This window comes from Pantoea allii (genome assembly GCF_002307475.1).
GTDB lineage: Bacteria > Pseudomonadota > Gammaproteobacteria > Enterobacterales > Enterobacteriaceae > Pantoea > Pantoea allii.
In genome coordinates, this window is record NZ_NTMH01000034.1 from 1 (window position 1) to 115,343 (window position 115,343).

General features: G+C 54.1%; 103 protein-coding genes, 6 tRNA genes and 1 other annotated feature (1 of these 110 running past the window's edge). Of the genes, 32 read left to right on the forward strand and 77 right to left on the reverse strand.

Going from position 1 to position 115,343, the window contains the following annotated elements; all coding sequences use genetic code 11:
- Positions 1–54: 54 nt before the first annotated feature.
- From CMR03_RS13120 to pheA, 4 genes are all read left to right on the forward strand, one after another.
- A protein-coding gene (locus CMR03_RS13120) for an IS3 family transposase (protein ID WP_425270632.1) occupies positions 55–1,277 on the forward strand; the annotation gives its coding sequence in 2 pieces (ribosomal slippage) (positions 55–399 and positions 402–1,277; 1,221 coding nt in all).
- Positions 1,278–1,536: 259 nt separating this feature from the next.
- A complete protein-coding gene (gene raiA, locus CMR03_RS13125; protein WP_063880704.1) occupies positions 1,537–1,869 on the forward strand; it encodes a ribosome-associated translation inhibitor RaiA in 333 nt (110 codons plus the stop codon).
- A 101-nt stretch (positions 1,870–1,970) separates the two neighbouring features.
- Positions 1,971–2,094, forward strand: a sequence feature (Phe leader region).
- The gene (locus CMR03_RS25390) at positions 1,972–2,019 is read left to right on the forward strand and encodes a hypothetical protein (protein ID WP_193372328.1); all 48 of its coding nucleotides are present in this window, start codon (positions 1,972–1,974) and stop codon (positions 2,017–2,019) included. It overlaps the preceding feature by 48 nt.
- 22 nt (positions 2,095–2,116) lie before the next feature.
- Positions 2,117–3,280, forward strand: a complete 1,164-nt coding sequence (gene pheA, locus CMR03_RS13130) for a bifunctional chorismate mutase/prephenate dehydratase (protein ID WP_063880705.1) — start codon at positions 2,117–2,119, stop codon at positions 3,278–3,280.
- Positions 3,281–3,316: 36 nt separating this feature from the next.
- On the opposite strand, the gene tyrA is transcribed toward pheA, so the two are convergent.
- Both tyrA and CMR03_RS13140 read right to left on the reverse strand, forming a co-directional pair.
- Complete coding sequence (gene tyrA / locus CMR03_RS13135) at positions 3,317–4,438, reverse strand: bifunctional chorismate mutase/prephenate dehydrogenase (RefSeq protein WP_063880706.1); 1,122 nt, start codon at positions 4,436–4,438, stop codon at positions 3,317–3,319.
- 6 nt (positions 4,439–4,444) lie between these two features.
- Complete coding sequence (locus tag CMR03_RS13140) at positions 4,445–5,524, reverse strand: 3-deoxy-7-phosphoheptulonate synthase (protein WP_096011719.1); 1,080 nt, start codon at positions 5,522–5,524, stop codon at positions 4,445–4,447.
- A 283-nt stretch (positions 5,525–5,807) separates the two neighbouring features.
- Here CMR03_RS13140 and CMR03_RS13145 point away from each other — a divergent pair, with 283 nt between their 5' ends.
- Positions 5,808–6,335, forward strand: coding sequence for a GNAT family N-acetyltransferase (locus tag CMR03_RS13145; protein ID WP_096011720.1), 528 nt, complete (start codon positions 5,808–5,810; stop codon positions 6,333–6,335).
- A 43-nt stretch (positions 6,336–6,378) separates the two neighbouring features.
- On the opposite strand, the gene CMR03_RS13150 is transcribed toward CMR03_RS13145, so the two are convergent.
- The 6 genes from CMR03_RS13150 to ffh all read right to left on the reverse strand — a co-directional run bounded on the left by CMR03_RS13150 (position 6,379) and on the right by ffh (position 10,794).
- Complete coding sequence (locus tag CMR03_RS13150; RefSeq protein WP_096011721.1) at positions 6,379–6,933, reverse strand: hypothetical protein; 555 nt, start codon at positions 6,931–6,933, stop codon at positions 6,379–6,381.
- Positions 6,934–7,287: 354 nt separating this feature from the next.
- Positions 7,288–7,635, reverse strand: a complete 348-nt coding sequence (gene rplS, locus CMR03_RS13155; protein ID WP_013026892.1) for a 50S ribosomal protein L19 — start codon at positions 7,633–7,635, stop codon at positions 7,288–7,290.
- 42 nt (positions 7,636–7,677) lie between these two features.
- Positions 7,678–8,439, reverse strand: coding sequence for a tRNA (guanosine(37)-N1)-methyltransferase TrmD (gene trmD / locus CMR03_RS13160; protein ID WP_096011722.1), 762 nt, complete (start codon positions 8,437–8,439; stop codon positions 7,678–7,680).
- Positions 8,440–8,474: 35 nt separating this feature from the next.
- Positions 8,475–9,023, reverse strand: a complete 549-nt coding sequence (rimM, locus tag CMR03_RS13165; RefSeq protein ID WP_063880711.1) for a ribosome maturation factor RimM — start codon at positions 9,021–9,023, stop codon at positions 8,475–8,477.
- An 18-nt stretch (positions 9,024–9,041) separates the two neighbouring features.
- Positions 9,042–9,290: a 30S ribosomal protein S16 gene (rpsP, locus tag CMR03_RS13170; RefSeq protein WP_007893313.1), complete on the reverse strand. Its 249-nt coding sequence runs from the start codon at positions 9,288–9,290 to the stop codon at positions 9,042–9,044.
- Positions 9,291–9,432: 142 nt separating this feature from the next.
- Positions 9,433–10,794, reverse strand: a complete 1,362-nt coding sequence (gene ffh, locus CMR03_RS13175) for a signal recognition particle protein (protein ID WP_063880712.1) — start codon at positions 10,792–10,794, stop codon at positions 9,433–9,435.
- A 167-nt stretch (positions 10,795–10,961) separates the two neighbouring features.
- Between ffh and CMR03_RS13180 the strand changes: the two genes are divergently transcribed.
- Positions 10,962–11,759, forward strand: coding sequence for a cytochrome C assembly family protein (locus CMR03_RS13180; protein WP_063880713.1), 798 nt, complete (start codon positions 10,962–10,964; stop codon positions 11,757–11,759).
- Positions 11,760–11,777: 18 nt separating this feature from the next.
- Complete coding sequence (locus CMR03_RS13185; protein WP_063880714.1) at positions 11,778–13,064, forward strand: HlyC/CorC family transporter; 1,287 nt, start codon at positions 11,778–11,780, stop codon at positions 13,062–13,064.
- Positions 13,065–13,226: 162 nt separating this feature from the next.
- On the opposite strand, the gene luxS is transcribed toward CMR03_RS13185, so the two are convergent.
- The 16 genes from luxS to mltB all read right to left on the reverse strand — a co-directional run bounded on the left by luxS (position 13,227) and on the right by mltB (position 26,743).
- Positions 13,227–13,742, reverse strand: coding sequence for an S-ribosylhomocysteine lyase (luxS, locus tag CMR03_RS13190; RefSeq protein WP_063880715.1), 516 nt, complete (start codon positions 13,740–13,742; stop codon positions 13,227–13,229).
- Between the two features lie 152 nt (positions 13,743–13,894).
- Positions 13,895–15,499 (reverse strand): glutamate--cysteine ligase, encoded by a 1,605-nt coding sequence (gene gshA, locus CMR03_RS13195; protein WP_096011723.1) that lies wholly within the window; start codon positions 15,497–15,499, stop codon positions 13,895–13,897.
- Positions 15,500–15,530: 31 nt separating this feature from the next.
- Positions 15,531–15,959, reverse strand: a complete 429-nt coding sequence (locus CMR03_RS13200) for a YqaA family protein (RefSeq protein WP_096011724.1) — start codon at positions 15,957–15,959, stop codon at positions 15,531–15,533.
- Positions 15,956–16,522, reverse strand: coding sequence for a fructose-1-phosphate/6-phosphogluconate phosphatase (gene yqaB, locus CMR03_RS13205; RefSeq protein ID WP_096011829.1), 567 nt, complete (start codon positions 16,520–16,522; stop codon positions 15,956–15,958). The genes CMR03_RS13200 and yqaB overlap by 4 nt, the downstream gene beginning before the upstream one ends.
- A gap of 1,106 nt (positions 16,523–17,628) precedes the next feature.
- Positions 17,629–17,705, reverse strand: a tRNA-Arg gene (locus CMR03_RS13210).
- Positions 17,706–17,894: 189 nt separating this feature from the next.
- A tRNA-Arg gene (locus tag CMR03_RS13215) sits at positions 17,895–17,971 on the reverse strand.
- 265 nt (positions 17,972–18,236) lie between these two features.
- Positions 18,237–18,313 (reverse strand) — tRNA-Arg (locus CMR03_RS13220).
- Between the two features lie 8 nt (positions 18,314–18,321).
- Positions 18,322–18,414 (reverse strand) — tRNA-Ser (locus tag CMR03_RS13225).
- Between the two features lie 283 nt (positions 18,415–18,697).
- Entirely contained in the window at positions 18,698–18,883 is a 186-nt protein-coding gene (gene csrA, locus CMR03_RS13230) for a carbon storage regulator CsrA (protein ID WP_006120718.1), read from the reverse strand.
- 249 nt (positions 18,884–19,132) lie between these two features.
- The gene (gene alaS / locus CMR03_RS13235; RefSeq protein WP_096011725.1) at positions 19,133–21,760 is read right to left on the reverse strand and encodes an alanine--tRNA ligase; all 2,628 of its coding nucleotides are present in this window, start codon (positions 21,758–21,760) and stop codon (positions 19,133–19,135) included.
- Positions 21,761–21,888: 128 nt separating this feature from the next.
- Positions 21,889–22,404 carry a regulatory protein RecX gene (locus tag CMR03_RS13240; RefSeq protein WP_082875219.1) on the reverse strand — a complete coding sequence of 172 codons (516 nt, stop codon included), beginning with the start codon at positions 22,402–22,404 and terminating at the stop codon, positions 21,889–21,891.
- Positions 22,405–22,518: 114 nt separating this feature from the next.
- On the reverse strand, positions 22,519–23,589 hold the full coding sequence (gene recA / locus CMR03_RS13245; RefSeq protein ID WP_063880719.1) for a recombinase RecA: 1,071 nt from the start codon (positions 23,587–23,589) through the stop codon (positions 22,519–22,521).
- 95 nt (positions 23,590–23,684) lie between these two features.
- Positions 23,685–24,179 (reverse strand): nicotinamide-nucleotide amidase, encoded by a 495-nt coding sequence (pncC, locus tag CMR03_RS13250; protein ID WP_096011726.1) that lies wholly within the window; start codon positions 24,177–24,179, stop codon positions 23,685–23,687.
- A gap of 102 nt (positions 24,180–24,281) precedes the next feature.
- A complete protein-coding gene (tam, locus tag CMR03_RS13255; protein ID WP_063880721.1) occupies positions 24,282–25,058 on the reverse strand; it encodes a trans-aconitate 2-methyltransferase in 777 nt (258 codons plus the stop codon).
- 191 nt (positions 25,059–25,249) lie between these two features.
- Positions 25,250–25,585, reverse strand: a complete 336-nt coding sequence (locus CMR03_RS13260) for a zinc ribbon domain-containing protein YjdM (RefSeq protein WP_063881238.1) — start codon at positions 25,583–25,585, stop codon at positions 25,250–25,252.
- A gap of 75 nt (positions 25,586–25,660) precedes the next feature.
- Entirely contained in the window at positions 25,661–26,743 is a 1,083-nt protein-coding gene (gene mltB, locus CMR03_RS13265) for a lytic murein transglycosylase B (protein ID WP_096011727.1), read from the reverse strand.
- A 342-nt stretch (positions 26,744–27,085) separates the two neighbouring features.
- On the opposite strand from mltB, the gene mutS reads away from it, so the two are divergent.
- The 3 genes from mutS to CMR03_RS13280 all read left to right on the forward strand — a co-directional run bounded on the left by mutS (position 27,086) and on the right by CMR03_RS13280 (position 31,125).
- A complete protein-coding gene (gene mutS, locus CMR03_RS13270; protein WP_208625026.1) occupies positions 27,086–29,647 on the forward strand; it encodes a DNA mismatch repair protein MutS in 2,562 nt (853 codons plus the stop codon).
- A gap of 218 nt (positions 29,648–29,865) precedes the next feature.
- A complete protein-coding gene (locus tag CMR03_RS13275; RefSeq protein ID WP_096011728.1) occupies positions 29,866–30,342 on the forward strand; it encodes a helix-turn-helix domain-containing protein in 477 nt (158 codons plus the stop codon).
- Between the two features lie 42 nt (positions 30,343–30,384).
- Positions 30,385–31,125 carry a 2-phosphosulfolactate phosphatase gene (locus CMR03_RS13280; RefSeq protein WP_096011729.1) on the forward strand — a complete coding sequence of 247 codons (741 nt, stop codon included), beginning with the start codon at positions 30,385–30,387 and terminating at the stop codon, positions 31,123–31,125.
- 72 nt (positions 31,126–31,197) lie between these two features.
- Here the strand turns inward: CMR03_RS13280 and rpoS are convergent, their stop codons facing one another.
- The 13 genes from rpoS to cysG form a co-directional block, all read right to left on the reverse strand.
- Positions 31,198–32,190: an RNA polymerase sigma factor RpoS gene (rpoS, locus tag CMR03_RS13285; protein WP_063880726.1), complete on the reverse strand. Its 993-nt coding sequence runs from the start codon at positions 32,188–32,190 to the stop codon at positions 31,198–31,200.
- A 52-nt stretch (positions 32,191–32,242) separates the two neighbouring features.
- On the reverse strand, positions 32,243–33,379 hold the full coding sequence (nlpD, locus tag CMR03_RS13290) for a murein hydrolase activator NlpD (protein WP_063880727.1): 1,137 nt from the start codon (positions 33,377–33,379) through the stop codon (positions 32,243–32,245).
- Positions 33,380–33,544: 165 nt separating this feature from the next.
- Entirely contained in the window at positions 33,545–34,171 is a 627-nt protein-coding gene (locus CMR03_RS13295) for a protein-L-isoaspartate(D-aspartate) O-methyltransferase (RefSeq protein WP_096011730.1), read from the reverse strand.
- Positions 34,165–34,926, reverse strand: a complete 762-nt coding sequence (gene surE / locus CMR03_RS13300; RefSeq protein ID WP_063880729.1) for a 5'/3'-nucleotidase SurE — start codon at positions 34,924–34,926, stop codon at positions 34,165–34,167. The genes CMR03_RS13295 and surE overlap by 7 nt, the downstream gene beginning before the upstream one ends.
- A gap of 284 nt (positions 34,927–35,210) precedes the next feature.
- Positions 35,211–36,251 (reverse strand): tRNA pseudouridine(13) synthase TruD, encoded by a 1,041-nt coding sequence (gene truD / locus CMR03_RS13305; RefSeq protein ID WP_063880730.1) that lies wholly within the window; start codon positions 36,249–36,251, stop codon positions 35,211–35,213.
- A complete protein-coding gene (ispF, locus tag CMR03_RS13310; protein WP_063881240.1) occupies positions 36,248–36,730 on the reverse strand; it encodes a 2-C-methyl-D-erythritol 2,4-cyclodiphosphate synthase in 483 nt (160 codons plus the stop codon). The genes truD and ispF overlap by 4 nt, the downstream gene beginning before the upstream one ends.
- The gene (gene ispD, locus CMR03_RS13315) at positions 36,730–37,446 is read right to left on the reverse strand and encodes a 2-C-methyl-D-erythritol 4-phosphate cytidylyltransferase (protein WP_096011731.1); all 717 of its coding nucleotides are present in this window, start codon (positions 37,444–37,446) and stop codon (positions 36,730–36,732) included. The genes ispF and ispD overlap by 1 nt, the downstream gene beginning before the upstream one ends.
- Before the next feature lie 3 nt (positions 37,447–37,449).
- Positions 37,450–37,767 (reverse strand): cell division protein FtsB, encoded by a 318-nt coding sequence (ftsB, locus tag CMR03_RS13320; RefSeq protein ID WP_063881239.1) that lies wholly within the window; start codon positions 37,765–37,767, stop codon positions 37,450–37,452.
- A 168-nt stretch (positions 37,768–37,935) separates the two neighbouring features.
- On the reverse strand, positions 37,936–38,256 hold the full coding sequence (locus tag CMR03_RS13325; RefSeq protein ID WP_063880732.1) for a DUF3561 family protein: 321 nt from the start codon (positions 38,254–38,256) through the stop codon (positions 37,936–37,938).
- Between the two features lie 55 nt (positions 38,257–38,311).
- Positions 38,312–38,917, reverse strand: coding sequence for an adenylyl-sulfate kinase (gene cysC / locus CMR03_RS13330; protein WP_063880733.1), 606 nt, complete (start codon positions 38,915–38,917; stop codon positions 38,312–38,314).
- On the reverse strand, positions 38,917–40,344 hold the full coding sequence (gene cysN, locus CMR03_RS13335) for a sulfate adenylyltransferase subunit CysN (protein WP_096011732.1): 1,428 nt from the start codon (positions 40,342–40,344) through the stop codon (positions 38,917–38,919). The genes cysC and cysN overlap by 1 nt, the downstream gene beginning before the upstream one ends.
- Before the next feature lie 11 nt (positions 40,345–40,355).
- A complete protein-coding gene (gene cysD, locus CMR03_RS13340) occupies positions 40,356–41,264 on the reverse strand; it encodes a sulfate adenylyltransferase subunit CysD (protein WP_006120739.1) in 909 nt (302 codons plus the stop codon).
- Between the two features lie 11 nt (positions 41,265–41,275).
- Positions 41,276–42,691, reverse strand: a complete 1,416-nt coding sequence (gene cysG / locus CMR03_RS13345) for a siroheme synthase CysG (RefSeq protein ID WP_063880735.1) — start codon at positions 42,689–42,691, stop codon at positions 41,276–41,278.
- A gap of 253 nt (positions 42,692–42,944) precedes the next feature.
- On the opposite strand from cysG, the gene CMR03_RS13350 reads away from it, so the two are divergent.
- Positions 42,945–43,955 (forward strand): aminopeptidase, encoded by a 1,011-nt coding sequence (locus CMR03_RS13350; protein ID WP_096011733.1) that lies wholly within the window; start codon positions 42,945–42,947, stop codon positions 43,953–43,955.
- A 9-nt stretch (positions 43,956–43,964) separates the two neighbouring features.
- Positions 43,965–44,249: a YciI family protein gene (locus CMR03_RS13355; RefSeq protein WP_096011734.1), complete on the forward strand. Its 285-nt coding sequence runs from the start codon at positions 43,965–43,967 to the stop codon at positions 44,247–44,249.
- 50 nt (positions 44,250–44,299) lie between these two features.
- On the opposite strand, the gene CMR03_RS13360 is transcribed toward CMR03_RS13355, so the two are convergent.
- Complete coding sequence (locus CMR03_RS13360; protein ID WP_096011735.1) at positions 44,300–45,052, reverse strand: IclR family transcriptional regulator; 753 nt, start codon at positions 45,050–45,052, stop codon at positions 44,300–44,302.
- A gap of 361 nt (positions 45,053–45,413) precedes the next feature.
- Here CMR03_RS13360 and CMR03_RS13365 point away from each other — a divergent pair, with 361 nt between their 5' ends.
- The 6 genes from CMR03_RS13365 (at position 45,414) to CMR03_RS13390 (ending at position 50,213) form a co-directional block, all read left to right on the forward strand.
- Positions 45,414–45,806, forward strand: a complete 393-nt coding sequence (locus CMR03_RS13365) for a RidA family protein (RefSeq protein WP_096011736.1) — start codon at positions 45,414–45,416, stop codon at positions 45,804–45,806.
- Between the two features lie 126 nt (positions 45,807–45,932).
- A complete protein-coding gene (locus CMR03_RS13370; protein WP_063880740.1) occupies positions 45,933–46,772 on the forward strand; it encodes an ABC transporter substrate-binding protein in 840 nt (279 codons plus the stop codon).
- 47 nt (positions 46,773–46,819) lie between these two features.
- Positions 46,820–47,557 (forward strand): amino acid ABC transporter permease, encoded by a 738-nt coding sequence (locus CMR03_RS13375; RefSeq protein WP_096011737.1) that lies wholly within the window; start codon positions 46,820–46,822, stop codon positions 47,555–47,557.
- Positions 47,554–48,198 carry an amino acid ABC transporter permease gene (locus CMR03_RS13380; RefSeq protein ID WP_096011738.1) on the forward strand — a complete coding sequence of 215 codons (645 nt, stop codon included), beginning with the start codon at positions 47,554–47,556 and terminating at the stop codon, positions 48,196–48,198. Before CMR03_RS13375 ends, CMR03_RS13380 begins: the two co-directional genes overlap by 4 nt.
- On the forward strand, positions 48,195–48,932 hold the full coding sequence (locus tag CMR03_RS13385) for an amino acid ABC transporter ATP-binding protein (RefSeq protein ID WP_096011739.1): 738 nt from the start codon (positions 48,195–48,197) through the stop codon (positions 48,930–48,932). The genes CMR03_RS13380 and CMR03_RS13385 overlap by 4 nt, the downstream gene beginning before the upstream one ends.
- Positions 48,933–48,941: 9 nt before the next feature.
- Positions 48,942–50,213 carry an alanine racemase gene (locus tag CMR03_RS13390; RefSeq protein ID WP_096011740.1) on the forward strand — a complete coding sequence of 424 codons (1,272 nt, stop codon included), beginning with the start codon at positions 48,942–48,944 and terminating at the stop codon, positions 50,211–50,213.
- A 120-nt stretch (positions 50,214–50,333) separates the two neighbouring features.
- Here the strand turns inward: CMR03_RS13390 and CMR03_RS13395 are convergent, their stop codons facing one another.
- Genes CMR03_RS13395 through cysJ form a run of 3 tightly spaced genes read right to left on the reverse strand, consistent with a single transcriptional unit; the run spans position 50,334 to position 54,585 of the window.
- The gene (locus tag CMR03_RS13395) at positions 50,334–51,065 is read right to left on the reverse strand and encodes a phosphoadenosine phosphosulfate reductase (protein ID WP_096011741.1); all 732 of its coding nucleotides are present in this window, start codon (positions 51,063–51,065) and stop codon (positions 50,334–50,336) included.
- On the reverse strand, positions 51,062–52,783 hold the full coding sequence (cysI, locus tag CMR03_RS13400) for an assimilatory sulfite reductase (NADPH) hemoprotein subunit (RefSeq protein WP_063880746.1): 1,722 nt from the start codon (positions 52,781–52,783) through the stop codon (positions 51,062–51,064). Before cysI ends, CMR03_RS13395 begins: the two co-directional genes overlap by 4 nt.
- Positions 52,783–54,585: an NADPH-dependent assimilatory sulfite reductase flavoprotein subunit gene (gene cysJ / locus CMR03_RS13405; protein ID WP_096011742.1), complete on the reverse strand. Its 1,803-nt coding sequence runs from the start codon at positions 54,583–54,585 to the stop codon at positions 52,783–52,785. The genes cysI and cysJ overlap by 1 nt, the downstream gene beginning before the upstream one ends.
- A gap of 274 nt (positions 54,586–54,859) precedes the next feature.
- Between cysJ and CMR03_RS13410 the strand changes: the two genes are divergently transcribed.
- On the forward strand, positions 54,860–55,687 hold the full coding sequence (locus tag CMR03_RS13410; RefSeq protein WP_096011743.1) for an arylamine N-acetyltransferase family protein: 828 nt from the start codon (positions 54,860–54,862) through the stop codon (positions 55,685–55,687).
- A gap of 129 nt (positions 55,688–55,816) precedes the next feature.
- The gene (gene queD, locus CMR03_RS13415) at positions 55,817–56,176 is read left to right on the forward strand and encodes a 6-carboxytetrahydropterin synthase QueD (protein WP_063880749.1); all 360 of its coding nucleotides are present in this window, start codon (positions 55,817–55,819) and stop codon (positions 56,174–56,176) included.
- A gap of 123 nt (positions 56,177–56,299) precedes the next feature.
- On the opposite strand, the gene queE is transcribed toward queD, so the two are convergent.
- The 7 genes from queE to rlmD all read right to left on the reverse strand — a co-directional run bounded on the left by queE (position 56,300) and on the right by rlmD (position 66,178).
- Complete coding sequence (gene queE / locus CMR03_RS13420; protein ID WP_096011744.1) at positions 56,300–56,971, reverse strand: 7-carboxy-7-deazaguanine synthase QueE; 672 nt, start codon at positions 56,969–56,971, stop codon at positions 56,300–56,302.
- A gap of 138 nt (positions 56,972–57,109) precedes the next feature.
- Positions 57,110–58,225, reverse strand: a complete 1,116-nt coding sequence (locus tag CMR03_RS13425) for an endonuclease/exonuclease/phosphatase family protein (RefSeq protein ID WP_063880751.1) — start codon at positions 58,223–58,225, stop codon at positions 57,110–57,112.
- A 249-nt stretch (positions 58,226–58,474) separates the two neighbouring features.
- Complete coding sequence (gene eno, locus CMR03_RS13430) at positions 58,475–59,770, reverse strand: phosphopyruvate hydratase (RefSeq protein WP_063880752.1); 1,296 nt, start codon at positions 59,768–59,770, stop codon at positions 58,475–58,477.
- Positions 59,771–59,846: 76 nt separating this feature from the next.
- On the reverse strand, positions 59,847–61,484 hold the full coding sequence (gene pyrG / locus CMR03_RS13435; RefSeq protein WP_063880753.1) for a glutamine hydrolyzing CTP synthase: 1,638 nt from the start codon (positions 61,482–61,484) through the stop codon (positions 59,847–59,849).
- Between the two features lie 229 nt (positions 61,485–61,713).
- The gene (gene mazG / locus CMR03_RS13440; protein ID WP_063880754.1) at positions 61,714–62,502 is read right to left on the reverse strand and encodes a nucleoside triphosphate pyrophosphohydrolase; all 789 of its coding nucleotides are present in this window, start codon (positions 62,500–62,502) and stop codon (positions 61,714–61,716) included.
- Between the two features lie 92 nt (positions 62,503–62,594).
- Entirely contained in the window at positions 62,595–64,826 is a 2,232-nt protein-coding gene (gene relA, locus CMR03_RS13445) for a GTP diphosphokinase (RefSeq protein WP_063880755.1), read from the reverse strand.
- Positions 64,827–64,858: 32 nt separating this feature from the next.
- Positions 64,859–66,178: a 23S rRNA (uracil(1939)-C(5))-methyltransferase RlmD gene (gene rlmD, locus CMR03_RS13450; RefSeq protein WP_063880756.1), complete on the reverse strand. Its 1,320-nt coding sequence runs from the start codon at positions 66,176–66,178 to the stop codon at positions 64,859–64,861.
- Between the two features lie 86 nt (positions 66,179–66,264).
- Here rlmD and barA point away from each other — a divergent pair, with 86 nt between their 5' ends.
- The gene (barA, locus tag CMR03_RS13455; RefSeq protein WP_063880757.1) at positions 66,265–68,994 is read left to right on the forward strand and encodes a two-component sensor histidine kinase BarA; all 2,730 of its coding nucleotides are present in this window, start codon (positions 66,265–66,267) and stop codon (positions 68,992–68,994) included.
- A gap of 61 nt (positions 68,995–69,055) precedes the next feature.
- On the opposite strand, the gene CMR03_RS13460 is transcribed toward barA, so the two are convergent.
- From CMR03_RS13460 to CMR03_RS13485, 6 genes are all read right to left on the reverse strand, one after another.
- Entirely contained in the window at positions 69,056–70,195 is a 1,140-nt protein-coding gene (locus CMR03_RS13460) for a glycerate kinase (protein ID WP_096011745.1), read from the reverse strand.
- A 74-nt stretch (positions 70,196–70,269) separates the two neighbouring features.
- Positions 70,270–71,154 carry a 2-hydroxy-3-oxopropionate reductase gene (gene garR, locus CMR03_RS13465; protein ID WP_063880759.1) on the reverse strand — a complete coding sequence of 295 codons (885 nt, stop codon included), beginning with the start codon at positions 71,152–71,154 and terminating at the stop codon, positions 70,270–70,272.
- A gap of 17 nt (positions 71,155–71,171) precedes the next feature.
- Positions 71,172–71,942 (reverse strand): 2-dehydro-3-deoxyglucarate aldolase, encoded by a 771-nt coding sequence (gene garL, locus CMR03_RS13470; protein WP_096011746.1) that lies wholly within the window; start codon positions 71,940–71,942, stop codon positions 71,172–71,174.
- A 46-nt stretch (positions 71,943–71,988) separates the two neighbouring features.
- Positions 71,989–73,320 carry a glucarate dehydratase gene (gudD, locus tag CMR03_RS13475; protein WP_063880761.1) on the reverse strand — a complete coding sequence of 444 codons (1,332 nt, stop codon included), beginning with the start codon at positions 73,318–73,320 and terminating at the stop codon, positions 71,989–71,991.
- A 10-nt stretch (positions 73,321–73,330) separates the two neighbouring features.
- Entirely contained in the window at positions 73,331–74,677 is a 1,347-nt protein-coding gene (locus CMR03_RS13480) for an enolase C-terminal domain-like protein (RefSeq protein ID WP_096011747.1), read from the reverse strand.
- Between the two features lie 9 nt (positions 74,678–74,686).
- Positions 74,687–76,030, reverse strand: coding sequence for an MFS transporter (locus CMR03_RS13485; protein WP_096011748.1), 1,344 nt, complete (start codon positions 76,028–76,030; stop codon positions 74,687–74,689).
- A gap of 511 nt (positions 76,031–76,541) precedes the next feature.
- Here CMR03_RS13485 and garD point away from each other — a divergent pair.
- Positions 76,542–78,101 (forward strand): galactarate dehydratase, encoded by a 1,560-nt coding sequence (gene garD, locus CMR03_RS13490; protein WP_096011749.1) that lies wholly within the window; start codon positions 76,542–76,544, stop codon positions 78,099–78,101.
- A 122-nt stretch (positions 78,102–78,223) separates the two neighbouring features.
- Here the strand turns inward: garD and CMR03_RS13495 are convergent, their stop codons facing one another.
- The 4 genes from CMR03_RS13495 to syd all read right to left on the reverse strand — a co-directional run bounded on the left by CMR03_RS13495 (position 78,224) and on the right by syd (position 80,920).
- Positions 78,224–78,670 carry a flavodoxin gene (locus CMR03_RS13495; RefSeq protein ID WP_096011750.1) on the reverse strand — a complete coding sequence of 149 codons (447 nt, stop codon included), beginning with the start codon at positions 78,668–78,670 and terminating at the stop codon, positions 78,224–78,226.
- Positions 78,671–78,682: 12 nt separating this feature from the next.
- The gene (gene truC / locus CMR03_RS13500) at positions 78,683–79,462 is read right to left on the reverse strand and encodes a tRNA pseudouridine(65) synthase TruC (RefSeq protein ID WP_096011751.1); all 780 of its coding nucleotides are present in this window, start codon (positions 79,460–79,462) and stop codon (positions 78,683–78,685) included.
- Positions 79,456–79,791 carry a YqcC family protein gene (locus CMR03_RS13505; protein WP_063880767.1) on the reverse strand — a complete coding sequence of 112 codons (336 nt, stop codon included), beginning with the start codon at positions 79,789–79,791 and terminating at the stop codon, positions 79,456–79,458. The genes truC and CMR03_RS13505 overlap by 7 nt, the downstream gene beginning before the upstream one ends.
- A 580-nt stretch (positions 79,792–80,371) precedes the next feature.
- A complete protein-coding gene (gene syd / locus CMR03_RS13510; RefSeq protein WP_096011752.1) occupies positions 80,372–80,920 on the reverse strand; it encodes a SecY-interacting protein in 549 nt (182 codons plus the stop codon).
- A 61-nt stretch (positions 80,921–80,981) separates the two neighbouring features.
- Between syd and queF the strand changes: the two genes are divergently transcribed.
- The 3 genes from queF to xni all read left to right on the forward strand — a co-directional run bounded on the left by queF (position 80,982) and on the right by xni (position 84,153).
- Complete coding sequence (gene queF / locus CMR03_RS13515; RefSeq protein ID WP_063880769.1) at positions 80,982–81,827, forward strand: NADPH-dependent 7-cyano-7-deazaguanine reductase QueF; 846 nt, start codon at positions 80,982–80,984, stop codon at positions 81,825–81,827.
- Positions 81,828–81,996: 169 nt separating this feature from the next.
- The gene (ppnN, locus tag CMR03_RS13520; RefSeq protein ID WP_014605152.1) at positions 81,997–83,361 is read left to right on the forward strand and encodes a nucleotide 5'-monophosphate nucleosidase PpnN; all 1,365 of its coding nucleotides are present in this window, start codon (positions 81,997–81,999) and stop codon (positions 83,359–83,361) included.
- A 33-nt stretch (positions 83,362–83,394) separates the two neighbouring features.
- Complete coding sequence (xni, locus tag CMR03_RS13525) at positions 83,395–84,153, forward strand: flap endonuclease Xni (RefSeq protein ID WP_063880770.1); 759 nt, start codon at positions 83,395–83,397, stop codon at positions 84,151–84,153.
- A 39-nt stretch (positions 84,154–84,192) separates the two neighbouring features.
- On the opposite strand, the gene rlmM is transcribed toward xni, so the two are convergent.
- From rlmM to CMR03_RS13545, 4 genes are all read right to left on the reverse strand, one after another.
- The gene (gene rlmM, locus CMR03_RS13530; RefSeq protein ID WP_063880771.1) at positions 84,193–85,293 is read right to left on the reverse strand and encodes a 23S rRNA (cytidine(2498)-2'-O)-methyltransferase RlmM; all 1,101 of its coding nucleotides are present in this window, start codon (positions 85,291–85,293) and stop codon (positions 84,193–84,195) included.
- Complete coding sequence (locus CMR03_RS13535) at positions 85,286–85,681, reverse strand: DUF423 domain-containing protein (protein ID WP_096011753.1); 396 nt, start codon at positions 85,679–85,681, stop codon at positions 85,286–85,288. The genes rlmM and CMR03_RS13535 overlap by 8 nt, the downstream gene beginning before the upstream one ends.
- A 50-nt stretch (positions 85,682–85,731) precedes the next feature.
- Positions 85,732–86,649, reverse strand: a complete 918-nt coding sequence (locus CMR03_RS13540; protein WP_063880773.1) for a transcriptional regulator GcvA — start codon at positions 86,647–86,649, stop codon at positions 85,732–85,734.
- A gap of 335 nt (positions 86,650–86,984) precedes the next feature.
- A complete protein-coding gene (locus CMR03_RS13545; protein ID WP_063880774.1) occupies positions 86,985–87,206 on the reverse strand; it encodes a YgdI/YgdR family lipoprotein in 222 nt (73 codons plus the stop codon).
- Positions 87,207–87,417: 211 nt separating this feature from the next.
- Here CMR03_RS13545 and csdA point away from each other — a divergent pair, with 211 nt between their 5' ends.
- Complete coding sequence (csdA, locus tag CMR03_RS13550; protein WP_063880775.1) at positions 87,418–88,626, forward strand: cysteine desulfurase CsdA; 1,209 nt, start codon at positions 87,418–87,420, stop codon at positions 88,624–88,626.
- Between the two features lie 2 nt (positions 88,627–88,628).
- Entirely contained in the window at positions 88,629–89,078 is a 450-nt protein-coding gene (gene csdE, locus CMR03_RS13555) for a cysteine desulfurase sulfur acceptor subunit CsdE (protein ID WP_063881241.1), read from the forward strand.
- On the opposite strand, the gene tcdA is transcribed toward csdE, so the two are convergent.
- Positions 89,075–89,875 carry a tRNA cyclic N6-threonylcarbamoyladenosine(37) synthase TcdA gene (tcdA, locus tag CMR03_RS13560; protein ID WP_063880776.1) on the reverse strand — a complete coding sequence of 267 codons (801 nt, stop codon included), beginning with the start codon at positions 89,873–89,875 and terminating at the stop codon, positions 89,075–89,077. The two genes, csdE and tcdA, sit on opposite strands and share 4 nt — an antisense overlap.
- A 49-nt stretch (positions 89,876–89,924) precedes the next feature.
- Complete coding sequence (mltA, locus tag CMR03_RS13565) at positions 89,925–91,073, reverse strand: murein transglycosylase A (RefSeq protein WP_063880777.1); 1,149 nt, start codon at positions 91,071–91,073, stop codon at positions 89,925–89,927.
- 204 nt (positions 91,074–91,277) lie between these two features.
- On the opposite strand from mltA, the gene CMR03_RS13570 reads away from it, so the two are divergent.
- The 3 genes from CMR03_RS13570 (at position 91,278) to dsdA (ending at position 93,007) form a co-directional block, all read left to right on the forward strand.
- A tRNA-Met gene (locus CMR03_RS13570) sits at positions 91,278–91,354 on the forward strand.
- 61 nt (positions 91,355–91,415) lie between these two features.
- Positions 91,416–91,492 (forward strand) — tRNA-Met (locus tag CMR03_RS13575).
- Positions 91,493–91,678: 186 nt separating this feature from the next.
- Positions 91,679–93,007, forward strand: a complete 1,329-nt coding sequence (gene dsdA / locus CMR03_RS13580) for a D-serine ammonia-lyase (protein ID WP_096011831.1) — start codon at positions 91,679–91,681, stop codon at positions 93,005–93,007.
- A gap of 141 nt (positions 93,008–93,148) precedes the next feature.
- Here dsdA and amiC read toward each other — a convergent pair whose 3' ends face one another.
- Positions 93,149–94,393, reverse strand: a complete 1,245-nt coding sequence (amiC, locus tag CMR03_RS13585) for an N-acetylmuramoyl-L-alanine amidase AmiC (protein WP_096011754.1) — start codon at positions 94,391–94,393, stop codon at positions 93,149–93,151.
- Positions 94,394–94,626: 233 nt separating this feature from the next.
- On the opposite strand from amiC, the gene argA reads away from it, so the two are divergent.
- Positions 94,627–95,955 carry an amino-acid N-acetyltransferase gene (gene argA, locus CMR03_RS13590; protein WP_096011755.1) on the forward strand — a complete coding sequence of 443 codons (1,329 nt, stop codon included), beginning with the start codon at positions 94,627–94,629 and terminating at the stop codon, positions 95,953–95,955.
- 35 nt (positions 95,956–95,990) lie between these two features.
- Here the strand turns inward: argA and recD are convergent, their stop codons facing one another.
- The 12 genes from recD to rppH form a co-directional block, all read right to left on the reverse strand.
- Positions 95,991–97,838 (reverse strand): exodeoxyribonuclease V subunit alpha, encoded by a 1,848-nt coding sequence (gene recD, locus CMR03_RS13595; protein ID WP_096011756.1) that lies wholly within the window; start codon positions 97,836–97,838, stop codon positions 95,991–95,993.
- On the reverse strand, positions 97,835–101,374 hold the full coding sequence (gene recB, locus CMR03_RS13600) for an exodeoxyribonuclease V subunit beta (RefSeq protein WP_096011757.1): 3,540 nt from the start codon (positions 101,372–101,374) through the stop codon (positions 97,835–97,837). Before recB ends, recD begins: the two co-directional genes overlap by 4 nt.
- Positions 101,371–104,262 (reverse strand): pitrilysin, encoded by a 2,892-nt coding sequence (gene ptrA, locus CMR03_RS13605; RefSeq protein ID WP_096011758.1) that lies wholly within the window; start codon positions 104,260–104,262, stop codon positions 101,371–101,373. The genes recB and ptrA overlap by 4 nt, the downstream gene beginning before the upstream one ends.
- Before the next feature lie 100 nt (positions 104,263–104,362).
- Positions 104,363–107,740, reverse strand: a complete 3,378-nt coding sequence (gene recC, locus CMR03_RS13610) for an exodeoxyribonuclease V subunit gamma (RefSeq protein ID WP_096011759.1) — start codon at positions 107,738–107,740, stop codon at positions 104,363–104,365.
- 113 nt (positions 107,741–107,853) lie between these two features.
- Entirely contained in the window at positions 107,854–108,180 is a 327-nt protein-coding gene (locus CMR03_RS13615) for a prepilin-type N-terminal cleavage/methylation domain-containing protein (RefSeq protein ID WP_244181378.1), read from the reverse strand.
- Positions 108,140–108,544 carry a DUF2509 family protein gene (locus CMR03_RS13620; RefSeq protein ID WP_096011761.1) on the reverse strand — a complete coding sequence of 135 codons (405 nt, stop codon included), beginning with the start codon at positions 108,542–108,544 and terminating at the stop codon, positions 108,140–108,142. The genes CMR03_RS13615 and CMR03_RS13620 overlap by 41 nt, the downstream gene beginning before the upstream one ends.
- Positions 108,541–109,068 carry a prepilin peptidase-dependent protein gene (locus tag CMR03_RS13625; RefSeq protein WP_096011762.1) on the reverse strand — a complete coding sequence of 176 codons (528 nt, stop codon included), beginning with the start codon at positions 109,066–109,068 and terminating at the stop codon, positions 108,541–108,543. The genes CMR03_RS13620 and CMR03_RS13625 overlap by 4 nt, the downstream gene beginning before the upstream one ends.
- Complete coding sequence (locus tag CMR03_RS13630) at positions 109,065–109,535, reverse strand: prepilin peptidase-dependent protein (protein WP_096011763.1); 471 nt, start codon at positions 109,533–109,535, stop codon at positions 109,065–109,067. The genes CMR03_RS13625 and CMR03_RS13630 overlap by 4 nt, the downstream gene beginning before the upstream one ends.
- 192 nt (positions 109,536–109,727) lie before the next feature.
- On the reverse strand, positions 109,728–110,522 hold the full coding sequence (gene thyA, locus CMR03_RS13635; RefSeq protein WP_063880788.1) for a thymidylate synthase: 795 nt from the start codon (positions 110,520–110,522) through the stop codon (positions 109,728–109,730).
- Entirely contained in the window at positions 110,519–111,400 is an 882-nt protein-coding gene (gene lgt / locus CMR03_RS13640) for a prolipoprotein diacylglyceryl transferase (protein WP_063881243.1), read from the reverse strand. The genes thyA and lgt overlap by 4 nt, the downstream gene beginning before the upstream one ends.
- A 109-nt stretch (positions 111,401–111,509) precedes the next feature.
- Positions 111,510–113,756 (reverse strand): phosphoenolpyruvate--protein phosphotransferase, encoded by a 2,247-nt coding sequence (gene ptsP, locus CMR03_RS13645; protein ID WP_096011764.1) that lies wholly within the window; start codon positions 113,754–113,756, stop codon positions 111,510–111,512.
- Positions 113,757–113,768: 12 nt separating this feature from the next.
- The gene (gene rppH / locus CMR03_RS13650) at positions 113,769–114,296 is read right to left on the reverse strand and encodes an RNA pyrophosphohydrolase (RefSeq protein ID WP_013026988.1); all 528 of its coding nucleotides are present in this window, start codon (positions 114,294–114,296) and stop codon (positions 113,769–113,771) included.
- A 686-nt stretch (positions 114,297–114,982) separates the two neighbouring features.
- On the opposite strand from rppH, the gene mutH reads away from it, so the two are divergent.
- On the forward strand, positions 114,983–115,343 hold the 5' portion of the coding sequence (mutH, locus tag CMR03_RS13655) for a DNA mismatch repair endonuclease MutH (protein WP_096011765.1). Its footprint extends 317 nt past the window's final position; the window shows 361 of its 678 coding nt (coding positions 1–361); its start codon is at positions 114,983–114,985; its stop codon lies beyond the right edge, outside the window.

Here is a 115,343-nt window from a genome sequence, read left to right on the forward strand (position 1 = left end):
TGTCCCGTCCTGAATAGCGTTGACACATTTTCCACTGGTTTTGAGGAGAATGTGATGAAACAGTATGTTAAACGCACTCAGCGGGATTACTCTCTGTCTTTTAAGCTGGCAGTCGTGGAGCAGGTTGAAAAAGGCGAGATGACTTACCGCCAGGCTCAGGAACGCTACGGCATCCAGGGATGTTCCACCGTGCTCATGTGGTTACGTAAATACGGTCATCTGGACTGGCAGTCATCCCGGCAGCGCACCACCCGTGGAGGAAACATGACAAAATCTCTCCCCCTCACACCTGAACAGCGAATCAAAGAGCTTGAGCAGCAACTGGCTGAATCCGAAGTTAAAGCGCAGTTTTTTGAAGCTGTCGTGAAGGTGATGAACACCGAATTCGGTGCCACACTCACAAAGAAGCAGTTAGCGTCCTTATCGCGAAAGCACAGACACAATCCCTGAAACTGACTGTCGTCAGGGTCTGCCGGTATTTAAAGATAAGCCGTCAGGCCTGGTATCAGGGATGCCGGCGTGAAATGCGCAGGGCTGAAAAGGCACACCGCATTACTGAAGAAGTCAGACTTATCAGGTTACAGCAGCCCCGCCTGGGTACCCGGAAACTGCAGCATATTCTTAACGAGCGGGAAGATGCCGCATTGCATATCGGGCGGGACAGTCTGTTCGCTGTGCTGCGGGAAGCCCGGTTACTGGTTCATCCGGCAAGGGCTTATCATAAAACAACGAACAGCCGTCATCATTTTTACAGACATCCGAATCTGCTGAAAGCGGGGCCGGAGCAGACGGTAATCTCCGGTCCGGAGCAGGTATGGGTTGCCGACATCACCTGGCTTCCGGTAAGAACAGGTATGGCCTACATCAGTCTGGTAACGGACGCTTTCTCACGAAAAATCGTGGGGTATCATGTTCATGAAAGTCTGCATACGGAACACGTTATTAAGGCGCTGCAAATGGCACTGAGGGAGCGGCAGGGAAAGGGCCGCCTGATCCACCACTCAGATCGCGGACTTCAGTACTGTTCGGCAATGTATCAGTCAGTGCATAAAAAACACGGTCTTGTCTGTTCAATGACGGACGGCTACGACTGCTATCAGAATGCGCTGGCAGAAAGGGTTAACGGCATACTGAAAAATGAATTACTGATTACGCGTCCGGCAGACGTGGTGCAGGCAGGCAGGATGGTCAGTGAGTCAGTCAGGATCTATAACAGCCAGCGTCCTCATCTGTCATTAAAATACAAAACGCCTGATGAGGTACATCAGGCGTTTTAAAAGATAAAAAAAGTGTCAACCTATGCCAGGACTAGTCATGCAGAACAAGTAAAATGTTCACTTTCCTGCCGAGCTAACTCATCAAGAATGCCTTGATAATGCTTTGGCTTCAAGGCTTTTCAGCCACATTCTCGTCCTTTCTCACAATTTGCTGTAGTTGACAAAAAGTGACATTTTTTTGTGATCAAAATCACACATCTATAGGCATATCGCGCTATGCTGGATCCATTCAGACGGCAATCACAGAGAGGTAAGCATAATGATCGTGAATATTACCAGTAAGCAAATGGAAATCACTCCAGCCATCCGTGAACACGTCGAAGACCGTCTCGCCAAGTTAGAAAAATGGCAAACAGACCTGATTAACCCACATATCGTTCTGTCGAAAGAGTCCAAAGAATTTGTGGCGGACGCCACCATTAACACACCCAACGGGACACTGGTCGCCAGTGCCAAGCACGACGATATGTATACCGCTATCAACGACCTGATTAGTAAACTTGAGCGCCAACTCAACAAAGTTCAGCACAAATCTGAAGCGCGCCGTGCGGCCACCAGCGTCAAAGACTTTACGCCCGCCGCAGAAGAATAAGTTCTGCTCCAGCCTTACCGACGCGCCTACGGGCGCGTTTTTTGTTGACAGCTTTTCATCTGTGCGGTTACTCTCAGTTCAGCTTATTTTTCGGAACCTGTCATGAAAACACTGTCGTTTTTCTTCGCTTTCTTTTTTACCTTCCCCTGATTGGGAGGCCATTCGTCGTGTAAAAAGAAAGCGAAGACGAACAACAAAGCCTCCCAATCGGGAGGCTTTTTTATTGGATAGCTTACAGGTGAGCCTTATGACCCCGGACAATCCGCTTCTGGCACTGCGTGAAAAAATCAGCGCCGTTGACGAAAAACTACTGACGTTACTCGCCGAACGGCGTTTGCTGGCTGTGGAGGTGGCACAGGCGAAACTGGCAACGCACCGCCCTGTCCGCGACGTTGAACGTGAACGCGCGCTGATTGAGCACCTTATCGTACTGGGCAAAAAACACCAGTTGGATGCCCACTACATCACTCGTCTTTTCCAGTTGGTCATTGAAGATTCGGTTCTGACACAGCAGGCGTTGCTGCAAAAAAACCTTAACCATCCTCATGCTCACGCGGCCCGCATCGCCTTCTTAGGCCCGAAAGGCTCTTATTCTCATCTGGCGGCGCGTCAGTATGCTGCACGCCATTTCAGTAATATGGTGGAGTGCGGTTGCCTGAAATTCCACGACATCATTAAACAGGTCGAAAACAACGCGGCAGATTACGCCGTCTTACCGATTGAGAACACCAGCTCCGGTTCTATCAACGACGTTTACGACCTGCTGCAACAGACCAATTTATCGATTGTGGGTGAGCTGACGCTGCCGATTGAACACTGCATGTTGGTCAGCAGTCAGAGCGATCTGGAACAGATTGAAACGGTCTACAGTCATCCGCAGCCTTTTCAGCAGACCAGCCACTTCATTAACCGCTTCCCACACTGGAAGATTGTCTATACCGAAAGCACCGCCGCGGCCATGGAAAAAGTCGCCGCACTGAACTCACCTAAGGTCGCGGCGATTGGTAGCGAAGCCGGTGGCGAGCTGTATCAGTTACAGGTGCTTGAGCGCAATCTGGCAAACCAACAGCAGAATCACACGCGCTTTATTGTCCTGGCCCGAAAATCCATCGAGGTATCCGATCAGATTTCGGCGAAAACCACGCTGATTATGGCAACCGGTCAGCAGGCGGGTGCGCTGGTTGACGCGCTGTTGGTATTACGTCAGCACAATCTGATTATGAGCAAGCTGGAATCCCGTCCGATTAACGGTAACCCATGGGAAGAGATGTTTTATCTGGATGTGCAGGGCAATCTGCAGTCTGAAAAAATGCAGCAGGCACTGGAAGAGCTGCGTGCGATGACGCGTTCATTGAAAGTGCTTGGTTGTTATCCCAGTGAAAATGTCATTCCTGTCGAACCCGAGAAGTAGCCAGAAAAAAGGCATCCATCTGGATGCCTTTTTACATTACGGACGGCTGTCGTTAGCCGAGCGAAGCAAGCTTCTGCTCTCAACCAAAAAGCGTTTGGCGTGATCGCCAAACCAGTCTTCGACCCGATTAAAGCTGGCGATAAAGGCGTGTTTATCACCTTGCTCCAGCAGCGCAATGGCTTCACCAAACCGCTGATAATAGCGTTTGATAAGGTTCAGGTTATTTTCAGACGACATGATGATATCCGCATAAAGCTGCGGATCCTGCGCGAACAAGCGCCCCACCATTGCCAGCTCAAGCCGGTAAATGGGCGAGGATAATGCCAGCAGCTGATCAAGATTGACGTTCTCTTCAGCCAGGTGAAGGCCATAAGCAAAAGTGGCAAAATGGCGCAGCGCCTGGATAAACGCCATGTTCTGATCGTGCTCTTCCGCCCCAATACGATGCAGGCGAGCTCCCCAGACCTGTATTTGCTCCAGCAGCCACTGATAGGCTTCGGGCTGCCGCCCATCGCACCAGACCACAACCTGTTTGGCAAGGCTGCCGCTGTCAGGTCCGAACATGGGATGCAAACCCACTACCGGTCCGCGATGCGCCGCCAGCATCGCCTGTAAAGGCCGATTCTTGACGGAAGCAAGATCCACAAGGATGCAGTCATCCGGCAGTGGAGGAAGCTGTTCAATGACCTGTTCAGTCAGATGAATGGGCACGCTGATAATCACCATACCAGCATCGCTTAACAGCGCATCGGCCCGATCCCAGTCGTCTTTATCCAGCGTTTTCACCTGGTAACCCGACAGCGTCAGCATTTTAGTAAACAGCCGCCCCATCTGGCCATTACCGCCGACGATAACCACCGGACGAAGATCGGGACGCAGCGTTTTAAAGCCTTTATCGTTTTCGCTGGTATAGGATTCTCGCATCACACGGCGCAATATGTCTTCGATCAAATCGGCAGGCACACCCAGTGCTTCCGCCTCTTTGCGACGGGACGCCAGCATGGAAGCCTCCCGTTCCGGGACATAGATAGGTAAACCATGACGACTTTTTACTTCGCCCACTTCCGCTACCAGTTCCAGACGTTTTGCCAGCAGATCCAGTAACGCTTTATCTACCGTATCAATTTGTTCGCGTAATGCGTTTAGTTCAGCCACCATTGCCCACTACACCTCGTGTGAAAGACGCGCCGACAGCACCTCGTGTAGCTCATCATGCATTTCACGCAGTAATGCCTCCGTGACGCTCCAGTTGACGCAGGCATCGGTAACAGAAACGCCGTACTTCATATCACTGCGCGGCTGCTCCGAAGACTGGTTGCCTTCGTTAATGTGGCTTTCCAGCATCAGGCCAATAATCGAACGGTTGCCTTTCTTGATCTGGTCAACGGCCGACTGAGCAACACCAGGCTGACGGCGGTAATCTTTGTCAGAATTACCGTGGCTGCAATCTATCATTAAGGCTGGACGGAGTCCCGCTTTAAGCATGGCAGTTTCACATTGTGCTACGTCTTCCGGGCTGTAATTTGGCGCTTTGCCGCCGCGTAAAATCACATGCCCATCGGGATTGCCCTGGGTTTGCAGCAGGCAAACCTGGCCGGACTGATTGATGCCCACAAAGCGGTGAGGCATGGCTGCAGCGCGCATAGCGTTGATCGCCGTCCCCAAACTTCCGTCCGTGCCGTTTTTAAAGCCCACCGGCATCGACAGACCCGACGCCATTTCACGGTGGGTTTGCGATTCCGTGGTACGTGCACCGATCGCCGACCAGCTAAACAGATCGCCTAAATATTGCGGGCTGTTTGGGTCCAGCGCTTCAGTAGCTAAAGGTAAGCCCATATCGACCAGGTTAACCAGTAATTCACGGGCAATATGTAAACCCGCTTCCATATCGAATGAGTTATCCATGTAAGGATCGTTGATTAACCCTTTCCAGCCAACGGTGGTGCGGGGTTTCTCAAAGTAGACGCGCATAACAAGATACAGGCGATCTTTTACCTGTTCAGAGAGTCTTTGCAGACGACGGGCATAATCCAGAGCAGCTTCCGTATCGTGAATTGAGCAGGGGCCACAGACCACTAACAGGCGCGGATCACGGCCTGCAATGATATCGGCAATCGTCTGGCGCGAAGCGGCGATTTGCGCCTGCTGCGCGTTGCTCAAGGGGAATTTGTTTTTTAGCTCTTCCGGAGTAATCAACACTTGCTCATTGGCGATATGAACATTGTTTAACGCGTCTTTTTGCATCGTCCTGTCCTTTACTCTCATTTATACGGTCAAGGGGTCCTCATGGAAGAGGTGCTTAACTGTATCATAAGTGGTACATCTGGCAATCCTTTGTGTACACTTTATTTACCACGTTAAAAATGCACCGCTAATAACCTCAATTAAATCATAAATAACAAAAACTTAATTTATATCACAAAAAGCCCTAGTTATTTTTTAGTGTAAATTAAAATGTACACTCAATTTATTCCCCGGTGCAAAATCGCCTGTTAACATACAGGGGGAAACGTACAAGGATGAGAGTATGACACCGATGATTTCGACACTTCGCCTGCGCCCTTTCGATTTAAATGATATTGAGGCTTTCACGGAAGCCGTTAACGACTCTCTGGACACATTGTTGCCCTGGATGAGTTGGGCACATCAGGATTATCAGCCGCATGAAGCCGAAAGCTGGATTCGCTTTACACACTTACAACGCGCACTTAAAGAAGCGGAAGAGTTTGCCATCGTGGATGCCGAGAACCGCCTGTTAGGTGGTGCAGGCTTTCGCTTTGCTAAAAAACCGGGAGAGTTTTGCGCTTTGGGGTACTGGGTTCGACGTGACGCGCAATGTCAGGGCGTTGCCACGCAGGCGGTAAAGTTGTTACTGGATTTTGGCTTCGCGCGTCCGGAGGTGCAAACCATTGAACTGCTGGCGGTTGAAAACAACTATGCCAGCAGACGCGTCGCGGAAAAAAGTGGAGGCCGCTTTATTGATTACCGCTATGGCGTGATTATCTTAGACAGCGGCCCGGTTAACGCGGCAATCTATCACTTTCAACGGCCATGATCCTGGATATCAACGTGCCATCCCTGCTGCCAACTGGCCGCATTTACAGGCTATAAGCCTCAGCGTAGGCAATAAACCAGCTATTAACGTCCATAGTTTTTCCTACGTTGCGCAGTGTGATGCTGCCGTATTCGATGCGTGCCAGTTCGAATGCGCGCATCTCTCTGTGGAAATGGCAATAGCCCTTAATAAAAATGCCATCACAGGATTCAACGTCCACACGTCGGTAAGCGACCCTGCCCTCAAAATCAAAATAACTGAAGCCGATCTCTTTCAGATCTAACCAGGGCATATCAACCTCGACAACCGGAACGTGCTCAGCAACAGCTGTAGCTTTTCTGTTCTTGCGCGCCAGCTCCTTTCTGTGCTCGCGTCCTGCCCAGACAATAATCACGTTAGCCGCCACAAAGATAAGGGCCGGACCATACAATCCCAGCGCAAGAAAAAGGGGAAACAACACCAATCCCATGCTTACCCAGACTGCCGTCAGGCAGCGGCAAAGCCACTTATGCTTGTTACCTTCCAGTGCATATCGGGCTGAATAAAATGAGGCTAGCGAAAGCATTAAACCGGAAACTAAAAAAACGGCGTCCTTCAAAACCTGTCCTTATGGCAATGAGAATGAATCAGGTAACGATCATATCAGTTCAGCCTCAGCCCTACGCTATACGACTGATATGCCAGTTAATGTCGTGTGTCGCAGCAAGACGATGGCGACCTCGCAGCACCGGTAGTTGGCTGGGATCTTGACACACATCCACGGTAACGGCGTGACGTTTCCACTCTGCCCCATGTTATTTTCAACAAGACAGAACGTATTATCCTGACCTGTCTCTTTTAGCCTGAAGACGACGGCAAAAAAATCGTTATAGTCACTGGCATAAAAAAAGGGGCTGGCACATTGCCAACCCCTTGTTTGCTATTAACTTTTAGATGTCGCGTTAGCGATACCTTAGTTAAGACGCTCTTTGATACGAGCAGACTTACCAGTACGCTCACGCAGGTAGTACAGTTTGGCTTTACGCACAGCGCCACGACGTTTAACAGCGATGCTGTCAATTACCGGAGAGTGAGTCTGGAAGACACGCTCAACGCCTTCGCCGTTAGAAATTTTGCGAACAGTGAATGCAGAGTGCAGACCGCGGTTACGGATAGCGATAACCACGCCCTCGAATGCCTGCAGACGTTTTTTAGAACCTTCAACGACCCATACTTTCACTTCCACGGTATCACCCGGACGGAAGGAAGGTACGTCCTGTTTCATCTGCTCTTGTTCAATTTGCTTAATAATGTTGCTCATAATTAAATCTCTTATCCTGGGTAAACTGATAGTCAGGGAAGATCACTCTTCCGCATCATCGTTTTGTCGCTGGTGTTCCTGTTGGAACGCCTTAAGCAACCTTGCTTGCTCTTCAGTCAGAGCCAGGTTTTCCAGAAGTTCAGGTCTTCTCAGCCAGGTACGGCCTAGCGACTGTTTCAGACGCCACTGGCGAATATCGGCATGGTTGCCCGACAGTAAAACTGGCGGAACCTCCATCCCGTCTAACACTTCAGGTCGGGTATAGTGCGGACAATCCAGCAATCCCTCCGAGAACGAATCCTCATCGGCTGACGCCTGCTTGCCGAGGACTCCCGGGATAAACCGGGCGACTGCGTCAATCATCGTCATCGCTGGCAGTTCCCCGCCGCTGAGAACGTAATCACCAATTGACCATTCTTCATCAATTTCGGTCTGGATTACGCGCTCATCAATCCCTTCATAGCGACCACAGACAAGGATGAGCTTGTCACGTGACGCCAGTTCGCAAACGCCCTGTTGGTCCAGTTTGCGCCCCTGAGGTGAAAGATATATCACCCTGGCACCCTCTCCCGCCGCTGCTTTCGCTGCGGAGATGGCATCCCGTAAAGGTTGTACCATCATCAGCATTCCCGGTCCGCCACCATAAGGACGTTCGTCCACAGTACGGTGCCGGTCGTGCGTGAAGTCACGAGGACTCCAGCTTTGAACGCTGAGCAGGCCATTTTTTACTGCCCGGCCAGTTACCCCGTAATCGGTAATAGCGCGAAACATCTCTGGAAACAGGCTAATTACACCAATCCACATCGTCTTCGCCGTTACGTTACCGTTTGATTCGGAGATCAAAAACCAGGATCCCAATCTACTTCAATAAGGCCAGTAGAGAGATCGACTTTCTTGATAACCTGTTCATCAAGAAACGGAATTAACCGCTCCTGTACACCAAACGCATCTTTCAGGTTTGCCTTGACGACGAGAACGTCGTTCGAACCGGTTTCCATCATATCGATGACTTTACCCAGCTCGTAGCCTTCAACGTTCACTACCTTGCAACCCATCAGGTCTTTCCAGTAATAATCACCGTTTTCCAGCGCAGGCAGTTGCGTCGAGTCGACCTGGATTTCGCAATTGGTCAACTGTGCCGCCGCATCCCGATCGTCAATGCCTTTGACTTTGATGATCAGGTCCTGATTGTGGTGCTTCCAACCATCCAGTTCTACCTGCTGCCATTTACCGGCGCGCTGGATAAACCAGGGTTGATAGTCAAAGATGCTTTCAGCGTCTTCAGTGGAGGAAAACACTTTGAGCCAGCCGCGAATGCCGTATGCCGCACCCATTTTACCCAGAACAATCGGGTTAACAGGTGCCTGTGCGGCAAGTTGTCTGCTCATGCTCACCACCGTGACAGATTAAGCTGCTTTCTTTGCTTCTTTGATCAGCGCGTTAACGCGATCAGAAAGCGTTGCGCCCTGGCCAACCCAGTGCTCGATACGATCCAGATCCAGACGCAGACCTTCTGCCTGACCAGATGCGATCGGGTTGAAGAAACCTACGCGCTCGATGAAGCGACCGTTGCGTGCATTGCGGCTGTCAGTGACGACGACCTGATAGAACGGACGCTTTTTAGCGCCGTGACGTGCCAAACGAATTGTTACCATAACATCCTCTTCAGTTAATAAAACACCCGGCCCCCATCGAGGAACGGGGTCCGGGTGCTGTATAAAAAGCCCGAAAATTTTACTCATTTTGGCGCAAAAAGCAACCTAAACCGAGTAATCCCAGGCTTTTTTGTGGAACCCATTAGCGTCCTGGGAAACCAGGCGGCATCATACCTTTCATGCCGCGCATCATTTTCGCCATTCCGCCCTTCTTCATTTTCTTCATCATGCGTTGCATGTCGTCGAACTGCTTCAATAAGCGGTTAACGTCCTGCACCTGCATTCCTGAACCTGTGGCAATGCGGCGTTTGCGCGAGCCTTTAATAATTTCAGGTTTCTCACGTTCTTTACGCGTCATCGAATTGATGATGGCTTCCATGCGCACCAGCACTTTGTCATCCATTTGCGATTTTACGTTGTCTGGCAGTTGTCCCATGCCTGGCAGCTTGCCCATCAGGCTCGCCATGCCGCCCATGTTACGCATCTGCTTTAACTGCTCAAGGAAGTCATTGAGATCAAAACCGTCGCCGGTTTTCAGTTTCTTCGCCAGTTTTTCTGCTTGTGCGCGGTCAACTTTGCTTTCGATATCTTCGATAAGCGACAGCACGTCGCCCATCCCGAGAATGCGCGAGGCAATGCGGTCTGGATAGAACGCTTCCAACGCATCGGTCTTCTCGCCCATCCCCATAAATTTGATCGGCTTGCCGGTGATATGACGAATCGACAGGGCAGCACCGCCGCGAGCGTCACCATCCACCTTTGTCAGAATAACCCCAGTCAGCGGCAACGCTTCATTAAAGGCTTTAGCGGTATTCGCCGCATCCTGACCGGTCATGGCATCCACGACAAACAGCGTTTCAACCGGATTAATCGCGGCATGAACCTGTTTGATTTCGTCCATCATCGCTTCGTCTACGTGCAGACGACCCGCGGTATCCACCAGCAATACATCATAAAACTTGAGTTTGGCTTCACGCAGCGCGTTATTAACGATATCAACGGGCTTCTGGCTCACATCCGATGGGCAGAAATCCACACCGACCTGCTGCGCCAGCGTTTCGAGCTGTTTAATCGCCGCCGGGCGATAAACGTCCGCAGACACGACCAGCACTTTTTTCTTGTGCTTTTCACGCAGGAATTTACCCAGCTTACCTACACTGGTGGTTTTACCCGCACCCTGCAGACCGGCCATCAGCACAACAGCCGGTGGCTGTGCGGCAAGATCCAGCGCGTTGTTTTCAGCACCCATTGCCGTAACCAGTTCGTTACGGACGATTTTGATAAATTCCTGGCCCGGCGTCAGGCTTTTGTTGACGTCGTGGCCTACCGCGCTCTCTTTGACGCGATTAATGAAGTCACGCACCACCGGCAGCGCAACGTCAGCTTCCAGCAGCGCCATGCGAACTTCGCGCAGCGTGTCTTTAATGTTGTCTTCAGTCAGCCTTCCGCGGCCGCTGATATTGCGCAGGGTTTGCGACAAACGATCGGTTAAATTGTCAAACATTGTCTCTCACTTAAAGAAAATCGCGAGGCGCCATATCGGCAGAATGCGGCGGATTATAACACGAAGCAGTGGCGATCTCTTCAATTCCACCTCAGATCGTTTGGAGCCTGCTGCTGCTGGCGCTATACTGCCCTTTTCCTTTATCTGACTGATGCCTGAAAGGAACTATGTCCGTTTTCGCGATTGTGGCGCTGTTCGCCTACTCCCTGAGTCTTGCACTCATTATCCCCAGCCTGTTGAAGCGTCAAAGCGGCTGGCGCAGATTAGCTGTGCTGTCGGCCTGTGTGGCGTTAGTGACACATGCTGTCGCCCTGCAGCAACGTATATTTGCTGTCGATGGCGGACAAAATCTCAGCCTGCTCAATATTGGCTCCCTTGTCAGCCTGCTGATCTGTTCGATCATGACCATTGTTGCCTCGCGAAATCGTGGCTGGCTGCTGCTGCCGATTGTCTATAGCTTTGCGTTAATCAACCTGGCCTTTGCCACGTTTGTGCCAAATGCGTTTATTACGCATCTTGAAACCACGCCTGGCATCATGATTCACATTGGCCTGTCGCTGTTTGCCTATGCGACACTGATTATTGCGGCGTTGTACGCGTTGCAGCTCGCGTGGATCGATTACCAGTTAAAAAACAAAAAGCTGGCTTTCACTCAGGATATGCCGCCGCTGCTTACCATTGAACGTAAGATGTTCCACATTACGCAGGTTGGCGTTGTATTGCTGACGTTGGTGTTGTGCACTGGCCTGTTCTACATGCACGACCTGTTCAGCGCCGAAAACGTGGATAAGGCCGTGTTGTCAATTATTGCCTGGTTTGTCTACATCGTTTTGCTGTGGGGCCACTATCATGAAGGCTGGCGCGGTCGCCGCGTAGTGTGGTTTAACTGCAGCGGCGCACTGCTGCTCACGATGGCTTACTTTGGCAGTCGCGTACTTCAGCACCTGCTTGTTCACAGTTCTTAATAAAAAGGAAGTTTTGCGGTGGAACATGTTTCGACCACGACCCTGATTGTCACACTCATCATTATGGTGCTGGTTTCAGCCTACTTCTCCGGCTCTGAAACCGGCATGATGACACTCAATCGTTATAAATTGCGCCATCAGGCTAAGCATGGCCATCGCGCAGCCCGCCGCGTCGAAAAATTGTTAAAGCGTCCGGATCGTCTTATCAGTCTGGTCCTGATCGGTAATAACCTGGTCAACATTCTGGCGTCCGCCATTGGGACCATTGTGGGAATGCGTCTGTATGGCGATGCAGGCGTTGCCATCGCGACCGGTATCCTGACATTTGTCGTGCTGGTCTTTGCCGAAGTCCTGCCAAAAACGGTCGCCGCGCTTTATCCAGAAAAAGTCGCTTATCCCAGTAGTTTTCTGCTCGGTCCGCTGCAATACGTCATGCTGCCGCTGGTCTGGTTGCTGAATACCATTACCCGCCTGCTGATGCGCCTGGTGGGCATCCGGGCGGATGGTGCGATTAGTTCTGCCCTCAGCAAAGAAGAACTGCGTACCATTGTCTATGAGTCGCGTACACACATGTCGCGCCGTAATCAGGATATGTTGCTGTCCGTACTCGACCTGGAGAAGGTCAGTGTGGACGACATCATGGTGCCGCGTAATGAAATTGTCGGTATTAATATCAACGATGACTGGAAGTCGGTGATTCGTCAGTTAAGCCATTCACCGCACGGCCGCATTGTCCTGTTCCGTGATTCGCTGGATGACTGTGTCGGAATGCTGCGCGTGCGCGAAGCCTGGCGCATGATGACCGAGAAAAAAGAGTTTACGAAAGAGATGCTGCTACGTGCCGCCGACGAGATCTACTACATTCCCGAAGGCACGCCGCTCAACATACAACTGGTGAAGTTTCAGCGTAACAAGAAAAAAACGGGCCTGGTGGTGGATGAATACGGCGACATTAAGGGCCTGATTTCGATAGAAGATATTCTGGAAGAGATCGTCGGCGATTTCACGACGTCGATGTCCCCTTCACTGGCTGAAGAAGTGATGCCGCAAAACGATGGCTCGGTGCTGATTGAAGGCAGCGCAAATATTCGTGAGATTAATAAAGTCTTTAACTGGCAACTGCCGGAGCAGGAAGCTCGCACCATTAACGGTATGTTGCTGGAAGCGCTGGAAGAGATCCCCACCGTTAACACGCGCGTCCGGGTGAATCACTATGATGTCGATATCCTGGATGTGCAGGATAATATGATTAAGCAGGTTCGCATTACCCCGCGGACACCGCTTAAGCAATCCGTCGGTTCCTGATGCAGACAAACCGCCTCTAAAGGCGGTTTTTCTTTTCGTCACAACCTGCGCCACTTCATGGCTGGCAACAGTCGCCGTCATGCATGAAACCGTTGTTTTAGCTGCGCAATAAAAAACGCCGCTAACAGGCGGCGTTTTACTGTCAGAACAGCCGAAGCCAGACTAGATGTGCAGTTCTTTCAGTTTTTCGGCAGGCAGTTTCAGATCGTCGTTATGGTTCACGCCGATATCCTGCGCCAGCACGTTGCGGGCAATTTGCTGCGCTTCATCCAGTGAGTGCAGCTTATAGCTACCACACTGATATTCATTCAGCTCAGGGATCTGGTTCTGATCTTTCACCTTCAGAACGTCCTCCATCGCGCCTTTCCAGGCTTGTGCCACACGCTGCTCGTCTGGTGTGCCAATCAGGCTCATATAGAAACCTGTACGGCAACCCATAGGCGAAATATCGACAATCTCCACGCCGTTACCGTTGAGATGGTTACGCATAAAGCCTGCAAACAGGTGCTCCAGCGTGTGAATACCGCGTTCAGTCAGGATGTCGATATTCGGGCGACAAAAGCGCAGGTCGAAAACAGTAATCGTATCGCCATGGGGAGTCTTCATGGTTTTTGCAACACGAACCGCAGGCGCGGCCATGATGGTGTGATCAACGGTAAAACTATCCAGTAATGGCATACGTCACCTCTTGGTCTGAAAAATTTTTTTAGGAACGATGAAACTTTTCCGATCGCCCAGCGTCTGAATATATGAAAGACGCGCATTTGTTATCATCCATCCCTGACAACAGAGATGTTAATTTGGCCACATTGATGTGGCCTTTTTCTTTTCTACCCTTCCCGGCCAGCCAGATAGGTTTCAAAATCTAACGTATCATTCGCTTCAAGCTGCTGCTGCGCGGCGACGGATTCCTGCGCCTGACGCGCGAAGTCTTCCGGCTTCAGCACTTCCAGCGGCTCGTTGATAAGCAACTGCCGATACTGTTCTGCCAGGGCAATCCCCGTACCGGTTACGCCGTTTTCTTTCATCGCATGAAGAATACGCGCCGAATAGGTTAGCTCAGGATCGTCAAAGGATGCTACTAGTTCGTCACAGACTTGCTGATATTCTGTTGTCCCCTGATTACTGTCCAATGCTTCTGCAACGCGGCGCAAATCAGCAAACAGGGTTTTCCCCATCTCGACCAGCGAGTACTCTGCTTCACCACAGCCAACGGCGATTTTAAGGTCTGGTTTACGCCCTTCAAGCACCACACGGTTCCAGTTCTGCCGACTGCACTGTAATTCATCAGCGCTCATTTCTGGCGCGTCTGCCAGCGTACACCAAATCAGGAACAGATCGAGGAACCGCACCTGGTTTTCATCCACACCGATGGGTGAAAAGGGATTGATGTCCATTGAACGCACTTCTATGTACTCAATGCCGCCACGAAGCAGGGCATCAGAAGGCGCTTCTCCGGACCGGGTAACGCGCTTTGGTCGAATCGGGGCGTAGAGTTCGTTTTCAATCTGCAGAACGTTGGTGTTCAGCTGTAACCAGTTCCCCGCTGCATCCTGGGTGCCCATCTTCACGAAGTCTTCCGAGGGCGTTTTAATCGCTTTTTTCAGGGCGCTGACATAGCCCTCAAGTGAGTTAAACGTAATACCCAATGAGCTTTGCGACTTATTGGTATAACCCAGGTCGCTCAGGCGCAACGAGGTTGCATAGGGCAGCCACAGCGTACCTTTCTTATCCGTATCAAACGGTAGCGCGCTTTTTTTGCCCTGCAGGAAGCTGGAGCAAATCGCAGGCGATGCACCAAACAGATAAGGAATGATCCAGCCAAAGCGATAATAGTTTCGGATCAGCCGCAGGTAGCCGGCAGAAATGGTGTCTTTCCCGCTCTCGTAATCTTTTACGTCCGCCCATGCCTGCCAGAATGACAGTGGCAGCGAGAAATTATAATGAATCCCGGAGATGGTTTGCATCAGCGCACCATAACGGTTTTTCAGCCCCTGGCGATAAAGGGTTTTCATACGACCAATGTTGGATTTGCCATACTGCGCCAGCGTAATGTTATCCGCATCCTCAATCAGGCAAGGCATGCTGAAAGGCCACATGCGCTCTTCACCGAGCTCGCTGGCAACATGACGATGGACATCACGCAAAAATGCGAGCATATGGTCGATGCTGTGATCAACCGGGGTGATAAACTCCAGCAGCGTTTCAGCAAAGTCGGTGGTAATCCAGTCATGCTTAAGGGCCGAACCCAGTGACTCAGGATGAGCCGTCGTCGCAAGATGACCATCTGGCTGCACACGCAGCGTTTCACGCTCAATGCCACGACCAATGCCTTTCAGTGCATCAGGATGCGCTTCCAGCCAGGACAACGCTTTTGATACGTCGGGGATCACATTAACCTCCCGCTGTGTGAATAATTTATTTTTGTTCAGCATAGTGTTAACCCTAGCCCCGAATCTGTACGAATCAATGCCACCATTCCATGCCCTGTAATGTGGCGGTCGCAATAACGATGTAACGCAGCGTTTTACCGATAGCCAGAAACAGCACCGAAGGTAACCAGGCAAAGCGTAACCAGCCTGCGAGGACGCAGAGCAGATCGCCTATAACCGGTAGCCAACTCAACAACAGCGCTGCCGGCCCCAGCCGTTGCAACCACGTCATTGCTGTCTCATGCCATCGCCCCTGACGTTTTAACGGCAATAAGCGACCCAAAATTATGTTGGTCAAGCCACCCAGGGTATTCCCTAACGATGCGACTAAAATCAACCCGTAAACTGATGCGCTTTTCGCGATCAGTAATGTAACCAACAGCGCCTCAGAGCTACCTGGAAGGAGCGTTGCACTGAGAAAGCTGCTGCTAAATAAAGATACATAAGCCAGCGTTTCGCTCACAGCTGGCGAACATCAACCACGGCCATACCTGCGGCCTTTGCTGCCTGCACGCCAAAATCAGCGTCTTCGAATACCACACAACGTGTCGGTTCAACGCCCAGTAACGCCGCACAGCGCAAGAACGTTTCAGGCTCAGGCTTATGATGTTCGACGTCATCCGCCCCTACCACCGCCGAGAAAAGCGCCCTGACGCCCAGGTGATTAAGAAGTGCATCTGCCATGGCGCGCTGGCTACCGGTTCCGACAGCCATGGGTCGACGGCCATGATAAGCCTTAACGACGTCCATTAGCGGAAGCGGCTGGACGTTATCCAGCAGCATCGCTTTGACCGCTGCCGTTTTTTCCGCGGCGAGCGCATAAGGATCGTGACCTGACTGATTGGTTTCGACAATTAACTGCGCCAGCCGCCATGACGGCGCACCATTGAAATCCATCATGCGCGCTTCATCGAACGCCAGTTCATAACGCGCCAGCACCTGACGCCACGCTTTTCGATGTGTCGGTTCAGTATCAAGAATAGTACCGTCCATATCGAAAATCAGGGCGTCGTATTGATCGTAGATTGTCACAGAGGACCTCCAACAAATGAGCCACTACTTTAGCTGAATGTGCGTAGGTTGTCGCCAGGCGGGATGAACAGCAAATGCTTTGAAAGCATTAGCAATTTTAGTTTTCGGATAAAGGTGAGCGGGTTGGAAAGCCTGTAAGGTCGCGAATTCCCAGTGATTTTGTGAGGTAAGTTGAAGATCAGCGTTGCGCTAAGAAACGCATAAGAGATTAACGGAAGAGCGTAGAAAACTTAACACAGCGCTAAATGTTAACCTGCCTGAAAACGGCTATCACACGGATGAATTTGAAACGGGACAGTTCAGACGGTGTAAAACGGGTCTGTGAAGAGAAAAAAGAAGACTGGCGAAGATATGTCAGTCATGCCGCTAACCGGCGCTGAGGAGCTAAAGAGACAACGATCTGTTTGTCCTGCATGATACGAACGGGGGGAAGGTTGTTTGTTATCCGGCTGGCTGTAGCACATCAGGTCAGGACAGAGAGAGAAGGAGAAGGAGAAGGGTTTCGCTTTAGAAGTGCAGAAGATGGTGCATCCGGGAGGATGACTCGGCTGATGCCTCGCCCTGCGGGCCGTTGCTGAAGCAACGTTATCCTCCCTGGTATTTGCTGTAAATACGCCAGGACAGGACAGAAGGGTTTCGCTTTAGAAGTGCAGAAGATGGTGCATCCGGGAGGATGACCGGCTGATGCCTCGCCCTGCGGGCCGTTGCTGAAGCAACGTTATCCTCCCTGGTATTTGCTGTAAATACGTCAGGACAGGACAGAAGGGTTTTGCTTTAGAAGTGCAGAATATGGTGCATCCGGGAGGATGACTCGGCTGTAGCCTCGCCCTGCGGGCCGTTGCTGAAGCAACGTTATCCTCCCTGGTATTTGCTGTAAATACGTCAGGACAGGACAGAAGGGTTTCGCTTTAGAAGTGCAGAAGATGGTGCATCCGGGAGGATGACTCGGCTGTTGCCTCGCCCTGCGGGCCGTTGCTGAAGCAACGTTATCCTCCCTGGTATTTGCTGTAAATACGTCAGGATATGGATAGAGGGATTTTGCTTTAGCTTTAGCTTTAGAAGTGCAAACAAGGGGAATTTCGCTTTAGGAGTGCAGAATATGGTGCATCCGGGAGGATTCGAACCTCCGACCGCTCGGTTCGTAGCCGAGTACTCTATCCAGCTGAGCTACGGATGCATTGAAAATCTTTTATGGACTGACAGAAATCAACCTGGGGGTAATACGAAGAATGGTGCATCCGGGAGGATTACCAGGCTTGCGCCTTGCCCTGTGGGCCGTTGCTGAAGCAACGTTATCCTCCCTGGTTCTGACTGACAAATCGATGATGTCTTACAGACCAGGAACACACCTCCATACTCTGAAGTATGGTGCATCCGGGAGGATTCGAACCTCCGACCGCTCGGTTCGTAGCCGAGTACTCTATCCAGCTGAGCTACGGATGCATTATGAAATTCTTGTACAACGCAGGGTGCTAACGGCTCACCATGAAGGAATTGCTAGTTCACTTTACAACTCTGTTCCGACGATGTTATCTGCTGGCACGTCGCCTGACATCAACATATCCAACAATATGGTGCATCCGGGAGGATTATTCGGCTGACGCCTCACCCTATGGGCCGTTGCTAAAGCAACGTTATCTTCCCTTGTTCTGACTGACATATCGACGATGCCTTACAGAACACTCATACACGTCCATATCGAAAAACATGGTGCATCCGGGAGGATTCGAACCTCCGACCGCTCGGTTCGTAGCCGAGTACTCTATCCAGCTGAGCTACGGATGCATCGGAAATGGCGGTGAGGGAGGGATTCGAACCCTCGATACAGCTTTTGACCGTATACTCCCTTAGCAGGGGAGCGCCTTCAGCCTCTCGGCCACCTCACCTTACGCGTTCTTCCGAACTGTGCTTCTGAACTTTGTTTCTGCTCATCGGCACTGCGTGGCGCACATATTACTTTCCCGCACTTATAAGTCAAACAATTTTTCGGAAGGTTTTTTCCGTTTGCACAAATGACAGGCAATTGGGACAAAATGACGGCAAAAAGAGTGAATAATCAACAATGAAAGATGATGAAGTTAACAAAAATGGGAGATGAGGAGTAAAAAGAAAACGAAGAGGCAGAGAAACAAGGGTAGCGTCTCGCACAGGTGCGAGACGCTGAATCTGTCAAACGTTGGTTTGTTGCGTTTTTTCGGCCTGGATGCGCTGATAGATCTCTTCGCGATGCACAGACACTTCTTTTGGTGCGTTAACACCAATGCGGACCTGGTTACCTTTGACACCCAGTACCGTTACAGTCACCTCATCGCCAATCATGAGGGTTTCACCAACTCGACGAGTTAGAATAAGCATTCTTTGCTCCTTGAAAGATTAAAAGAGTCGGGCTTATGAAGCTTCCCGGCGTTATCCATCACTTAACGCTGCACACAGGCTATGAGAAATACACCATTGCACATCAACGCGCCAATACATTCTGCTGATAAATAGTTTAGCCGAAATACGCTACATCAACCCGACTTTGTCACTAGCAAATTTAACATCGTATTAAAAAGCGCCGGAACATCAGTTCTGGCGCTTGCTACGATGAATTATTTTATTTCATTACAGACGGCTCGAAACCCATCCTTCAACGCCTGCCAGCGCACCTTTCAGTGCAGTAGCATCACTGCCACCTGCCTGCGCCATGTCCGGTCGACCACCGCCCTTACCTCCTACTTTAGGTGCAAGTTCGGCAATCAGCTCCCCGGCTTTTACGCGGTCGGTTAAATCTTTCGTTACGCCAGCAATCAGTGACACTTTGCCATCCGCTACCGTAGCCAACACGATAATCGCTGAGCCCAGTTGGTTTTTAAGATCATCCACCATGGTTCTCAACATTTTCGGATCGGTATTGCTCAACTCAGTCACCAGCAGCTTAACGCCTTTGACGTCAACCGCATGATTACCCAGTTGTGCACTTTCCTGCGCTGCCTGCTGATCGCGTAACTGCTGTAACTCTTTCTCCAGCGAACGCAGATGATCAACCAGACCGCGCACTTTTTCATTCAGGTTACTGCTGTTGGCTTTCACCAGGTGGGCAATGTCCTGCAGTTGGCTACTCTGTGCGTACACCTGCGCCAGCGCCGCCTCACCTGTTATCGCCTCTATACGGCGAATCCCTGCGGCTGTACCGGACTCGGCCTGAATGCGGAACAGACCGATATCCCCCGTACGCGCAGCGTGCGTACCGCCACACAGCTCAACCGAGAAATCTCCCATGGTCAGAACGCGTACGCGCTGATCGTATTTTTCACCGAACAGGGCCATCGCGCCCTTGGCTTTTGCCGCCTCAAGATCCATCACATTGGTTTCAACGGGCAAATTGCGACGGATCTGGGCGTTAACAATATCTTCGACCTGACGAATCTCTTGAGGTTTCATGGCCTCAAAGTGTGAGAAGTCAAAACGCAGGTATTTATCGTTTACCAGAGAGCCTTTCTGGGCGACATGTTCACCCAGAACCTGACGCAGTGCTGCATGCAGCAGGTGAGTGGCGGAGTGGTTCAGACGAATACGCGCACGACGCGCCTCATCAACCACAGCCTCAAGACGGTCACCAATGCGTAATTGTCCGCTGCTCAGTTTGCCAATATGACCAATAGCCTGACCATATTTTTGCGTGTCCTGTACGCTAAACAGCGCGTTGCTGCCTTTCAGCTCGCCCGTGTCGCCGACCTGGCCGCCAGATTCGCCGTAAAAAGGGGTTTCATCCAGTACAACCACTGCATCCTGACCGGCAGCCACGGCGTCAACGGCTTCACCCGCGACGAACAGTGCCTTAACGGTCGCCGACAAGTCGAGTTGGTCATAGCCTTTAAACGATGAGGCCGCGTCGATACGAATGACATTGCTGTAATCGGCGCCAAAGCCACTGGCTTCACGTGCGCGCTGACGCTGCTGTTCCATCGCCTGTTCAAAACCGGCTTCATCGATTTTGAGATTGCGCTCACGGCAGACATCGGCCGTCAAATCAGCAGGGAAACCAAAGGTATCGTACAAGCGGAAGACGGTTTCACCATCCAGCGTATCACCCTGCAGTTTCGCCAGTTCGTCGTCCAGAAGCGCCAGGCCACGCTCAAGCGTTTTAGCAAACTGCTCTTCTTCACTTTTCAGAACGTTCTCAACCTGAGCCTGTTGCCGCTGTAGCTCTTCCCCTGCTGCTCCCATCACCTCAACCAGTGGCGCAACCAGCTTGTAGAAGAACGCGTCTTTAGCCCCCAGCATATTGCCGTGACGCACCGCGCGACGAATGATACGACGCAGGACATAGCCACGGTTTTCATTCGAAGGGATCACACCATCAGCGATCAGAAATGCACAGGAGCGAATATGGTCGGCAATAACGCGCAGCGATTTGTTGTTCAGGTCGGTTGCACCGGTAACCTGTGCGACCGCTTCAATCAACTTCTGGAACAGGTCGATCTCATAGTTCGAATTAACATGTTGCAGCACCGCCGTGATGCGTTCCAGCCCCATCCCGGTATCAACCGATGGCTTAGGTAATGGCAGCATGGTGCCGTCAGCCTGACGGTTAAACTGCATGAAGACGATATTCCAGATCTCAATGTAGCGATCGCCATCCTCTTCAGGGCTGCCTGGCGGTCCGCCCCAGATATGATCGCCGTGATCGTAGAAAATTTCGCTGCAGGGACCGCAAGGGCCGGTATCGCCCATCTGCCAGAAGTTATCCGACGCGTAGGCGCTGCCCTTATTATCACCGATACGGATAATACGCTCACGAGGAACGCCAATCTCGTTGGCCCAGATATCGTAAGCTTCGTCATCGGTTTCATACACGGTGACCCACAAACGCTCTTTAGGCAGCTTAAACCACTGCTCGCCGGTCAGGAGTTCCCAGGCAAATGCGATAGCTTCCTTTTTGAAGTAGTCGCCAAAGCTGAAGTTGCCCAGCATTTCAAAGAAAGTGTGATGGCGCGCTGTGTAGCCGACGTTTTCAAGGTCATTGTGTTTCCCGCCAGCACGTACGCAACGTTGTGACGTCGTTGCTCGTGTGTAGTCGCGCTTGTCCTGACCGAGAAACACGTCTTTAAACTGGTTCATGCCGGCGTTAGTAAACAGCAACGTCGGATCGTTGTTAGGCACCAGGGAGCTGCTTGCTACAACCTGATGTCCCTTACTATTGAAAAAGTCGAGAAACGCTTGACGGATCTCAGCAGTGCTCTTGCTCATATATATCCTGGAATCACGCTAACGAAAGGTCCTTCTTTATCAGGCGTGCCGCATCGTTACGGCAGCAAGCTTGAGGAACCAAAAGGGGTAAGATAAATATTCTTCGGGGGGAAGTAAAATCACATCGGCTATTCGTCGTCAAAATTTCTGAAAACCTGCTGAATATCTTCACTCAGGAAGCCTTTAGCATGCAGGAAGCGCTGTACTTTCGCTTTTTCTTTCCATTCAGTCGGCAAAGGATGGCCAAACTTCTTTTCTGCAAGTTCAGCCGCACAGGCCGACCAGTCAATCTCGGTCTCTTCCATGGCAAGATCGATCGCCTCGCGGCCGATGCCCTTTTGCGCCAGCTCAAGCCTGATGCGTTGGGAGCCAAATCCCTTACGGCTTCGGCTCTGGATAAACCGCGCGGTAAAGCGCTCATCATTTAACCAGCCGTTTTCACTGCACCAGTTCAGCACCTTTTCCAACAGCTCGGGCGTAATGATTTCGGGATCTTTTTGTTTTATCCACGCACTACGCTGCGCAGACAGCTGGAGTTTCTGTTTAAGTTCTTCGCGGCTGTGGTCACGTTGGCCCAGCAGGCGCATCGCGCGATCCAACAGGCGTGAAAATGAGATGACTTGTGGCTGAGGTTGTTCAGACATACTGCGCACCTTTTACAAACGGAGTGAGAGTATGGCGGGAGATGGGGACAGAGGAAAGGCAAGTGAGGCTTTAATGTCAAACAGGAGCGGATTTTTCCGCTCCTGTCTCAGGCTTTAATAGTCTTCGTTGGCTTCGCTTGCCGCGTTCTCAACTTCATTGGCTGAAGCGCCTGCTGCGATATTTTGATCGCCACCGTTAAGCAGCATCTCGCGCAGTTTCACATCCAGCTCGTCGGCTATCGCCGCGTTTTCTTTCAGAAAATTGCCTGCGTTTGCCTTGCCCTGACCAATCTTGTCGCCTTTGTAGCTGTACCATGCACCGGCTTTTTCAATCAGCTTGTGCTTCACGCCAAGATCCACCAGTTCACCGAAGGTGTTGATACCTTCACCGTACATAATCTGGAACTCGGCTTGCTTAAATGGCGCAGCAATTTTGTTCTTAACGACCTTAACGCGTGTTTCGCTACCCACAACGTTATCCCCCTCTTTAATCGCCCCAATGCGGCGAATATCAAGGCGAACAGACGCGTAGAATTTCAGCGCGTTACCACCAGTAGTGGTTTCAGGGTTACCAAACATCACACCGATTTTCATACGAATCTGGTTGATGAAGATCAGCAGCGTATTTGACTGTTTCAGGTTACCTGCCAGCTTACGCATTGCCTGGCTCATCATACGTGCCGCCAGGCCCATATGTGAGTCACCGATTTCACCTTCGATTTCGGCTTTTGGCGTCAGCGCTGCTACGGAGTCAACGATAATCACGTCAACGGCGCCAGAGCGGGCCAGCGCATCACAAATTTCGAGCGCCTGCTCGCCGGTATCCGGCTGCGAACACAACAGGTTGTCGATATCAACGCCCAGCTTCTTGGCATAAATCGGATCCAGTGCGTGCTCGGCATCGATAAAGGCACAGGTTTTGCCTTTACGTTGCGCAGCGGCAATAACCTGAAGCGTCAACGTGGTTTTACCTGAAGCCTCAGGTCCGTAGATCTCAACGATACGGCCCATGGGCAAGCCACCCGCACCTAACGCGATATCCAGTGACAGTGAACCCGTCGAGATGGTTTCCACATCCATTGAGCGGTCTTCACCCAAGCGCATGATGGAGCCTTTACCAAATTGCTTCTCAATCTGGCCGAGCGCGGCAGCTAAAGCCTTCTGTTTGTTTTCATCAATTGCCATTTCTACTCCTAATCATGCCGGGTAAACACGCACACATGGTGCCTGTGCACTTTCTGTTGCGAGTAATTATACTGTATAGTCATACAGTATCAAGTTTAATTTTTCAGAAATTGACTGGATAACGTTTGTAGCGCCCAGCCAACAGACTGACGGCGCACGGCATCACGATCGCCGTCAAACTGCTGACGAAAAGCCATGACAACACCACCCGGTGCCGCAAAGCCAAACCAGACCGTCCCTACAGGTTTATCTTCACTGCCGCCATCCGGACCGGCAATGCCGCTGACGGAAATGGCGTAATCAGCACGTGCCCGCTGCTGGGCTCCCTGCGCCATTTCACGCACCACCGCCTCGCTGACGGCACCGTATTCCGTGAGCGACGCGGCACTGACGCCAACCAGCTCCTGCTTGGCATCATTACTGTAAGTGACAAAGCCCCGCTCAAACCAGGCCGAGCTCCCGCTCACGTCAGTAAACACTTTCGCTATCCAGCCGCCGGTGCAAGATTCTGCACAGGTGACCGTGGCGTTACGCTGCTTAAGCGCTTCACCTATCTGCGCACTCAGCGCCTGCAACTGCTGGTCATTCATTTTTTTGCTCCCTGTCGCCGTTGACTGAACATGGTGCAATCCTCGCTCTTTTTCAAGCGCTCAGGGCCAGCCAGTGAAGAAATTGCGGTTTACTGTCCAGTTTTAGCCTGTACGCGTCGCCACCATAAACAGTCGTGGGAAAGCCAGCAGCACCCTGCCGTCCTGGCGCGCTGGATAGGCGGTAATCAGGCACTGGTGATAGGCCGCCAGAAACTGCTCCTGTTCAGACACGTCAAGAGGCGCAAGAAACGGACGCAACCCGGTGGCCTTCAGCCAGTGGATAATTGCCTGCGCATCGTCCATAACGTGGTAATAGGTGGTTCGCCAGATATCCACGGCACATCCCGCCTTCGCCAGCACATCATAATAGTGCTCTGTTGAGGGTAATCTTTTGCGTTCTGCAGCCTGTGCGCTGATCTTCTCGCGCCAGGGCCCGGCTGTCGCCACCTCACGCATTAACTGATGTGAAGGTTCATCCAGATTATCCGGCATCTGAATCGCTAACGCGCCCGACGGTGCCAGTTGGTTAACTAACTGCGGTAACAGTGCGGGATGATCGCCAAGCCACTGCAGAGAAGCATTGGCATAAATCACCTGCTGCGGGATATCGGTTTTCCAACTGCCTATGTCCGCCTGAATAAACTGGCACTGGGGCAAGCGCTCACGCGCCTGCGCTAACATGGCGGTTGAACTATCAAGGCCGATAACCTGCGCCTGCGGCCAGGCATCGTAAAGCAGTTCGGTGCTGTTTCCGGGGCCACAGCCCAGATCGGTGACAAACCGGACATCTTCAACCTTAATTCTCGCCAGTAATTCATGGGCGGGCCGTGTCCTTTCCGCCTCAAATTTACGATACAACGCCGGATCCCAGTCTTGCATAGTGCGTCTCCTCTTGATGGCTACCGATTCACAGAAGATGAGACGCGTAAATACCGATAAAGTGCCCAGCCGGACAGCAAAATGCGTGGAAAAACACGGCAGGCCGAAAGAAGAGAGTCAGCGGTTTAAAAGCAGATGAGCCCGAACAGGCTGGCGGGAATAAGATCGGGCGCAGCCTGCGCCCGGCAGAATCAGTTCTTTTTCACAAACTCAGATTTGAGCTTCATCGGGCCAAATCCATCAATCTTGCAATCAATGTTGTGATCGCCTTCGACCAGGCGGATGCTCTTGACGCGGGTACCAATCTTGAGCACAGAAGAGCTGCCTTTGACCTTCAGATCCTTAACCACCGTCACGCTATCGCCATCGGCGAGTAAATTGCCATTGGCATCACGAACGACCCTATCCTGGCCGCTGTCGTCACCGTCAGCCTGCGTCCAGATATGACCGCACGACGGGCAGTTAAGATTTTCAGCATCTTGCCAGGTGTAATCAGCATGGCAAACGGGGCAAGCAGGTAACGACATAACGGCTCCAGAAAATAAAGGCGGCACGACATAAAGGGCCGCCATCATATATCCTTACAGTTGCTAAGGGTAGAATTAAAACAGCGATCCCTGGCGCGCCTTGCTGACCGCCTCACCCAGTTGCCACACCGTCATCGCGTAATGTGTGCTGTTGTTGTAACGCGTGATGGCGTAGAAGTTAGGCAGACCGTACCAGTACTGGTAGCTGGTGCCTAAATCCAGTCTGAGCAGACTGACCTCGTCATGCCCATCCAGCGATCCCTGTGGAGAAAGTCCTGATGCAGCCAGCATGCTGACGCTGTAACGGGTTTTAAAACCGTTATCAAGCATGGGCGCCTGTCCACTGGCCGGGACGGCAACATTTTCACCTGGACGCCAGCCGTTCTGCTGGAAATAGTGCGCGACACTGCCTATCGCATCGACGGGATCCCACAAGTTGATATGGCCATCACCGTTAAAATCCACCGCATAGGATTTATAGGACGACGGCATAAACTGACCGTAGCCCATCGCGCCCGCAAAGGAGCCTTTGAGATCGAGCGGATCGTCTTTCTCATCACGCGCCATCAGCAAGAAGGTTTCCAGCTCGCCGCTGAAGTAAGCAGAACGGCGTGGATAATCAAATGAGAGCGTTGCCAGCGCATCCAGAATACGGGTTTTCCCCATGATACGGCCCCAGCGCGTTTCGACGCCGATAATGCCGACAATAATCTCGGGTGGAACACCGTAAACCTGCTGAGCGCGCTGTAGCGCATCCTGATATTGGTTCCAGAAGGCCACGCCATTTTGCACGTTATCCGGCGTAATAAATTTATTGCGATAACGTATCCAGGCACCGTTAGGCCCACTTGGCGGTGTATACGAAGGCGCCTGACGATCCATCAAGCGCAAGACGTAGTCCAGTCGCTTTGCCTGGCCAATAATGGCATGCAGTTGCTGGCGATCGAAGCCATGCTTCGCCACCATTTTATCAATGAACTGTTCTGCGACAGGATTACTGGCGAAATCGCCAAACATCGGTTGGACGGCATGGGACGGCTCCAGCAAAAAACCGCCTTTAGGCGCAACCAGCTCAGCGGGCGGCTGCGAAGAGTGTGGCTTACTGCTACAGGCGGCAAGCAGGACAAAAAGCGGAAGGAAAGCAAGCTTAAAACGCATCAGATATCCATATAACAGGCCAGACCAGGGATTCTAATGTTAATCGTTCAGGACGAATACATACAAACGAGATCGTAAAAAAAACGCATTTTTAACGATCTGTCCGGCTGTTTTTGTGAAAGGCCTCGATGACGTTAACTCTGGTCAAAAAAAACATTCAGTCGGCGGCCGGGCTTTGCTAAGTTCAATACCCGCTGCGGTAACCCGGATGATGCAGACGCCGTAAAATGGTAATATTTCTGCATGGTCTGTACAGCACGATAGCGGCTGTATATCTCCCTCGTTAAACCCCAGCGTCAACCGTGACGGGAAAAGGAAGCGTCAACCTTGAGTAAGAATGAGATGAACAAAGCAGCGCACATGGACTTGAGCACCCACACGCCAATGATGCAGCAATACTTACGCCTCAAGGCTGAGCACCCTGACATTCTGCTGTTTTATCGCATGGGTGATTTCTATGAGCTGTTTTATGACGATGCTAAACGCGCCTCTCAGCTGTTAGACATTTCCTTGACCAAACGCGGTGCCTCGGCGGGTGAACCGATCCCTATGGCCGGTGTGCCGCATCACGCCGTTGAAAACTATTTGGCCCGACTGGTGCAGTTAGGTGAATCGGTCGCCATTTGTGAGCAAATCGGCGACCCTGCGCTGAGTAAAGGTCCGGTTGAGCGCAAAGTTGTGCGTATTGTTACCCCCGGCACCATCAGTGATGAAGCCCTGTTGCAGGAACGCCAGGACAACCTGCTGGCCGCAATTGTCCAGGGTGCGCGCGGCTATGGTTATGCCACGCTGGATATCAGTTCAGGGCGCTTTCGCCTGAGTGAACCCGCCGATCTGGAAACCATGGCAGCAGAACTGCAGCGGACTAATCCTGCCGAACTGCTTTATCCGGAAGACTTTTCTGAGATGTCGCTTATCGATCAGCGTCGTGGTTTGCGTCGCCGTCCACTGTGGGAATTTGAAATCGATACGGCGCGCCAGCAGCTCAACATGCAGTTTGGCACGCGGGATTTAAACGGTTTTGGCGTTGAGCAGGCCCATTTGGGGCTGCGCGCGGCGGGTTGCCTGCTGCAGTACGTTAAAGATACCCAGCGCACCAGCCTGCCCCATATCCGCTCCCTCAGCATGGAGCGTCAGCAGGACAGCATCATTATGGATGCGGCCACGCGCCGTAATCTTGAAATTACGCAAAATCTTGCGGGCGGTACAGAAAACACCCTGGCTGCCGTGCTGGATAAAACCGTCACGCCGATGGGCAGCCGGATGTTAAAGCGCTGGCTGCATATGCCCTTACGTGACAGCAGCACCATCGCGAAGCGGCAGGAATCGATTGCTGAACTGCAGCCTCTGAGCGAATCTCTACAGCCTGTATTACGTCAGGTAGGTGACTTAGAGCGTATCCTGGCACGCCTGGCGCTGCGTACCGCACGTCCGCGCGATCTGGCGCGCATGCGTCATGCTTTTCAACAGCTACCGGCGCTGAATGACCTGCTGGCCAACGTCGACGCGGCGCAGCTGAAAAACCTGCGCGCGCAGATGGGCGACTTTAGCGAACTCCGCACCCTGCTGGAGCAGTCCGTGGTCGAATCCCCGCCGGTTCTGATAAGAGACGGTGGCGTGATTGCGCCGGGTTATAACGCCGAGCTTGATGAGTGGCGGGCGCTGGCCGATGGCGCAACGGATTACCTGGATCGGCTGGAGGTGCGCGAGCGTGAAAAACTCGGTCTGGACAGTTTAAAAGTGGGCTTTAATGGCGTGCATGGCTATTACATTCAAGTCAGTCGTGGTCAAAGCCATCAGGTACCTATCCACTATGTGCGCCGTCAGACCTTAAAAAACGCCGAACGCTACATCATTCCTGAGCTGAAAGAGTACGAAGATAAAGTCCTCACCTCAAAAGGCAAAGCGCTGGCGCTGGAGAAAAGCCTGTATGAAGGCCTGTTTGATCAGTTGCTGCCGCACCTTGAAGCACTGCAGTTAAGTGCCGCTGCGCTGGCGGAACTGGATGTCTTAAGTAATCTGGCCGAACGCGCCTGGACGCTTAACTACTGTCGCCCAACGCTGCAGGATAAACCCGGCATTAAAATCACCGCTGGTCGTCATCCGGTGGTAGAGCAGGTGCTTAAAGAGCCCTTTATTGCCAACCCGCTCTCCCTAGCACCCCAGCGCCGAATGCTGATCATTACTGGCCCGAACATGGGCGGTAAAAGTACTTATATGCGTCAGGCGGCATTGATTGCCCTGATGGCGTGGATCGGCAGCTTTGTACCAGCTGAAGACGTTGTCATCGGCCCGCTGGATCGCATCTTTACCCGCGTTGGCGCAGCAGATGACCTGGCATCCGGACGATCCACCTTCATGGTGGAAATGACAGAAACGGCCAATATTCTGCATAACGCGACTGAAAACAGCCTGGTACTGATGGATGAAATCGGCCGCGGCACCTCGACATACGATGGGTTATCTCTGGCCTGGGCTTGTGCAGAGAGTCTGGCTAATCGCATTAAAGCCATGACGTTATTTGCAACCCATTACTTTGAGCTGACCACCTTGCCTGAAAAGCTTGAAGGCGTCGTGAATGTCCATCTGGATGCGGTTGAACACGGGGAAACTATCGCATTCATGCACAGCGTGCAGGATGGCGCGGCCAGCAAAAGCTACGGATTGGCGGTTGCAGCGCTGGCCGGTGTACCTAAAGACGTCATCAAACGAGCACGTAATAAGCTGAAAGAGCTGGAAACGGTATCGAATCACTCAGCCACCTCAAATATCGACGGTTCGCAACTGCCTCTGCTGGTGGAAGAAACCTCCCCCGCCATGGAAGCGCTTGAAGCCCTGGACCCGGATACGCTGACGCCACGTCAGGCTCTGGACTGGATTTATCGCCTTAAGTCGCTGGTCTGATCCCCTCCGCCCTTTCACCGGGGCGGATAAAACTATCCCGCAGTGAATGATGTTTTCGCCAGCATGTGGCCTGCATGCTGGTTCATGGTTTAGCCTGTTGTTACCGGCGAAAGCAGTGTCATAATGCTGTCGTGTCCCTGTCGTGCGGCGGTCGTGTTCCTGACCGCACGTCCCGGCGATGCTTCTTACCGATTGTTCACTCTTTCGGAGACTGCACTATGCCTAACCTGAATAAAGTCAGAGAGTATCGTCTTGCCCGCGCCTGGTCACAGGAACAACTGGCCGAAATGGCCGGACTCAGCACCCGAACCGTGCAGCGTATTGAAAACGGTGAGCAACCCAGCCTGGAAACGCTAAGCGCATTGGCCGCCGTCTTTGAAATCAAAGTTACCGACCTGACAACAGAAGCGCCGGTGAAAAGCGGGCAAGCTCTGGATGACCATATTTCTGATGCCCGCCTGCAACTGGCACTCGAAACCCAGTTCTTTCGTTCACTGCTCACCGCGGTCGTGGTGTGCACCATGCTGTATTGCCTCAACCGCGTCACCGAACCTGGTAGCAACTGGTCGCTCTGGGTCGCCGTCATCTGGGGAAGCGTGCTGGTGATAAGAGCGCTGCGCCTGTTTGTTTTCAAACAGTGGATCAACCGCTGGCAGCAAAAGCGCCTGCAAAAAATATTACGTAAACAGGACTAGCCCGACCGGTCAGCGCTTTTCTGACAACCTGAAGGAACACCCATGCACTGGTACAGTCAGCAGGCATATAACATCCGTCTGGAATGGGGCATTCCCGCCGTTGAGTATCTCGCCGGAGAAGTGGATGCCGTGGTGATTATTGATGTGATGTCCTTTTCTACCTGCGTCAGCCTGGCGGTTGAAAATGGCGCTCGCGTTTATCCCTATCCCTGGAAAGATCACTCAGTTACCCACTATGCGCTGTCGGTGGGGGCAATCGCGGCAAACAGTGACCGACGATTCAGTGGAGAAGGCTACAGCCTGTCGCCCCATACCTTGCTGCATGTCCGCAAAGGTGAAAAGCTGGTGCTTCCCTCCCCTAATGGCGCCGCAGCCTGCTTCAGGGCAAGAGAATGGGGCGTGCCGATCTTTACAGGCTGCTTCAGGAATCTGTCCGCAACGGCGGCTGCCTGCCGCCTGTTCGAACATCTTCTGATTGTGCCTTGTGGTGAACGCTGGCCGGATGGCAGCCTTCGTCCCTGCATTGAAGATTATGTTGCAGCCGGCGGCATCATTGCCGCGCTGGGCCGCAGCGGTCTGTCACCTGAGGCGGAAACCGCCGTCGCGGCATGGCAATATCATCAGGCGATTAACGTTGCATCGCTGCACGACTGTTCATCGGCGAAAGAGTTGATTCAGAGAGGTTTTGTGGACGATGTGACACTTTGCCTGGCGCTGGATACCGCCACACAGGCATGTTATCTCACGGGCGATTTTTTTGAGAGCAGACCGTTCTCATCTTGATGGAACGGAGAGAACAGGTAAAAAAAAGCGATGGGGTTAGCCATCGCTTTCTGTTGACGTGCAAAGTTCTGTTTACTCACGGAACAATGCTTCAATGCTGAGGCCCTGACCTTGCAGGATTTCACGCAGACGGCGTAAACCTTCAACCTGAATCTGGCGCACACGCTCGCGAGTTAAACCGATTTCACGGCCAACATCTTCAAGCGTTGCCGCTTCATAGCCTAACAGGCCGAAACGACGAGCCAACACTTCGCGCTGCTTGGCATTCAGTTCGAACAGCCATTTAACGATACTTTGCTTCATATCGTCATCCTGAGTGGTATCTTCTGGTCCGTTGTCTTTTTCATCGGCCAGGATATCCAACAGCGCTTTCTCGGAATCACCACCTAATGGTGTATCAACCGAGGTAATACGTTCATTGAGACGCAACATACGGCTGACGTCATCAACAGGCTTATCCAGTTGCTCTGCAATCTCTTCCGCACTCGGCTCATGGTCGAGCTTATGAGAAAGTTCACGCGCAGTACGCAGATAAACGTTCAATTCTTTAACAATGTGAATTGGCAGACGAATTGTACGGGTCTGGTTCATGATTGCCCGTTCAATGGTCTGACGAATCCACCAGGTGGCATACGTTGAGAAGCGGAATCCGCGTTCCGGATCAAACTTCTCAACGGCGCGAATCAGGCCGAGGTTACCTTCTTCAATCAGGTCCAGCAGAGCCAGACCGCGATTGCTGTAACGTCGGGCAATCTTCACCACCAGGCGTAAGTTACTTTCGATCATGCGGCGACGAGAAGGGATATCACCTCGTAATGCGCGGCGAGCAAAGAGAACTTCTTCCTCAGCCGTCAGCAATGGAGAATAGCCAATCTCCCCAAGATAGAGTTGAGTAGCATCGAGTACACGTTGCGTCGCACCCTGCGCCAGCAACTCTTCTTCAGCTACTTCATTGTCGCCAGATTCATTTTCGACGAGAGCCTTCTCATCAAAAATTTCTGCTCCATTCTCTTCGAATTCCGCGTTCTCATGTAACTCGTTTACTTTCAGCGTATTCTGGCTCATTAAGTGGCTCCTACCCGTGATTCCAGGGCAGATTCCTGAGGACTCTGCCGGATTATCGCTGCGGCAAATAACGCAACGGGTTTACGGATTTCCCCTTGTAACGAATTTCAAAGTGTAATCTAACTGAACTGGTTCCGGTGCTACCCATGGTAGCGATTTTTTGCCCAGCCTTAACTTCCTGTTGTTCCCGGACCAGCATTGTATCGTTATGGGCGTAGGCACTCAGGTAATCATCATTATGTTTGATGATGATTAAATTACCGTAACCGCGAAGCGCGTTGCCTGCGTACACCACCCTTCCTGAAGCAGTGGCCACGATTGGCTGTCCGCGCGAACCTGAGATATCGATCCCTTTATTGCCACCTTCTGCGGCAGAGAAGTTATCGATGATCTTACCTTCGGTCGGCCAACGCCAGCTTCCTACAGGTGTAGAGCTGTCAGTTGTGCTGCTAACCGTCGGCGGTGCGGTAACGGCTGGAGCTGTCGTCGATGCAACATTTGCTCCCTTCGATGGCAACAATTTACTGCCATTCGAGTTACCCGAATCATCAGAATACGTAATAACAGGCTGCTGTGCAACAGGGGCCTGTTTTATTTGTGGTGCGCTGACGACACCGCTCTGCGTTGCATCTGCCGCCGTGATGGCATTGCCGCCGGTAATCGGCTGGCCTGAGCCATTGTCAACCTGCAACGTCTGCCCAACATTCAGGCTGTAAGGCGCCTGAACGTTGTTACGCTGCGCCAAATCGCGGAAGTCATTTCCGGTAATCCAGGCGATATAGAACAGCGTATCGCCACGTTTTACCGTGTAGGTCTGACCCGAATAGCTACCTTTAGGAATATTCTGATAACTCCTGTTGTACACAATTCGGCCGTTTTCGGTTTGCACATTACTGTTACTGGCGCCCACATTACTATTACTGGTACTAATGATTCCGGAATTGTTCTGTGGCAACGGCGTGCTTCGACTTAACATTCCGCCCTGCGGTGGCACTGAGGGCACACCGCCAGCCGCTGGCGCAGTGCCAGAACTCGCCATATTACTATTATCATTAACGCTGTTACTGTCCCCGATATTGCTTATCGGAGCCTGGGTATTATCGCCTGAACTACAGCCTGCCAGCCAAAAACTCACCAGTGAAAGCGCCGCCAAACGGCGTAACTGAAAAATTGTGCTTCCCGTGCTCATTAATCCCCCGTGGTGGCAACCTTTAAAAAACTGACTTATTCGTCTCACCAGCACAATACACTGTGCGGCACGTTATACGCTGGATTTTCGTTGAATGAACCGGATAGTAGCAATATCAACTACCTGATTCCATGAAACAGTTATGAAGAAATGCTAACAGGACAATCAGGCCAGATCGCCCTGAACTAATGGGACGAAACGAACCGGCTCAATGGTTTCTTCTGTAATCTCACTACCACGGCGGCGGAGACGCTTTAAGACCTGCTGCTCTTCGCCGACGGGCAGCACCATAATGCCGCCCTCTGCGAGCTGTGCTATCAGCGCAATCGGAATCTCAGGCGGCGCGGCAGTGACAATAATCGCATCAAAAGGCCCACGAGCCGGCCAGCCCTGCCAGCCATCACCGTGTCGGGTGGACACATTGTGCAAATCAAGCTGTTTCAGACGACGTTTGGCCTGCCACTGAAGGCCTTTGATGCGTTCTACCGAGTAAACATGTTCAACCAGATGAGCGAGGATGGCGGTCTGATAACCGGAGCCGGTGCCAATCTCCAGCACGCGTGAGCGCTCGCTGAGTTCCAGCAACGCGGTCATACGCGCGACCATATAGGGCTGAGAGATGGTTTGCCCGGACCCAATCGGCAGCGCCATATTGTCCCAGGCTTTATGTTCGAAGGCTTCATCAATAAAGCGTTCGCGCGGTACATCGGCAATCGCCTTTAACAGGTGTTCATCTTCAATGCCCTGTTGACGCAGCTGTGACAGCAATGTCTCGATACGCCGACTCACCATGCCAGATTTACCTCAGCTTTATCGAGCCAACTGCTGAGAACGTCCTGCGCATTGTGAGCAGTAAGATCAACGTGGAGAGCGGTCACTGACACATAGCCTTCATCCACCGCGGCAAAGTCCGTGTCGGGGCCGGCATCCAGTTTTTCACCGGGCGGGCCAATCCAGTAGAGGGGATTACCGCGTGGATCGGTCTGTGCAATCACCTGATCGGCCGGATGACGGCTGCCGCAGCGCGTCACGCGAATTCCTTTTATTTCCGCCAACGGCAGGTCAGGCACGTTGATATTCAGTATACGTCCGGTGCGCAAGGGCTGTTGCGTCAGCGCTTTAAGAATCGCACAGGTTACCGCCGCGGCGGTGGCGTAGTGCTGATGACCATGTAGCGATACCGCCACGGCAGGTAATCCAAGATGACGGCCTTCCATTGCGGCCGCCACCGTACCGGAATAGATGACATCATCCCCCAGATTGGGGCCCGCATTAATGCCCGACACCACAATGTCTGGCCGGGGTTGCATCAGCGCGTTCACACCCAAATAGACACAATCGGTGGGCGTGCCCATCTGCACCGCGATATCCCCATTTTCATGGGTAAAAGTGCGCAATGGGGTTTCCAGCGTCAATGAGTTAGAGGCACCGCTGCGATTGCGATCCGGTGCCACAACCTGCACCTCGGCAAATTGACGCAAAGCCTTTGCCAGCGTCTGAATACCAGGCGCATGGATACCATCATCGTTGCTGAGCAATATCCGCATTTAATTCTGACCTTTTCTGTTCAACCGGGCCGCCGTTATATGGACCTGTTTTGAGGCATGGCAACAAGTTAAGAGTGGACAGCGACTGTTGCATTCTAGCGGTGAGCGAGAGGAAGTGGTAGGCGAAAATAAACGAGTGGGCAGGAAAAGGGCAGGTACTTGCCTATATCGAAACGATTCAGGGCGACGAAATGCACAGATGAGGCAACCAACGGGCCGGGGAAAACCATCAGAAGCAGGCCATGCGGCTTCCCCTGTGGTGAGGGACAGGGGGAAGCAGCGGCTTATTCGTCAAGCATTTCAAGAGACTCGGTGCTGTTTAACAGCTCTCTGACGACGCTGGTGGCAAAGCTGCCTGCGGGCAGCCAAAATTGCATCTCCAGCGTGGCATCATCCTGCCAGCACCAGCGCAGGTCGCGTGGCACAACCAGCATGGCACGCCGCCCGGCATCTACGCGCTCGCGCTCAAGCAGACCTCGCAGCTCGCCGGCATCGGCCAGGCACTGCTGCTCAAACGCCAGCGCATCGGCCTGCGGGCCGGGATCGCCCTGCCCCGGTAACGGGGCCGTAATACGAAGCGCATGCTGATTCACCCGCGCCTGCAGCTCAGCCAGCTCTTCCGGCTGTGCGACGAACCAACTGCCACGACCGGCAAGTTGCAGAGCATCCCCGTTCATCACCTGAGTGAGTCCACCCTGCTGCTGCAAACGCATGCTGGTGACCTGATTAAACAACGCACTGCGCGCCGCAGAAAGCATCAGGCCGCGCTTGTTGCGATCGCGAATCTGAATCTCGTTGCGCGCCAGCCTGACCGCCGTCACCAGGTTGTTGCCATTGCGACCAAAGCGTTGCTCGCCAAAATAGTTGGGTACGCCGCTGTCGCGAAGGCGCACCAGGCGCGCGTCTGTTTCCTCGCGATGGCTGACCTGGCGAATCACCAGCCGGAAGGCGTTTCCCGCCAGCGCGCCAATGCGCAGCTTGCGTTTATGACGCACGACCTCAAGGATTTCCACGCCTTCCAGCGCAAAACCCGCCAGCACGGGCATGGCATTGCCGGGAACGCGAAAGCACAGCGTCTGTTCGGTGACTGCATGACGATCCTTCATACCTGCATAGCTCAGATCGCGAACGTTCACTTTCATAAACTTCGCCAGCGCTTCGGCAACAAAACGCGTGTTAGCACCGCTTTTGCGGATTCGCACCAGCACATGTTCACCGTCGCCATCAGGCTGATAGCCCAAATCCTCTACGACCACGAAATCGTCCGCTGTCGCTTTGATCACGCCCGTCGCTGTAGGCTTGCCATAAAGGTAATGCAGCGTCATGCCGGTTCCGCTTTCAGCAGCAGTGCGACCGCTTCACAGGCAATGCCTTCACCCCGGCCGGTAAAACCCAGTTTCTCCGTGGTGGTGGCTTTGACGTTGACCTGGTCCATATGGCAACCCAGATCTTCGGCAATATTAATGCGCATTTGCGGTACGTGCGGCAGCATCTTAGGTGCCTGGGCAATCAGGGTGACGTCGACATTGCCAATACAGTAGCCTTTGGCCTCAATACGGCGCCAGGCTTCCCGCAGCAGTCCGCGACTGTCCGCGCCCTTAAACGCCGGATCGGTATCCGGAAACAGCTTACCAATGTCGCCCATGGCCACCGCGCCCAACAGCGCATCGGTGAGGGCATGCAGCGCTACATCGCCATCAGAATGGGCGATAAAACCATACTCAAATGGGATTCGCACACCGCCAATCACCAGCGGACCTTCTCCACCGAAGGCGTGAACGTCAAAACCGTGACCGATACGCATCATGTGCTCTCCTTTGACTGAATCTGACTAAGATAAAAAGCCGCCAGGGCTAAGTCTTCCGGGCGGGTAACTTTGATGTTATCGCTACGACCTGTTACCAGCTCAGGATGGTAGCCACAGTACTCCAGCGCGGAGGCTTCATCGGTGATGGTCGCCCCTTCGTGTAGGGCTCGCGTCAGGCTGGCGGTAAGTAAGGCCCGGGGAAAGAACTGGGGCGTTAACGCGTGCCACAGGTTGTCGCGATCGACAGTGTGCGCAATCGCCGCCTTACCGGGTTCCCCGCGTTTCATGGTGTCACAGACCGGGGCAGCCAGAATGCCGCCCGTTTTGCTGGTCTCCCGTAACCGCAGCAGGCGCTGTAAGTCATCAGGATGCAGGCAAGGTCGCGCAGCATCATGGACCAGCACCCAGCCGGCACCTTGCGCAGCCTGAAGGCCAGCCAGTACCGATTCAGCACGCGTATCGCCCCCGGTCACGCGAATCACGCGCGGATCGCTTGCCAGAGGCAAAGTGGCAAAATGCCGATCGTCAGGGCTTAAGGCGACAATAACCTGCGTGACAGCAGGATGGGAAAACAGGCGGGCAATGCTGTGTTCCAGAAGTGTGTGCTGACCAATCGTCAGATACTGTTTCGGACAGGTTGCCTGCATGCGGCTGCCGATACCGGCAGCGGGCACAACGGCAATCACATCCGCAGAGTGGGACTGATTGTTCATGTTTTATCGTTGTTGGTTTTGCGCAGCTTGTTGCGCGTTGCGTTTGTTCTGGTCAGGTACCAGACGATAGAAGGTTTCACCCGGCTTAATCATGCCTAATTCGCTGCGTGCGCGTTCCTCAATCGCTTCAGAGCCGCCATTGAGATCGTCAATTTCAGCAAAGAGTTGATCGTTACGCATTTTCAATTTGGCGTTATTCGCCTTTTGTACCGCAACGTCGTCGTCGACGCGCGAAAAGTCATGGATGCCATTCTTACCCAGCCACAATGAATATTGCAGCCAACCTAACAGCACCAACAGCAGTAACGTCAGTTTTCCCATCCCGCCCCCTAAAAACGGCCCAATCATCCCATAACTTTACTCAGGACTCCACACTGGCAGTAAAAATGCCGTGTAATGCCGTTCACGCAGGCAAAAAAGGGAAGAAAAGATCGGGCGCAACGCAGGAAAACTTTTGTAACCTGCTGCTGCGTTTAGACATCAGTCTGGCTACCAGCGAGACAGAAACAGGAACAGTAACCAGAACTGACAAGCGACGGCAACGACGCATATCAGAGAGGTCCAGAGCAACTGCCCACGCAGCCATGTATTCAATACCATGCCTGTCAGGACAGAAACCGGAAACAGCGCCAGGAAAAATGGCCAGGTGTAGAGAAAGAAAAACAGGGTGCTTGAGCCGTACAACAGGAAAGGTATGGCAAGCGCACACCAGTAACATACAAAGCCAATGACGCCGCCCGGAAGGACAGAGCGAGGCTCATCCGGTGTGCCGTGGTCTTTGCGTGCCAGCATGGGAGTAATATTCTGCATAAATATCCTGTCAACGCGAAGGCGGCAAAACGAAAGGCGCTTTGCCGCTGTCTGTTCAGGAACTGATAATATCGCGCTGACGCAGCAGATCTAACAATTGGGCCGTCAGTTTTGTAACCAATTGTTCCCCATTAAGCGAGATTTCTGGCTGGTCCGGCGCTTCATAAACGCTATCTATACCGGTGAAATTTTGTAGTTCTCCTGCACGGGCCTTTTTGTATAACCCTTTAGGATCTCGTGCTTCACAGACCGCCAGCGGCGTATCAACGTAAACCTCGATAAACCGGCCGCTGTCCAGCAGGTCGCGCACCATTTGGCGCTCGGCACGATGAGGCGAGATAAACGCGGTAAGAACCACTAAACCCGCATCCACCATCAGTTTAGCCACCTCGCCAACACGGCGGATATTCTCTTTGCGGTGCTCATCGCTAAAGCCCAGGTCGCGACACAGTCCGTGACGAACATTATCCCCGTCCAGCAGATAGGTGCTGACACCGAGGCGGTGAAGCGCCTGTTCCAGCGCCCCCGCTACAGTCGATTTCCCTGACCCCGACAGGCCGGTAAACCACAGCACCACGCCCTGATGGCCGTGCTGCTGTTCACGCGCCTGGCGCGTCACCGGATGGTCATGCCACACGACGTTTTCATCATGCTGGGCCATTACTGACCGCCCAAAAGATCGCGCGCATTCCAGTGTGGGAAGTGGCGACGCACCAGCGCATTAAGTTCAAGTTCGAACGCGCTGAATTCGCCGTTATGCTGCGGTCGATCGCTCAGTGGCTCATTGATCAGCCCGGCCCCCACAGTAACGTTACTGAGGCGATCGATAATGATCATGCCGCCGGTCACGGGGTTTTGCTGATAGCTGTCGAGCACCAGCGGTTCATCAAACGTAAACTCAGCCAGACCAATCCCGTTCAGCGGCAGGCTGTCCACCTGGCGTTTCTCCAGTGAATTAATCTCAACCTGATGAATGACCTTTTCTACTCGCCCACGGGCTTTCTTGCCGGCAATTTTAACATCGTAGCTCTGACCGGCCTGAAGCGGCTGCTCAGCCATCCAGACAACATCCACTGTGGCGGACTGAACGGCACGCAGCCCGGCGCTGGCGTCCACTAACAGATCGCCACGACTGATATCAATTTCGTCGTTCAGGACAAGAGTAATGGCTTCTCCGGCACCGGCTTCCTGTAGATCGCCGTCAAAGGTTACGATGCGGGCGATGGTGGATTCGACGCCAGAAGGCAGCACTTTAACCTGTTGCCCCACTTTCACCACACCAGATGCCAGCGTACCGGCATAACCCCGGAAATCGAGATTAGGGCGATTCACATACTGCACCGGGAAGCGCATCGGTTGGTTAGCCACCACCGCGTTTAACTCCACGGTTTCCAGCACATCAAGCAACGTCGGACCGCTGTACCATGGCATGCTCTGGCTCTGCGACGCGACGTTTTCGCCTTCCAGCGCCGACATCGGCACAAAGCGAATATCCAGGTCTTCAGGCAATTGCCCGGCAAAGTCGAGGTAATCCTGCTTGATCTGCTCATACACAGCCTGCTGATAATCCACCAGGTCCATTTTATTGATTGCCACGACCAGGTGTTTAATCCCCAGCAGCGTCGAAATAAAACTGTGTCGACGCGTCTGATCCAGCACGCCTTTACGGGCATCAATGAGCAGGATCGCCAGATCACAGGTCGATGCGCCCGTGGCCATATTTCGGGTGTACTGCTCGTGCCCCGGCGTGTCGGCAATAATGAACTTACGCTTTTCGGTAGAGAAATAGCGGTAAGCCACATCAATGGTAATGCCCTGCTCGCGCTCAGCCTGTAAACCATCGACCAGCAGTGCCAGATCCAGTTTCTCGCCCTGCGTACCATGGCGTTTGCTGTCGCTCTGTAACGAAGACAGCTGATCTTCATAAATCTGGCGGGTGTCATGCAGCAGGCGGCCAATCAGCGTACTTTTGCCGTCATCCACGCTGCCGCAGGTCAGAAAACGCAGCAGGCTTTTATGTTGTTGTGCGGTCAGCCAGGCTTCAACGCCGCCCTGTTCGGCAATCTGTTGTGCAATTACGGTATTCATCTGGCGTCTCCTTAGAAATAACCCTGACGTTTTTTCAGTTCCATCGAACCGGACTGATCGCGGTCAATCACACGGCCCTGACGCTCGCTGGTGGTAGAAACCAGCATCTCTTCAATAATCTCAGGCAAGGTTTGCGCTTCAGATTCCACCGCGCCAGTCAGCGGCCAGCACCCAAGGGTACGGAAACGGACCATACGCTGTTTAATGACTTCACCTGGCTGGAGGTTGATACGATCGTCATCGATCATCATCAGCATGCCATCACGTTCCAGCACGGGGCGCGGCGCAGCAAGATAGAGCGGCACAATCTCAATGTTTTCCAGGAAGATGTACTGCCAGATATCCAGCTCGGTCCAGTTAGACAGCGGGAAGACGCGGATGCTCTCGCCCTTGTTAATCTGACCGTTATAGTTGTGCCACAACTCCGGACGCTGGTTTTTTGGGTCCCAGCGGTGAAAACGGTCACGGAAAGAGTAAATACGCTCTTTAGCACGTGACTTCTCTTCGTCACGACGTGCGCCGCCAAAAGCCGCATCAAAACCGTACTTATTCAGCGCCTGCTTCAGGCCTTCGGTTTTCATGATGTCAGTGTGCTTGGCGCTGCCGTGCACAAAGGGGTTAATCCCCATCGCGACGCCTTCCGGGTTGCGATGCACCAGCAGTTCGGCACCCATGGCTTTCACCGTGCGATCGCGGAACTCGTACATCTCACGAAATTTCCAGCCGGTATCGACATGCAGTAACGGGAACGGCAGCGTGCCCGGATAGAAGGCTTTACGCGCCAGATGCAGCATGACTGAAGAATCCTTGCCGATGGAGTACATCATGACCGGATTGCCGAATTCGGCTGCCACTTCGCGGATAATATGGATGCTCTCCGCCTCCAGTTGACGCAGATGAGTGAGTCGTTTTTGGTCCATCGTTTTTCCTCTCAAGCCAGATTGACAACGGCGGACTCGCGAGCCCCCTGCTGTGCCGAATGCTGAAACCAGGCAAGTTGCCCATGTAAATTAACCACTTCCCCAATCACCAACAGGGCCGGGGAAGGCGCTGACGCTGCCAGCGTCTCAAGATGTTCAAGCGTGCCGGTCAACACCTGTTGGTCAGACCGGGTACCGCGACCAATCACCGCGACCGGCGTTGACGCGGCGCGCCCATGAAGAATGAGCTGTTTGCTGATGTGAGCCGCCTTCACAGCGCCCATATAAATCGCCAGCGTCTGACGCGCACGCGCCAGGGATGGCCAGTCGATATCATCGCTATCCGGACGACAGTGACCGGTAATAAACAGCACGCTCTGCGCATAGTCACGGTGGGTCAGTGGAATACCGGCGTACGCGGTGGCACCGGCCGCAGCCGTGACACCTGGCACAACCTGAAACGGAATCCCCGCCTGCTGCGCCGCCTGCAGCTCCTCGCCACCGCGGCCAAAAATAAAGGGATCACCGCCTTTCAGGCGCACCACGCGTTTGCCTTTTTGGGCCAGTTGCACCATCAACTGGTTAATCTCGTCCTGCGGCAGCAGATGCGCGCTGGCACGTTTGCCCACGCAGATACGGTCGGCATCGCGCCGCACCAGATCGAGGACCTCCTCACTGACCAAATGGTCGTAGAGCACCACGTCAGCCAGTTGCATCACCTGTAGACCGCGCAGCGTCAGCAGGCCGCTGTCGCCAGGCCCCGCACCCACCAGAATAATTTCACCCTGTCGGGGTGGCTGATCGCCCAGTTCACTGTCGAGCGTCTGTTTCGCGGCCTCAACGTCACCTGTTGCCATCTGACTGGCAAAACGGCCGTTAAATATTCTTTCCCAGTAACGACGGCGGTCAGACATACGGCTGAAACGTGCTTTGACCTTGTCACGCCACTGCCCCGCCAGTTCGGCCATTTGGCCCAGATGAGACGGCAACAGCGTTTCAAGTTTCTCGCGGAGCATGCGGGCAAGAACCGGCGCGGTTCCGCTGGAGGAGATAGCCACGACCAGTGGAGAGCGATCAACGATAGAAGGGAAGATAAAGCTGCATTTAGGCTGATCATCCACCACATTGACCAGCTTGTGACGGGCATTCGCCTCGTCGTAGACCTGCGCATTCAGCGCATTGTCATCGGTGGCGGCAATAACCAGAAAGACCTTGTCGAGCTGAGCGGGTTCAAAGGAGGTTGCCAGCCATTCAAGCTGTTGCTCATCCAGTAAAGCCTGCAGCTCCGGGCAGAGTTCGCGTGAGGCGATTTGAATGCGCGCGCCAGCACGACGCAGCAGTTCGATCTTGCGCGCCGCGATATCTCCACCGCCAACGACCAGTACGGGTCGGCCTGCGAGATCGGCAAAAAGAGGCAAATAATCCACGTTAACCCTAGTGTTGTTACGATGCGTTATCGCGACTATACGTTCCCTGGTTTATTGAGATGAAATTACGAATTGGAATGAGTTGTTACTGAATGGAATAACGCCCGGCAAAAGCTCAGAACAAAATGTGCTTAGCAAATGATCTTATGGGCCTTTCCGGACGATTCAAATTGTGTAATCACCGTCACAGTTTCATACTATGGGTGAAAAAATATGACCGTCCTTATAGGGAATGAGCCACAAGGAACCCGACATGTCTGCCTTTCTTCGCCTGGCGACGCTGCTTGTTGGCAGCGTTATTTTCAGCGCTCAGGCCGTGACCGACGTCACCGGACACTTTGCTGAACAACAGGTTCGACACATTTCTACTTACTTTCCCGGTCGCATGAGCGGGAGTCCGGCTGAGTTGATGGCGGCCGACTATCTGCAACAGCAGTTCACCGAACTCGGTTTTGCAACCAATACCCGACAGTTTAAAACCGGCTACAGCTGGCATGAAAATGACGGCACGTCGCGCTGGCATAAAATCACGGCCACCTCAGTCATCGCCGCGCGTGAAGGCAGCGCACCTCAGGAGATTCTGGTTGTTGCCAGCCTGGATACCTGGATTCCACTCAGCCGCAGCGAAACGACGCGCAGCCTGGGCGGATTGCGTTTGCAGGGCGTTGATGACAACGCATCCGGGCTTGGCGTAATGCTGGAACTGGCAAAACAGCTCAGCCATCAGCCACTTCATTACGGCGTGCGCTTTGTCGCGCTCAGCGCCAGTGAGTCACAGCTGCACGGCATGGACGACTACGTGGCGCGCATGAGTGAGAAAGAGAAAAAGAATACGCTGCTGGTTATCGATCTCAACAGCCTGATTACGGGCGATCATCTCTATTTCAACAGCGGCATCAACACGCCGCGTGCCGTGCGTAAACAGACCAGCGAACGCGCCCTGCTGCTGGCGCGCCGCTATGGCATTTCTGCCGCCAGCCGCCAGATGCAGGAAAAGGATTTTCAGGGCATCAATCCTTTCGATGCGGCAGGGTTTCCCCTGCTGGATGTCACTGCGCGGAACTGGAACCTGGGCAGCAAGGATGGCGAACAGCAGCGCAGCCGTTCCCGGCATTTTCCCGACGGCACCACCTGGCATCAGACCGATCGCGACAATCTCGACTTTTTAGACCACTGGCTACCCGGCCGCATTGGCCTGCGTACCCATGACAGCGTGAAAGTCCTGCTGCCGTTGCTGAGTGAGCTAACCAATCCCAAAGTGTGAGGACAGACAATGTATGTGGTGTACCTGAACTATTTTCGGCCCATCGAGGAAGTAGACGCCCTGCTGGCACCCCACATTACGTGGCTGGATCGCTATTTTAACAGCGGCGTATTTATTGCTGCGGGACGTAAAGATCCCCGCACGGGCGGCATGATAATGGTGAAAGATATTGCGCGCGCACGGCTGGATGCGATTCTGGCGGAAGACCCTTTTATCGCTGTTGCCCATTATGAGGTTACAAAGGTCAACGTGACGCGCGCAGCCGATGCGCTTGCGGTGCTAAAAGACCTGTAGCCCTTTTACCCTGAGCCGACAGTCCGGGTTTAACCCCATTGCTCGTCGGTTCAGGTAAAGTCGGACAGCTTCTGACCTGCATTGATCAAGGTTTTCAGCAACATTTGACGCCGTTCTTCGGGTGTATCCCGGCTGACCATAAAACAGATGGCTGCCACCGCCAGATCGTTACGGGCGCGAATCGGCGCAGCCATACAGCAGGTAAAACTCTCTGACAGCCCTTCCGTCATGGAGTAGCCAAGATGTCCCGCCCGATGAATGTCGGCCAGAAAATCCTGCTTATTTAGCACTTTCCCGTTCGCCAGCCGATAATCCTCTTCCGGGATCAGGGACAGAATTGCCTCATCACTCCAGTTGCTCAGCAGCAAGCGACCGGTGGCCGTCCAGGGAATAGGAATTTTAACGCCGATATCCGAGGTTATCTTGAACGGATGTGCATTGCTCTCTGACAGCACCACCGTATATTTATTGCCTTCCAGCATACACAGCTGCACGGTTTCACCATGCTCGGCAACCATCTCGATCATTAACTGATGCGCCCGACGAATCAGGGGATTGTGCGCGATGTAATCCGCACCGTAGTAGTGCATTTCACGACCAAAATAGATACTGCCTTCCGAATCGATTTCGACCAGTCCCGCTTCACTCAACAGATTGACCAGTTCATACACGCTTGAGCGGGGCGCGCCTGTGGCGTCGATCAGTTCACGCATCGCCATGGGCTGGCGGGCAACGTGTAGCTGACGAAAAATAGCGATCACACGGTCCACGCCGCGCGCTCTGGCGGGTTTATCTTCCTGCATACCCTTCTTCTCCTACCGGGATCGTCACGTTGAGGTTAATTGAATACATCATACACAGCCCACTTTGTTTTACCTACGGGCGTGCACGATAACTGTCGTTTTCTTTTTTCGCTTCATGCTATTTATCGGGGCACTAAAAGAGAGCATGCCATAATTATAAAAAGAGATCCTGATCACTATTTATTTAAAACATTTATCATTAATAACAAATATTCGTGAAGCCGATTGTAAAGCACCAAAATAATCCCGGAGCAGGCTATTGCAAAAAAAATAACATTGTGCAAATCTCAACCTATCCGGTATTGCAGATTTAATTCCGGTATACCAGACAAGTTGCAGTGATGATGTTAAGGGCATAAGCATGACAATTAAGCGCTATGGCACAGAAGGCGGTGTCGGTACCGGAGGACAGAAACTGCCTTTCGCTCGCGCCGTAGAAGCCGACGGCTGGCTGTATATCTCCGGGCAGACACCGATGACAGGCGGTGAAGTGGTCGAAGGCGGCATCATTGAGCAGACGCGCCTGGCCTTTGAAAACTGTCTGACCATTATGCGGGAAGCGGGATATCAGATTCAGGACGTGGTGCATGTGACGGCGGTGCTGACCGATGCCCGCTACTTTAGCTCATTTAATAAAGTCTTTAGTGAGCTATTCCATGAAAATCCGCCAGCACGCATTTGCAGCGTGCAAGACCTGGTGGTGGATTGCAAAGTCGAAGTCGATATGACGTGTTTTAATTCAGGCCGGAAATAACATCCTCTTCATGTATAACAGGTGAAAACGCATTCACCCGTCAGAATAAATTGATAATTAAAAAAAGTCCCATCCACATTATTTATTGATGTTGGTGATACCACACTTTTATTTGAGATAATAAACATGAACACGACTTCACACCAAAAGGTATTGACCCTGCTGTTTCCGGCCTTGCTGACGGTTGCCGCTCTTGCCGGTTGTACGCCGACAGAAAAGAAAACGGAAGCCGGTGCCGCGCCGCAGTCTACGCTGCAAACCGTGCTGCAGCGTGGCACGTTGCGGGTCGGTGACTGCCTGAGCTTTGCGCCCTTCGGCTTTTACGATAAAGCCGGTAATCCCGACGGCTACGATGTGGATCTGGCAAAATCCTTAGCGAAATCGATGGGCGTAAAACTGGAAGTGGTTAACACCACCAGCGCGAACCGTATCCCTAATCTGCAAACCAATAAAGTGGATGTCGTGTTCTGTAATTTCACGCGTAACCTGGAGCGCGCCAAAGAGATTGGCTTCACTCAGCCTTACGTGGTGGCCAGCGAAGCAATGTTGGTCCGCAAAGTAAGCGGGATCAAGTCGGCCCACGATATGGCAGGAAAAACCATTGCTACCGTGAAAGGCTCAACCAACGGTGACGAAGTCCGCAGCATGGGGATCGATGTGAAGATCCAGGAATACGATTCCTCTCAGGCGGCGATTCTGGCCGTTAAGCAGGGGCAGGCCGATGCCATGATTGAAGATAATAACTTCCTTGCCTACCAGGCCAAACTCGACCCCACGCTTGAGGTCACCAACGAAGCGCTGGTTCCGCTGGAATACAACGCGTTCGGTGTGAAGCAAGGGGATCAGGTGTGGACGAACTATCTCAACGAATTCCTGTTTGAAATAAACGCGTCAGGTGAGAACGCTCAGCTCTACCAGAAATGGTTTGGCAGTAAGCCTCGCTATCCGCTGAACCCGCAGTTCTGACAGGCGAGGACGCAGGTCATGCCTGCGTCCTGTTGAGGAGGCTTTCTATGAGCTATCAATGGCTGACACTCTGGCAGTATGCCGACACCTTTCTCGCCGCCACCTGGTTAACGCTTCAGGTGACGCTGCTGGCTTTTATGCTGGCGCTGGTGCTGGGATTGCTGGCCGCACTGGCAAAATCTGCGCCTTTTGCCCCCCTGCGCTGGCTAAGCCACGGCTACGTTGAATTTATTCGTAATACTCCCGTGCTGCTGCAAATTTTTATTGTGTTCTTCGGGCTTCCCTCGCTGGGCATCACCATGAGTGCCTTTACGGCGGGCGTACTGGCGCTGGGGATTAACGTCGGTGCCTATCTGGCCGAAATCTTTCGCGCCGGTATTCAGTCGGTACCAAAAGGTCAGCTGGAAGCCGCCTGGGTTCTTGGCATCAGTCGCCGCCAGCGGTTTTTAAACGTGGTGATGCCGCAGGCCGCGCGCGCCGTCTGGCCTGCCATTATCAACAACCTGATTCAGTTGCTGTTGGGCACCTCACTGCTGTCAGCCATCGCGCTGCCGGAGCTGACGGGAACCGCCACGGTCATCAATGCGCGTACGCTGCTCTACATCCAGACATTTAGCGTGGTGGCGTTGGTCTATCTGTTTCTCAGCAACCTGTTTTCCTGGCTGGGCAACGTCGTAGGACGCCATTTGTTTATGCCGCCGCTGGTGGTATCGGTCAAACGGCCCCTCTGGTCGCAGGCGAAAAAAATGTGGTCCCACACGGTTAAACGGGAGCCTGCCCAATGAGCGAACTGATTCTCAGCAGCCTGCCGCTGTTATGGCGTGGTCTGGTTATTACGTTATTGCTGTCGGTGGCCGCCATTGTGGGCAGTACCCTGCTTGGCCTGTTGGCTGCCATTTTGCGCACCAGCCGCCTGCCTGTCGCCCGACAAATTGCCGTGATCTATACCGAGCTGTTTCGCGGCACGCCTGTGCTTATCACGCTCATGTTTATCTACTTTGGCGTGGCTTATTTCGGCTATGACATCAACCTGTTTGCCGCGGGCATTTTGGGATTGAGCATTTATCAGGGTGCCTACATTGCCGAGATTTTTCGTGGCGGTATTGAAGCCGTCCCAAAAGGCCAGTGGGAAGTCTCGTGGATACTTGGGCTCTCCAGGCGGCAGACCTTTACCAGCGTGATTCTGCCGCAAACCCGCGGCATCGTTTTACCCCCGCTGGTCGGTCAGTACCTGTCGCTGATTAAAGATACCTCTATTGTCAGCATGATAGGCATGTCAGAGCTGATGCATCAGGGTCAGGCGATCGTCGACCGTATCGGACAACCCGTCGTGGTTTATGGCCTGGTCTCCCTGCTCTATTTCGTTATCTGTTTTCCGCTTTCCCGCTGGGTCCAGCACCAGCAAACCAGGAACCCGTTATCATGAAAAACGCAGCCATTACCCTGAGTCGGATTAGCAAGTCATTTGGCGCGACGCAAGTCCTGAAAGAGATCAGCCTTGATGTCTCGCCCGGAGAGGTACTGGTGCTGATCGGCGCATCCGGTTCCGGTAAAAGTACCGTATTACGGATCATGAGCGGTCTGGAAAAGGCCGACGGCGGAGAGATTTGGGTTAACGGTGTTCCGCTGCATGACCAAAAACGTAATCGTGATATTTGTGGTCAGGTGGGAATGGTGTTTCAGCAGTTCAACCTGTTTCCCCACAAGACGGCGCTCGGTAATGTCACCCTGGCACTGATAAAAGCACAGAAGCTGTCAACGGCAGAGGCAAACGCACGTGGAATGGCGGCGCTGGAACGCGTCGGACTGGCTGATCGCGCCGATCACTATCCTTCTCAGCTCTCCGGTGGTCAGCAACAACGGGTGGCCATCGCGCGTGCGCTGGCGGTACAGCCCAAAATCATGTTCTTTGATGAAGCCACATCCGCTCTCGATCCCGAATTAGTTGGCGAAGTGATGGAGGTGATGCGCGGGCTGGCGCGTGAGGGCATGACCATGGTGGTAGTGACGCACGAAATGGGATTTGCCCGCAAAACAGCCGATCGCGTTGTTTTTATGGATCAGGGCGTGATTGCTGAACAAGGCACGCCGGACGACATTTTTGTCCATCCGCAGAATCCGCGCACTCAGCAATTTCTGTCACGCGTTCTTGAGCACTAAGGAGCCGCTATGTCTTTACGTTTCCCGCTGGTCGCAGACGCGAAGCTGGATCGCGCGCAGCCCTCGCCCCGTTTTAAATCGGTTGCTGGCGCGGGCGATGCCCCGCTCGAGGCCGGCACCGCCGTGTTGAGCAGCGGGTCGGTGTTTTCGCCCGTCATGGTGATGAAACAGTCCGCACTGGACAATAACCTGCAGCAGTTGGCGCAATTTTGTCAGGAGAAAGGCGTCATGCTGGCCGCCCATGGCAAAACCTCAATGGCACCGGCGGTCTTACGCCGGGCCGTGACGCAGGGCGGTGCCTGGGGGATCAGCGCAGCGACGCCCGCTCAGGTGCGCGCCCTGCGTCATTTTGGTATCCGTAACGTGTTTCTGGCTAACGAATTAGTCGATCCTGCCGGGATTCGCTGGATTGGCGAGTGGCAGCGCCAGCATCCCGATCATGGCTTTCTCTGCTACGTTGACTCACTGGCGGGCATCACATTGCTGGAGCAAAACCTGGGTGATACGGCGATTGCCGTAGTGATTGAAGTGTCCATCCCCGGCGGCAGAACGGGCTGCAGAACCGCCGAGGAGGCGCTGGCCATTGCTGAACGCCTCGCCCAAAGCCGCCATCTTCATCTTGTCGGTGTGGCAGGCTATGAAGGCGCGCTCGGTGCCGCGCGGGACGCCGCTGGTGTGGCATTAGTTCGGCACTACTGCCATGTGATGCTGGAGTGCGCCAGAAGGCTGGCTGAACGCCAGTTGTTCCATAGCAATACGATTCTGCTCAGCGCCGGTGGTGGAGCATGGTTTGATGTGGTGACAGAATGCTTTACCCAGGCCGTGCTGCCGCTGCCGGTTCAGCCCTTAATTCGCTCGGGTGCCTACATGGCACACGATAGCGGGCTTTATGCGCGTATTGCGCCTTTTGCCCAGCCCGGCGCTGACCACCATTTTGCGGCGGCGCTGGAGATCTGGGGACGCGTTCTTTCCCGTCCTGAACCCGGTCTGGCGCTGCTGGATTTCGGCAGACGAGATGTCCCTTTCGATCAGGATTTACCGATCCCCTTGTGGATTCGCCAGGCTGATGGCACCGCGCCGCGATCCGGCACCCATTTGCACATCAGTGAGGTTAACGATCAACATGCCTATTTACGCTTACCCAATGATGAGCCGCTGATGCCAGGCGACTGGGTGGGATGCGGCATTTCTCATCCGTGCACGGCGTTTGATAAATGGCGTTATCTTCCCCTGGTGGATGATGAATACCGGGTGGTGGACAGTGTAGAGACGGCGTTCTGACTGCCACGGACACCTGTGGCTAACGCACGTCCTTCCCTGGGGTTTTGATGTCAGCGGTGGCCCCATCGCAAAACGGGCGACCCATAAGGATCGCCCGTTGATACCGTTACGCCGCGTACGTTAGCCTTCGTGCAGGCCGCACTCGCGTTTCAGGCCAAAGAAGCGCGTTTCTTCTTCTGCCATGCCTGGCTCCCACTTGCGCGTGGTGTGCGTATCGCCTACCGACAAATAACCCTCATCCCACAGCGGATGGTATTTCAGGTTGTGGGTTTGCAGATACTGATGAATCTGACGGTTATCCCAGTCAATAATCGGCAGCACTTTAAACACGCCGCGCTGCACGCCCAGTACCGGCAGGCTGGCACGGCTGCCTGACTGATCGCGTCGCAGGCCCGCAAACCAGGTTTGTGCGCCCAGCGTTTCCAGCGCCCGGTTCATCGGTTCAACTTTGTTGATCTGGTTATACTGCTCAATGCCATCAACCCCTTGCTCCCACAGCTTACCGTAGCGAGCCTCCTGCCACGCGGGAGAGGTTTCTGCCCGGAACACCTGCAGATTAAGGTTAAGCTGGTCGGCCAGCTCATCAATAAAGCGGTAGGTTTCTGGAAACAGATAGCCGGTATCGGTGAGGATGACCGGAATATCGGGTTGCACGCGCGTCACCAGATGCAGCGACACCGCAGCCTGAATGCCAAAGCTGGAGGAGAGCACATAAGCACCCGGCAGGTTTTCCAGCGCCCAACTCACCCGCTCTTCTGCGGTGGCTTTTTCCAGTTGAGCGTTTGTCGCGGCCAGCGCCATCGCGCGCTGGACTTTCGACATTTCATTCAGTGCTGCCAGATCGATACTCATTTTGCCTCCTGCCAGAAGTCGCGCGCAGGGTCCAGTACCGGCGTAACGATGCCCGCACGGATAACAAAGTCACCAAAGCCTTCTGCGGCCTCGCGCTCTTTTGCCCAGCGACCTACCAGCTCATCAAGTGTGGCGAGAATGTCACTTTCCGTAATATTTTCGCGATACATACGTGGAATGCGCGTTCCAATACGGTTACCCCCGATGTGCAGGTTGTAACGACCCGGCGCTTTCCCCACCAGGCCCACTTCTGCCAGCATCGCACGCCCACAACCGTTCGGACAACCGGTAACGCGTAACACTATGTGCTCTTCGCCTACGCCATGGTTGTGCATGATCTCTTCGACTTTCGTCACGAAAGACGGAAGGAAACGTTCAGCTTCCGCCATCGCCAGCGGACAGGTTGGAAACGACACACAGGCCATCGAGTTTTCGCGCTGGGCCGTCACGTTTTCCATCAGGCCATGTTCGCGGGCAATCGCTTCAATCTGTGCTTTTTGGCTTTCCGGCACGCCTGCCACAATCAGGTTCTGATTGGCGGTCAGACGGAAATCGCCCTGATGAATGTTGGCGATTTCGGCTACGCCGCTTTTTAACGGACGGCCCGGATAATCCAGCAGACGACCGTTTTCGATAAACAGTGTCAGATGCCACTTGTTATCGATGCCCTTGATCCAGCCAATGCGATCGCCACGAGTCGTAAATTCGTAAGGGCGCGTTGGCGCAAACGTCACGCCGGCGCGTTTTTCGACTTCCGCCTTAAACGTTTCTACGCCTACGCGTTCCAGGGTGTATTTGGTTTTGGCGTTTTTACGATCGGTACGGTTACCCCAGTCACGCTGTGTCGTCACCACGGCCGCCGCCACGTCCAGGATCTTATCCACCGGGAAGTAGCCAAATTCGCTGGCGGTACGGGCATAGGTGGCTTTGTTGCCGTGCTCAATGGACAAACCACCGCCCACCAGCAGGTTAAAGCCGACCAGCTTGCCGTTTTCCGCAATCGCGATGAAGTTCAGATCGTTAGCGTGCAGATCCACATCGTTATGTGGCGGGATCACCACCGTGGTTTTAAACTTACGCGGCAAATAGGTTTCACCCAGGATCGGTTCCTGGTCGGTGGTTGCGACTTTTTCCTGATCCCACCAGATCTCTGCATAGGCGCGGGTTTGCGGCAGCAGATGTTCTGACAGTTTTTTTGCCCACTCGTAGGCTTCCTGATGCAACTCAGACTCCACGGGGTTCGAGGTGCACAGGACGTTACGGTTAACGTCGTTCGCGGTCGCCAGCGCATCCAGCCCCACTTCGTGCAGCATCTGGTGCGTTGGCTTCACGTTCTTCTTCAGAATACCGTGAAACTGGAAAGTCTGACGGTTGGTCAAGCGGATGCTGCCGTAAAGGGTTTTATCGGTGGCAAATTTATCGATCGCCAGCCACTGTGTTGGCGTGATAATCCCGCCCGGCAGGCGGCAGCGCAACATCATCGCATGACGAGGCTCAAGCTTTTGCTCCGCACGTTCAGCGCGAATATCGCGGTCATCCTGCTGGTACATGCCGTGAAAACGGATAAGCAGAAAGTTATCGCCGCTGAACCCTCCGGTCAGACCATCATCAAGATCCTCAACGATAGTACCGCGCAGGTAGTTGCTCTCTTTTTTTAATCGCTCAGCGTCAGTCAGTTTGCCTTCAACCACCAGCGGTCCAGGGTATTTTTCAGTCATTAGTAAACGTCTCGCTGATAACGGCGCTCAATGCGCAGCTCACTTAAAAATTCATCAGCCGTTTCACGATCCATAGCACCGTGCTCGACCACCACATCCAGTAATGCCTGCTCTACGTCTTTTGCCATACGGTTGGCATCACCACAGACGTAAAGGTGCGCGCCTTCTTCAATCCAGCGCCACACTTCCGCACCACGGGCGCGGATTTTATCTTGTACGTATATCTTCTCTGCCTGATCGCGCGACCACGCCAGATCGATATGGGTTAACAGGCCATCTTTGACATATTTCTGCCATTCAACCTGATACAGGAAATCATCGGTAAAGTGTGGGTTACCAAAGAATAGCCAGTTTTTACCGCCGGCACCGTCATTATCGCGCTGCTGCATAAAGGCGCGGAACGGGGCAATCCCGGTGCCCGGCCCAATCATGATGACCGGTGCATCCGGGTTGGCGGGCAGGCGGAAGTTATCATTGTGTTCGATGAACACGCGCACCTCGCCCTCTTCTTCAATGCGATCCGCCAGCCAGGTGGACGCGCCGCCGCCGCGCTGACGTCCTTCAATATCAAAGCGAACGGCACCGACGGTGATATGTACTTCGGTATCGGTTTCGGCCTGAGAAGAGGCAATAGAATAGAGGCGCGGCGTTAACGGACGCAGTAAGCCGGATAACTGTTCTGCACTCAGCTGCGCGGGAGCCAGGCGAACCATATCAACAATCGGATAGCGTTGCGCATACTGCTGCAGTTTGGCTTTGTCATCCACCAGCGACAGCAGTTCGTCGTTACGTGCTAAGGCTGCGTACTGCGCCACGATTTGCGCGGTGTTAACCGTTAGCTCAAAATGTTTCTGCAGCGCCTCTGCCAATGGCAGCGTCTGGCCCTGCACCTCAACCGGCTCATCGCCTTTCAACCACACCAGTTCAAGCAACTCGTTAACCAGTGCAGCGTCATTTTCGTACCAGACGCCCAGCGCATCACCGGGCTGGTAGCGTAATCCTGAATCACCCAGATCGATTTCGATATGACGCACGTCTTTATCCGAATCGCGCCCGGTAATTTTCTGGTTAACCGCCAGGCTGGCACTAAGCGGCTGCTCTTTGGTGTAAGGGCTGGTGAAGACGTCGTTCACACTGCCAGCAACGGTGGCCACACTCTGCGCCGGGGACGCGGTTGGGACGCGTTCTTTCAGTACCGCAGTGATTGCCGTACGCCAGGCGCTGGCCTGCTCAGCATATTCGACATCGGCATCGACCCGGTCCAGCAGGCGCTCAGCGCCCAACTCAGCCAGGCGGTTGTCAAAATCTTTGCCCGCTTTGCTGAAGAATTCATACGATGTGTCGCCAAGACCAAACACGGCAAAGGCCGCGCCGTCCAGTTTGGGCGCTTTTTTAGACATCAGGAATTTGTGCAGCGCAACGGCCTCTTCCGGCGGTTCGCCTTCGCCCTGGGTCGAGGTCACGACGATCAGGATTTTTTCCTGACCAATCTGCTTGAATTTAAAGTCGCCCGCGTTGACCAGATTCACGGTCAGTTTTGCCGCCTGCAGGTCATCGCGAAGCTGCTCGGCCACCCGGCGGGCATTACCCGTTTGTGAGGCAGAAAGCAGCGTAATGGCCGGAGCTTCAGCCTGCGCAGGGGCGCTGGCAACCGCCTGACCCGGCGTTTGATTGACCATGCCCCAGAAATAGCCGGAGAGCCAGGCCAGCTGGGTGGTGGAAAAATCTGTCGTTGCTGCCTGTAAACGAGCAAGTTGCTCCGGAGAGAGCGGAAGCATTGAACCTGGTGCCTGAGTCGTCATCGCGATAAAAATTCCAGTAGCAGAAGTCCGGACCGAATAGTAGCGGAAGAGAAGAAAGGGTACAGGGAGCTATATTAACGATTAAATACGCCTTCGACATATCAAATAACCAAAATGACTAAATGGTTTTTCAGATAAAATTAATCGTTAAAAGTGGTAACGACAGGGTGAGTTAACAAACTCAGCTAATCATACTGTCGGTAGGACGTTCCGACTGGTTATCGCGCTAAAGGGATGGCATAAAGACAGGAAAACCGCCACGGAGTGACGACAGATGCCAGACAGTATCACAGCATTACCGGCTGCATTGGCAGAGCAGAGTCTGGAAAAACTTGGCTTCAGTTCGCCTCCTGCCCCTGACGAGGCCGGACTGAGCACGCTTTATCGCGCCTGGTGCCAGTCCGTGCCCTTTGATAACCTTCGCCGACGTCTCATCACAGAAGACGACCGCGCCCTTCCCCTGCCAGGTAGCACGGCCAGCGACTTTTTCACCCACTGGTTAACCTTTGGCACAGGCGGTACCTGCTGGGCTGGCCACGGCGCGTTGTATGCCCTGCTCGCGTATTTGGGTTTTCACGTGCAGTTTGGCCTTTCCACCATGCTGTCTCCGCGTCCGGCACCCGTGGGTTCTCCCGGTCATGGCATGTTGATTGTTAAGCTGGATGGACGCACGCTGGTGGTTGACAGCACGCTGCTCCACGGCGATCCGCTTCCGCTGGAGGCCCGGCTGAACCCGCATCCCGTCTGGGGCACCCGCGTCCATCAGCATGATGGCAGTTGGTGCATACACTGGAAGCCGCTGGGTCGGGCATGGCTCGACTGTAAAATTCTGGCAACCGACCTCTCCGCTGACGCGTTCCAGTCACGTCATCAACAAAGCCGGAGCAACAGCCGCTTTGACGGTGCCCTGCTGATTCGCCGCGCTAACGGCGAGACGATCACGGGAATCGTGAAGGGAGAGCAGGTCATCCGGGATCGCCAGGGAAAAGAAAGCGTTACGCCGCTGTCACGTTCAGAGCAGCACCGGCTGCTGATTGAGGAGTACGGCATCGCGGAAGCCCTCGTCGCGCGACTTCCGGCTGACGATCCGGCACATCGCTGAGCGCTTTTTAAGGAAAGTGGGATACGCGTTTTACCATTCTGGCTTAATCGTCGTTAAACGGCGCTTAGCGGATGCGAAAAACCGCCTTTTCAGGTAGAATTCAGCGGTTTTTAATGCCTGAGAGCGATTATGTCTACCACGTTATTTAAAGAGTTCCAGTTCGAAGCCGCGCACCATTTACCCAATGTGCCGGCAGGACACAAATGCGGCCGTTTGCACGGTCACTCATTCCTTGTTCGTCTGGAAATTACCGGTGAAGTGGATGCGCATACCGGCTGGGTCATGGATTTTGCAGAGCTGAAAGCGGCGTTTAAACCCCTCTATGACAGGCTCGATCACTACTATCTGAATGAGATCCCTGGGCTGGAGAATCCCACCAGTGAAGTTCTGGCGAAATGGATTTGGGATCACATGAAGCCTCGTCTGCCGCTGCTGAGCGCGGTGATGATCAAAGAAACCTGCACCGCAGGCTGCACCTATCGCGGTTAATCCGCTTCGCTACGGCCGCTCAGGGTCGATCGCCCGTATCTTCACCTGTTGATCGGCCTGCTGCCGCCTTTCCAGCGCGGCGTCATGTTAACGGTCTGGCGGCCAAAGGCCGCCAGCGTTTCATCAGGCAATATTCAGATATTTATGGGTCTGCATCGACAGTCGCCAGTTGCGCGCAATGCAGGTTTCAATACACAGCTTTGTTGCCTCATCTTTGCGACTAATCGGCTGCAGCGCAATGATGCGTGCTTTGCTGTCGTGGATGCCTGCCAGCAAATCGTCTAAGGCATCCACATCACGTTGCCGGGCAACCGGGTGCTTAATTTCATCCGCACGGCTCAGGGCCTGTGCCAGGACGTCATAGCCGCCACGCATGTTTACCTTGGGTGAAACGGTCACCCAGGTGGCGTCAGCGCAGTGGATTTCGTGGGTCCCGCTGGTTTCAATCTGACACTGGAATCCCGCCGCCTCAAGTGATGCAGTCAGCGGACGCAAATCATAGATAGCCGGTTCACCGCCGGTGATCACCACATGGCGAGCCGTCCAGCCCTGTTGTTGTATGCTGCTCAGAAGCATCGCCGCATCGGCATTGCCCCAGGCATCGCTTTCCACCGTTTTGACCAGAATATCGCCTAATGATGTTTCCCGATCCGCCTGTTTTTCCCAGGTGTGCTTGGTGTCGCACCAACTGCATCCTACCGGACATCCCTGTAAGCGGATGAAAATAGCCGGCACGCCGGTGTAATAACCTTCGCCTTGCAGCGTCTGGAACATTTCGTTAATCGGGTACTGCATAATGGTCTCTTTGGTTTTTTCAAAACGCGATTATCGCAGAACACCGGGTTGAGATCATGTCAGGTGATGCGAAAGGGCGCGAGCTGTTCGGCACGCGCCAGCACGCAGGTCAGCAGAGGGCTGTGTTCAGCAGCCCGTTCAGACGGACAGATCCACCCAGACCGCCGCATGATCCGAGGCGGCATTAACCTCTTTTTTCAGTTCGGGATAGGTTTCCCACTTTACCGGACGCACGCCAGGCCACATCCCTTTGCGCCATACACCGCCCTTCTCTACCTTTTTCCACAGCGCGGGCGACAGCAAAATATAGTCAATCTTGTTGCTGGCAGTGCAGCCGCCCCAGGTCCCCGGATAACCGCCGTTATCAAACTTTTCATGGGTGAAGATATCTTTCAGATCGGTTTCTTTCAGCAGCGGCGACAATGCATCACTGTCCGGCGTATCGTTAAAGTCGCCGGTGATGGCAATCAGCGTTTGCCCCTCTTTGATGCGTTGCTGATAAATCGCTTTCACCCGTTCGGCCTGCTGCTTGCGGCGGGCATCGGAACTGGCTTTAGCGCCGTAGCCTTTACTCTTAAAATGGTTAACCAGCACGTGCAGAGTTTGGCCATCGGCCAGCGGAATCGCAAATTCGGGACAGTCACGAGAGAAAATCAGGTTGCCCTGTTTATCTTTATCATCAACGTGGCTGCGGATGGTGTCGATGGCAAAGCCTGCCGCGGTCATCAGTCCGACATCGATTCCCCGCTCATCGTTGCCGTCAATCACCATGACATGATCAAAAGGCGTTCCCTGGCGGGCCGGCAGCATGGCGTTGTTGAATTCCAGCAGGGCGGGACGGCTTTCTGCCTCCACCACGGTCAGGATATCCGCGTGAAGGTCAATCATGACCTGTGCCGTTAACCCCATGGCAATTTCGTCTACCGGCGCGCGGCGCAACTCCAGCGAACCCACCCAATCGGCACGGCCTGCGGCAATAATTTTTATTCCGCTGTTGTCTGTCGGTCGGGTCAACAGTTTGCCCCGGTTACGCCGGAGAATAACAAAGGGCCCGGTGTCGGACGTTTGCAGGCCAAGTGCATCCATCAATTCGACCATCTGTTTTTTGTCCGCGTCGCTGTATTCCACCTGTCCCAGCAGGGCATTAAGTTGGGCAAATTTTTCCAGCGTCGGTTTGCCCACTCGCCATTCATTCTGGTTCATTGCTCTGGCGCGATCGAACAGGTTTTCAACGTTATAAGAAGCAAGTCTCATGCGTATCCCCTTTCAGGCAGTCATAAATGTGAACCTGAAAGCACCCGCAGACGCGCTTCAGGCAAGCGGCAAGGTGCATTGTCTGTTACAGGCGCACGGTGCTCGTCGTTCAGTGTCGATGGGTTTTGTGAAGAATGGATGTAAACAGCATAGACGTCGCGGAAAAATGTGAGGTGAGCGGCAAAACCTGTGGGCATAAAAAAACCCGCCAGCATGGGCGGGTTTTATCAGAAGTCAGAAGCAGTAAACTTACTGGCCTTTCACTTCTTTCAGACCGTTGAACGGGGCTTTTGCACCCAGCGCTTCTTCGATACGGATCAGCTGGTTGTACTTCGCAACACGGTCAGAGCGGCTCATTGAACCGGTTTTGATCTGGCCTGCAGCTGTACCGACCGCCAGGTCAGCGATGGTCGCATCTTCCGTTTCACCTGAACGGTGAGAGATCACAGCGGTATAGCCTGCATCTTTCGCCATTTTAATCGCAGCCAGGGTTTCGGTCAGAGAACCGATCTGGTTGAATTTGATCAGGATGGAGTTAGCGATACCTTTGTCGATACCTTCTTTCAGAATCTTGGTATTAGTGACGAACAGGTCGTCGCCCACCAGCTGGATTTTATCGCCCAGCACTTTAGTCTGGTAGGCGAAGCCATCCCAGTCAGATTCGTCCAGGCCATCTTCGATAGAAACGATCGGATACTGCTTGGTCAGATCTTCCAGGAAGTGGGTGAACTCTTCTGACGTGAACGCTTTACCGCCTTCACCCGCCAGAACGTATTTGCCATCTTTGTAGAACTCAGAAGCCGCACAGTCCATAGCCAGGGTAATGTCTTTACCCAGCTCATAACCTGCTGCTTTTACCGCTTCCGCGATAACAGCCAGCGCTTCGGCGTTAGAACCCAGGTTTGGCGCATAGCCACCTTCGTCACCTACCGCCGTGCTCATGCCTTTGCTTTTCAGCACTTTTGCCAGGTTGTGGAACACTTCAGAACCCATACGGATCGCTTCTTTCACGTTTGAAGCGCCAACCGGCTGAATCATGAATTCCTGGATGTCGACGTTGTTGTCGGCATGTTCGCCGCCGTTGATGATGTTCATCATTGGCAGAGGCATAGAGTATTTGCCTGGGGTGCCGTTCAGTTCAGCGATGTGCTCATACAACGCCTGACCTTTAGAGGCCGCTGCCGCTTTCGCTGCAGCCAGTGATACGGCCAGAATGGCGTTAGCACCGAAGTTAGATTTGTTCTCAGTACCGTCCAGGTCGATCATGATTTTATCGATGTTCGCCTGATCTTTCGCGTCTTTGCCTTTTACCGCTTCAGCAATCGGACCGTTAACCGCAGCAACGGCTTTGGTTACGCCTTTGCCCAGGAAACGGGATTTGTCACCGTCACGCAGTTCCAGTGCTTCACGAGAACCGGTAGATGCACCTGATGGTGCCGCAGCCAGACCAACGAAACCACCTTCCAGGTGAACTTCTGCTTCAACAGTTGGGTTGCCACGTGAGTCGATAATTTCGCGACCGATGACTTTTACGATTTTGGCCATTACGATTTTCCTCAGTACAAGTTAGTCAATTCTAAGACAAACAACGCGCGAAAAGTTCGCGCGTTGTTCGTTAAACTTATTTCGCTAAACGCTTCTGATGCTCATGTGCTGCCTTCACAAACCCGGCAAACAACGGATGACCATCGCGTGGCGTCGATGTGAACTCGGGATGGAACTGGCAAGCAATAAACCACGGATGATTGGGGATCTCAATGATCTCAACCAATTGATCATCACCAGACCGGCCCGCCACACGTAAACCCGCTGCCTCGATTTGCTTCAGCAGCATGTTGTTCACTTCATAGCGGTGACGATGGCGCTCAACAATGGTGTCAGAACCGTACAGCTGGCGAACCTTACTTTCCGGGTTTAGCTGACACTGCTGGCTGCCGAGGCGCATGGTGCCGCCCAGATCGCTCTGTTCAGTACGCACTTCCACATTGCCTTCTTCGTCACGCCATTCGGTGATCAGTGCGACCACCGGATACTTACAGTCTGGCACAAATTCTGTAGAGTTTGCGCCTGCCATACCGGCAACGTTACGGGCGAACTCCATCAAGGCCACCTGCATGCCGAGACAGATGCCAAGATAAGGCACGTTGTTTTCACGCGCATATTTCGCGGTCATCAACTTGCCTTCTACGCCACGATAGCCAAAACCACCGGGGATCAGAATGGCATCTAAATCTTTCAGCAATTCGACACCACGGGTTTCAACATCCTGTGAGTCAATCAGCTTGATATTCACGGTCACGCGATTTTTCAGACCGCCGTGCTTCAGCGCTTCTATAACAGATTTATAAGCGTCCGGCAGTTCGACATATTTGCCCACCATGCCGATGGTGACTTCGCCGCCTGGATTGGCTTCTTCATAAATCACCTGCTCCCACTCCGCCAGATTGGCTTCCGGGGCGTTCAGGTTGAAACGCTTACAGATATAGTCATCCAGGCCCTGCGATTTCAGCATGCCCGGGATTTTGTAAATCGAATCGACGTCTTTCAGCGAGATAACGGCTTTTTCCGGCACGTTACAGAACAGCGCAATTTTGCCACGCTCATTCGCTGGCACCGCGCGATCGGAACGGCAGATGAGAACGTCAGGCTGAATACCGATGGAGAGCAGCTCTTTAACAGAGTGCTGCGTTGGCTTGGTTTTCACCTCGCCCGCCGCGGCCATGTAAGGCACCAGCGTCAGGTGCATGTACATCGTGTGCTCGCGGCCCACATCCACCGCCATCTGACGAATCGCTTCCAGGAACGGCAAGGATTCGATATCACCCACCGTGCCACCGATTTCGACCAGCACGACATCATGACCTTCGCCGCCTTCAAGAATGCGCTCTTTGATCGCATTCGTAATGTGAGGGATAACCTGAATGGTGGCACCAAGATAGTCACCGCGACGCTCTTTGCGCAGGACTTCTGAGTAGATACGACCCGTGGTGAAATTGTTGCGGCGCGACATTTTAGTGCGGATGAAGCGCTCGTAGTGACCCAAATCCAGATCGGTTTCGGCACCGTCGTCGGTGACGAACACTTCACCATGCTGAGTTGGGCTCATGGTACCCGGATCGACGTTGATGTACGGGTCCAGTTTCATGATGGTCACATTCAGACCACGCGCTTCAAGAATGGCTGCGAGGGAGGCTGCGGCAATGCCTTTACCCAGAGAGGAAACGACCCCGCCGGTCACAAAAATATAATTCGTTGTCATGCTGAACCTGAGAGTTTAGGTTTAAAGACGGTGGAATAACCAGGACGGGAAAACAGTATACTGGAAACCGCTATCAGCCACAATTGGTGAATCACATCCATCTCCCAACGCATTGCTGCGGGTAACATAGCGGATAGCGGTAAACAAAATTTTGACCTGCGTCACAAATCTGGTGTCAGGCTGAATCGAGTAAGCTCAAGAGAGCAATTTATGCTCGCTGCTGGAATAATCAGCTTTTTTCCTTCGCCTTAACCTGTTGCCAGGCGGCTTCCATTTGCGCCAGGGTGGCGCCCGGCATCGTCAGGCCCTGCGCGGTGATAATGGCTTCTACCGCACGGAAACGGCGCTCAAACTTGTCATTGGCTTTCTGCAGCGCCGTTTCGGCCTTGCTGCCCAGATGACGGGAAAGATTTACGGTAGCAAACAGCAGATCGCCAATCTCTTCTTCCAGCTTTTGTGGATCAATCACGCTTTGCTGTGCCTCATGCATCACTTCGTCGATCTCTTCGTGCACCTTATCGACCACCGGGCCAAGCGTGGTCCAGTCAAAGCCCACGTTGTGGCATCGCTTTTGAATTTTATGGGCGCGCATCAGTGCAGGGAGCGCTTTCGGAATATCGTCCAGCGCGGAGTGCTGCGCTTTTTCTGCCCGTTCGGCGCTTTTAATCGCTTCCCAGTTTTTCAACACCTCCGCACTGCTCTCTGCCGTGCCCTCTGCGAAGATATGCGGATGACGGCGCTCCAGCTTGTCACTGATGGCGTGACAAATATCATCAAAGTTAAAACGCCCCTGCTCCTGCGCCATCTGAGCATAAAACACCACCTGGAAAAGCAAATCGCCCAGCTCGCCGCGGAGATCTTCAAAGTCTTCACGCTGGATAGCATCCAGCACTTCATAGGTTTCTTCCAGCGTGTAAGGCGCAATAGTGGCAAAGGTCTGCTCGCGATCCCACGGGCAGCCCTGCTGCGGATCGCGCAGGGTTTTCATAATGCCCAGCAGGCGATCAATAGAGGTCATATGGCAATCCTTCAGGTGTTCAGTTGGCGTAACAGCGGTGATAAAAGCAGCCAGGCGCACGTCAGAAAGCACGTGCGCCGGATAACAGAAGTTTAGTGCAGACGTCGGGCATCAATAATATCCGGCACCTGGTTCAGGCGAGACAGGACGCGCCCCAGCACCTGATGATTATAAATTTCAATATCCATATCAATGGTGGCTAACTGTTTTTTCGTATCGCTACGGCTTGAAACCCCCAGCACGTTCACCTTTTCATTGGCGAGGATGGTGGTGATATCGCGTAACAGCCCGCTACGATCGTTGGCCGTGACTCTCACGACCAGCGAATAGCCGCTGGAATAGCTTTCGCCCCACACCGCATCCACGATGCGCTCAGGCGCGGTGGAAATCAGCTCAGACAGCTGATCGCAGTCGGCGCGGTGAATCGAAATGCCGCGTCCGTGGGTGATAAATCCGACGATATCATCGCCCGGAATCGGCTGACAACAGCGTGCAATGTGGTGCATCAGGTTGCCAACGCCTTCCACCACTACGCGACCGCTCTCTTTGCGTGAGGTGGGCGCGTGCGATTTTTGTGTAAGCTGACGCAGGGCTTCGCGGTCTTGCTCTTCGGCAGTCGGCTTATTGAGCTTCGCCTGCAGGAAATTCACCATCTGGTGCAGGCGAATATCACCGCCGCCAATAGCGGCCAACAGCTCGTCCAGCGAGGTGACGTTATAGCGCGGCAGCAGCAGCTTCTCGGCCTCACGCAGGCTGATATCCATCTGGTTCAGCTCGTTATCCAGAATCTGGCGGCCAGCCAGGATGTTTTTATCCCGATCCTGTTTACGGAACCAGTTATGAATTTTGGCGCGACCACGGCTGGTGGTGATGAATCCCAGGTTCGGGTTCAGCCAGTCACGGCTCGGGTTCGGCTGTTTTTGGGTAATGACTTCAACCTGATCGCCCATCTGCAGTTGATAGGTGAAGGGCACGATGCGCCCACCAATCTTCGCGCCGATGCAGCGATGACCGATATCGCTGTGAATATGGTAAGCAAAATCCAGTGGCGTAGAACCCGCCGGTAAATCCACCACATCCCCTTTTGGTGTAAAGACATACACGCGGTCGTCAAACACCTGACTGCGCACCTCTTCCAGCAGCTCGCCGGAATCCGCCATCTCTTCCTGCCATGTGATCAGCTTACGCAGCCAGGCAATGCGCTCTTCGTGACCTGCCGCCCCGCGCGCATGGCTGGACGACGGGCCCTCTTTGTATTTCCAGTGCGCGGCCACGCCCAGCTCTGCATCTTCATGCATCTGACGGGTACGGATCTGGATCTCGACGGTTTTGCCCTCAGGCCCCAATACCACGGTGTGGATCGACTGATAGCCATTGGGCTTGGGATTTGCTACATAGTCGTCAAACTCATTGGGCAGATGGCGATACAGCGTATGCACCGTGCCCAGTGCGCCATAACAGTCCTGCAGCCGCTCGGCAACGATACGTACCGCGCGCACATCAAAGAGTTCATCAAACGCCAGCGACTTCTTCTGCATCTTGCGCCAGATGCTGTAAATATGCTTTGGACGGCCGTACACTTCTGCCCGCACGCCCTCTTTTGCCATCTCTTTACGCAGATTATTAACAAAGTTTTCGATGTACTGCTCACGGTCAATGCGGCGCTCATGCAGCAGCTTAGCAATGCGTTTGTACTCATCAGGATGCAGGTAGCGGAAGCAGTAATCTTCCAGCTCCCACTTAAGCTGCCCAATGCCCAGGCGATTCGCCAGCGGTGCATAAATGTTGGTGCTTTCTTTCGCTGCCAGTACGCGCTCATCTTCCGGCGCGTCTTTGACTTCACGCAGGTTCATGATGCGCTCAGCCAGCTTCAGCACGACGCAGCGGAAATCTTCCACCATGGCCAGCAGCATGCGGCGGACGTTATCCACCTGCTCGGAGGCCATGGAGTCGTTATGAATGGCTTTCAGCTGACGGATGGCGTCCATATCACGAACGCCGTGCACCAGCGAAACGATGCCTTTGCCGACGGTTTTTTCCAGCTCTTCTTCGCTGACCACTTCGTCATTAGCAAGGGGGAAAATCAACGCGGCGCACAGGCTTTCGATGTCCATGCTGAGCATCGAGAGGATTTCCACCATCTCGATACCGCGCCACAGCAGTAGCGACTGGTGAGGATGCCCCTGAGTCTGCGCTTCACAATAGCGCCAGGTTTCAGCAAGACGATCACAGGATTGCGGGTTAGCAACGCCAAGGCTGGCGATCCACTGGTCAAGGGCAAACTCCCCTTCCGTATTTAAATGTGCACTTCTAACCGCAACCATATCCTCTCCTGCACAGCGCCCCTGCCGGACACTTATATTTTTTTTCTGAACAGCACCATGGATTCGAGATGACGGGTATGAGGAAACATATCCAGCATCACGACCCTTTCCAATTGGTAACCCGCCGACAGCAAGGTGCTACTGTCACGTGCGAGTGTCACAGGATTACAAGATACATAGACCACGCGTTCTGGCGATAATTTTACGACATGTGCCATAACACCTGCCGCCCCAGCGCGTGCCGGATCGAGTAATACCTTGTTAAAGCCCTGCATAGCCCAGGGCTGATGCGAAACATCTTCTTCCAGATTGTGCTGAAAAAATCTGACGTTTTTAAGATTATTCACGTCAGCATTATACGCTGCCTGTTGCACTAATGCTGCAACGCCCTCCACACCTACGGCACGTTGTACCGATTTTCCTACAGGAAGCGTAAAGTTTCCCATGCCACAAAACAGATCCAGAACCCGATCTTCAGGTTGTAAATCAAGCCATTCGATGGCCTTCGCCACCATCTGCTGGTTGACCGCATCATTGACCTGAATAAAATCCTGTGGACTGAAGATTAGCTCAAGCTGGTGAGAATGATAAAATGGTCGCTGTTCGCTAAATCCGCGCAGCGTCTCACTTCCATCATCCAGAAACAGCATCAGTTGGTGCTGATGCGAAAAACGTTCCAGTTTTGCTATATCGTCGGAGCTTAATGCATCCAGATGGCGCAGTAGCAGCACTGAGCCATTGTCAGCCTGCACCAGTTCAACATGTCCTAACCGTTTGACAGCATTAAGCATGGTGAGACAATTGCGCAGCGGAATAATTAGCGCTTCAAGTTGGGGCACCATAACAGGGCATTGCTGAATATCGACCAGATCGTTGGTGGATTCCTGGCGAAACCCCATCAGTAACTGCTGACTTTTGTTATGCCATTGTAAACCAAGGCGGGCGCGACGGCGGTAGCCCCAGGTGGGCCCGGCAATAATGTCATCAACCGCCACGGGCTGGTTCGCGGCCTGGGTCAGCATGCGCGCCAGCGCACGCGATTTACTCTGCTGCTGCAACGCTTCATCAGCATGTTGCTGCTGACAGCCACCACAGCGGCTAAAATGAGGACAGCGTGGCTCAACCCGTGACGCGCTGCGGCTGAGCAGGCGCACCGTTTTCGCTCTGGCAAACTGGCGTTTGTCCTCCAGCAGGCTTACCTCCGCCTCTTCGCCAGGCAGCGCACCCGTGACAAACAGGGTTTTCCCTTTGTGCCGGGCCACGCCCTGACCAAACGGGTCGAGGTCTTCAATGGTGACGGTGATCCGTTGTTTGGTCGTCACGCGCTGTTTTGCGGAGTAAAATTGCGCCATAGTGTGGTTCTTTCTCTTTTAGATTCGATGTGCATAAGGTTCAGCGGATGCACAGGGACGTCAATGCCGGACAGCAGGCGACTATTATGACCAAATACAGCCTGCGGGCGCGAATGATGATTTTAATTTTGGCCCCTACGTTGATGGTAGGTTTGCTGCTCAGCTCATTTTTTGTGGTGCATCGCTACAACGAGCTACAGCGACAGGTCATTGAGGCGGGTGCCAATATCATTGAACCGCTGGCAATCTCCACCGAATACAGCATGACGTGGCACAATCGTGACGCGCTACGTGAACTGGTTAGTTTACTGCATCGCCGCCATTCCGGGATCGTTCGTGCCATCTCCGTCTTTGACGACAATAATCAGCTCTACGTCACCTCCAACAACAATCAAAACCTCAGTCTGGAATCAAAACAGGCTATTCGCGCGCTTCCTGACGATGTTTCCATCGAAGGCAGCGGCAACCTGCTGATTTTACGTAAGCCGATAACGTCTGAGCGTTACGCCGTTGACGAGCTACCGGAACAGGATGCCAAACCCGCAGGCAATCCTCTGGGCTACGTGGCGATAGAACTGGATCTGCAATCCGTGCGCTTACAGCAATACCGGGAAGTCTTTATTGCCACCCTGATGCTGTTGTTCTGCCTGTGCATTGCCATGCTGTTTGCCTACCGCCTGATGCGGGATGTCACCGGCCCTATCCGTAATATGGTCAGTACCGTTGACCGCATTCGCCGTGGGCAGTTAGACAGTCGGGTGGAAGGTCATATGCTCGGCGAGTTGAGTATCCTGAAAAACGGGATCAACGCCATGGCAATGTCGCTCACCGCTTATCACGAAGAGATGCAGCACAATATTGACCAGGCCACCTGGGATCTGCGGGAAACGCTGGAGCAACTGGAGATTCAGAACGTCGAGCTGGATCTGGCCAAGAAGCGGGCGCAGGAAGCCGCCCGTATCAAATCCGAGTTTCTGGCAAATATGTCTCATGAGCTGCGTACGCCGCTCAATGGCGTGCTGGGCTTTACCCGACAGATGCTGAAAACGCCGCTGCGCACTACTCAACGCGACTACATGCTGACCATTGAGCGCTCGGCCAATAACCTGCTGTCCATCATTAATGACGTGCTTGATTTTTCCAAGCTGGAAGCCGGCAAGCTGATGCTGGAGTCCATTCCCTTCCCGTTGCGCGCCACCCTGGATGAAACCCTGGTTTTACTGGCTCCCTCAGCCCATGAAAAAGGGCTGGAGCTGACCGTGGTGTGCAATAACAGCGTGCCGGATAACGTTATCGGTGATGCGCTTCGCCTGCAGCAAATTCTGATCAACCTGATGGGAAATGCGATTAAATTCACCGAAAAAGGCACGATTAATTTACGCGTAGATCAACACACCATCACGGCGACCCATGTCGAGCTGGAGATTCAGGTTCGCGACACCGGCATTGGCATTTCCGAAGAGCAGCAGGCGCAGTTGTTTCAGGCATTTCGCCAGGCGGATGCCAGTATTTCTCGCCGCCACGGTGGATCGGGGCTGGGGCTGGTGATCACCCAAAAGCTGGTGCGGGAAATGAACGGGGAGATTACTTTCGTCAGCCGCCAGAATCACGGCTCTACCTTTTGGGTGCGCGTTAAGCTCGACCTCAACCCCAATGCACCGAGTATGCCGCGGGTACTGGATGCGCTGTCGAATACGCGCATGGCCTATGTTGAAGCCAACCCAGATGTTGCCAGCGCGGTGGTGGAAATTTTAGCTGCGACGCCGTTGCAGGTTGAGCACAGCTTAACGCTGGAAGGCCTGAGCCAGCCACGCTATCCCATTCTGTTGATGGCAATGCCGGTCAACGCCAGCCAACCGCAGGTGCTTGAGGACAGGCTGATCCATTCCCTGCTGGAAAGCGCGGATCTGGTCATTATGGCGCTGCCGAGCCCGATGATGTTACTGGCCGATGAGCTGAAAGTGCGCGGTATTGATGGCTGTATCACGAAACCCGTCTCGCAAACGCGCCTGCTGCCGATGCTGCTGGAGCTGCACGCGCGTCACAGCAATGAAATGTCCGCTTCGCCGCGCCTGCCGCTGACCGTGATGGCCGTGGACGACAATCCTGCTAACCTGAAGCTGATCGGGGCGCTGCTCGAAGAACAGGTACAACACATCGTACTGTGTAATAACGCCGAGCAGGCTATTCGCGTCGCCCACCGGCAAGCGTTGGACGTCATTTTAATGGATATACAAATGCCGGATATCGATGGCATCCGCGCCAGTGAGATCATCCGCACGCTACCAAACCATGCAGCCACGCCGATAGTTGCCGTTACCGCTCATGCTATTGATGGTGAACGCGAGCATCTGATCAGGGCAGGAATGAACGACTATCTTGCCAAGCCAATTGATGAAAACAAGCTCGCTCAGGTTCTGGCGCGTTATATGCCAAGCCCGACCACCACAGTGCCAGAGCTGCCCCAAATATTGCCAACGCTCGACTGGAAGCTGGCATTACGCCAGGCAGCAAATAAACCGGACCTGGCACGGGATTTACTACGAATGCTGCTGGAGTTTTTACCGGAAGTGCACGGTAAAATGGCGCAGGCCATGGCCGACAATGACGCGATCGCCTTACGCGAGATCATTCATAAACTTCACGGCAGCGCCAGTTACAGCGGCGTGCCACGGATGAAACAGCTGTGTCGTAAGCTTGAGAAAGAGCTTCATCAGGCCAGTGATATCGAAGCGCTGGAGCCAGAACTCCTGGAGCTTCAGGATGAAATGGAGAACGTCGCCACGCAGGCACGGCGCATACTCTCCATGCCTTAATCAGTAAAGGGTGATGATACGACGGCCCTGCCACTGTTGCATGGCGGGGCCGTAAAAACGTTTAGTGAAAACCGGCGATTTTCATCGTAGCGGCCACATTTCGCGCAGTGAGCCGGACATTATTTTCTGCCCCTTTCAGGGCCTCATCCAGCGAGCAAATACGGTAAAGCACGCTAAACACCGCATCTAAGCCATGCTGATGTACCACACCGACATCGTCAGTCAGGCTGCCAGCAATCCCTATCACCGGAATATTAAAACGCTTGGCGACGTTGGCGACGCCAATGGGCACTTTGCCATTGATACTCTGGCTATCGATGCGTCCCTCGCCGGTGATGACCAGGTCGGCGTCTTTTACCTGTTCTTCCAGTCCCAGTGCTTCGGTAACAATCTCAATCCCGCGACGTAGCTCCGCCTGACAAAAAGCATGCAGTGCAGCGCCCATACCACCGGCTGCGCCGCCGCCACTGACCTGCAGCACATCAATGCCCAAATCACGCTGAATAATGGCGGCGTAGTGCGTCAGTGCCCGATCCAGTTGCTCAACCAACTCGGGCGTCGCGCCCTTCTGTGGACCAAAAATCGCTGAGGCACCATGAGCGCCCGTCAACGTATTGGTGACGTCACAGGCCACTTCAAAGCGGCAGTGACGGATACGGCTGTCCAGCCCGCTAACATCAATGCTTGCCAGCTCGGGCAAGGCACCGCCGCCCTGACCAATTTGCTTGTCCTGCTTATCCAGCAAGCGGGCGCCCAGCGCCTGCATCATACCTGCACCGCCGTCATTGGTGGCACTGCCACCAATGCCAATAATGATATGTTTAACGCCTTTATCCAGCGCATTTTTAATCAGCTCTCCTGTACCAAACGAGGTGGTGATCAGGGGATCGCGCTGCGCTGCCGGTACCAGCTCCAGGCCGCTGGCCGCCGCCATTTCGATGTAGGCGGTATCTTCATTACCCGATAAACCATAAAACGCCTCAACGGGTTCACCCAGCGGACCGGTTACCGTTAACCTGACCCTTTTTCCCTGCGTCGCGGCCACCATCGCTTCAACCGTACCTTCGCCACCATCAGCGACCGGTATTTTCACATAATGGGCATCGGGGAAAACCTCACGGAATCCCGCTTCGATTGCCGATGCCACTTCCAGGGCAGAAAGACTTTCTTTATATGAATCCGGTGCGATTACGATTTTCATAGGCAATCCAGGCGGTATTAATTAACGATTAGAGAGTGAAAGTGGCCCGACGTCCGCAGAAGCCGGGCGAGTCATTAACGAGAGATTTCGACGTTGGCTAATTTTTCATAATAGCAGGCCAACGCGCTGTGGTCGGCAGTTCCCTGTCCGTCATTACGCAGCGCCTGCATCATCTCCATCACGGCCGCCGTCAGCGGAAGGTGCGCACCGATGCTGTGCGAGGTATCCAGCGCGTTAGCCAGGTCCTTGATATGTAAGTCAATGCGGAAGCCCGGCTTAAAGTTGCGGTCCATCACCATTGGCGCTTTGGCATCAAGAACGGTACTTCCCGCCAGGCCACCACGAATCGCCTGGTACACCAGTTCCGGGCTCACGCCCGCTTTGGTCGCCAGGGACAGGGCTTCTGACATCGCAGCAATATTCAGCGCCACAATCACCTGGTTTGCCAGTTTAGTGACGTTGCCCGCCCCGATGTCACCGGTGTGAACCACCGATCCCGCCATGGCTTTCATGATGTCATAGCACTCGTCAAACACGGCCTTATCGCCGCCCACCATGACTGACAGCGTCCCTTCAATCGCTTTGGGCTCGCCGCCACTCACCGGCGCATCCAGCATTTTAATCTGTTTTGCCGCCAGCGCATCGTGGATTTCCCGGCTCGCCAGCGGCGCGATGGAGCTCATATCGATCACAATCAGGCCAGGTTTAGCGCCGTCGATGATGCCGTTTTCGCCCAGGCAGACTTCTTTCACCTGCGGTGAGTTGGGCACCATGGTGATGACCACGTCACACTGTTGGGCCAGTTCTTTGGCATTCGCCGCCGTTGTCGCGCCGAGCTTAACCAGTTCAGCTTCGTTTTCTGCATTGTGATCGCGCACCACCAGTGAATAACCAGCTTTTAACAGGTTTTTACTCATTGGTTTGCCCATGATGCCCAGGCCAATAAAGCCAATTTTCATTTCGTTTCTCCTGATGATTACTTTTTGAATTTGTCACACAACGCCTGAGTGGCACTGCGAAAAACACCGAGATCGCTGCCTACGGCAACAAAAGTGGCGCCCCATTCGAGATAGCGCCGGGCGTCCACCTCAACCGGTGCCAGAATACCGCTGGGCTTGTTAGCCGATTTTGCCCGCTCAAAGATGTGTTTGATGACCTTCAATACCTCCGGGTGCGCGGGCTGCCCAAGGTAGCCAAGTGCGGCAGACAAATCGCCAGGGCCGACAAAAATGCCGTCCACCCCGTCAACGGCCGCGATAGCATCAATATTGTCCACGGCCTGCTGCGTTTCTATTTGTACTAACACAGCAATGTTGTCGTTAATGGTGCCGTTATAATCCGGCACCGTGCCGTACATGTTGCTGCGATGAGAAACCGACACGCCGCGAATCCCGGCAGGCGGATAGCGCGTTGAGGCCACCGCACGTCTGGCGTCTTCTTCGTTCTCTACAAAGGGGACGAGGATGTTGTTAAAACCAATGTCCAACAGGCGCTTAATAATCACCGGTTCGTTACAGGGTGGACGCACCACCGGCGCACTGGGGCTGCCCTTCAATGCCATGAGCTGAGGCACAAAGGTGGTGATATCGTTGGGTGCGTGTTCACCATCCAGTACTAACCAGTCAAATCCGGCCAGCCCCAACACTTCGGTCGAGAGAGGACTTGCCAGGGCACACCAACTGCCGATCAGGGTTTCACCAGCCAGCAGGCGGCGGCGAAATTCATTTGGCCAGGCTGTATTACTCATGATTTGGCTCCTGTGGAACGGGCTTCCTCAAGGAAGCCCAAAAAAGTTAACGCACCAGGCACGGGCGCTTGTTATCAAACGTCCACTGCGGGATCAGGAACTGCATCGCCTGCGCATCATCACGTGCGCCCAGACCATGCTTTTGATAAAGCGCATTGGCCTGCATGACCTGATCCATATCCAGTTCAATCCCCAGCCCCGGTGCCTGCGGCACCGCGACCATGCCACCTTCAATCTGGAAAGGCGTTTTGGTCAGTCGTTGATTGCCTTCCTGCCAGATCCAGTGTGTATCAATGGCGGTGATCTTGCCCGGTGCGGCAGCGGCAACGTGGGTGAACATCGCCAGCGAAATGTCGAAATGGTTATTGGAGTGCGAACCCCACGTCAGACCAAACGCGTGGCACATTTGCGCCACGCGCACGGAACCCTGCATCGTCCAGAAGTGCGGGTCCGCCAGCGGAATATCGACCGACTGCAGAGATAAGGTGTGGCCCATTTGACGCCAGTCAGTGGCAATCATATTGGTGGCGGTAGGCAGGCCGGTTGCCCGTCGGAATTCAGCCATCACTTCGCGCCCGGAATAGCCCTGCTCTGCGCCACAGGGATCTTCTGCATAGGCAAGCACGCCTTTAAGCTGCTTGCCCAGCGTAATGGCTTCGTCCAGCGACCAGGCTCCGTTGGGATCAATAGTGACGCGCGCCTGCGGGAAGCGTTTCGCCAGCGCCGTAATCGCTTCTGCCTCGTCGCTGCCGCTCAGCACGCCACCTTTGAGCTTAAAGTCGTTAAAGCCGTATTTTTCATAGGCGGCTTCAGCCAGACGCACCACCGCATCGGGCGTGAGCGCTTCCTGATGGCGCAGGCGATACCAGTCGCAGGCGTCGTTGTCCTGGTTCTGATAGCCCAGTGAAGTCTTATTGCGATCGCCAACGTAAAACAGATAACCCAGCATCTCTACTTTGTCGCGCTGCTGCCCATCGCCCAACAGCGAGGCAACATTAACGCCCAGATGCTGCCCCAGAAGATCCAGCAGTGAGGCTTCGATGCCGGTAACCACATGAATCGTGGTGCGCAGATCAAAGGTCTGATTACCCCGGCCGCCGGCATCGCGATCGGCAAAGGTGGTGCGAACCAGGCTCAGGATGTTTTTATATTCGCCAATCGTTTTCCCCACCACCAGCGCCGCGGCATCTTCCAACGTCTGACGGATTTTTTCGCCGCCGGGAATTTCACCTACGCCGGTATGGCCGGCGTTATCGTTAATGATGACGATATTTCGGGTGAAGAAAGGTGAATGTGCGCCGCTCAGGTTCAATAACATGCTGTCATAACCGGCGACGGGAATAACCTGCATGGCGGTAATTTTCGGTGTCGTATTCATCTGTTATCCCTTAAGCAGAGGCCCGGCCAAACGCCGGGCGTTTACGGTCAAATGTCCAGCCGGGTACCAAATACTGCATGGCCGTGGCGTCATTGCGCCCGCCCGCTGGCAGTGATTTGTAGCGTTCGTTTGCCAGGCGGAGTTGTTCCCAGTCCAGTTCGATACCCAGGCCTGGCGCATCTGGCACCGCAATTTTTCCCTGACGGATCTGCAGCGGATTTTTCGTCAGGCGCAGATCGCCCTCCTGCCAGATCCAGTGGGTATCTATCGCGGTAGGTTTACCGGGCGCGGCGGCACCGACATGGGTGAACATCGCCAGGGAAATATCGAAGTGGTTATTTGAGTGACAGCCCCAGGTTAAGCCCCATTCATCGCAAAGTTGCGCGACCCGCACGGCACCGCTTAACGTCCAGAAGTGCGGATCGGCCAGCGGGATATCAACGGCATTCAGCATCAGCGCATGATTCATTTCACGCCAGTTGGTGGCGATCATGTTGGTGGCGACCGGTAAGCCAGTGGCACGACGAAACTCGGCCATCACCTCGCGTCCTGAATAACCCTGCTCAGCGCCACAGGGATCTTCCGCGTAGGTCAGCACATCCTGCATGCCCTTGCACAGCCCGATCGCTTCGTCCAGCAGCCACGCGCCATTGGGATCGACGGTGATTCGCGCCTCGGGAAAACGTTTTTTCAGCGCCTGCGCGGTGGCGATCTCCTGTTCGCCCGGCAGCACGCCGCCCTTGAGTTTGAAATCTTTGAAACCGTATTTATCCTGTGCCGCTTCCGCCAACCGGACAACGGCCTCGCTACTCAGGGCTTCCTGATGACGCAGGTGATACCAGTCATGCTGTGCCTTCTCGCCGGACAGATAAGGCAAATCGGTTTTACGGCGGTCACCTAAGTAGAACAGGTAGCCCAAAACGGTCACCTCGTTGCGCTGCTGACCCGGACCGAGCAGCTCAGCGACCGGAACCCCCAGACATTGTCCCAGCAAGTCCAGCAATGCAGCCTCCAGTGCCGCGACCGCGTTGACGCGCAGTTCAAACGTCCAGGCGCCTTTGCCAAAGGTATCGAAATCGGCGGACTGATTCCCCTTATGGACTTGCTGCACCAGCCGGTTCATGCGGGCGACCTGCTGACCGATCACCTGGGGTACGGCGTTCACCAGGGTTTGATAGATGGTTTCGCCGCCTGGCGCTTCACCCAGCCCGGTGTGTCCGGCGCTGTCAGTCAGGATCACGATATTGCGCGTGAAGCAGGCATTATGGGCCCCACCAATATTCAGCAGCATACTGTCGTAGCCAGCCACAGGAACGACCTGCATATCGGTAATCACGGGCGTTGATTGCGTATTCATGCTGGCTCCTTAACGTGTTTTCAGTTCGATGCGCTTGATGTTATCCACCAGCACCAGATAACTAAGCACGGCAACGAACGCGTGAATGCCCACATAAACCAGCGCACCGTTATAAGAGCCGGTAGACGCAATGATGTAGCCGATTGCGATAGGCGTGACGATGCCGGAAACGTTGCCAAACATGTTGAACAGACCACCGCTCAGCCCGCTGATCTCTTTCGGCGCAGTGTCCGCCATCACGGCCCAACCCAGCGCACCGATGCCTTTACCAAAGAAGGCGGTCGCCATGAACAGAACCACAACCCAGTCCGTCTCAACATAATTACAGACCACCATGGAGGTAGAGAGCAGCATCCCAAGGACAATCGGCGTTTTACGGGCAATATTCAGAGAGCCGGTTTTGCGCATGAGCCAGTCGGATATCACCCCACCGAGCACACCACCGATAAAGCCGCAGAGCGCAGGAACCGAGGCGACAAACCCCGCCTTGAGGATCGACATGCCACGCGCCTGTACCAGATAGACCGGGAACCAGGTGATAAAGAAGTATGTCAGGGCGTTGATACAGTACTGACCGATATACACACCGATCATCATGCGCGATTGCAGCAGTTGCTTAACCTGGAACCACTTATCACTTAAGCTGACTTTTTGCTTCACGCTTTTCTGATCCATGTTGATCAGCGCGCCGCCCTGCTCCATGTATTCCAGTTCTGCTTTGTTCACGCCAGGATGATCGCAGGGATCGTGAATCACTTTGAGCCAGACGAGGCTCAAAATAATCCCCAATCCCCCCATAAACCAGAACACGTGCGCCCAGCCCACGGCAGAGGTCAGCCAGCCCATAACTGGCGCAAAAATCACCGTAGCGAAATATTGTGCAGAGTTGAAAATTGCTACTGCCGTCCCGCGTTCCTGAGCCGGGAACCAGGCCGCGACAATACGGCTGTTGCCTGGAAATGAAGGCGCTTCAGCCAGCCCCACCATAAAGCGCAGCATAAACAGCGCCATCACAATGGTGTAACCGCTGAACAAGTCCACAAAGCCTTGCAACAGGGTAAATAACGACCAAAGGAAGATACTCCAGAAATAGACGCGCTTGGAACCAAAGCGGTCCAGCAGCCAGCCGCCGGGGATTTGTCCGATAACATACGCCCACGAAAAAGCAGAGAAGATAAAGCCCATTCCCACCGGATCGAGGCCGATATCTTTTGCCATCGCCGAACCCGCAATAGACAACGTGGCGCGGTCGCCATAATTGAATGAGGTCACAATAAACAGCATGACCACGATCCAGTAACGCGCGTTGGTGCGTTTTTGTACCGCCTCCGTTGTCTGGTGATAACTACTCATGATGCACTCCTGAAATATAGCGAAAGCTACATTCGCTCTGACTGCATACACATCGCGTTGGGTATCAGAGAGATGTAGGTTAAACACGGCGATTTTTTTAATGGCAAACCGATAATGCGTCGTGACAAATAACCTGCCCGGGAAAACGGAAATCAGTATATGAAGCTGATTTGGTTGAGGCATTGGAATATCACCCTGGAATAAGGTGAAAAAGAGGCGGCTTTTTTGTGCCGTTGCATAAAACGCTGCGGAACGTTTCACGTATTTTGTAAAAAATCACAAAAAGCGCGCCCAAAGGCGTGGAGATAACTGGCTTTGTGAGAATCTTCACTTGATTTAGTAAAAAGACATTAAAACTGCGTCACCAGAACGCCGAATATAGGTCAATTGCACAATGTGCGGGCGGTATTGCCTCTTTATACTGACCCTGGCAGATACCGAACCTGTGACACCTGGCTTATCATAATGAATGCGCCGCGCAAACAAGGCGCTACCCACTGGAAGGTGAGCGATGACCCCAACATCAAAAGAACAACCGCTCTGCATCAAAGTTCATGAAAATGACAATGTTGCGATTGTGGTGAACAGCCTGGGCCTGGCCGCGGGCACCACGTTTAGTGATGGATTGACATTGATTGAGCATGTCCCCCAGGGACATAAGGTTGCGCTGCAGGCGATTCCTCAGGGCCAGGCCGTGCTGCGTTATGGTGAAGTGATTGGCCTTGCGATTCGTGATATTGCCCAAGGCAGCTGGATCGATGAATCACTCATTGCGCTTCCGGACGCGCCCGATTTGCAGAGTTTGCCCCTGGCGAATAACGTTCCGCCTGACCTGCCGCCGCTTGAAGGTTATACCTTTGAGGGTTATCGCAACGCCGACGGCAGTGTAGGCACACGTAACCTTTTAGGCATTACCACCAGCGTTCACTGCGTGGCGGGCGTGGTGGATTATGTGGTGCAAATGATAGAGCGTGATTTACTGCCCCGTTATCCCAACGTGGATGGTGTGGTTGCGCTGAATCATTTGTACGGCTGTGGTGTGGCGATCAACGCCCCTGCGGCGGTCATCCCTATCCGTTCCGTCCACAATCTGGCCCTCAACGCGAATTTCGGCGGCGAAATCATGGTGGTCAGCCTGGGTTGTGAAAAGTTACAACCTGAGCGCTTACTGGCCGGTACGCCCGACGTGCAGCCTATTTCGCTGGATGACGAAGATATTGTGCGTTTGCAGGATGAGAAACTGGTGGGCTTTGGCGCGATGGTGGATGAAATCCTTCAGGTGGCAGAGCGCCATTTGCAGCGGCTGAATCAGCGCCAGCGTGAAACCTGTTCTGCCTCTGAATTAGTCGTGGGGATGCAGTGCGGCGGCAGCGATGCCTTTTCCGGCGTAACGGCGAATCCCGCAGTGGGATTTGCATCCGACCTGCTGGTGCGCAGTGGCGCGACCGTGATGTTCTCTGAGGTTACCGAGGTGCGCGACGCGATTCACTTACTGACACCGCGTGTGATCAATCAGGAAGTGGGGCAGCGGCTGATTGAAGAGATGGCCTGGTATGACAGCTATCTTGATCAAGGCAAAACCGATCGCAGCGCCAACCCCTCTCCCGGCAACAAGAAAGGCGGGCTGGCAAACGTGGTGGAAAAAGCCCTTGGCTCCATTGCCAAATCAGGTCGCAGTCCGATTGTGGAAGTGCTGTCCCCGGGGCAACGCCCTACGCGGCGTGGACTGATTTTTGCCGCCACGCCCGCCAGCGATTTTGTGTGTGGAACCCAGCAACTGGCCTCCGGCATCACCCTACAGGTTTTTACCACCGGCAGGGGAACGCCTTATGGTCTGGCTGCAATTCCGGTGATTAAAATGGCGACCCGCAATGCGCTGGCGGAGCGCTGGCATGACCTGATGGATATTAACGCCGGCACCATTGCGACAGGTGAAGAAACCATCGAGCAGGTTGGCTGGCGGTTATTCGAATTGATTCTGGACATTGCCAGCGGCAGAAAACAAACCTGGTCAGATCGCTGGGGGATTCGTAATCAGCTGGCCGTCTTTAATCCCGCGCCGATAACCTGAGCAAGATGCCGTTATGACTGCGCTAACGGAACGGCCCGCACGGCCTGATCCCGTTAGTCAGAATGGGCTGCCGCCCGTTTAGCATGGGACGGCAGCGAAACAGCAAGGCTGACATGCGCTTATCAGAGCTGTTTGCCCCATTGCTCAACCCATGGAGTGGTAACGGATTCAGGTTCCGGATCTTCCGTGGCATCCACCAACAGCACCTCCCCTACCCGTTTGGCTTGATGCTCGTGCAACAGGGCGTCAAAACGTTTGCCCGCGCCACAGAAGTTTTCGTAGCTGCTGTCGCCTAGCGCAATGACGCCATAGCGCAGTGTCGGCTGGTGGCCCAGTTTGTCCTGCACGTCGTGGAACAGGCCAGAAATCGTATCCGGAAAATCGCCCTGACCCGTGGTTGACGTAATCACTAAGGCGACATCCTCTGCATAGCCTTGCCAGTCGGCTAACCCAGGATCTTCAAAAATCTTCACGTCATGGCCTTGCTGCTGCAAAACCGGTTCTGCTTCTTCTGCTACCAGTAATGCATTGCCATATACGGTGCCTACAAAAATACCAATTTTCGCCATTTCTCTTCCCCTTTATTCCGTCACGCTATCCTGACCTGAGCCAGCCATAAACTCAACCCGTGGCACATCAGGTAAACAGGCCTGCCAGCCAAACTGATCCAGAACGCCTTGCCAGACAGCATCCAGCCCGGCACGAATCACCAGGGGTGCTTTAGTCACAGGATGGCTGAGCGCCAGGCTGCTGGCATGTAACATTAAGCGATTAGCGCCAAAATGCTCAGCTGCGCCGCGGTTCTGACGCAAATCACCATGGGCTGAATCACCGATGATGGGATGGCGCAAATGGGACATGTGCCGACGCAACTGATGCTTACGGCCGGTTTTCGGTTTGAGCTCAATCAGGCTGTAACGTGCGGTGGGATAACGACTGACCGCAACCGGCATCTCGACCTTTGCCAGCGCATGATAATCGGTCACAGCAGGCTGTGGCATGCGCGCATCAGTGACAAATTTGTCGGCGATTTTGTCCAGTTCTTCAACCAACGGATAATCCAGCCGATCGCTGCCTTCAAGCCAGCCACGTACCACGGCGTGATAGGTTTTCTCCATGTGGTGATGCTCAAACTGCTGTGACAGCAGGCGGCCCACTTCACTGGAAAGGCCCATTAACAACACGCCCGACGTGGGGCGATCGAGCCGGTGTGCCGTAAAAACATGCTGGCCTATCTGGTCGCGCACCGTCTGCATCACAAACTGGGTTTCGTGGCGATCGAGCCAACTGCGGTGCACCAGCCAGCCGGCAGGTTTATTCACCGCCACCAGCCATTCATCCTGGTAAATGATCTCTAACATCCGGCAGACTCGTCCTCCAGAAGGGCATCCAACTGCTGTAACGTAAGGAGCAGCAGCGAACGACCGGGCTGCTCAGGCGTTAAGGCGACCTCAAAATAGGGCGCGACCGCGAAGTTCTTTGGCAAAGGTTGCCGGGCATCAATGATGGCCCGAACGCGCGGAATCAGCACCCACTGTAACCATTCCAGCGGTTGAAGTGTGTCGAGGAAAAAAGGTTGCTCGCTGGTGAACGCCTGAGCGTCTGGTGCAGCGGTCTGCCAGAGATTGTGCTCGTGCATTATCGCTTCGACCTGCTCGAGCCGTTGAATAATTAAATGTTCCAGCGTCATGCATCACCTCTGACTGGGGAAAAATGGGCGGCAAGCATAACCCGCAGGCACAAAAAAAGGGAGCACTGTCATTAAACAGTGCTCCCGGTTCGTTTGCAGCTTTCCGGCTACGTTAGTGCTCCCTGCTCATCCGTGACAACTTTTCCCGTGCGAACTCCATCCGCGTATCATCCTGATCAATCCTTAGCCTCCTGGCCCGCCGCCTCTTCTGAGGGGCTCTCATTCTCCATCCTGGAGGTGTCCGTTAACTCAGTCCTGAGTGTCCTGCTTCATCCTGAAGCCTTCCTTGTGACGTAAACTCCGTTACGTTCCGGCCTCCTGGCTACCGTCATCCTGACGGCTCCTGTTGTCCAGGACATCCTGTCCGCGAGTGATATTCTCGTCAGAAACTACTCAAGGCACAAGGTGTTAAAATGATTTATAACCTTACCTTATAGAAGCTGCCCATCAGCGCGGCTAATAAGTTAATGATTTACAATATTTTTACATCTTTTCGGCATGAAGGGCGCGTGAATTATAGAGCGATCTCTCACAGAGTTTGTAAGAGATCTCTCACACGGCTGCTAGCAGATATCTGTAACTAGTCACTAAGCGGTTGTAAATTATTGAGAAAAGAGGGGATATCGGACGCCAGCGTGACGCGCTTTTTCTGCCCGGGTGTTTCCAGAATGACATTCCCGCTGATGTTACACAGCGAGATAATGTTCTCTTCAGAATCCGTGGTCGCGATAAACAGGGTCGGGGCCTGTTTCAGACGTCGCTGCATCACTAAATGACCGATCAGGTTTTCCTGCAGTCGAACAAAGTCCTCTTCGCTCCAGACCTGCAGTAACGTCAGCCTGTTTTGTTCATAGCTGGCGCGCATGTCTCCGGCGAACTGGCTGGTATAAAATGCGGTGATTTGCGGATCAAGCTGGATCTCCAGCGCTCGCTCAACGGCATCCAGCGATGGCGGCAGGCTAAAGGGCTGGGGCTGCCAGAGGGCACGCTCTCCACGGTTCTCCAGCAGGCAGGGCGAAGGTACGCCATACAGGTCACTGCTGGCCGGCGCATGGCCGTAATCCTGCTGCCAGTGCTGGCAGTATCGGGTGGTGAAATCGATTAAGGCGTCAGCCGTTTGCTGCATCATTCAAATTCTCACTTCTGATAGGTTACACTTACTCACTTTGATGACCTCAGTGGTAACCGTTATGTCTTCTTATCAGCCGGACCCGGCGCTTAGCAATCTGACGCTGGGCAAGCCCACAGCTTATCACGATCGCTACGACAACAGCTTATTACAGGCGGTGCCTCGCAGCATGAACCGCGAACCGCTCGGCCTCTATCCTGATAACCTGCCCTTTACAGGTGCTGATATCTGGACGCTGTATGAACTTTCGTGGCTCAACAGTAAAGGTGTTCCGCAGGTTGCGGTGGGCGAAGTGGTGCTTGACGCCCGAAGTCACAATCTTATCGAGTCCAAGAGTTTCAAGCTCTATCTTAACAGCTTTAACCAAACCCGCTTTGCCGACTGGGGCGAGGTACGCCAAACGCTGGAGCAGGATCTGCGTGCCTGCGCGGAAGGTGACGTGCGTGTTGCGCTGTTTCGGTTAAATGAAATTGAGGGCCAGCCTGTCGGGCACTTTGCGGGCGACTGCATTGATGAGCAGGATATCGAGATTGAAGATTATGGCTTCAATGCCGATTATCTGGTTGATGCTGCTGGTCAGGAGCGGGTGGACGAAACGCTGGTCAGCCATCTGCTTAAGTCTAACTGTCTGATCACCAACCAGCCTGACTGGGGCTCGGTGATGATTCGCTATAAGGGCCCACGGCTCAATCGCGAAGCGCTGCTGCGCTACATCATTTCATTTCGTCAGCATAATGAGTTTCATGAACAGTGCGTTGAGCGTATCTTCAATGACCTGATGCGTTTTTGTCAGCCGGAACAGCTTACCGTTTACGCACGCTATACGCGCCGTGGCGGACTGGATATCAATCCCTGGCGCAGTAACGTGGCCTTTACGCCCGGTCATTCTCGTCTGGTACGTCAATAGTTTGCGAGATATTTCTCAGGAAGTCAGTCAACTATCCGGTTCCACTTGAGCAAGCCCTGCCCACAAGGCTACTCTGGGCAAGGCGGTAAACAGTGGATTGCCGACCAGGGATTTTCGTCACTGCATTTGCAGTGTCAGCCATCACCCTAGCGGGTGCAAAGGAGTTCATTTGATTACACATGTCAGCCCTCTTGGCTCTATGGATCTGCTCTCCCAGTTGGAAGTAGATATGCTGAAGCGCACAGCCAGCAGCGATTTGTATCAACTCTTCCGTAACTGCTCGCTCGCCGTGCTCAACTCCGGCAGTCAGACTGACAGTAGCCATGAACTGCTGTCGCGTTTTGAGAACTTCGATATCAACGTGCTGCGCCGCGAGCGCGGTATCAAGCTGGAACTGATCAATCCGCCTGAAGAGGCCTTTGTAGACGGCCATATTATTCGTTCACTACAGGCCAACCTGTTTGCCGTGCTGCGCGATATCCTGTTTGTTAACGGCCAGTTAGCCAGCTCTGGACGCTTACCCTGCGCAGAAGACAACGATTCGGTCATGATTACCAACACCGTGTTTTCCATTCTGCGTAATGCCCGGGCATTACACGTGGGCGAATATCCCAATACCGTTGTCTGCTGGGGCGGCCACTCGATTAACGCGGTGGAATACCAGTACTGTCGCAACGTGGGCACGCAGTTGGGCCTGCGCGAACTGAATATCTGTACCGGCTGTGGTCCGGGCGTGATGGAAGCCCCAATGAAAGGTGCAGCGGTAGGTCATGCTCAGCAGCGCTATCGCGACAGTCGCTTTATTGGTTTGACCGAGCCGTCGATTATCGCGGCTGAACCGCCTAATCCACTGGTGAACGAACTGATCATCATGCCGGATATCGAAAAGCGTCTGGAAGCGTTCGTGCGTATTGCACATGGCATCATCATCTTCCCTGGCGGCGTGGGGACGGCAGAAGAATTCCTTTATCTGCTGGGTATTCTGATGAATCCGCAAAACGAACATCAGGTTCTGCCGCTCATCCTGACCGGGCCAAAAGAGAGCGCGGACTATTTCCGTGTGCTGGATGACTTTATTGTCAGTACGCTTGGGGAGCAGGCACGTAAGCATTATCAGATCATTATCGATGATGCCGCCGAGGTCGCCCGCCTGATGAGAAAAGCCATGCCGCAAGTGAAAGAGCATCGCCGCGAAACGGGTGATGCCTACAGCTTTAACTGGTCAATTCGCATTGCTCAGGATTTGCAGGTGCCCTTTATGCCGACGCATGAAAATATGGCTAACCTCAATCTCTATACCAATCAGCCGCCGGAAAAACTGGCTGCCGACCTGCGCCGGGCGTTCTCGGGTATCGTTGCGGGTAACGTGAAAGAGATGGGCATCCGCGAAATCCGCGAAAAAGGCCCTTATAAACTGCACGGTGATGCCGACATCATGCACCGCATGGATGAACTGCTACAGGGCTTTGTGGCACAGCAGCGTATGAAACTGCCCGGTACTGCCTATATCCCGTGCTACGAAATCATTAAGTAAACCAGGAGGCAGCCTGCGGGCTGCCCTTACCTTATGTCACATCACTTACTTATTGTTGATGCACTCAATTTAATTCGTCGCCTGCATGCCGTGCAGGGCACGCCCTGTGTGGAGGGCTGCGTTGCGGCGTTGCGCCAGCTTCTGGGACACACGCGCCCCTCGCATGTTGTGGCAGTGTTCGACGGCGAGGCCCGTCATCAGGGATGGCGGCATCAGTTGTTACCCGACTACAAAAGTGGCCGACCGCCGATGCCGGAAGAGTTACAGGCTGAAATGCCAGCCCTGCAGGAGGCTTTTCGGGCGGTGGGCGTCAGTTGCTGGATTGCCGAACAGGATGAAGCCGACGATCTGGCCGCCACGCTGGCGGTAAAAATGGCGCGAGCTGGCCATCAGGCCACCATTGTTTCTACCGATAAGGGCTACTGCCAGCTTCTCGCTCCGGCGATTCGCATCCGCGATTATTTTCAGAAGCGCTGGCTGGATTTGCCGTTTATTGAAACCGAGTTCGGCGTTGCACCGTCCGTTCTGCCTGACTATTGGGGATTATGCGGCATCAGCAGCAGTAAAATCCCAGGCATCGCGGGCATTGGCCCTAAAAGCGCCCGGGAGCTACTGCTACAGTTTGGTTCACTGGAAGCTCTGTATCAGCAGTTGGATCAGGTTCCGACAAAATGGCGTAATAAGCTGCAATCAGGCCAGGAGATGGCGCTCATCAGCCGCGATGTTGCCCGGCTGAAGCAGGATTTAGTGCTGGAAGGGAATCTGAATTTACTGCGTTACCATGGCGATTAACATCACCAGGCCGGGCGCAAGGGCACCCGGCGGTGGTGATTAGCGCTCGTCGCGACGGCCACCCATGGCAGCCCAGATACGACGGATGTGCACCGTCACTTCTTCACGATCGTGGTAGAGCTGGCGCGCGCGAATCTGCGCATTGATCCCATTTTCAGTGAGACGCTCCTCGATCATGGCCAGATTCTGCGTCACTTCTTCATAACGCTTCTTCATGGGCAATTTCAGGTTAAAAATGGCTTCCCTGCACCAGCCATTCACCACCCAGTCCGCCATCAGATTCGCCACGCGTGCAGGTTTTTCCACCATGTCGCACACCAGCCAGCTGATGTTGGTGCGGGGCGGACGGAAGCGGAAACCGTCTTCACGTTCATGGAACACCTGTCCGGTATCCATCAGGCTCGGTGCCATAGGGCCGTTGTCCACCGCATAGACCATCATGCTGCGCTGAACCAGTTGATACGTCCAGCCGCCAGGACAAGCGCCCAAATCGACAGCATACATCCCGCTGCCTAAACGTTCATCCCACTCATCGGCTGGCACAAAAACGTGAAAGGCTTCTTCCAGCTTAAGCGTTGAGCGGCTTGGCGCGTCAGACGGAAACTTAAGACGCGGAATGCCCATATAAAATGGCGAATTGTTTTCTGGCAGCGAATAGCCCACGTAACAGGTGCCGGGGGCGATAAAGAACACATGCACCACCGGGCGTTTTGGGCTTTCGTAGTTGAGCAGAATGTTGCTCTCACGCAGGCTGGCACGTAACGGCACGGTAAACTTACGGCAGAATTTGGTCAGCTCTTTTGCCTGGTTGGTGTCAGGAACTTCAACACGCAGCTCTCCGCCTTTCTCCACCACGCCGCTTAACATGCCAACGATGGGCGAAATGCGATCTTCCTGAGGCAGATCGCGCAGTAGCTCACCGACGACCAGCATCTGGCGGGCGAAAATCAACGTGTCGAACGGCAGTTCACGGATCAGCCTTTCCGCATCAGGCTGCTGATAACATTCAAACAGAACATAACCGGCGTCCTCTTTTACCCGAGGAAAGCCGTAAACGTTATGCTCTGCAGCTTTAGCACTAATTTCTGCTGCACACTCTTTTTCAAAGCCGGAGCGGCAATACAGTAAAACTTTATTCATGGCGTTCTGCCTTGGTTTTAAGACGCAGCGCGCCAATCAACATCAATAGCCAGCCAATCAGGAAGAACAATCCCCCGACGGGCGTGATAAAGACAAAAAACGTTAAATGCGACAGCGCCAGCGAATAGAGGCTGCCGCTGAACAATACGGTTCCCAGCGCCATAGATGCACTGCTCCAGTAAAACCAGATGTTACAGCGATACAGCATCGCCGCACCCAGCCCCAGTACAGCCAGCGTATGGTAAGCCTGGTATTCCAGCCCGGTATGAATCCAGGCCATTTCAGTGGCGCCCAGCGTTTTATTCAACACGTGAGCACCAAAAGCACCAAATGCCACCAGGAAAAAACCGCTGATGGCCGCAAAAATAAACATGGCACGTCTGGACATCAACCTATCCTCAAGGTGCGTTTGCAGGTCCCTGCAAAAAAATCAAAACATTACTGATCATAACGAAAGCGGAATTTTTCTTGTTCGGTTGCCGCTTTGGCGAGAATCCACTGTCGAAAGGCGGCTATTTTACCCAGTTCTGCCTGACTGTCATGACAAACCAGATAAAAAGCATTTTTGCTCACCAAAACGTCATTAAACGGACAAATCAACCGTCCCGCTTCAATTTCGCTTTGCGCCATGACGTTATTGGCTAATGCCACGCCCTGTCCATGAATAGCCGCCTGCAGCACCATGGCGCTGTGACTGAAAATGGGGCCCTGTTGCACGTTGATGTGCTGAACGCCCAACTGGCGAATATAGGACTGCCAGTCGCGGCGCGAGGCATCATGTAGCAGGGTAAAGCGGGCAAGATCCATGGGGGTTTTAAGCGGATTCTCCCCGGTCATCAGCGACGGAGAGCACACCGGCAGCAGGTATTCTGCATAGAGTTTTTCTACCCGCAGTCCGGGCCAGTTGCCCCGGCCATAGAAAATCGCCACATCTACATCATCAGCCAGTTTCTCTTCATCCCGGTCCACCGCCTGGATACGGACATCAATGCCCGGATAAGCCATATTAAAGCTGGAAAGGCGCGGCACCAGCCATTGAATAGCAAAACTCGGCAGCAAACTGACCGTGAGCGCGCCTTTAGCACTGCGTGCCTGCAGTTTGCGCGTGGCTTCATTGAGGGCAGTGAAAATTTCTTTGATGTCCAGGTAGTAGCTTTGCCCTTCTTCCGTGAGCAAAAGCGAACGATTCCTCCGCCTGAACAGCTTTAATCCCAGAAAATCTTCCAGCGATTTAATCTGATGGCTGACGGCAGCCTGGGTGACAAACAGCTCTTCAGCGGCTTTTGTAAAGCTTAAATGGCGTGCTGCGGCATCGAATACCCGCAGTGCATTAAGGGGAGGAAGACGTTTTGACATGGTTTTCCGTAGCCAGCCTGGCAAAAAATACGCGAACTAATACAAAGGCATTACGTATTAGAATTTATAATCCGAGACATTATAAATTGTCCGTTGAGGAAGCTCCAGCAAATACCTATAGTTGCGCTACTTCCAGAGCCGGAACGAAAAGTTTTTAGATTTGTGAGTGAGTTCGCAGATTTTCTGAAAGCTTTTGGCTTGTGGTCGTGATGTTGTGTTTGCAATTTTGATCTGACCTTTACAGATCAAGCTTTTTAATTCCTGTAGATTTACCCTGTCTGTCCATTGTGATATTGAGTAGCACCGCAAATTGCGGTGCTTTTTTTATGCGCTGACTACTTCGTTTCAACCATCTCTTTCACATCTGAACGGTTAATTTGCTGCTCATTGCCATTCGCATCTTTATAGCTGATCATACCGGTGTCAGTATCGACCTTTGGTTTGCCTTCTGCGACGATCGTGCGGCCATCATTGGTATGCATCACGTAGTTGCTTGAACAGGCAGCCAAAGTAAAGGCCATTGTACAAACGGCCAACATTGCGGCGAGTTTTTTCATCTTCTATCTCCTTGCAGATTGATTGCACCAAACCCCCCGCGTTACGCTGACCAAAGAGACGGTCAAGTGGGATCGACTGTAAGTATGTCGTATCGCCATGCGGGTTAAGTTTATACCTTGCAATACTCAGCATAACCCGCTTTTCCAGCTTTGCCAGACAGATAGCCATCTTTCAGCCTTAATCTGAAAATTAACAACCTATGAGCCACGTATGAGCGCCTTCAATCCTTCTTCATTTCGTCAGCAGTTTCCAGCGCTAAACGATGCCGGTGTTTATCTCGACAGTGCCGCTACCACGCTGAAACCGCAGGCGGTGATAGACGCGACGCAGCAGTTCTACAGCCTGAGCGCCGGTACGGTCCACCGCAGCCAGTTTGCTGCCGCACGCCAGCTGACAGCCCAGTACGAACAGGCGCGTGGCACGGTGGCGCACTGGCTTAATGCCGCCAGCGATCGCCAGATTGTGTGGACGCGCGGCACCACGGAGGCGATTAACCTGGTTGCCCACGGCTGGTTAGCCCCGCGTTTACAAGCTGGCGATGAAATTATTGTCAGTGAAGCGGAGCATCACGCCAACCTGGTGCCCTGGCTGATGGTCGCCCAGGCCAGCGGTGCCCGGGTGGTGAAATGGCCGATTGGGCCCGATCGCCTGCCAGATATGTCACAACTGCCCGGATTGATTAACAGCCGGACTCGCCTGTTGGCGATCGGACAGATGTCCAATGTGACCGGCGGCTGTCCGGATTTAGCTCAGGTTATCGCGCTGGCCCACGCGGCAGACGTAAAAGTCATGGTGGATGGCGCGCAAGGTGTGGTGCATTGCCCGCCGGATGTGCAGGCGCTGGATATTGATTTCTATGCCTTTTCCGGGCACAAACTTTACGGGCCAATGGGCATCGGCGTGCTGTACGGGAAAGCCGAACTGCTGGAAGAGATGATTCCCTTACAGGGCGGCGGTAAGATGCTGACGCAGGTAGATTTTACCGGTTTTACCCCGCAACCGGTGCCCTGGCGTTTTGAAGCCGGTACGCCAAATGTTGCGGGTGTGACCGGGTTAAGCGCTGCGCTCAGTTGGTTGCAGCAGCTTGATATGCGCAAAGCCGAGATGTGGAGTCAGCAGTTAGCCAGCCTTGCCGAAGAGCAGCTTGCTGAGCTGCCCGGCTTTCGAAGCTTCCGCTGCGGCAGTGCCAGCCTGCTGGCCTTTGATATTCAGGGCATTCATCACAGCGACATCGTGACGCTACTGGCAGAGCACGGTATCGCCCTGCGAGCAGGCCAGCACTGTGCTCAGCCGCTCATGGCGGCGTTAGGCGTTGAAGGCACGTTACGCGTTTCGTTTGCACCTTATAATAATCTTCAGGATGTGGATGCGCTGCTGCGCGCCATGCATAGCACCATCGCATTGCTATCGGAGTTTTGATGATGACCGCCCCCCTGTTAGCGCCCCACCCGTTCGGTGTGGAAATAACCCCGGCTGATTTGCAGGCAACCTTTTCCCGCTTTCATCAGTGGGAAGATCGCTACCGGCAGTTGATTTTGCTGGGTCGGCAGTTGCCCGCTTTACCCGACGCGTTAAAAACGCCGGATATTGAGCTGAGCGGTTGTGAAAACCGCGTCTGGTTCGGCAGTCAGCTGTGCGAAAAGGGTGCTCTGCACTTTTATGGTGACAGCGAAGGTCGCATCGTGCGCGGTTTGCTGGCCGTGCTGCTGACCGCGGTGGAAGGCAAAACGCCCGCGCAATTGCTGGCGTCCGATCCGCTGGACCTGTTTGAAGAACTGGGCCTGCGCGCCCAGCTCAGCGCCTCACGCAGCAGTGGCCTGAAAGCGCTGGCTGACGCCGTGCAACAAAGCGCACAGCGGTTGCTGGGTTAAGCCTGGCGCGCCGCGCGCGCCAGAAACTTCTTCAGGGCATGGGATACCGCCACAAAGCCGAAGGTGGCCGTCACCATGGTTGCTGCGCCAAACCCCGATTCGCAGTCCATTCTTTTCGGCCCTTCTGCCGTGCTACGTGAGGCGCAAACCGTGCCATCCGCCTGCGGATACACCAGCGCCTCGGTAGAAAACACACAGTCGATGCCCAGCTTGCCTTTGCTGTTCTTTACCACGCCTGACTGCTTCAGACGCTCGCGCAGTTTGGCCGCAAGAGGGTCCTGAATCGTTTTGGCCAGATCGCTCACCTGGATTTGCGTCGGATCGATTTGACCTCCCGCGCCGCCGGTTGTGATCAGTGGGATCTTATTGCGCCGACACCAGGCAATTAACGCGGCCTTGGGGCGGACGCTATCGATGGCATCGATCACATAGTCGAAATCGGCCGCCAGCAGCGTGGCCGTGTTGTCTGGAGTAATAAAATCATCAATGCACACCACCTCACAATCAGGATTAATTGTGCGCAGGCGATCCGCCATCACTTCCGTTTTGGCTTTGCCCACGTTGCCGCTAAGCGCATGTATCTGACGATTGGTATTGGTGATACAGACATCGTCCATATCGATCAGGGTTATTTTGCCAATCCCGGTGCGCACCAGCGCCTCTGCGGCCCAGGAGCCAACGCCACCAATACCGATGACACAGAAATGCGCATCGGCGAACAGCTGCAGCGCCTGCCGGCCATAAAGACGTGCCGTACCACCAAAACGCTGGTGCCAGGCATCGTTTAACACTTTCATAATTAAACCTGTTACAGAGTGCGGGCCAGCGCGCCCGCAGCATCAAGAATTAGTTAGCACCTAACAGCATGGTGCCGTTGTTACCGCTCTGAGCATTGCTGAACAGCGGCTGCCCAGCGCCAGGCGCAGACTTCAGCACCCACACGCGACCATAGTGGTTATAGAAACCGGCAAGATGAGCAGCATCCGGCCCTACGCCCTGATAAATATCGAAGTGCTGGCCTTTAATTGCACCACCCACATCCAGCGCCACCATCATCCGCATCTCATATTTACCGTTGAATTTGCCCTTTTCATTCAGCTGCGGCACTTCTGCCAGCAACACCGTTCCGGCAGGAATCAGGGAACGATCTGATGCCACAGAGGCTTTCGCCACCAGCGGTACAGCGCTGGCGCCGCGAACCGGCACGTAGGATTCAGGTTTGAAGAAGACAAATGAAGGATTGGTTTCTAACAGCGCACGCACTTCCTCTGGGGAATGCTCATCCGCCCACTGGCGAATCGCCTGCATGGACATGTCTTCACGCTTAACTTCGCCACGGTCAATCAGCTCTTTACCGATGCTATGATAACCCCAGCCGTTTTTCCCGCCATAACCAAAAAAGCTCATCGGACGACCGTCGCCGAAATCGACGTAGCCACTGCCCTGCACATCCATAATGAAGTTATCAATAAGTGAATTACTCCAGGCAATCACATAACGATCGTCTAACCCACCACTATATATAGAAGAACGACTGGGCAGCTTTTGTCCGCGTTTGCGTGGCGGCATCCGGTAAATAGGGTACTGGAACTCGCCCTGTCGCGTGTAGCGCGCCTCGACCACCGGTGTGTAATAGCCCGTGAACTGCACGTTGCCGTAATTATCGGTGCCTTCCATCTGAAACGCATTCAAACCAAACTGCCGCAGCTGACGCGTATCGCCACCGGCTATCAACCAGTTCTCGACCGCACTGTACGTACTGTTGTTGCGGCCAAACAGGGCAGATGACGTGGACTGAATCTGCCGCACCTGTTCGCCAAAATCTCTGCCATTAACCGGACGGCCTTTGGCGTTAGGTTGATTGACCAGGGCAAGGGGCTGCTCCAGTTTACCGTCTTTATACTGTTGACCCCGATCGGTTGGCTTAGAACTACAGCCCGCCAGCAGCGCTAAAAATGCGCCAGTAAGTGCATACTTCGCCCAATGTCCTTTCATCTTCATCTCTTTTTATGACTGTTCGCCACGCGACGATAGCAAAGCCGTCATCATAATGAAATCCATCCTGTTTGGTCATAATGGATATCGGTTCAATAAATCATCAAACGGGGGAATCCTTCAGCAATTAACAGCAAATTTAGCCTTTTAGGGCAAAAAGGGGTTGCAACAATCATCGTGCGGAGTATAGTGCGCATCCACGGACGCGGGGTGGAGCAGCCTGGTAGCTCGTCGGGCTCATAACCCGAAGGTCGTCGGTTCAAATCCGGCCCCCGCAACCAATTCTTCTGTGATAGTGCTCAGACAGAAGAAACAATGTGAAAGTCGCTATGCGCAATCGGACGCGGGGTGGAGCAGCCTGGTAGCTCGTCGGGCTCATAACCCGAAGGTCGTCGGTTCAAATCCGGCCCCCGCAACCACTTTAAACACCTGAAAGGGTGTTTTTTTGTATCTGAATTCCGCTGAACGACACAAGCCCACCGCTTTCCCCCTTTTAATCTCTTATAAAAACGCCCCATCAGACCGAAGGTTATTCGTGCCGCAGGTATTGCCCTGGCCGATACATTTCTGCTTTCATGATTCATTCGGACACCAAAAGGTCTGGTATGAATAATCTCAACATTGCTGCTCTGACAGCTCAGTACCCGCAGGTCGCGGAGTTAATCGCGCTCAACGAAACCACCTGGTTTAATCCCGCCACGACCAGCGTCGCGGAAGCCCTTCCTCATGTTGGCCTGACGGCACAGGATGTGAAAGAGGCGCACGATCGTCTGAACCGGTTCGCGCCTTTTATAGCGCAGGCCTTTCCGGAAACCGCCGTCACGGGCGGCATTATTGAGTCAGAGATCGTCGCCATCCCGACGATGCAGAAGCGGCTGGAACAGGCATACGGACAAAAAATTGCAGGTAAGCTGTTATTAAAGAAAGACAGCCACCTGCCGATTTCTGGCTCGATTAAAGCCCGTGGTGGGATTTATGAAGTGCTGACTCATGCCGAGAAGCTGGCGCTGGGCGCAGGTTTGCTGACCAGGGAAGATAACTACAGCAAGCTACTTTCCCCTGCCTTCCGGCAGTTTTTTAGCCAGTACAGCATAGCCGTGGGGTCAACCGGCAATCTCGGGCTGTCGATTGGCATCATGAGCGCCCGCCTCGGCTTTAAAGTGACTGTGCATATGTCGGCGGACGCCCGGGAATGGAAGAAAGCCAAACTGCGCAGTCACGGCGTCAGAGTGGTGGAATATCAACAGGACTATGGCGTGGCAGTCGAGCAAGGGCGTAAAGCAGCAGAATCTGACCCGGACGGTTTCTTTATTGACGATGAGAACTCCCGCACGCTGTTTCTGGGTTATGCGGTTGCCGGACAGCGCCTGAAGGCACAGTTTGAACAACAGGGACGCGTGGTTGACAGCAACCATCCCCTGTTTGTGTATTTACCCTGCGGCGTGGGCGGCGGCCCCGGCGGCGTCGCCTTTGGTCTGAAGCTGGCTTTTGGTGAACACGTTCACTGCCTGTTTGCCGAACCAACCCACTCTCCCTGCATGCTGCTGGGCATCATCACCGGTTTGCATGAGGGTATTTCAGTGCAGGACATCGGCATCGACAATATCACGGCGGCAGATGGACTGGCGGTGGGTCGGGCTTCCGGCTTTGTTGGCCGGGCCATGCAGCGCCTGCTGGACGGGCTTTATACGCTTGACGATCAAAGTATGTATGACATGCTGAGCTGGCTGGCGCAGGAGGAAGACCTGCGACTGGAGCCTTCGGCGCTTGCCGGTATGGCTGGCCCCCAGCGCGTCTGCGGTGCCGCGGCTTACCTGCAACTGCACGGTTTTACCGCGACGCAACTGGACCAGGCGACACATCTGGTCTGGGCCACGGGCGGCGGGATGGTGCCGGAAGACGAAATGGCACGCTACCTGGCGAAGGGCCGCTGAGCACCCGGGCAGCCCTGCTGCGCCCCGAAACGGACATCGGGATGCGCGATTACGCACGCTGCATCCGGGCCTGACGCGCCTTTCACCGCCTGACGGCAGGCCGGGAAACGCAGTAGCAGCCTGTTTCCCCCGGCCTGCGACTTAGCGGTGAGCCAGTGCGGCACCGCTTTTGAAATAGGCTTTAATCCCTTCCAGTATCGCCTCTGCCACCTGATGCTGATAGCGCGTGGTACGCAACTTGCGTTCTTCTTCCACATTACTGATGAACGCCGTTTCCACCAGGATAGAGGGAATATCGGGTGCCTTAAGCACGGCAAAGCCGGCCTGATCCACGGTACGTTTGTGCAGATGATTGATGCGCCCCAGACGATGCAGCACTTCTTTGCCAAACTTCAGGCTGTCATGGATGGTCTGGCGCTGCACCATATCAAACATGGTGTGATCCAGATAGCGGTCGCCACTCATGCTGACACCGCCAATCTGATCGGCTTCGTTCTGGCTGTGCGCCAGGAAACGCGCCGCAGCAGAGGTCGCGCCGCGGGTAGAGAGGGCAAATACTGAAGAACCGCGCGCGGCCCGGCTGGTGAATGCATCCGCATGGATAGAGACAAACAGGTCAGCACGTTGCTTGCGCGCTTTGGCGACGCGCACCCGAAGCGGAATAAACACATCTTCGTTGCGGGTCATGTAAGCCTTCATGTTGCGCTCTTTTTCGATCAAGGTTTTCAGCCGACGACCAATCTTCAGCACGATATCTTTTTCGCGGGTTTTGTATTTACCATGCGCGCCGGGATCTTCGCCGCCATGTCCAGGATCGATCATGATGATAATGGGTCGATCGCGTCCGGCTTTACCGGGTAAAGGCTTCTGCACCGTCTCATTTTTTTCCAGATCGCCCTGGTTGTAATCTTTAAGTAATGCCAGTAAAGGATCATCTTCAACCGTATCCTGGCTGGGATAAAGATCGACCACCAGTCGGTGTTTGATGGTGGAAACCGGAGCAAGGCTGAAGATTTTAGGGGAAACGTTGCGCTTCAGTTCCAGTACCACGCGCACGGTGTTGGCATCAAACTGCCCCACTCTGGCGCTTTTAATAAAAGGATCGTCAACGCGCACGTGCTTATTGACGCCCTTCAGCACCGCGTTGAGATGCAAGCCATCAATATCAAGCACCAGTCGGTCAGGATTGGTCAGGGCAAACTGCTTGTATTTAAGTGCGACGTTCGATTCCAGCGTCATACGCGAGTAGGTTGAAGAGGGCCAGATGCGCACCGCCAGAATATGACGGGTGGCAGCCATACTCACGCCACTGACGCTGAGCAGTAACAGCGCCCCTGTACCTTTTAATAATCGTCTACGTGAAACCAGGGGATTACCTTCCGACATGCCACTCCAGCTGTTATATAGTGTTTAAAAAAACGGCAACCAAATAAAATGGCGGCGAAAACTTTATCCAATCCTCCAGGTAATGTCACCCCGGAAACCCCAAATAATGCAGGCTGTTAGCGGCATTAGCATCAAGAAAAACGTAAATTATCGTCAGGATTAACGCTTGCAAAATGGCAGTCAAAAGCATAAAAATACACAAAATACGAATAAACATTCACTGAGGGTTAGCCGTGAAGGAACGTAGTACTGAACTGGTTCAGGGTTTTCGCCATACCGTTCCCTATATCAATGCGCATCGGGATAAGACATTCGTCATCATGCTTGGCGGTGAGGCCATTGAGCATGAGAATTTCTCCAGCATCGTCAACGATATCGGCTTGCTACACAGTCTTGGCATCCGTTTGGTCGTGGTCTATGGCGCACGTCCACAGATTGATGCCAGCCTGGCGGCACATCAGCTGGAACCGGCTTACCACAAATATACCCGTGTCACCGATGCACCATCGCTGGAACTGGTCAAGCAGGCGGCAGGTCGGTTACAGCTGGACATCACTGCCCGGCTCTCAATGAGCCTCAATAACACGCCGCTGCAGGGCGCACATATTAACGTGGTGAGCGGTAACTTTATTATCGCCCAGCCGCTCGGTGTGGATGACGGGGTAGACTACTGCCACAGTGGACGCATCCGCCGTATTGATGAAGAGGCCATTCATCGCCAGTTGGATAACGATGCCATTGTGCTGCTTGGCCCGGTCGCGGTGTCGGTGACCGGTGAAAGTTTTAACCTGACGTCCGAAGAGGTTGCCACGCAGTTAGCGATTAAGCTCAAAGCCGAAAAAATGATTGGCTTCTGTTCAGAACAAGGCGTGATCGATCGTGAAGGCAACATTGTCTCCGAACTCTTTCCCAACGATGCTCAGGCGCGTATTGATGAAATGGAAAGCGATGGCGATTTTCTGTCGGGCACCGTGCGCTTTTTACGGGGCGCGGTAAAAGCCTGTCGCAGTGGCGTGCGCCGCAGCCATTTAATCAGCTACCAGGAAGACGGGGCGCTGCTGCAGGAGTTATTCTCGCGCGACGGCATCGGGACACAGATCGTAATGGAATCGGCCGAGCAGATCCGTCGGGCAACCATCAACGACATCGGCGGTATTCTGGAACTGATTCGCCCACTGGAGCAGCAAGGCATTCTGGTTCGCCGTTCACGCGAACAGTTGGAAATGGAGATCGATAAATTTACCATTATCCAGCGCGATAACCTGACCATAGCCTGTGCCGCGCTTTATCCGTTTATGGATGAAAAGATTGGTGAAATGGCCTGCGTCGCAGTGCATCCGGATTATCGCAGCTCGTCACGCGGTGAGCTGCTGCTGCAGCGCGTCGCGCTTCAGGCGAAGCAAATGGGGCTGGAAAAACTGTTCGTGCTGACCACGCGCAGTATTCACTGGTTCCAGGAGCGCGGCTTTACGCCGGTGGATATTGAGTCGCTGCCAGAAAGTAAGAAAGAGATGTACAACTATCAGCGCCGTTCAAAGGTGCTGATGGCCGATTTAACCTGACCATCAACCGGGCGGCCATCCTGCCGCCCTGCTTATTATGCCTGCCCGGCAGCCTCTAACCTTTCCACCAGTCCACTGCGTCGCTGAGTTTGCAGCTGTACGGCACGTTCAAATATTGAGCGATCGCTGTAAATGGTCAGCTGACTGCGCGCACGCGTAATGGCGGTATAAACCAGCTCGCGAGTCAGCACCGGCAGAAACTGAGTCGGCATGACCAACGCGGTATGGTCAAATTCTGATCCCTGCGACTTATGTACCGTCATTACCCATGCGGTTTCATGGGACGGTAAACGGCTGGGCTGAATCGCTTTGACGCTGCCATCCGGCAACGGAAAAAACACCCTGAGCTGGCCTTCTTCGTCACGTAAAGTAATACCAATATCGCCATTAAACAGCCCAAGCGCGCTGTCATTGCGGGTGATCATGACCGGACGGCCTGAATACCAGCGGCTGCCCAGCGCAGGACGGCGAAGGCGCTGCAACTGCATCAGACGCTGCTCTATACGCTGATTCAGTCCGTGTACGCCAAACGGCCCTTCACGCAGGGCACATAACAACTGGTAGCGGCTAAATGCCGCGATGGCCTGTTCCGGCGCGGCCTGCTGCTGCACAGCGTGCAGATATGCCTCATAGCCCCGCGCCACCTCGTCCAGCATCGCCTGATAAGCGTCGCCGTCATTGAGCGGCTGAAAAGAAACGTCGTGGTGCCCTGCGGCGAAAACAGTCTTCATCTGGCGCGCATCGCCCTGATTCACCGCCCGGGCCAGTTGGCCGATTCCGGACTTCTCATCGAAACGATAACTCTGCCGCAGCAGGCAAATGCTGTCGCGTACCGCAGGCGCAGCCTCGGTGTCGTTGCCCACAAGCGTACAACCGGTAAGGGTTGTCAGTTGCAAAGCCCGGGAAGCGCTAAACCCTGTTTCGCTACAGCGGCAAATGTCCCCCAGCACTGCGCCCGCCTCAACCGAGGCCAGTTGATCGCGATCACCCAGAAACACCACTCTGGCGTGATGAGGCAGGGCGGAAATCAGTTTTGCCATCATGGTCAGATCGACCATTGAGGCTTCATCCACCACCAGCACATCCAGATGCAGAGGATTTCCCGCGTGATAACGCAGGCGCTGCGTGTCGGGTTGCGCGCCGAGCAGGCGATGCAGCGTCGTCGCTTCCGCAGGGAAACGGGCGCGCTCTTCCTCGTTCACCGCCAGCCCCTGCAGGGCTTTACCCAGCGACTCCGTTAAACGGGCCGCCGCTTTTCCGGTGGGTGCTGCCAGCTGTATGCGCAATGGCAGCGTATTCAGACGAATCAGCGCAGCCAGCAGTTTTGCTACCGTCGTGGTTTTACCGGTTCCGGGACCACCGGAAATCACGGCGGTTTTGCGCGTCAGTGCCACAGCAGCGGCAATCTTTTGCCAGTCATCAGGAAGGCTGCCAAACAGGTCGTTTAACACCTCACTGGCGCGGTGCGAATCGAAGCGTCCTTCGTCGGGCTGCAATGAGAAAAAGCGCGCAACCTGCCCTTCGCTCTGCCACAGACGATGCAGATACAAACGCTGATTGCTCAGCACCAGCGGGGTAACGGCACTGCCATCGCTGACTGCCGACCAGCCCGCCAGCTGCGCATGCAGATCGTCCGGTGCGCCTGCAGCCTGCCACAGAGCCTGGGCCAGTGCAGGCTGACGACCTGCAAACAACCCTGCCTCGCTCAGATTAGCCAGCGGCAGACAGACATGGCCTTCTCCGGCATCCGCACTCACGCAGGCCGCCGCCAACAGCAGAAAAGGCTGGGTTTCATCCGCGATTAAGCGGGCAAACTGAATATCCAGAGGACGCAGTAAACGCTTTTCGACTGCCTGGAGCAGCAAGGCGTTTATATCACTCATAACATTTCCTCTGTGTTGCCAAACAACCTATCCATCTCATCAATAAACGCCGGGTCGGGTCGGGTCGCGAAAATGCCATTATCGGCAGAGCTGCCGTCCATGCCGCGCAGAAACAGGTAAAATACCCCGCCGAAATGCTGTTGGTAGTCGTAGCCTGCCAGCCGATGCTGCAGATAACGGTGCAACGCCAGGGTATACAGCTGATATTGCAGATCGTACCGGTGATCGATCATGGCCTGCTCCATCGCCTCGGGCGTGTAAGCGGCATGGCTTTCACCCAGCCAGTTGGATTTGTAATCCAGCAGATAGTATTTCCCCTGCCAGCGGAACACCAGGTCGATAAAGCCTTTCAGCATGCCTTTGACCTGCCGGAAATCCAGCGTAGCTCCGCGCTGCGACAGGGGATCGTAGCGGCGCACCAGCGCATCCAGATCGGCTGCAGTCAGCAAATTGTTAATCGGCAGATAGAATTCCATTTCGATAAGTCGGTCACTGCTGTTGATACTGGCCAGCGTCAGGCCTTCTTTGTTAAGCGGCGTCGTCAGCACGCGCGCAATCCACTGCTGAATAACCGGAAGCCAGCTCAGCGGATAGCCATTTTGCTGCAGCTGGTCTTCCAGCCAGATCGCATCTGGCAGTTCGGTAAAATCAATTGATTCAAACAGTCCGTGCAGAAAAGTACCAGGTGCGGCGCCGCGAGGAAAATGGTGCGGCGTTAACAGAGCGTCTTCATCGTCTGCCGCTTCACCCGCGGCATCAATATCAAATTTAGGTAACGCATCCAGCAGCGGTGAGCTACCGTGCTGCTGTAATCCCGAATAACTGGTGACGCGCCAGCTGTCTGCCAGCGCACGCGTCATTTCCCGACTACTCAGCGCATCGTCACGACCTTCGCCTTCATGCCAGATCGCGCCGGGCTGGAGTTCGCTGCTTATGACCTCAATGCCCGCCCCCTCAAGCGCCTGCAGATGCTGGCTGAGCTGTGCGGCATCGGCAGTTTCACCGCGCTGGACCAGATAACCGAGCGCGCTTTTGTGCAGATCGCTCTCGCCTTCTTTTTTACGTGCCCCTTTGATCAGCGGCGCAATGCCCACGCTGCAGTGGTACACCGAGCGGGTAAGCGCCACATAAAGCAGACGCAAGTCTTCTGCCAGCCGCTCCTCTTCTGCCAGCGTCAGGCTTTGCTCATCGCCCTGCACGTCCAGCATCGCGGCAAAGCTTTCGCGATCGTGATACAGGGCGCTGGCGGCCTCGCGGAAGCCGGCGGCAAAGGGCAGCCAGACCAGAGGATACTGCAGCCCTTTCGATTTATGAATGGTGACGATTTGCACCAGGTGGCGATCGCTTTCCAGCCGCAGCTGCTGGCTGGAGGCCTGGTTGTCGGGACGGGCAATTTGCTGCGCCAGAAAACGCACCAGCGCATGCGTGCTGTCGAGTTGAACCGCGGCTTCCTGCAGTAATTCACCCAGGTGCATCAGATCGGTTAAGCGCCGTTCACCGTTGTCTGACGCCAGCATATTTTCGGCCAACTGCCGCTTGATCATCACGTCACGCAGCATGGGTAAAACACCACGCTGATGCCAGATTTGCTGCCAGCTGACAAACTGCTCTACCAGCGCATCCCAGTCGCGTTCGTTCTGCGTCAGAGTGTCCAGTTCTGCGGCATCAATCGCGAAGATGGATGTCGCCAGCGCGCTGCGCAGTAATCGCTCCTGCTCAGGAGACTGAACCGCCTGTAAAAGCCACAACAGCTCACGCGCTTCGGGCGTAGTGTAAACGCTGTCGCGACTGGACAGATAAACCGAGGGAATCGCCAGGCTGTTCAGCGCATCGCGGATCAGACTGGCCTCGGTCCGGCTGCGTACCAGCACGGTAATGTCCGATGCTTTAACCGGCTGTAGGGCATCACCTTTGCCAATCTGCGCCTGTCCCTGCTGTCCCGCCACCAGCCAGCGGCTGATGTCTGCAGCACACTGCTGTGCCATAAATTGTTGGTAATCACTTACTCCAACGCCTTCTCCCGGCTGAAGCCAGAAGCGTAAGGCGGGCTGCGGCTGTTGCTGGTAAATCAGTTTCAAGTCCTGGTTGGGCGCAGCCGGACTGACCGGGAGAAAAGGGATCGAAGAGAACAGAAACGGCGCATCGACCTGCGAAAACAACCGGTTAACGCTGTCCACCATTTCTGGGGACGAACGCCAGTTGGTATCTAATGTGTAGTGAGCACTAACTTCACTCCGGGCGCGCAGATAGGTAAAAATATCCGCGCCACGGAAAGCATAGATAGCCTGCTTGGGATCGCCGATAAGCAGCAGCGCTAAGTCTGGCTGATGAATATACAGCGTGCGGAAGATGCGATACTGCTGTGGGTCGGTATCCTGAAATTCATCGATCAACGCCACCGGAAAACGGCTACGAATGGTTTCAGCCAGAAGCACCCCGCCCGGCTGCTGAAGCGCCTCATCCAGACGACTTAACAGGTCATCAAAGCCCAGTAATGCACGCTGACGCTTCTCACGCTGGACTGCTTCGCGGACCTCAGTCAGGGCCTGCCAGATAATGACATCGCGTAACGTTAGCGGTTCTGCCAGGAACCGATCCACCGCGTCAAACAGGGAATGCTGTGGCGCCTCGCCCTTTTTCGTTTTCTCATGCAGCACCTGCTGTCCAAAGCGCTCCAGCTCTTTGGGATACTGATAATCAAGCGTCTCACTCTGTGCCCACTGCGTCACTTTGGTAACCCAGTTAGGTAAGTGCTTACTGCTATAACTGCGTTTATCAACGCCAGACGCGGTAATAATGCCTTCCACATCGTCGCTGGCGGCCTGCCACTGCTGCTTAAGGGCGTTGATACGCTGAAGATTGGCCGCATGACGTGAGGCCAGGGTTTCATCTGCACGAGGCGGATGCCTGAGCGTTGGCGATTCCCCCTGTAGCCAGGGTCGTAGCGTGGTCAGCAAACTGTCTGGCCCGCTCCACTCCGCCGCAATCACTCTGGCCACATCCAGCGACAGCGGGTAACACTGACGACGCCAGAAATCGGCCGTCGCCTGCCGGAGCAGGGTTTGTTCGTTTTCAATCAGCTCCTGCTCGAACAGCATCCCCGATTCAAACGCGTTCAGGTTAAGCATGCGCTGACAGAAGCCGTGGATGGTGAAAATAGCCGCTTCGTCCATTTGCCGCTCGGCCGCCAGCAGCTGTGACGCCGCCTGTGGCAGGTCAGGGATTTGTGCAATCAGCTGTTGATGCATCGGGTTTTGACTTTTACCGCGCACGCAGGCCAGCCGTAGCTGATGGATATTGTCACGAATACGGCCGCGAAGCTCCGCCGTGGCGGCTTCGGTAAAGGTCACCACCAGAATTTCTTCGACGGACAGTGGCCTGCGCCAGGCATACTCACCGCCCAACCCTAACAGCAGGCGTAAATAAAGCAGGCCGATAGTGAACGTTTTACCGGTCCCCGCTGACGCCTCAATTAATCGCTCGCCGTTCAGCGGCAGCGTTAACGGGTCAAGTGACTCGGGCCTTGACTGCATCATTGGATTTCACTCTTTACCGGCAGCGACTGCTGCAGTTTGGCGATTTCCTGCCAGGTTCTCCAGCCAGGTAGTGGAGCAAATTCAATTTTGCGCTCGCCGCTACCAGCTATCTGCGACGTCATTGCCATCCCTTTTTTCTGCATCACGGCCTGATGAAAGAAATCGGCCAGACCGGCTGGCGTAAGCAGCTGGACCTGCTCCATCAGCTTTTGCCGGGTATCAAAATCGTAGTTCTGGCGATCAAAATCACGGCTAAAACGATCGGCTTCTTCATTTAGCGTTTGCGGACGCTGTTTAAGATCGTTGAGCATCGCCTGCTGGTACTGGGTAAAGTCGGCCTGGCTCATCGTGCGAAGCCGCTGCTCTGCCTGCGGATAGAATGCCTGATAGCGCTGCATCAGATAAGCGGGCTGCTTGCTGTTACTTTGCAACAGAAAACCGATTCCCCACTGGCGTCCTACTGGCATCCGGAAGGCAAACACGGCATAGCCCAGTTGCTCTTCTGTACGCAGCTGGTTGTAAAACCAGGGCTGCACGATCTGGCTGAGCATCGCGCTGTTCGCCATGCTTTGGTATTCGTCATAGCCCAGGGGAATATAGAGTGCCGCCAGCGCAGAGTCTGTGCTGCTACCGTGCTGTTCCAGATTCGCCTTCAGCGGCTTTTCAACGCTGAGGTAGTTGCTGTGCCAGTAGTGAATACCTCCACACTGCATCTGTTGTTTCAGATCGCGCCCCAGTTGGGTCACGCTGTCGGCGCTGAGATTGCCCACCGCCATCATTTCCGGCGTGGCATTTTTAATTAACGCATCACGGTAGGCCACCACCTCATCCAGCGTAATGCCGCTCACCAGTTTGCGCCTTGTCTCGCGCTGAGTGTAAGGCAGTTGCGATAACAGCTGCATAGGCTGAATCGCCTGCTCAAAGGCTTTGCCTTTTTCGGCCGCATCCAGCCGTTCCAGGTACCAAGATTTGGCCTGCTCAAGCTGAGATTCACTGGGCCGGAAGGTGCTGTAACGATCAACTAACTGTTTGAGTAACGCGGGCAGGCGTTGCGTAAAGCCACTGGCGTTAAAGACCAGGCCATCGTTTTCACTGGTCGAGAAACTGATCCCGCCAATCGACGCCTGCGAACTCAGCTCATCCAGCGCGAGGCTGGCCAGATAGTCGTTCAGACCAAACAGCACCTGTTGGCGCGCATCGCTGATGGCCTGCTGATTTCGCAGCGCGACGGTAATGCTGGCTTTGGGTTCACTGCTATAGAACTGGCTTGGCATCCAGTAAATGCGCATACCGTAATCGTTATCCAGCTTCACCGGATGGCGGTAGACCTTGTCCCCGGTAGCAACCAGCGAGAAATCATCAGGAATGTAGGGATTCAGTACGGGCATCGCGAATTGCATGTCACGCCCGCGCTGCTGCCACTGGGTAAACGTCTGAGCGGTGATCTTATCAACCTGATAAGGCGCGTTGACAAAATAGGCCAGCTTGTTGTGCGGTTCCTGTGGGCTGATGTACCAGATGCGTGCATTCTGCGGCGTCATGCTGTTAAGACGGCCCTGAATCGCCTCAGCATCATACTGGTCGGCAAGGTAAGGCGCATCCAGCGTGTGCTCCACCGGCACACGCAGCATCGTATCGGCCAGCCATTCGATATAATCCATATTGCGCGTGATGGAGGGATAACGGAAATCCAGCGCCAGAACACGGGAAACTTCGTCGAAATAGCGGCGATCGATGCCTTTTTCTCGCAGCATAGAGATGTAGCTAAAGACGGCCACAACCACTTCATCGCGCTGGGCAAGGCCTTTATCGGTTAACGACACGTTGACCGTAAAAACGCCGCTGTTGCGTTCGGTGACAGGGTCGGCCCCTGCGCTGACGCCATCGGCCAGCCCCTGTTTTTGCAGCCAGTCTGCCAGCGTATTTGGGCTACGGTTGCCCATTAAATAGCCGATGAGCGTGTCCGTTTTGCTGCGGAAGCGGTCACTGTTATTCGGGATACGGAACTCGATTTTCAACTGTTTACGGGGTTGTGCAGGCACATAATGAATAATAATGCCCTGCTGTGCTTCCGTGACGACCGGCTCGCTAATCGCGGGGACGCTGGCATTGTGGTTCGCCACCCGACCAAAGGTGTTGGCCGCAATGGCGGCCATCTGGGCCAGGGATTGATTACTGTAGATAACCGCCTTCATCAGATTGGCTGAATAGTGACCATGGTAAAAGTCCAGCAACGCATGATGCAGGTTACTACCCGGCTTATCCCGTAGCGTTTCCAGATTGCCCCCGTAAAAGTGTGCTGCCGGATGGGCCGGATTGATCGTTTCGGCACTGACCTGCCCCATGCGCAAACCGTCACGCGCACGCGCCATGGTCAGCTCGGCATTGACTGCGTGGCGTTCCCGGTCAGCATTGACCGGGTCCAGCAACGGCTCAGCAATCGCGTCCGCAAGACGATCGACGGCAGGCTCAAGCGCATCGTTTTCCACTTCAAGGTAATAAGCCGTGCGATAGGATGCGGTACTGGCGTTGTGACTGCCCCCGTGCTTCTTGAGGAAGTCAGCCAGGCTGTCAGGCTGCGGATAACGCGTTGAGCCCATCAGCACCATGTGTTCAAGGTAATGCGCCAGGCCAGGCTGTTGCGCTGGATCGTCCAGTGAACCAATCGGCAGCGTTAAGGCCGCCAGCGACTTGGGTGCATCCTTGTCTGATACCAGCAGCACGGTCATGCCATTATTCAGCGTGATCGCCTGATACTGGCGCGAATCCTGTTGGCTTTTACCAATGGTACTGTTAACGGGCTGCCAGCCGGGGCCGGTCTCGGCCTGAACCGTAAATGCCACCAGGCTGAACAGGATAGCCAGGATCAAGCGTGCATGTGTGCGCATGTAAACCTCTTACGTTACCCAAAAGCCGCCTTGCCAGCGCATCGACGGCTGAAAATACAACAAACGTTTTTGGTGTTCTCATCACCTGTAAAGGTGTGACTTACCGATCGTCCTGATGAGCCTGCAGTACCGGCAAGTACCAGTGCTCCGCGGCCTCGGTTATGCGCTGTACATGAGACGCGTCCAGTGCCCTGCACAACCGCTGCAAATAGGGATCGCTCCCCTCGCCCTCCTGCTGATAACCGCCCACCCAGGCCGCCAGTAAACTATTACGGGCTTTGAGCTGAGTCGCCTCATCCGTCAGGAACTGTTGGCTTTTTTTATCGAAACAGGCGTTGAGCCAGGCACCGCCGCTTTTGGTCAGCAGCATTAAGGGTTCCCGCATTCCCTGCAGATAACCTTGCATGTAGCGCGCTAACGTGGCGATGGCGTCATCCGGCGTAACGGCGTGGAAGCACCAGTAACTGTGCTTTCGGCCAAACATCCGGCTTCTGCCGTTACCGCCCAGTGCACAATAAACTAAATGCTCGAGCCACAGTAATAAACCATCATTGATATTCAGCACGCCCGGACGCCAGCGCAACAGACCATCGCTCTGCACCTGGGTCAGCCAACCGGATAACCTGACGCCGTCCAGATCCAGATTGATCTCCCAGCTTTCACCTTCGCTACGTTGACTGCTCACTTCCGCCGCCACCTCCTGCATCTCTTCGCGCTGAGCCTGCCAGAACAGCTCGCCAAAGGCACCGTAAGGTAAGTTTCCTGCGGCGCGATGATGTGCATAAAGACGATCGGTGTCATCGCCCGTCACCAATGCATTCAGTAACTGGGCATTAATCTGGTAACGCTCCAGGCTGTCCAGGGCAAAAGGCTCGCTATCGGGCAGTTCATTTTCCTCAAGCCAGAAACTGACGCCCAGACGTTGCTGAAACCAGGCCCGAACCGGATGACGCCAGAATCGCAGGAACTGCTCCAGGGCGAGTGTCTCTACGGGCGGAGTGAGCAGGGGCTGGACAAAATCAGGTTGCGGCTGGCCGGTGCCTTGCGCAGCCGGGAGCCACTCGCGGGCAAAGCTGCGTGCCGTCGACGCGGGCTGGAAGTTTTCCGGCGCAAACGGCATGCGGCTGTGTAAATGTTCCAGATGCGCCCTGACCCGCAGTGCGCTCTCGTCCAGATCCAGATCCTCATCACCGGGCAGGTAAAAACTTTGCCCGATATACTCCAGTAATTCAGTGACCAGTACAGAGGGATAGCGTTCGGTGTTGTCCTGGATTGCGCGTCCGATATAGCTGATATAGAGCTGTTGCTGTGCCGAAATCAGGGCCTCCAGAAACAGGTAGCGGTCATCATCACGTCGGCTGCGGTCGCCTTTGCGCGACTGCTGCTGCATCAGGTCAAATCCCAGCGGCGCTAAGGTGCGCGGATAAACGCCGTCATTCATGCCCAGTAAGCATACGACACGGAAAGGAATGGAGCGCATCGGCATCAGGGTACAAAAGTTGATTTGCCCGGCAAGAAAGCGTTGGCTGATGCGCTGCTGGTCCAGCCGACCGCGCAGATCGTCACGCAGCAATACCACCGGGATCGGCTCATCGAAACGTGCGTCCATGCCATATTCAATCAGCGCCTTCCACTGCTCTTCCACCAGCAGTAATGCGGCTTCAGTTTCCGTATCGGCCGTAAAGAACGCATTGAGCAGCTCGCGGCATAAAGGCAGCCAGGCTTCCAGCGGGCGCGGTTCGGACAAGACCTGACGCCAGTGATTAAGCCGTGACAACAGTTCGGCCAAATGGCCCGCCAGTTCGGCCACCAGCCCGCTCGACTCATCGTAAGGTAAAATGCCCTGCCAGTCGCCATGCTGACTTTCCATCGCATAGCCAAGCAGCATGCGTTGCAGGCCAAAGCGCCAGGTGTGCTGACCGGTAACTGGCAAGGACAATGCCTCAACGCTGGCATCATCCAGCCCCCAACGCACGCCGGACTCACTTACCCAGCGCCGCAGTAAACGCAGTCCGCTCTCATCAATAGAGAAGTGATTCGCTAAGGCGGGTACGTCCAGCAGCGCCAGCACATCCTCTGAGACAAAACGGCTGTCGGGCAGCGCCAGTAACTGCAAAAAAGCGACAATCGCCGGATGCGCCTGGCTGGCCCGACGGTCAGAGATGGCAAAGGGGAGATAGCGTTCGGTCGGCGCATTGGCAAACACGGCCTGAATAAAGGGCGCATAAGCGTCAATGTCTGCCACCATGACGATAATATCGCGCGCTTTTAACCCTGGACTGGCCTCCATCAGCGCCAGTAAATGATCCTGCAGCACTTCCACTTCGCGTTGCGCGCTGTGGCAGACCTGTATGGCGATCGAGCGATCCTCGGGGTCCAGCTGACGCTTTTGTCCGCTGTAGGCCAGTTCCTCCGCCGTCAGGCCAATCACCGCGTTGTCCTGCAGGTTGAGAAGATCGTGCTGCATGCTGTGTAGCAGGTTGTCTTCTTCAACATCGACAAAGGCGTCAATTTCGCTATTGAGATCCATCTGGCTGAGCAGATAAAGATTATCGCGCCCCAGCTTGCCCCAGGAGGCCAGGAGCGGGTTTGTCAGCTGCTGCTCGCCCTGCTCACTGAACAGCGCAGGCGCGTGTGCCGCGTCACTAAACAATCCACGGTATTCGTCCCGATCGTGGCGGCGACGCTGGCGACTTTGTAACTTCGCCAGAAAGGCATAATCCTGAATGTCACCCCAGTAATCGCGGCAGGGATTCGTGAACAGCAGATAAATATCAATGTGGCGGCCCAGCGCCTGCAACGCCTGCAGATAGACCGGCGGAAGCGCTGAAATACCACAAATAAAAACCCGCTCGGGCAGGTTAGCCGGGGCGGTCTGCGCCTGCTCCAGCGTATGAATAAAGCGGGCATAGAGGTTGGCACGGTGCCATTTAGGCTGGCCCAGTTCCTCGGTGTAATTCACTAAGTCACGCCACAGCGCCGCCTGCCAGATCTGGGCATCGCCCAGGCCGTCAATGTTTTGGCCACGTTCCCAGTTGTTCAGCCAGTCGGCGCGATAAACCAGATACTGGTCAAACAGGTCAGCGATACGGGCGCTGAGCTGAAACAGCTTGCGCTTGTCGCCATCGTCGCTCAGGTAATGACGCAGCGAGGCAAACTCATCCTGGCGCAGCAGTGAGGGTAAACGGTGCATCAGTTTCCAGCTCATGCTGGCTTTACTGAAGGCGCTTTCGACCGGAATGTCCGGCAGGACGCGAACAAACATTTCCCAGATAAAGCTGGCCGGTAGCGGGAATTCGATATTCGCCGCAATACCAAAGGTTTGTGCCAGTTCCATCTGTAACCATTGCGCCATGCCCGGACTCTGTACCAGAACCATTTCTGAGGCGAAGGGATCGTCAAGTGGGTCCAGTTTAATCACTCTGGCTGCCAGGCTTTTGAGCAGATCAAGCTGATTAGAGTGATAAACGTGAAACATGAAAACTCCTGTGGAAAATCAAAACGGCATAGCGACGTCAGAGGGTATTCACTCTACCGCGTATCGCATTTGAAGCCTAACAAAAGGCGGTGGGCGATAGCGCCCCCTGGCGGTTAACAGGTTACACGCATCAGGCTGGCGTGACGTTGATGCGGCCCGCTTACCTCGGCTTTTTCCAGCACACAGCCCGCCGGCCCCTGGGTTTTCTCTGACCGGGATTGCCAGCCCGGCACCTCGTGGCCGAGCAGCCGTTGCTCTGCCACGCGCCAGGCTTCGCGTTGTTGCCACTGCTGACTGAATCCCAGCGTCAGCACCCGGTGATACTGCAGCAGAGCGCTGGTGCTGACGGCCATCAGGAGCAGAGCAAACAGGGCTTCCGGCAGGCTGAACCCTCCCGCATCAGAAGCAGTCTTCCGGCGCGGCCAGCGGGCAGTAGTCAATCCAGCCTTGCGGCAAGGGATGAAGACGGCTGCCCTGCACCCTGACCCAGTGCCACGAGGCCATCTCACTGGTGCGGTCTTCACCTTTAAGCAATCCCTTATCATCTGCGGTTCTCTGCAGGCAGCTCTGCCAGCCATACTGTTTCTCCTGCTGGCAGGTCAACGTCTGTTGTTCCGGCCACTGTAATGTCAGCCCCCACTGCAGCGCCGACTGCGCCTGCCAGAATCCCTGAATGAAACGCTGTTCATCGGCCACTCCGCTCATCCCCTGCGCCAGCATCTCACGGCTGGCATGCAGCGTCAGGCTCCCTGTCAGCATGATGATCAACACCATGCCCAGCGCACTGTTGCCCTGCGCCTTCACAAATTCATGCCCTCGACCCAGCGCGCTACCGTTTCGTCCTGTTGACCAGACCGGCCCTGCAGCAAAATGTTGATCAGGCGGCCTTCCCGCTGCACATCAAAGGCTTCTACAGAGAGAAAAGCGGGATCGGACAAGCGCTCCCATCCACCGCCGTTACAGTTATCCACACCGCGCTGCATCTCCAGCTGTTTTTGCCGCAGACGATAGCCGTAATAGTCGCTTTCGCTGTGGCTGATACCTTCCCAGTGACCGTTGCTGTTTTCATCAATGCGGATAAGCAGACAGCTCTCCGCTACCGTCACTCCCCCGCTGCCACATTCTCCCTGGCAATATCCCGCCCTGCGCACGGCTTTTTCCAGGGTAGACAGTATTTGCTGCAACTCCAGGCGCAACTGCACCCGCTGTTGCAGCCTGAGATTTTCACCCAGCAGCAGCGGCATAAAGCGCCCCGCCCCGACCATCAGTACCGCACTGATGGACATCGCAATCAGCATTTCCAGCAGGCTAAATCCGGCCATTTTCATTCACATCCCACTTCATCTGCCAGACACAGGCGAATCCGTGCCCGTGAAGAGATAATCAGCCGCATTCGTCCTGCCGCATTCACCAGCTCAATGCTACCGGCTTTGGCAACGTTGCGGCGTCCGTAAAAACCGGGTTCACCGCGCAACGGCTGCAAGGCGACATCCGCGTGCGGCGCAATAAAATGCAGACGCCTGGCGGCCTCACAGCCGTTGACCGGTGGTTCGGCTACACCAACGCACCAGGGCTGGGTCGTGCGCGCCCACAGAATAAAGTCGCGGTTTTGCCAGTTGGCCTGCGCCCGCACGCTGAGCAGAAAGTTCTGCAGCTGCCGGGCGCTGTCCCGTAGCTGTTGACGCTGCTGCCAGCGTTGCCAGCCCTGAGTGGCAAATGCACTGAGAATACCGACAATCACCATGACGAACAGCAGCTCTGCCAGCGTGAAACCTTTTGACGTTTGTTTTTTCATGGCAGTAGAGTGCGGTGTGGCGGGCGGTCTGGCAAAGTGAAAAACCAGGAACGGGAAGCGGCGCTGCAGAGGCGTTTATCTGGTTGTTGTGTTTAAACAAAAGTTTGCGATCAACGCCGCAATGTTACGCCAGACAAACAATAAAAAACCCCGGTATACAGCGCAATACCGGGGTTTTTTATGGGGCGAGATTTAAACGGCAACCGGCGCTTTAATCGCTGGATGCGGATCGTAGCCTTCAATCTCGAAATCGTCGAAGTGATAATCGAACAGCGACGCTGGCTTGCGCTTGATAATAAGCTTAGGCAGGGGCCGCGGCTCACGCGTTAGCTGCAGGCGAGCCTGCTCAAGGTGATTGCTGTACAGGTGCGTATCGCCCCCGGTCCAGACGAAATCGCCCACTTCCAGATCGCACTGCTGCGCCACCATATGCACCAGCAGCGCATAACTCGCGATATTAAACGGCAGGCCGAGAAAGATGTCGCAAGAGCGCTGGTAAAGCTGGCAGGACAGTTTGCCGTCGGCAACGTAGAACTGGAAAAATGCATGACAAGGTGCCAGCGCCATCTCGTCCAGCTCACCGACGTTCCAGGCGGACACAATAATGCGGCGGGAATCCGGATCGCGTTTCAGTTGTTCAATCACCTTGGTAATTTGATCAATCTCCTGGCCGCTTGCCGTGCCCCAGCTGCGCCACTGCTTGCCGTAAACCGGCCCCAGATTACCCTGTTCATCCGCCCACTCATCCCAAATTGAAACCTTGTTTTCTTTGAGGTAACCAATGTTGGTATCGCCTTGCAGAAACCAGAGCAGTTCATGAATGATGGAGCGCAGATGGCACTTCTTGGTGGTGACCAGCGGAAAACCATCCTGCAGATTAAAACGCATCTGGTGACCAAAAATTGAAAGCGTGCCTGTACCGGTACGGTCAGATTTTGGTGTGCCTTCGTTCAACACGTAGCGCATTAAGTCCAGATACTGTTTCATTTTTCCTCGTGAAGTTGTTGCTGCGGGCGACGACGATACGCCCAAATCATCATAATCACACCGGCAATGATCATGGGCAGAGACAGCAGTTGTCCCATGCTGAGTCCACCGGTGAGCAAACCAAGCTGTGCGTCGGGCTGACGGAAGAATTCGACAATAAAGCGGAAGCAGCCGTAGCCAATCAGGAACAGGCCAGAAACGCTGCCCATCGGGCGGGGTTTACGAATAAACAGGTTCAGGATAATGAACAGCACGATACCTTCAAGAAACAGCTCATAGAGCTGTGAAGGATGACGTGGCAGTACGCCATAAGTGTTCAGTAATGCCTGATATTGTGGGTTGTTGGCCGCCAGCGCGATATCTTCGCTGCGCGAACCCGGGAACAGCATGGCAAAACGGAAGTTGGGATCGACACGGCCCCACAACTCACCATTGATGAAATTACCAAGGCGACCAGCACCGAGGCCAAACGGAATCAGAGGCGCAATAAAGTCTGAAACCTGGAAGAAATGTCGTTTGGTACGGCGAGCGAAGATCAGCATCACCAGAATCACGCCAATCAGTCCACCGTGGAATGACATACCGCCATCCCAGACTTTGAACAGGTACAGTGGGTTATCGAGAAACAGGGGCAGGTTATAAAACAACACGTAACCAATACGTCCACCCAGGAAAACACCCAGGAAACCGGCGTAAAGCAGGTTTTCTACTTCCTCTTTTTTCCAGCCGCTGCCCGGCTTATTCGCCCGACGCACCGCCAGCCACATGGCGAAAACAAAACCCACCAGATACATCAATCCGTACCAGTGAAGCGAAAGCGGTCCGATCGAGAAGATTACCGGATCGAACTGCGGAAATGCGATATAGCCGTTATTCATCATTCACCGTATATTTTCAGCCCTGAAAAGGGGACGTGATGCACATAAATTAGGGCTGGGCATGATAGCACAGCCAGTTTTCTGAGTAGCCGCAGAAATGTAACCTGGGTTAACGCCCACCCCGAATCAGGCCGCCCAGACCGCGCTCTTCCATAAACGCCGACACCAGCTGACGCACATCTGACGCCGAGTAAGCTTTGAGCGCCTGGGTACTGAGTTTCTGCACTTCTTCGTAATCCAGATGGCGCAGCAGATATTTTACGCGCGAGACATTCTTGCCGTTCATGCTGAGATGGTGATATCCCATCCCTATCAAGAGCGCCACACACATCGGATCGCCCGCCATTTCACCACACAAGCATAATTCCAGATTCGCCAAATGGGCTTCAATGGAAATGGCCTGCAGCGCGCGCAGCATCGCCGGATGCAGTGAATCATACAGATTCGCCACGCGCGTATTGTTGCGATCCACCGCCAGTAAATACTGGGTCAGGTCATTGGTCCCGACAGACACAAAATCGACGCGTGAGGCCAAATGCGGGATCATAAACACCATGGAAGGCACTTCAATCATAATCCCGATGCGCGGCTTCGGAATCGTATAGCCGAGCATCTCTTCCACTTCCGTGCCGGCGCGTTGAATAAGGCGTTTGGCCTCGTCGATCTCATCGATATGGCTAATCATCGGCAGTAAAATGCTCAGATTGCCTGAGGCGGCGTTAGCACGCAGCATGGCGCGCACCTGCACCATAAAAATCTCGGGTTGGTCGAGCGTGAGACGAATGCCCCGCCAGCCCAGGCAAGGGTTCTCTTCACTAATCGGCATGTACGGCAACTGTTTGTCTGCCCCGATATCCAGCGTGCGCAGCGTAACCGGTTTTTCATGGAACAGTTGTAACATGCCCTGATACTGAGCAACCTGCTCTTCTTCGGACGGGAAGCCGCTCTGCAGCATAAAGGGAATTTCAGTGCGATAAAGGCCAATACCGTCAACCCAACTGCCCAGCGTCTGCTCATGCTCCGGGCTTAACCCCGCATTAAGCATGACCTGCACGCGCTGACCGCTTCTCAGTTCGCCAGGCCTGTCCACGCCGCCTTCAGCCATTTTACTGAGGGCATTTTCCTCACTGATTAACCGTTGGTACTCCTGCACCAGCACCGGTTCAGGATCGATCAGCAGTTCGCCGCGATAGCCATCGACAATCAGCAGACGTTTGTTTAACTGACTGGGCTGAATGTCCGCGCCCATGACGGTCGGAATCCCCATCGCGCGGGTTAAAATGGCCGCGTGGGAGTTTGCCGCGCCGTCGCGGACCACAATCCCCGCCAGCCGCTCGTGGGGAATTTCCGCCAGCGTTGTCGCCGTCAGTTCATCCGCCACCAGGACGAAACGCTCAGGCCAGGCATTGACGCCCACCAGAGAATCATCGAGGTGAAACAACAAGCGCTGCCCCAGCACCCGCAGATCGCCTGCGCGTTCTTTCAGGTAGCTGTCCGTCAGGCTGGCAAACTGGGCGGCAAACTTTTCAATTACGGTTTTGACCGCCCACTCGGCGACCGATCCGCGTTCGATCTCAGCAAAGAGATCTTTTTTCAACCGTGCGTCAGTTAACAGGTGTGAGTAGAGGTCGAAGATCGCCGCGCTCTCTTTCTGCGCGCTGGCGGTAAAGCGTTTGCTGAAGCGACGAAATTCATTGGCGGCTTCACTCATCGCCAGCGATAAACGTTCGCGTTCACGTTGCTGATCCAGCGTCGAGGCGGCAGAAACCTGATCAAGCAGCGGCTGGGTTTCATCCACCCATCCCGGAGCGACAGCGACACCTGGCGCGGCAGCAATGGCCCGAATGCGCGCCAGACGATACTGACCGAACAACTGACTCAACTGCGATTGAGACAGTAGCGCTGCCAGCTGCGTGGCTAAGGTAACGAGAAACGACTCCTCGCTTTCATCAAACTGTCGATGTTCACGCTGCTGAACCACCAACACGCCCATGAGCTGACGGCGGCTGATAATAGGCACGCCAAGGAAAGAGCGATAGCGCTCTTCCTTTACAGAAGGGATGTACTTATAGCTGGGATGGCTCTGCGCATCGGCAAGGTTAATTGGCTCGGCAAGTCGCCCCACCAGGCCCACAATACCTTCATCAAACGCCAGCTTGACCGTTAAGCCACGCGGTTTTTTCAGGCCGCGTGTGGCCATCAGGTAATAACAGCGACGTTCGTGATCGGCGAGGTAGACGGAACAAACTTCCGTTTCCATCGCCAGGCAGATCTCATTAACCAGAATGTCGAGTGCTTCATTCAGACGTGGCGCACTCGCCACCTTTTCAACAATTTCTCGCAACTGAGTGAGCATAAAGGGCGTGGCCTATCCTCTTTTACGTCGATGGGCAGGATGATTTCGCTGCACCGCACTCTCCTGCATGGACATGACAACGCCAGCAAATTCTTTCATAACCCGACGATAAACATCGCGCTTAAAAGAAACAACCTGACGTACCGGATACCAAAAACTTACCCACCGCCAGCCGTCGAATTCCGGCGTGCTGCTGTGTTGCACATTAATATCTGCGTCATTACACATCAACTGCAGAAGAAACCACTTTTGTTTCTGACCAATACAAACCGGTTTTGTGTCCCAACGCACCAAACGTTTTGGCAACTTGTAGCGTAGCCAGTTACGGGTAGAAGCAAGTATTCGAACATCTTTGCGGTGTAACCCGACTTCTTCGAACAGTTCGCGATACATTGCCTGTTCTGCGGTTTCACCGGGATTGATGCCTCCCTGAGGAAATTGCCAGGAGTGCTGTCCAAAGCGCCTGGCCCATAACACTTGCCCCTGCCTGTTACAAATTACGATACCAACATTCGGGCGGTAGCCATCATCATCGATCACCGGACTACCTCAAAAGCTAAAATTGAATGGTCTGATTGTTTCACACTCCTTACAGGCGGTAAACCACTGGATTTGCGGGCGGTTACAGGCGTAATACTGGGATAACTCACAGACTAATGCGAAGTTATAAACAAAGGACACTAAAAAGAGCGATCTTATTCACGTTTTCTGTGGATAGCTTTGTGCAGAACGCGGGAGTTAACTGAATAACATCTCAGGATACTTCGGAGGAGGCTCAAAACCAGATTGTCTTTTTCAATTGAAATGTAAGATAATTTTTTTGCAGAACCCGCTTTTTACCCACTGAAAATCCACCGGACAAATCCTTCACGCTGACAATTGGCTAAAGATCCACCACAACGCTTTTTATCCACAGCAATCGGCTTAAGCTTGCATCAAAACGGCCAATTCTTGTCAAAAACTGGCAAAGTCAAGGCTGTAAATGGAACCAGTAGGCCGTTCCAGCCAGGGTTATCCCATTTTTCTGTGGATAACTGGGCGTGAGATCCTGTTCATTGTTGATAGCAAGTTGGGATAACCTGCTACATTAGTGAGAGCAGGCAAATTTCACTTCAAAAAAAAGTACTATGTTTCATGTTATTATGTGAGTTATACCGCGTTCTTTCCTGTGGAAAACCTTAGGTTGCTGCAGGCTGCTTAATTATTAATCATTATGAGTTATTCACATGACATTCCTTCCCGGGCCACCTGAAGATGAGGCAACGTTGCTGTCACGCGCGCAGACGCTGGCGGGTTTAACGCTGCAAACCCTGGCTGAACAGGCGGGCATTCCGATGCCTGCCAACCTTAAACGGGACAAAGGCTGGGTAGGTATGCTGCTGGAATTACACTTAGGTGCCAGCGCAGGCAGTAAAGCAGAACAGGATTTTGCCCATCTGGGGATAGAACTAAAAACGATCCCTGTCGATCGCTATGGCAAGCCGCTGGAAACCACGTTTGTGTGCGTCGCGCCACTCACCGGTAACAGCGGTGTGACGTGGCAAAACAGCCATGTTCGCCATAAGCTGGCACGCGTCCTCTGGGTCC

Excerpts from the sequence above, each read along its gene's own strand:
- ptrA (WP_096011758.1), bottom strand. The coding sequence starts at position 104,262 with ATGCGCACACATGCACGCTTGATCCTGGCTATCCTGTTCAGCCTGGTG.
- CMR03_RS13395 (WP_096011741.1), bottom strand. The coding sequence starts at position 51,065 with ATGAGTATCGATCTGGCAGCACTGAATGAAATGTCGAAAGTCCAGCGC.
- recB (WP_096011757.1), bottom strand. The coding sequence starts at position 101,374 with ATGATGCAGTCAAGGCCCGAGTCACTTGACCCGTTAACGCTGCCGCTG.
- pheA (WP_063880705.1), top strand. The coding sequence starts at position 2,117 with ATGACCCCGGACAATCCGCTTCTGGCACTGCGTGAAAAAATCAGCGCC.
- amiC (WP_096011754.1), bottom strand. The coding sequence starts at position 94,393 with ATGTCGGAAGGTAATCCCCTGGTTTCACGTAGACGATTATTAAAAGGT.
- nlpD (WP_063880727.1), bottom strand. The coding sequence starts at position 33,379 with ATGAGCACGGGAAGCACAATTTTTCAGTTACGCCGTTTGGCGGCGCTT.
- cysJ (WP_096011742.1), bottom strand. The coding sequence starts at position 54,585 with ATGACGACTCAGGCACCAGGTTCAATGCTTCCGCTCTCTCCGGAGCAA.
- pyrG (WP_063880753.1), bottom strand. The coding sequence starts at position 61,484 with ATGACAACGAATTATATTTTTGTGACCGGCGGGGTCGTTTCCTCTCTG.
- mazG (WP_063880754.1), bottom strand. The coding sequence starts at position 62,502 with ATGACCTCTATTGATCGCCTGCTGGGCATTATGAAAACCCTGCGCGAT.
- csdE (WP_063881241.1), top strand. The coding sequence starts at position 88,629 with ATGACCGCCCCCCTGTTAGCGCCCCACCCGTTCGGTGTGGAAATAACC.
- recD (WP_096011756.1), bottom strand. The coding sequence starts at position 97,838 with ATGAGTGATATAAACGCCTTGCTGCTCCAGGCAGTCGAAAAGCGTTTA.
- CMR03_RS13625 (WP_096011762.1), bottom strand. The coding sequence starts at position 109,068 with ATGAAAATGGCCGGATTTAGCCTGCTGGAAATGCTGATTGCGATGTCC.
- ffh (WP_063880712.1), bottom strand. The coding sequence starts at position 10,794 with ATGTTTGACAATTTAACCGATCGTTTGTCGCAAACCCTGCGCAATATC.
- cysC (WP_063880733.1), bottom strand. The coding sequence starts at position 38,917 with ATGGCCCAGCATGATGAAAACGTCGTGTGGCATGACCATCCGGTGACG.
- CMR03_RS13180 (WP_063880713.1), top strand. The coding sequence starts at position 10,962 with ATGTCCGTTTTCGCGATTGTGGCGCTGTTCGCCTACTCCCTGAGTCTT.
- CMR03_RS13505 (WP_063880767.1), bottom strand. The coding sequence starts at position 79,791 with ATGACGCTGGAACATTTAATTATTCAACGGCTCGAGCAGGTCGAAGCG.
- CMR03_RS13410 (WP_096011743.1), top strand. The coding sequence starts at position 54,860 with ATGCCAGACAGTATCACAGCATTACCGGCTGCATTGGCAGAGCAGAGT.
- rpsP (WP_007893313.1), bottom strand. The coding sequence starts at position 9,290 with ATGGTAACAATTCGTTTGGCACGTCACGGCGCTAAAAAGCGTCCGTTC.
- CMR03_RS13545 (WP_063880774.1), bottom strand. The coding sequence starts at position 87,206 with ATGAAAAAACTCGCCGCAATGTTGGCCGTTTGTACAATGGCCTTTACT.
- rpoS (WP_063880726.1), bottom strand. The coding sequence starts at position 32,190 with ATGAGCCAGAATACGCTGAAAGTAAACGAGTTACATGAGAACGCGGAA.
- rplS (WP_013026892.1), bottom strand. The coding sequence starts at position 7,635 with ATGAGCAACATTATTAAGCAAATTGAACAAGAGCAGATGAAACAGGAC.
- queE (WP_096011744.1), bottom strand. The coding sequence starts at position 56,971 with ATGCAGTACCCGATTAACGAAATGTTCCAGACGCTGCAAGGCGAAGGT.
- tcdA (WP_063880776.1), bottom strand. The coding sequence starts at position 89,875 with ATGAAAGTGTTAAACGATGCCTGGCACCAGCGTTTTGGTGGTACGGCA.
- CMR03_RS13425 (WP_063880751.1), bottom strand. The coding sequence starts at position 58,225 with ATGAGACTTGCTTCTTATAACGTTGAAAACCTGTTCGATCGCGCCAGA.
- ftsB (WP_063881239.1), bottom strand. The coding sequence starts at position 37,767 with ATGGGAAAACTGACGTTACTGCTGTTGGTGCTGTTAGGTTGGCTGCAA.
- gshA (WP_096011723.1), bottom strand. The coding sequence starts at position 15,499 with ATGCTGAACAAAAATAAATTATTCACACAGCGGGAGGTTAATGTGATC.
- xni (WP_063880770.1), top strand. The coding sequence starts at position 83,395 with ATGTCACATCACTTACTTATTGTTGATGCACTCAATTTAATTCGTCGC.
- cysI (WP_063880746.1), bottom strand. The coding sequence starts at position 52,783 with ATGACTGAAAAATACCCTGGACCGCTGGTGGTTGAAGGCAAACTGACT.
- rimM (WP_063880711.1), bottom strand. The coding sequence starts at position 9,023 with ATGAGCAGACAACTTGCCGCACAGGCACCTGTTAACCCGATTGTTCTG.
- CMR03_RS13370 (WP_063880740.1), top strand. The coding sequence starts at position 45,933 with ATGAACACGACTTCACACCAAAAGGTATTGACCCTGCTGTTTCCGGCC.
- CMR03_RS13260 (WP_063881238.1), bottom strand. The coding sequence starts at position 25,585 with ATGTCGTTACCTGCTTGCCCCGTTTGCCATGCTGATTACACCTGGCAA.
- trmD (WP_096011722.1), bottom strand. The coding sequence starts at position 8,439 with ATGTGGATTGGTGTAATTAGCCTGTTTCCAGAGATGTTTCGCGCTATT.
- CMR03_RS13360 (WP_096011735.1), bottom strand. The coding sequence starts at position 45,052 with ATGCAGGAAGATAAACCCGCCAGAGCGCGCGGCGTGGACCGTGTGATC.
- CMR03_RS13480 (WP_096011747.1), bottom strand. The coding sequence starts at position 74,677 with ATGAATACGCAATCAACGCCCGTGATTACCGATATGCAGGTCGTTCCT.
- csrA (WP_006120718.1), bottom strand. The coding sequence starts at position 18,883 with ATGCTTATTCTAACTCGTCGAGTTGGTGAAACCCTCATGATTGGCGAT.
- CMR03_RS13380 (WP_096011738.1), top strand. The coding sequence starts at position 47,554 with ATGAGCGAACTGATTCTCAGCAGCCTGCCGCTGTTATGGCGTGGTCTG.
- CMR03_RS13350 (WP_096011733.1), top strand. The coding sequence starts at position 42,945 with ATGTCTGCCTTTCTTCGCCTGGCGACGCTGCTTGTTGGCAGCGTTATT.
- ispF (WP_063881240.1), bottom strand. The coding sequence starts at position 36,730 with ATGCGTATCGGTCACGGTTTTGACGTTCACGCCTTCGGTGGAGAAGGT.
- truD (WP_063880730.1), bottom strand. The coding sequence starts at position 36,251 with ATGACGCTGCATTACCTTTATGGCAAGCCTACAGCGACGGGCGTGATC.
- CMR03_RS13295 (WP_096011730.1), bottom strand. The coding sequence starts at position 34,171 with ATGGTGAGTCGGCGTATCGAGACATTGCTGTCACAGCTGCGTCAACAG.
- CMR03_RS13540 (WP_063880773.1), bottom strand. The coding sequence starts at position 86,649 with ATGTCAAAACGTCTTCCTCCCCTTAATGCACTGCGGGTATTCGATGCC.
- CMR03_RS13240 (WP_082875219.1), bottom strand. The coding sequence starts at position 22,404 with ATGTCTGAACAACCTCAGCCACAAGTCATCTCATTTTCACGCCTGTTG.
- thyA (WP_063880788.1), bottom strand. The coding sequence starts at position 110,522 with ATGAAACAGTATCTGGACTTAATGCGCTACGTGTTGAACGAAGGCACA.
- recC (WP_096011759.1), bottom strand. The coding sequence starts at position 107,740 with ATGTTTCACGTTTATCACTCTAATCAGCTTGATCTGCTCAAAAGCCTG.
- CMR03_RS13460 (WP_096011745.1), bottom strand. The coding sequence starts at position 70,195 with ATGAAAATCGTAATCGCACCGGATTCATATAAAGAAAGTCTTTCTGCC.
- garD (WP_096011749.1), top strand. The coding sequence starts at position 76,542 with ATGACCCCAACATCAAAAGAACAACCGCTCTGCATCAAAGTTCATGAA.
- tyrA (WP_063880706.1), bottom strand. The coding sequence starts at position 4,438 with ATGGTGGCTGAACTAAACGCATTACGCGAACAAATTGATACGGTAGAT.
- gudD (WP_063880761.1), bottom strand. The coding sequence starts at position 73,320 with ATGAATACGACACCGAAAATTACCGCCATGCAGGTTATTCCCGTCGCC.
- cysN (WP_096011732.1), bottom strand. The coding sequence starts at position 40,344 with ATGAATACCGTAATTGCACAACAGATTGCCGAACAGGGCGGCGTTGAA.
- lgt (WP_063881243.1), bottom strand. The coding sequence starts at position 111,400 with ATGAATAACGGCTATATCGCATTTCCGCAGTTCGATCCGGTAATCTTC.
- truC (WP_096011751.1), bottom strand. The coding sequence starts at position 79,462 with ATGTTAGAGATCATTTACCAGGATGAATGGCTGGTGGCGGTGAATAAA.
- relA (WP_063880755.1), bottom strand. The coding sequence starts at position 64,826 with ATGGTTGCGGTTAGAAGTGCACATTTAAATACGGAAGGGGAGTTTGCC.
- CMR03_RS13275 (WP_096011728.1), top strand. The coding sequence starts at position 29,866 with ATGCCTAACCTGAATAAAGTCAGAGAGTATCGTCTTGCCCGCGCCTGG.
- cysD (WP_006120739.1), bottom strand. The coding sequence starts at position 41,264 with ATGGACCAAAAACGACTCACTCATCTGCGTCAACTGGAGGCGGAGAGC.
- CMR03_RS13535 (WP_096011753.1), bottom strand. The coding sequence starts at position 85,681 with ATGTCCAGACGTGCCATGTTTATTTTTGCGGCCATCAGCGGTTTTTTC.
- rlmM (WP_063880771.1), bottom strand. The coding sequence starts at position 85,293 with ATGAATAAAGTTTTACTGTATTGCCGCTCCGGCTTTGAAAAAGAGTGT.
- CMR03_RS13495 (WP_096011750.1), bottom strand. The coding sequence starts at position 78,670 with ATGGCGAAAATTGGTATTTTTGTAGGCACCGTATATGGCAATGCATTA.
- CMR03_RS13280 (WP_096011729.1), top strand. The coding sequence starts at position 30,385 with ATGCACTGGTACAGTCAGCAGGCATATAACATCCGTCTGGAATGGGGC.
- raiA (WP_063880704.1), top strand. The coding sequence starts at position 1,537 with ATGATCGTGAATATTACCAGTAAGCAAATGGAAATCACTCCAGCCATC.
- mltA (WP_063880777.1), bottom strand. The coding sequence starts at position 91,073 with ATGAAAGGACATTGGGCGAAGTATGCACTTACTGGCGCATTTTTAGCG.
- dsdA (WP_096011831.1), top strand. The coding sequence starts at position 91,679 with ATGAATAATCTCAACATTGCTGCTCTGACAGCTCAGTACCCGCAGGTC.
- surE (WP_063880729.1), bottom strand. The coding sequence starts at position 34,926 with ATGCGGATATTGCTCAGCAACGATGATGGTATCCATGCGCCTGGTATT.
- CMR03_RS13145 (WP_096011720.1), top strand. The coding sequence starts at position 5,808 with ATGACACCGATGATTTCGACACTTCGCCTGCGCCCTTTCGATTTAAAT.
- ptsP (WP_096011764.1), bottom strand. The coding sequence starts at position 113,756 with ATGCTCACTCAGTTGCGAGAAATTGTTGAAAAGGTGGCGAGTGCGCCA.
- csdA (WP_063880775.1), top strand. The coding sequence starts at position 87,418 with ATGAGCGCCTTCAATCCTTCTTCATTTCGTCAGCAGTTTCCAGCGCTA.
- alaS (WP_096011725.1), bottom strand. The coding sequence starts at position 21,760 with ATGAGCAAGAGCACTGCTGAGATCCGTCAAGCGTTTCTCGACTTTTTC.
- syd (WP_096011752.1), bottom strand. The coding sequence starts at position 80,920 with ATGATGCAGCAAACGGCTGACGCCTTAATCGATTTCACCACCCGATAC.
- CMR03_RS13485 (WP_096011748.1), bottom strand. The coding sequence starts at position 76,030 with ATGAGTAGTTATCACCAGACAACGGAGGCGGTACAAAAACGCACCAAC.
- CMR03_RS13355 (WP_096011734.1), top strand. The coding sequence starts at position 43,965 with ATGTATGTGGTGTACCTGAACTATTTTCGGCCCATCGAGGAAGTAGAC.
- CMR03_RS13140 (WP_096011719.1), bottom strand. The coding sequence starts at position 5,524 with ATGCAAAAAGACGCGTTAAACAATGTTCATATCGCCAATGAGCAAGTG.
- garR (WP_063880759.1), bottom strand. The coding sequence starts at position 71,154 with ATGAAAATTGGCTTTATTGGCCTGGGCATCATGGGCAAACCAATGAGT.
- CMR03_RS13365 (WP_096011736.1), top strand. The coding sequence starts at position 45,414 with ATGACAATTAAGCGCTATGGCACAGAAGGCGGTGTCGGTACCGGAGGA.
- pncC (WP_096011726.1), bottom strand. The coding sequence starts at position 24,179 with ATGAATGACCAGCAGTTGCAGGCGCTGAGTGCGCAGATAGGTGAAGCG.
- CMR03_RS13325 (WP_063880732.1), bottom strand. The coding sequence starts at position 38,256 with ATGCAGAATATTACTCCCATGCTGGCACGCAAAGACCACGGCACACCG.
- mltB (WP_096011727.1), bottom strand. The coding sequence starts at position 26,743 with ATGCGTTTTAAGCTTGCTTTCCTTCCGCTTTTTGTCCTGCTTGCCGCC.
- queD (WP_063880749.1), top strand. The coding sequence starts at position 55,817 with ATGTCTACCACGTTATTTAAAGAGTTCCAGTTCGAAGCCGCGCACCAT.
- CMR03_RS13630 (WP_096011763.1), bottom strand. The coding sequence starts at position 109,535 with ATGAAAAAACAAACGTCAAAAGGTTTCACGCTGGCAGAGCTGCTGTTC.
- CMR03_RS13390 (WP_096011740.1), top strand. The coding sequence starts at position 48,942 with ATGTCTTTACGTTTCCCGCTGGTCGCAGACGCGAAGCTGGATCGCGCG.
- tam (WP_063880721.1), bottom strand. The coding sequence starts at position 25,058 with ATGCAAGACTGGGATCCGGCGTTGTATCGTAAATTTGAGGCGGAAAGG.
- barA (WP_063880757.1), top strand. The coding sequence starts at position 66,265 with ATGACCAAATACAGCCTGCGGGCGCGAATGATGATTTTAATTTTGGCC.
- queF (WP_063880769.1), top strand. The coding sequence starts at position 80,982 with ATGTCTTCTTATCAGCCGGACCCGGCGCTTAGCAATCTGACGCTGGGC.
- rlmD (WP_063880756.1), bottom strand. The coding sequence starts at position 66,178 with ATGGCGCAATTTTACTCCGCAAAACAGCGCGTGACGACCAAACAACGG.
- CMR03_RS13375 (WP_096011737.1), top strand. The coding sequence starts at position 46,820 with ATGAGCTATCAATGGCTGACACTCTGGCAGTATGCCGACACCTTTCTC.
- recA (WP_063880719.1), bottom strand. The coding sequence starts at position 23,589 with ATGGCAATTGATGAAAACAAACAGAAGGCTTTAGCTGCCGCGCTCGGC.
- CMR03_RS13385 (WP_096011739.1), top strand. The coding sequence starts at position 48,195 with ATGAAAAACGCAGCCATTACCCTGAGTCGGATTAGCAAGTCATTTGGC.
- garL (WP_096011746.1), bottom strand. The coding sequence starts at position 71,942 with ATGAGTAATACAGCCTGGCCAAATGAATTTCGCCGCCGCCTGCTGGCT.
- mutS (WP_208625026.1), top strand. The coding sequence starts at position 27,086 with ATGAACAAAGCAGCGCACATGGACTTGAGCACCCACACGCCAATGATG.
- eno (WP_063880752.1), bottom strand. The coding sequence starts at position 59,770 with ATGGCCAAAATCGTAAAAGTCATCGGTCGCGAAATTATCGACTCACGT.
- ispD (WP_096011731.1), bottom strand. The coding sequence starts at position 37,446 with ATGAACAATCAGTCCCACTCTGCGGATGTGATTGCCGTTGTGCCCGCT.
- luxS (WP_063880715.1), bottom strand. The coding sequence starts at position 13,742 with ATGCCATTACTGGATAGTTTTACCGTTGATCACACCATCATGGCCGCG.